The 102,369-nt window shown below is 73.5% G+C and carries 105 protein-coding genes, 1 tRNA gene, 1 pseudogene and 1 riboswitch (1 of these 108 only partly in view); of the genes and pseudogenes, 54 read left to right on the top strand and 53 right to left on the bottom strand.

Annotated elements, in window-relative coordinates:
* The 3 genes and pseudogenes from ASF47_RS08400 to thrC all read right to left on the bottom strand — a co-directional run.
* Positions 1 to 495: pseudogene (locus ASF47_RS08400) on the bottom strand (hypothetical protein); the annotation flags it as partial.
* Positions 496 to 726: 231 nt separating this feature from the next.
* Complete coding sequence (locus tag ASF47_RS08395) at positions 727 to 1,002, bottom strand: MoaD/ThiS family protein (RefSeq protein WP_056863510.1); 276 nt, start codon at positions 1,000 to 1,002, stop codon at positions 727 to 729.
* A 60-nt stretch (positions 1,003 to 1,062) separates the two neighbouring features.
* Positions 1,063 to 2,355 (bottom strand): threonine synthase, encoded by a 1,293-nt coding sequence (gene thrC / locus ASF47_RS08390; protein ID WP_082500124.1) that lies wholly within the window; start codon positions 2,353 to 2,355, stop codon positions 1,063 to 1,065.
* Between the two features lie 9 nt (positions 2,356 to 2,364).
* A riboswitch (SAM riboswitch) is annotated at positions 2,365 to 2,509 on the bottom strand.
* A gap of 200 nt (positions 2,510 to 2,709) precedes the next feature.
* Here thrC and ASF47_RS08385 point away from each other — a divergent pair.
* Positions 2,710 to 4,521, top strand: coding sequence for a PHP domain-containing protein (locus ASF47_RS08385; RefSeq protein ID WP_056863509.1), 1,812 nt, complete (start codon positions 2,710 to 2,712; stop codon positions 4,519 to 4,521).
* On the top strand, positions 4,518 to 5,129 hold the full coding sequence (locus ASF47_RS08380; RefSeq protein WP_056863508.1) for a hypothetical protein: 612 nt from the start codon (positions 4,518 to 4,520) through the stop codon (positions 5,127 to 5,129). The genes ASF47_RS08385 and ASF47_RS08380 overlap by 4 nt, the downstream gene beginning before the upstream one ends.
* 45 nt (positions 5,130 to 5,174) lie before the next feature.
* On the opposite strand, the gene otsB is transcribed toward ASF47_RS08380, so the two are convergent.
* From otsB to ASF47_RS08365, 3 genes are read right to left on the bottom strand one after another with little or no spacing between them, the layout of a single operon-like run.
* A complete protein-coding gene (gene otsB / locus ASF47_RS08375) occupies positions 5,175 to 6,020 on the bottom strand; it encodes a trehalose-phosphatase (protein WP_056863507.1) in 846 nt (281 codons plus the stop codon).
* 26 nt (positions 6,021 to 6,046) lie between these two features.
* Complete coding sequence (locus ASF47_RS08370) at positions 6,047 to 6,562, bottom strand: LytR C-terminal domain-containing protein (protein ID WP_056863506.1); 516 nt, start codon at positions 6,560 to 6,562, stop codon at positions 6,047 to 6,049.
* 54 nt (positions 6,563 to 6,616) lie between these two features.
* Positions 6,617 to 6,907, bottom strand: a complete 291-nt coding sequence (locus tag ASF47_RS08365; protein WP_056863505.1) for a DUF3263 domain-containing protein — start codon at positions 6,905 to 6,907, stop codon at positions 6,617 to 6,619.
* A 121-nt stretch (positions 6,908 to 7,028) separates the two neighbouring features.
* On the opposite strand from ASF47_RS08365, the gene ASF47_RS08360 reads away from it, so the two are divergent.
* The 5 genes from ASF47_RS08360 to ASF47_RS08340 all read left to right on the top strand — a co-directional run bounded on the left by ASF47_RS08360 (position 7,029) and on the right by ASF47_RS08340 (position 12,293).
* Positions 7,029 to 8,093 carry a Gfo/Idh/MocA family protein gene (locus ASF47_RS08360; RefSeq protein ID WP_056863504.1) on the top strand — a complete coding sequence of 355 codons (1,065 nt, stop codon included), beginning with the start codon at positions 7,029 to 7,031 and terminating at the stop codon, positions 8,091 to 8,093.
* Positions 8,094 to 8,163: 70 nt separating this feature from the next.
* Positions 8,164 to 9,588 carry an alpha,alpha-trehalose-phosphate synthase (UDP-forming) gene (locus ASF47_RS08355; protein ID WP_056863503.1) on the top strand — a complete coding sequence of 475 codons (1,425 nt, stop codon included), beginning with the start codon at positions 8,164 to 8,166 and terminating at the stop codon, positions 9,586 to 9,588.
* A gap of 58 nt (positions 9,589 to 9,646) precedes the next feature.
* The gene (locus ASF47_RS08350) at positions 9,647 to 10,747 is read left to right on the top strand and encodes an alpha/beta fold hydrolase (protein ID WP_056863502.1); all 1,101 of its coding nucleotides are present in this window, start codon (positions 9,647 to 9,649) and stop codon (positions 10,745 to 10,747) included.
* A gap of 9 nt (positions 10,748 to 10,756) precedes the next feature.
* Positions 10,757 to 11,449, top strand: coding sequence for a uracil-DNA glycosylase (locus ASF47_RS08345; protein ID WP_056863501.1), 693 nt, complete (start codon positions 10,757 to 10,759; stop codon positions 11,447 to 11,449).
* Between the two features lie 34 nt (positions 11,450 to 11,483).
* Complete coding sequence (locus tag ASF47_RS08340) at positions 11,484 to 12,293, top strand: dioxygenase family protein (protein ID WP_200919013.1); 810 nt, start codon at positions 11,484 to 11,486, stop codon at positions 12,291 to 12,293.
* A 16-nt stretch (positions 12,294 to 12,309) separates the two neighbouring features.
* Here ASF47_RS08340 and ASF47_RS08335 read toward each other — a convergent pair whose 3' ends face one another.
* Positions 12,310 to 12,849, bottom strand: coding sequence for a GNAT family N-acetyltransferase (locus ASF47_RS08335; protein WP_056863500.1), 540 nt, complete (start codon positions 12,847 to 12,849; stop codon positions 12,310 to 12,312).
* 46 nt (positions 12,850 to 12,895) lie between these two features.
* On the opposite strand from ASF47_RS08335, the gene pdxY reads away from it, so the two are divergent.
* The 3 genes from pdxY to ASF47_RS08320 all read left to right on the top strand — a co-directional run bounded on the left by pdxY (position 12,896) and on the right by ASF47_RS08320 (position 14,976).
* A complete protein-coding gene (gene pdxY, locus ASF47_RS08330; protein ID WP_056863499.1) occupies positions 12,896 to 13,747 on the top strand; it encodes a pyridoxal kinase PdxY in 852 nt (283 codons plus the stop codon).
* A 22-nt stretch (positions 13,748 to 13,769) separates the two neighbouring features.
* Positions 13,770 to 14,204, top strand: coding sequence for a hypothetical protein (locus tag ASF47_RS08325; RefSeq protein ID WP_156697808.1), 435 nt, complete (start codon positions 13,770 to 13,772; stop codon positions 14,202 to 14,204).
* Positions 14,205 to 14,277: 73 nt separating this feature from the next.
* Positions 14,278 to 14,976 carry a DUF305 domain-containing protein gene (locus tag ASF47_RS08320; protein WP_056863497.1) on the top strand — a complete coding sequence of 233 codons (699 nt, stop codon included), beginning with the start codon at positions 14,278 to 14,280 and terminating at the stop codon, positions 14,974 to 14,976.
* A 21-nt stretch (positions 14,977 to 14,997) separates the two neighbouring features.
* Here the strand turns inward: ASF47_RS08320 and ASF47_RS08315 are convergent.
* Positions 14,998 to 15,073 (bottom strand) — tRNA-Thr (locus ASF47_RS08315).
* 127 nt (positions 15,074 to 15,200) lie between these two features.
* Between ASF47_RS08315 and ASF47_RS08310 the strand changes: the two genes are divergently transcribed.
* Together ASF47_RS08310 and ASF47_RS08305 are read left to right on the top strand one after the other, a co-directional pair.
* Positions 15,201 to 17,078 (top strand): glycoside hydrolase family 13 protein, encoded by a 1,878-nt coding sequence (locus ASF47_RS08310; protein WP_056863496.1) that lies wholly within the window; start codon positions 15,201 to 15,203, stop codon positions 17,076 to 17,078.
* Positions 17,079 to 17,119: 41 nt separating this feature from the next.
* Positions 17,120 to 18,331 (top strand): DUF4032 domain-containing protein, encoded by a 1,212-nt coding sequence (locus ASF47_RS08305; RefSeq protein WP_056863495.1) that lies wholly within the window; start codon positions 17,120 to 17,122, stop codon positions 18,329 to 18,331.
* A 22-nt stretch (positions 18,332 to 18,353) separates the two neighbouring features.
* Here ASF47_RS08305 and ASF47_RS08300 read toward each other — a convergent pair whose 3' ends face one another.
* Entirely contained in the window at positions 18,354 to 19,907 is a 1,554-nt protein-coding gene (locus ASF47_RS08300; protein WP_082500123.1) for a metallophosphoesterase, read from the bottom strand.
* 121 nt (positions 19,908 to 20,028) lie between these two features.
* On the opposite strand from ASF47_RS08300, the gene ASF47_RS08295 reads away from it, so the two are divergent.
* Positions 20,029 to 21,087 (top strand): aldo/keto reductase, encoded by a 1,059-nt coding sequence (locus ASF47_RS08295; protein ID WP_056863598.1) that lies wholly within the window; start codon positions 20,029 to 20,031, stop codon positions 21,085 to 21,087.
* A gap of 10 nt (positions 21,088 to 21,097) precedes the next feature.
* Here ASF47_RS08295 and rlmB read toward each other — a convergent pair whose 3' ends face one another.
* Positions 21,098 to 22,051 (bottom strand): 23S rRNA (guanosine(2251)-2'-O)-methyltransferase RlmB, encoded by a 954-nt coding sequence (gene rlmB / locus ASF47_RS08290; RefSeq protein ID WP_056863494.1) that lies wholly within the window; start codon positions 22,049 to 22,051, stop codon positions 21,098 to 21,100.
* Positions 22,041 to 23,459, bottom strand: a complete 1,419-nt coding sequence (gene cysS, locus ASF47_RS08285; protein ID WP_056863493.1) for a cysteine--tRNA ligase — start codon at positions 23,457 to 23,459, stop codon at positions 22,041 to 22,043. The genes rlmB and cysS overlap by 11 nt, the downstream gene beginning before the upstream one ends.
* An 85-nt stretch (positions 23,460 to 23,544) precedes the next feature.
* Between cysS and ASF47_RS08280 the strand changes: the two genes are divergently transcribed.
* The gene (locus ASF47_RS08280; RefSeq protein WP_056863492.1) at positions 23,545 to 24,858 is read left to right on the top strand and encodes a C39 family peptidase; all 1,314 of its coding nucleotides are present in this window, start codon (positions 23,545 to 23,547) and stop codon (positions 24,856 to 24,858) included.
* Positions 24,859 to 24,862: 4 nt separating this feature from the next.
* Here the strand turns inward: ASF47_RS08280 and ASF47_RS08275 are convergent, their stop codons facing one another.
* Positions 24,863 to 26,425: a molybdopterin-dependent oxidoreductase gene (locus ASF47_RS08275; protein WP_056863491.1), complete on the bottom strand. Its 1,563-nt coding sequence runs from the start codon at positions 26,423 to 26,425 to the stop codon at positions 24,863 to 24,865.
* Positions 26,426 to 26,456: 31 nt separating this feature from the next.
* On the opposite strand from ASF47_RS08275, the gene ispF reads away from it, so the two are divergent.
* Positions 26,457 to 26,984: a 2-C-methyl-D-erythritol 2,4-cyclodiphosphate synthase gene (ispF, locus tag ASF47_RS08270; RefSeq protein WP_056863490.1), complete on the top strand. Its 528-nt coding sequence runs from the start codon at positions 26,457 to 26,459 to the stop codon at positions 26,982 to 26,984.
* A gap of 21 nt (positions 26,985 to 27,005) precedes the next feature.
* Here the strand turns inward: ispF and nirD are convergent, their stop codons facing one another.
* Positions 27,006 to 27,377 (bottom strand): nitrite reductase small subunit NirD, encoded by a 372-nt coding sequence (gene nirD, locus ASF47_RS08265; RefSeq protein WP_056863489.1) that lies wholly within the window; start codon positions 27,375 to 27,377, stop codon positions 27,006 to 27,008.
* 208 nt (positions 27,378 to 27,585) lie between these two features.
* Between nirD and ASF47_RS08260 the strand changes: the two genes are divergently transcribed.
* The 12 genes from ASF47_RS08260 (at position 27,586) to ASF47_RS08205 (ending at position 37,248) form a co-directional block, all read left to right on the top strand.
* Complete coding sequence (locus tag ASF47_RS08260) at positions 27,586 to 28,563, top strand: thiamine pyrophosphate-dependent dehydrogenase E1 component subunit alpha (protein WP_200918988.1); 978 nt, start codon at positions 27,586 to 27,588, stop codon at positions 28,561 to 28,563.
* 43 nt (positions 28,564 to 28,606) lie between these two features.
* Positions 28,607 to 29,632: an alpha-ketoacid dehydrogenase subunit beta gene (locus ASF47_RS08255; RefSeq protein ID WP_056863487.1), complete on the top strand. Its 1,026-nt coding sequence runs from the start codon at positions 28,607 to 28,609 to the stop codon at positions 29,630 to 29,632.
* A complete protein-coding gene (locus ASF47_RS08250) occupies positions 29,632 to 30,936 on the top strand; it encodes a dihydrolipoamide acetyltransferase family protein (protein ID WP_056863486.1) in 1,305 nt (434 codons plus the stop codon). The genes ASF47_RS08255 and ASF47_RS08250 overlap by 1 nt, the downstream gene beginning before the upstream one ends.
* Positions 30,937 to 31,138: 202 nt before the next feature.
* Positions 31,139 to 32,125: a sugar-binding transcriptional regulator gene (locus ASF47_RS08245; protein ID WP_056863485.1), complete on the top strand. Its 987-nt coding sequence runs from the start codon at positions 31,139 to 31,141 to the stop codon at positions 32,123 to 32,125.
* Position 32,126: 1 nt separating this feature from the next.
* A complete protein-coding gene (locus tag ASF47_RS08240) occupies positions 32,127 to 32,531 on the top strand; it encodes a transcriptional regulator GutM (RefSeq protein ID WP_056863484.1) in 405 nt (134 codons plus the stop codon).
* Between the two features lie 152 nt (positions 32,532 to 32,683).
* Positions 32,684 to 33,310: a PTS glucitol/sorbitol transporter subunit IIC gene (gene srlA, locus ASF47_RS08235; protein ID WP_082500122.1), complete on the top strand. Its 627-nt coding sequence runs from the start codon at positions 32,684 to 32,686 to the stop codon at positions 33,308 to 33,310.
* Positions 33,307 to 33,903, top strand: coding sequence for a PTS glucitol/sorbitol transporter subunit IIB (locus ASF47_RS08230; RefSeq protein WP_082500121.1), 597 nt, complete (start codon positions 33,307 to 33,309; stop codon positions 33,901 to 33,903). Before srlA ends, ASF47_RS08230 begins: the two co-directional genes overlap by 4 nt.
* A gap of 32 nt (positions 33,904 to 33,935) precedes the next feature.
* Positions 33,936 to 34,307, top strand: coding sequence for a hypothetical protein (locus tag ASF47_RS08225; protein ID WP_056863483.1), 372 nt, complete (start codon positions 33,936 to 33,938; stop codon positions 34,305 to 34,307).
* Positions 34,308 to 34,309: 2 nt separating this feature from the next.
* On the top strand, positions 34,310 to 34,711 hold the full coding sequence (locus ASF47_RS08220; protein WP_056863482.1) for a PTS glucitol/sorbitol transporter subunit IIA: 402 nt from the start codon (positions 34,310 to 34,312) through the stop codon (positions 34,709 to 34,711).
* Positions 34,708 to 36,039, top strand: a complete 1,332-nt coding sequence (locus tag ASF47_RS08215) for an NAD(P)H-dependent oxidoreductase (RefSeq protein WP_056863481.1) — start codon at positions 34,708 to 34,710, stop codon at positions 36,037 to 36,039. Before ASF47_RS08220 ends, ASF47_RS08215 begins: the two co-directional genes overlap by 4 nt.
* A 112-nt stretch (positions 36,040 to 36,151) precedes the next feature.
* Positions 36,152 to 36,943: an IspD/TarI family cytidylyltransferase gene (locus ASF47_RS08210; protein WP_235558681.1), complete on the top strand. Its 792-nt coding sequence runs from the start codon at positions 36,152 to 36,154 to the stop codon at positions 36,941 to 36,943.
* Positions 36,940 to 37,248 carry a hypothetical protein gene (locus ASF47_RS08205; protein WP_056863480.1) on the top strand — a complete coding sequence of 103 codons (309 nt, stop codon included), beginning with the start codon at positions 36,940 to 36,942 and terminating at the stop codon, positions 37,246 to 37,248. The genes ASF47_RS08210 and ASF47_RS08205 overlap by 4 nt, the downstream gene beginning before the upstream one ends.
* A 21-nt stretch (positions 37,249 to 37,269) precedes the next feature.
* Here the strand turns inward: ASF47_RS08205 and ASF47_RS08200 are convergent, their stop codons facing one another.
* From ASF47_RS08200 to ASF47_RS08190, 3 genes are all read right to left on the bottom strand, one after another.
* Entirely contained in the window at positions 37,270 to 37,977 is a 708-nt protein-coding gene (locus tag ASF47_RS08200) for a 2-C-methyl-D-erythritol 4-phosphate cytidylyltransferase (RefSeq protein ID WP_082500119.1), read from the bottom strand.
* 31 nt (positions 37,978 to 38,008) lie between these two features.
* Entirely contained in the window at positions 38,009 to 38,605 is a 597-nt protein-coding gene (locus ASF47_RS08195) for a hypothetical protein (RefSeq protein ID WP_056863478.1), read from the bottom strand.
* 118 nt (positions 38,606 to 38,723) lie between these two features.
* Complete coding sequence (locus ASF47_RS08190) at positions 38,724 to 39,209, bottom strand: CarD family transcriptional regulator (protein WP_056863477.1); 486 nt, start codon at positions 39,207 to 39,209, stop codon at positions 38,724 to 38,726.
* A gap of 268 nt (positions 39,210 to 39,477) precedes the next feature.
* Here ASF47_RS08190 and ASF47_RS08185 point away from each other — a divergent pair, with 268 nt between their 5' ends.
* The 3 genes from ASF47_RS08185 (at position 39,478) to ASF47_RS08175 (ending at position 41,955) form a co-directional block, all read left to right on the top strand.
* Entirely contained in the window at positions 39,478 to 40,455 is a 978-nt protein-coding gene (locus tag ASF47_RS08185; protein WP_056863476.1) for a UbiA family prenyltransferase, read from the top strand.
* 64 nt (positions 40,456 to 40,519) lie between these two features.
* Complete coding sequence (locus ASF47_RS08180; RefSeq protein WP_056863475.1) at positions 40,520 to 41,200, top strand: hypothetical protein; 681 nt, start codon at positions 40,520 to 40,522, stop codon at positions 41,198 to 41,200.
* Positions 41,201 to 41,202: 2 nt separating this feature from the next.
* Positions 41,203 to 41,955, top strand: a complete 753-nt coding sequence (locus tag ASF47_RS08175) for a phosphoglyceromutase (RefSeq protein WP_056863474.1) — start codon at positions 41,203 to 41,205, stop codon at positions 41,953 to 41,955.
* A gap of 28 nt (positions 41,956 to 41,983) precedes the next feature.
* Here the strand turns inward: ASF47_RS08175 and phoU are convergent, their stop codons facing one another.
* Entirely contained in the window at positions 41,984 to 42,640 is a 657-nt protein-coding gene (phoU, locus tag ASF47_RS08170) for a phosphate signaling complex protein PhoU (RefSeq protein ID WP_056863473.1), read from the bottom strand.
* A gap of 121 nt (positions 42,641 to 42,761) precedes the next feature.
* Here phoU and ASF47_RS08165 point away from each other — a divergent pair, with 121 nt between their 5' ends.
* From ASF47_RS08165 to ASF47_RS08150, 4 genes are all read left to right on the top strand, one after another.
* On the top strand, positions 42,762 to 43,910 hold the full coding sequence (locus ASF47_RS08165) for a sensor histidine kinase (RefSeq protein ID WP_056863472.1): 1,149 nt from the start codon (positions 42,762 to 42,764) through the stop codon (positions 43,908 to 43,910).
* The gene (locus ASF47_RS08160; protein WP_056863471.1) at positions 43,907 to 44,584 is read left to right on the top strand and encodes a response regulator transcription factor; all 678 of its coding nucleotides are present in this window, start codon (positions 43,907 to 43,909) and stop codon (positions 44,582 to 44,584) included. The genes ASF47_RS08165 and ASF47_RS08160 overlap by 4 nt, the downstream gene beginning before the upstream one ends.
* A 79-nt stretch (positions 44,585 to 44,663) precedes the next feature.
* Positions 44,664 to 45,617, top strand: coding sequence for a DMT family transporter (locus tag ASF47_RS08155; protein WP_082500118.1), 954 nt, complete (start codon positions 44,664 to 44,666; stop codon positions 45,615 to 45,617).
* Positions 45,614 to 46,972 (top strand): EAL domain-containing protein, encoded by a 1,359-nt coding sequence (locus ASF47_RS08150; RefSeq protein ID WP_056863470.1) that lies wholly within the window; start codon positions 45,614 to 45,616, stop codon positions 46,970 to 46,972. Before ASF47_RS08155 ends, ASF47_RS08150 begins: the two co-directional genes overlap by 4 nt.
* 10 nt (positions 46,973 to 46,982) lie before the next feature.
* Here the strand turns inward: ASF47_RS08150 and ASF47_RS08145 are convergent, their stop codons facing one another.
* Positions 46,983 to 47,498 (bottom strand): YbjN domain-containing protein, encoded by a 516-nt coding sequence (locus ASF47_RS08145; RefSeq protein ID WP_056863469.1) that lies wholly within the window; start codon positions 47,496 to 47,498, stop codon positions 46,983 to 46,985.
* Positions 47,495 to 48,772: a D-inositol-3-phosphate glycosyltransferase gene (gene mshA, locus ASF47_RS08140; protein ID WP_442937559.1), complete on the bottom strand. Its 1,278-nt coding sequence runs from the start codon at positions 48,770 to 48,772 to the stop codon at positions 47,495 to 47,497. Before mshA ends, ASF47_RS08145 begins: the two co-directional genes overlap by 4 nt.
* Before the next feature lie 180 nt (positions 48,773 to 48,952).
* Here mshA and ASF47_RS08135 point away from each other — a divergent pair, with 180 nt between their 5' ends.
* Together ASF47_RS08135 and ASF47_RS08130 are read left to right on the top strand one after the other, a co-directional pair.
* Entirely contained in the window at positions 48,953 to 49,753 is an 801-nt protein-coding gene (locus tag ASF47_RS08135; protein WP_082500117.1) for an SDR family NAD(P)-dependent oxidoreductase, read from the top strand.
* A 59-nt stretch (positions 49,754 to 49,812) separates the two neighbouring features.
* Positions 49,813 to 50,502 carry an aspartate/glutamate racemase family protein gene (locus tag ASF47_RS08130; RefSeq protein WP_056863468.1) on the top strand — a complete coding sequence of 230 codons (690 nt, stop codon included), beginning with the start codon at positions 49,813 to 49,815 and terminating at the stop codon, positions 50,500 to 50,502.
* Positions 50,503 to 50,518: 16 nt separating this feature from the next.
* Here the strand turns inward: ASF47_RS08130 and ASF47_RS08125 are convergent, their stop codons facing one another.
* On the bottom strand, positions 50,519 to 51,877 hold the full coding sequence (locus ASF47_RS08125) for a protealysin inhibitor emfourin (RefSeq protein ID WP_056863467.1): 1,359 nt from the start codon (positions 51,875 to 51,877) through the stop codon (positions 50,519 to 50,521).
* A 184-nt stretch (positions 51,878 to 52,061) separates the two neighbouring features.
* Between ASF47_RS08125 and ASF47_RS08120 the strand changes: the two genes are divergently transcribed.
* Complete coding sequence (locus ASF47_RS08120) at positions 52,062 to 53,627, top strand: sulfatase family protein (RefSeq protein WP_056863466.1); 1,566 nt, start codon at positions 52,062 to 52,064, stop codon at positions 53,625 to 53,627.
* A gap of 31 nt (positions 53,628 to 53,658) precedes the next feature.
* On the opposite strand, the gene ASF47_RS08115 is transcribed toward ASF47_RS08120, so the two are convergent.
* Positions 53,659 to 54,129 (bottom strand): PPOX class F420-dependent oxidoreductase, encoded by a 471-nt coding sequence (locus ASF47_RS08115; protein ID WP_056863465.1) that lies wholly within the window; start codon positions 54,127 to 54,129, stop codon positions 53,659 to 53,661.
* Positions 54,130 to 54,344: 215 nt separating this feature from the next.
* Here ASF47_RS08115 and ASF47_RS08110 point away from each other — a divergent pair, with 215 nt between their 5' ends.
* The 6 genes from ASF47_RS08110 (at position 54,345) to ASF47_RS20620 (ending at position 61,130) form a co-directional block, all read left to right on the top strand.
* Positions 54,345 to 55,310, top strand: a complete 966-nt coding sequence (locus tag ASF47_RS08110; RefSeq protein WP_156697807.1) for a hypothetical protein — start codon at positions 54,345 to 54,347, stop codon at positions 55,308 to 55,310.
* Positions 55,311 to 55,367: 57 nt separating this feature from the next.
* On the top strand, positions 55,368 to 57,263 hold the full coding sequence (gene typA / locus ASF47_RS08105) for a translational GTPase TypA (RefSeq protein ID WP_056863463.1): 1,896 nt from the start codon (positions 55,368 to 55,370) through the stop codon (positions 57,261 to 57,263).
* A gap of 249 nt (positions 57,264 to 57,512) precedes the next feature.
* Entirely contained in the window at positions 57,513 to 58,436 is a 924-nt protein-coding gene (locus ASF47_RS08100) for a DUF4397 domain-containing protein (protein ID WP_056863462.1), read from the top strand.
* A 62-nt stretch (positions 58,437 to 58,498) separates the two neighbouring features.
* Positions 58,499 to 59,158 (top strand): class F sortase, encoded by a 660-nt coding sequence (locus ASF47_RS08095; RefSeq protein WP_056863461.1) that lies wholly within the window; start codon positions 58,499 to 58,501, stop codon positions 59,156 to 59,158.
* Entirely contained in the window at positions 59,158 to 60,309 is a 1,152-nt protein-coding gene (locus ASF47_RS08090) for a glycosyl hydrolase family 8 (RefSeq protein ID WP_056863460.1), read from the top strand. Before ASF47_RS08095 ends, ASF47_RS08090 begins: the two co-directional genes overlap by 1 nt.
* A gap of 29 nt (positions 60,310 to 60,338) precedes the next feature.
* Positions 60,339 to 61,130 (top strand): tyrosine-protein phosphatase, encoded by a 792-nt coding sequence (locus ASF47_RS20620; protein WP_056863459.1) that lies wholly within the window; start codon positions 60,339 to 60,341, stop codon positions 61,128 to 61,130.
* 12 nt (positions 61,131 to 61,142) lie between these two features.
* Here the strand turns inward: ASF47_RS20620 and ASF47_RS08080 are convergent, their stop codons facing one another.
* The 3 genes from ASF47_RS08080 to ASF47_RS08070 all read right to left on the bottom strand — a co-directional run bounded on the left by ASF47_RS08080 (position 61,143) and on the right by ASF47_RS08070 (position 64,096).
* Positions 61,143 to 62,501: an MFS transporter gene (locus tag ASF47_RS08080; RefSeq protein WP_056863458.1), complete on the bottom strand. Its 1,359-nt coding sequence runs from the start codon at positions 62,499 to 62,501 to the stop codon at positions 61,143 to 61,145.
* A gap of 176 nt (positions 62,502 to 62,677) precedes the next feature.
* A complete protein-coding gene (locus ASF47_RS08075) occupies positions 62,678 to 63,472 on the bottom strand; it encodes an enoyl-CoA hydratase-related protein (RefSeq protein ID WP_056863457.1) in 795 nt (264 codons plus the stop codon).
* A 27-nt stretch (positions 63,473 to 63,499) separates the two neighbouring features.
* On the bottom strand, positions 63,500 to 64,096 hold the full coding sequence (locus tag ASF47_RS08070; protein WP_235558680.1) for a rhomboid family intramembrane serine protease: 597 nt from the start codon (positions 64,094 to 64,096) through the stop codon (positions 63,500 to 63,502).
* Between the two features lie 101 nt (positions 64,097 to 64,197).
* On the opposite strand from ASF47_RS08070, the gene ASF47_RS08065 reads away from it, so the two are divergent.
* Positions 64,198 to 65,862 (top strand): sensor histidine kinase, encoded by a 1,665-nt coding sequence (locus ASF47_RS08065; RefSeq protein WP_056863456.1) that lies wholly within the window; start codon positions 64,198 to 64,200, stop codon positions 65,860 to 65,862.
* Positions 65,863 to 66,012: 150 nt separating this feature from the next.
* Here ASF47_RS08065 and ASF47_RS08060 read toward each other — a convergent pair whose 3' ends face one another.
* Both ASF47_RS08060 and ASF47_RS08055 read right to left on the bottom strand, forming a co-directional pair.
* A complete protein-coding gene (locus ASF47_RS08060; protein ID WP_056863455.1) occupies positions 66,013 to 67,020 on the bottom strand; it encodes a cytochrome d ubiquinol oxidase subunit II in 1,008 nt (335 codons plus the stop codon).
* The gene (locus tag ASF47_RS08055; RefSeq protein WP_056863454.1) at positions 67,017 to 68,411 is read right to left on the bottom strand and encodes a cytochrome ubiquinol oxidase subunit I; all 1,395 of its coding nucleotides are present in this window, start codon (positions 68,409 to 68,411) and stop codon (positions 67,017 to 67,019) included. The genes ASF47_RS08060 and ASF47_RS08055 overlap by 4 nt, the downstream gene beginning before the upstream one ends.
* A gap of 209 nt (positions 68,412 to 68,620) precedes the next feature.
* On the opposite strand from ASF47_RS08055, the gene ASF47_RS08050 reads away from it, so the two are divergent.
* Positions 68,621 to 69,001: a hypothetical protein gene (locus ASF47_RS08050; protein ID WP_056863453.1), complete on the top strand. Its 381-nt coding sequence runs from the start codon at positions 68,621 to 68,623 to the stop codon at positions 68,999 to 69,001.
* 367 nt (positions 69,002 to 69,368) lie between these two features.
* On the opposite strand, the gene ASF47_RS08045 is transcribed toward ASF47_RS08050, so the two are convergent.
* From ASF47_RS08045 to ASF47_RS08030, 4 genes are read right to left on the bottom strand one after another with little or no spacing between them, the layout of a single operon-like run.
* Entirely contained in the window at positions 69,369 to 70,052 is a 684-nt protein-coding gene (locus tag ASF47_RS08045) for a dihydrofolate reductase family protein (RefSeq protein WP_056863452.1), read from the bottom strand.
* Positions 70,040 to 70,618 carry a hypothetical protein gene (locus ASF47_RS08040; protein WP_056863451.1) on the bottom strand — a complete coding sequence of 193 codons (579 nt, stop codon included), beginning with the start codon at positions 70,616 to 70,618 and terminating at the stop codon, positions 70,040 to 70,042. The genes ASF47_RS08045 and ASF47_RS08040 overlap by 13 nt, the downstream gene beginning before the upstream one ends.
* A 5-nt stretch (positions 70,619 to 70,623) precedes the next feature.
* Positions 70,624 to 71,487, bottom strand: a complete 864-nt coding sequence (gene folP, locus ASF47_RS08035; RefSeq protein ID WP_235558679.1) for a dihydropteroate synthase — start codon at positions 71,485 to 71,487, stop codon at positions 70,624 to 70,626.
* Entirely contained in the window at positions 71,484 to 72,497 is a 1,014-nt protein-coding gene (locus ASF47_RS08030; protein ID WP_056863450.1) for a glucosyl-3-phosphoglycerate synthase, read from the bottom strand. Before ASF47_RS08030 ends, folP begins: the two co-directional genes overlap by 4 nt.
* A 166-nt stretch (positions 72,498 to 72,663) precedes the next feature.
* Here ASF47_RS08030 and ASF47_RS08025 point away from each other — a divergent pair, with 166 nt between their 5' ends.
* Positions 72,664 to 73,884 (top strand): beta-galactosidase, encoded by a 1,221-nt coding sequence (locus ASF47_RS08025; protein ID WP_056863449.1) that lies wholly within the window; start codon positions 72,664 to 72,666, stop codon positions 73,882 to 73,884.
* Here ASF47_RS08025 and ASF47_RS08020 read toward each other — a convergent pair.
* The 7 genes from ASF47_RS08020 to ASF47_RS07990 form a co-directional block, all read right to left on the bottom strand.
* Positions 73,796 to 76,003, bottom strand: coding sequence for an acyltransferase family protein (locus ASF47_RS08020; protein WP_162242268.1), 2,208 nt, complete (start codon positions 76,001 to 76,003; stop codon positions 73,796 to 73,798). The two genes, ASF47_RS08025 and ASF47_RS08020, sit on opposite strands and share 89 nt — an antisense overlap.
* An 8-nt stretch (positions 76,004 to 76,011) precedes the next feature.
* Positions 76,012 to 77,175, bottom strand: coding sequence for a glycosyltransferase family 4 protein (locus ASF47_RS08015; RefSeq protein WP_156697803.1), 1,164 nt, complete (start codon positions 77,173 to 77,175; stop codon positions 76,012 to 76,014).
* Entirely contained in the window at positions 77,175 to 77,975 is an 801-nt protein-coding gene (locus ASF47_RS08010; RefSeq protein WP_156697802.1) for an SGNH/GDSL hydrolase family protein, read from the bottom strand. The genes ASF47_RS08015 and ASF47_RS08010 overlap by 1 nt, the downstream gene beginning before the upstream one ends.
* Entirely contained in the window at positions 77,972 to 79,405 is a 1,434-nt protein-coding gene (locus ASF47_RS08005) for an oligosaccharide flippase family protein (protein ID WP_056863445.1), read from the bottom strand. Before ASF47_RS08005 ends, ASF47_RS08010 begins: the two co-directional genes overlap by 4 nt.
* Positions 79,402 to 80,967, bottom strand: a complete 1,566-nt coding sequence (locus tag ASF47_RS08000) for a phospholipid carrier-dependent glycosyltransferase (protein WP_162242267.1) — start codon at positions 80,965 to 80,967, stop codon at positions 79,402 to 79,404. The genes ASF47_RS08005 and ASF47_RS08000 overlap by 4 nt, the downstream gene beginning before the upstream one ends.
* Before the next feature lie 72 nt (positions 80,968 to 81,039).
* Entirely contained in the window at positions 81,040 to 82,440 is a 1,401-nt protein-coding gene (locus ASF47_RS07995; RefSeq protein WP_056863443.1) for a glycosyltransferase family 4 protein, read from the bottom strand.
* Positions 82,433 to 83,155 carry a glycosyltransferase gene (locus tag ASF47_RS07990; RefSeq protein WP_056863442.1) on the bottom strand — a complete coding sequence of 241 codons (723 nt, stop codon included), beginning with the start codon at positions 83,153 to 83,155 and terminating at the stop codon, positions 82,433 to 82,435. Before ASF47_RS07990 ends, ASF47_RS07995 begins: the two co-directional genes overlap by 8 nt.
* 683 nt (positions 83,156 to 83,838) lie before the next feature.
* On the opposite strand from ASF47_RS07990, the gene ASF47_RS07985 reads away from it, so the two are divergent.
* Genes ASF47_RS07985 through ASF47_RS07975 form a run of 3 tightly spaced genes read left to right on the top strand, consistent with a single transcriptional unit; the run spans position 83,839 to position 87,958 of the window.
* Positions 83,839 to 85,089, top strand: a complete 1,251-nt coding sequence (locus ASF47_RS07985) for a glycosyltransferase (protein WP_056863441.1) — start codon at positions 83,839 to 83,841, stop codon at positions 85,087 to 85,089.
* Entirely contained in the window at positions 85,086 to 86,735 is a 1,650-nt protein-coding gene (locus ASF47_RS07980) for an ArnT family glycosyltransferase (protein ID WP_056863440.1), read from the top strand. Before ASF47_RS07985 ends, ASF47_RS07980 begins: the two co-directional genes overlap by 4 nt.
* Positions 86,732 to 87,958 (top strand): glycosyltransferase, encoded by a 1,227-nt coding sequence (locus tag ASF47_RS07975; protein WP_200918987.1) that lies wholly within the window; start codon positions 86,732 to 86,734, stop codon positions 87,956 to 87,958. The genes ASF47_RS07980 and ASF47_RS07975 overlap by 4 nt, the downstream gene beginning before the upstream one ends.
* A 43-nt stretch (positions 87,959 to 88,001) precedes the next feature.
* Here ASF47_RS07975 and ASF47_RS07970 read toward each other — a convergent pair whose 3' ends face one another.
* From ASF47_RS07970 to ASF47_RS07935, 9 genes are all read right to left on the bottom strand, one after another.
* Positions 88,002 to 88,307: an STAS domain-containing protein gene (locus ASF47_RS07970; RefSeq protein WP_056863439.1), complete on the bottom strand. Its 306-nt coding sequence runs from the start codon at positions 88,305 to 88,307 to the stop codon at positions 88,002 to 88,004.
* A 188-nt stretch (positions 88,308 to 88,495) separates the two neighbouring features.
* On the bottom strand, positions 88,496 to 88,675 hold the full coding sequence (locus ASF47_RS07965) for a hypothetical protein (RefSeq protein ID WP_056863438.1): 180 nt from the start codon (positions 88,673 to 88,675) through the stop codon (positions 88,496 to 88,498).
* A gap of 142 nt (positions 88,676 to 88,817) precedes the next feature.
* Positions 88,818 to 89,174 (bottom strand): phosphomannose isomerase type II C-terminal cupin domain, encoded by a 357-nt coding sequence (locus tag ASF47_RS07960; protein WP_056863437.1) that lies wholly within the window; start codon positions 89,172 to 89,174, stop codon positions 88,818 to 88,820.
* 174 nt (positions 89,175 to 89,348) lie between these two features.
* Positions 89,349 to 89,510, bottom strand: coding sequence for a hypothetical protein (locus ASF47_RS21045; RefSeq protein ID WP_156697801.1), 162 nt, complete (start codon positions 89,508 to 89,510; stop codon positions 89,349 to 89,351).
* An 88-nt stretch (positions 89,511 to 89,598) separates the two neighbouring features.
* Positions 89,599 to 89,802, bottom strand: a complete 204-nt coding sequence (locus ASF47_RS07955; protein WP_156697800.1) for a hypothetical protein — start codon at positions 89,800 to 89,802, stop codon at positions 89,599 to 89,601.
* A 26-nt stretch (positions 89,803 to 89,828) separates the two neighbouring features.
* Positions 89,829 to 90,119 (bottom strand): DUF2516 family protein, encoded by a 291-nt coding sequence (locus ASF47_RS07950; protein ID WP_056903389.1) that lies wholly within the window; start codon positions 90,117 to 90,119, stop codon positions 89,829 to 89,831.
* A 156-nt stretch (positions 90,120 to 90,275) separates the two neighbouring features.
* Positions 90,276 to 91,025 (bottom strand): hypothetical protein, encoded by a 750-nt coding sequence (locus ASF47_RS07945; RefSeq protein WP_056863435.1) that lies wholly within the window; start codon positions 91,023 to 91,025, stop codon positions 90,276 to 90,278.
* A 57-nt stretch (positions 91,026 to 91,082) separates the two neighbouring features.
* Positions 91,083 to 91,484, bottom strand: a complete 402-nt coding sequence (locus tag ASF47_RS07940; RefSeq protein ID WP_056863434.1) for a helix-turn-helix domain-containing protein — start codon at positions 91,482 to 91,484, stop codon at positions 91,083 to 91,085.
* A 112-nt stretch (positions 91,485 to 91,596) separates the two neighbouring features.
* Complete coding sequence (locus ASF47_RS07935; RefSeq protein ID WP_056863433.1) at positions 91,597 to 92,577, bottom strand: asparaginase; 981 nt, start codon at positions 92,575 to 92,577, stop codon at positions 91,597 to 91,599.
* A gap of 88 nt (positions 92,578 to 92,665) precedes the next feature.
* Between ASF47_RS07935 and cysC the strand changes: the two genes are divergently transcribed.
* Both cysC and ASF47_RS07925 read left to right on the top strand, forming a co-directional pair.
* Positions 92,666 to 93,949, top strand: coding sequence for an adenylyl-sulfate kinase (cysC, locus tag ASF47_RS07930; protein ID WP_235558678.1), 1,284 nt, complete (start codon positions 92,666 to 92,668; stop codon positions 93,947 to 93,949).
* 85 nt (positions 93,950 to 94,034) lie between these two features.
* Positions 94,035 to 95,093: a sulfite exporter TauE/SafE family protein gene (locus ASF47_RS07925; protein ID WP_082500106.1), complete on the top strand. Its 1,059-nt coding sequence runs from the start codon at positions 94,035 to 94,037 to the stop codon at positions 95,091 to 95,093.
* On the opposite strand, the gene gmd is transcribed toward ASF47_RS07925, so the two are convergent.
* The gene (gene gmd / locus ASF47_RS07920) at positions 95,061 to 96,098 is read right to left on the bottom strand and encodes a GDP-mannose 4,6-dehydratase (protein WP_056863432.1); all 1,038 of its coding nucleotides are present in this window, start codon (positions 96,096 to 96,098) and stop codon (positions 95,061 to 95,063) included. The genes ASF47_RS07925 and gmd overlap by 33 nt on opposite strands.
* A 220-nt stretch (positions 96,099 to 96,318) precedes the next feature.
* Here gmd and cysD point away from each other — a divergent pair, with 220 nt between their 5' ends.
* Both cysD and ASF47_RS07910 read left to right on the top strand, forming a co-directional pair.
* A complete protein-coding gene (cysD, locus tag ASF47_RS07915; RefSeq protein ID WP_056863431.1) occupies positions 96,319 to 97,233 on the top strand; it encodes a sulfate adenylyltransferase subunit CysD in 915 nt (304 codons plus the stop codon).
* The gene (locus ASF47_RS07910) at positions 97,233 to 98,528 is read left to right on the top strand and encodes a sulfate adenylyltransferase subunit 1 (protein WP_056863430.1); all 1,296 of its coding nucleotides are present in this window, start codon (positions 97,233 to 97,235) and stop codon (positions 98,526 to 98,528) included. Before cysD ends, ASF47_RS07910 begins: the two co-directional genes overlap by 1 nt.
* Positions 98,529 to 98,616: 88 nt before the next feature.
* On the opposite strand, the gene ASF47_RS07905 is transcribed toward ASF47_RS07910, so the two are convergent.
* From ASF47_RS07905 to ASF47_RS07885, 5 genes are all read right to left on the bottom strand, one after another.
* The gene (locus ASF47_RS07905; RefSeq protein ID WP_056863429.1) at positions 98,617 to 98,913 is read right to left on the bottom strand and encodes a DUF1416 domain-containing protein; all 297 of its coding nucleotides are present in this window, start codon (positions 98,911 to 98,913) and stop codon (positions 98,617 to 98,619) included.
* Positions 98,913 to 99,776 carry a sulfurtransferase gene (locus ASF47_RS07900; protein ID WP_056863428.1) on the bottom strand — a complete coding sequence of 288 codons (864 nt, stop codon included), beginning with the start codon at positions 99,774 to 99,776 and terminating at the stop codon, positions 98,913 to 98,915. Before ASF47_RS07900 ends, ASF47_RS07905 begins: the two co-directional genes overlap by 1 nt.
* Before the next feature lie 67 nt (positions 99,777 to 99,843).
* Positions 99,844 to 100,299, bottom strand: a complete 456-nt coding sequence (locus tag ASF47_RS07895; protein WP_056863427.1) for a DUF4395 domain-containing protein — start codon at positions 100,297 to 100,299, stop codon at positions 99,844 to 99,846.
* 291 nt (positions 100,300 to 100,590) lie between these two features.
* A complete protein-coding gene (locus ASF47_RS07890) occupies positions 100,591 to 101,088 on the bottom strand; it encodes a thioredoxin family protein (RefSeq protein ID WP_056863426.1) in 498 nt (165 codons plus the stop codon).
* A 93-nt stretch (positions 101,089 to 101,181) separates the two neighbouring features.
* Positions 101,182 to 101,457 carry a MoaD/ThiS family protein gene (locus ASF47_RS07885; RefSeq protein WP_200918986.1) on the bottom strand — a complete coding sequence of 92 codons (276 nt, stop codon included), beginning with the start codon at positions 101,455 to 101,457 and terminating at the stop codon, positions 101,182 to 101,184.
* A gap of 113 nt (positions 101,458 to 101,570) precedes the next feature.
* Here ASF47_RS07885 and ASF47_RS07880 point away from each other — a divergent pair, with 113 nt between their 5' ends.
* Entirely contained in the window at positions 101,571 to 102,305 is a 735-nt protein-coding gene (locus ASF47_RS07880) for a response regulator transcription factor (protein WP_056863425.1), read from the top strand.
* Positions 102,306 to 102,323: 18 nt separating this feature from the next.
* Here the strand turns inward: ASF47_RS07880 and ASF47_RS07875 are convergent, their stop codons facing one another.
* Positions 102,324 to 102,369: the 3' end of a MerR family transcriptional regulator gene (locus tag ASF47_RS07875; RefSeq protein WP_235557533.1), read on the bottom strand. The gene runs 263 nt beyond the window's last position; only the last 46 of its 309 coding nucleotides appear in the window; its start codon lies off the right edge, out of view; its stop codon occupies positions 102,324 to 102,326.

The following is a 102,369-nucleotide window of genomic DNA, read 5'->3' as shown; positions in this document are numbered from 1 at the left end:
CCTGGCGGCCGCCTCGGCCACGAACAGCTCGATGCGCCGCGCGCCGAGGCTCTGCACGCGGGGGCCGAGGGCGGCGACCTTGCGGTCCACGAACGCAGCCCCGGTGTCGTTGAGCACCTGGGTCTGGGAGGCGATCCGCCGCGCCCGCCAGCCGGGGAGGGTGAGATCGTCCACCATCGCCCAGATGCGGGGCAGCCGGTGGACCAGCTCCATGACCTCCGCGAGGTTGCAGCCGGCGTTGACCGGCGACATCTCCAACGCCAAGGCCAACGGCTCAGCCGCGAACTCGTCCAGGCCGTGGCGGATCATCCCCGGCACCGACCACGCGTAGGCCCGGTCCGGGTTCAGCGCACCCCAGCGGGCCATGACCCGCAGGGTGCGGCGCTCGGCGGCGCGCACCGAGCGGGCGGTGTCGGCGGCGTACTCCAGGACCTCGTCGGCCTCGAGGGACTCCACGTCGACCACGGCGCCGGTGGTGTCGAGGTCGAGAAGCATGCGCCTAGTTTATTCGAACAGATATTCGATGGCTAGGTCTATCGGTGGATCTGTGAGGAAGGTTGCGCTGTCGCGTGAGGGTGGTTTCGAGACGGTCGCTGGCGCTCCCTCCTCAACCACCGCGGGGATGGCGCTCCCTGCTCGACCACCGGGGCGCGGGAGGTCCCGCCTCGACCACCGCGGCGCGGGAGGTCCCGCCTCGACAGCCGCTCCGAGCAGGGAGCGGGTGGGTCAGCCGCCGGCGACGGCGGGGATGACCGAGACCTGGGTGCCGTCGGGGGTGGGGGTGGCGAGGTCGTCGAGGAAGCGGACGTCCTCGCTGCCGACGTAGACGTTGACGAAGCGGCGCAGCTTGCCGTTGTCGTCGAGCACCCGGGCGCGGATGCCGGCGTACTGCGTCTCGAGGTCGTCGAGCACGTCGGCCAGGGTGGCACCGGAGGCGGTCACCTCGGACTCACCACCGGTGTAGGTGCGCAGGATGGTGGGGACGCGGACGGACACGCTCATGGGGTCGATCTCCTGGTGCTGGTGCGGCGAGGGCTGGGAGGGGTGCGGCGGAGCGGCCGGTCAGGCGATGCCGGTGGCGGTGAACGCCGCGTAGGACGCGTCGATCGTGGCGGCCGGGCCGACCTGGTCGGAGACGGCGTCGAGGGTCTTCAGGCCCATGCCGGTGTTGATGACGACGGTCTCGAGGGTGGGGTCGAGCTGACCGGTCTCGACGAGCTTCTTGAGCACACCGACGGTCGTGCCGCCGGCGGTCTCGGTGAAGATGCCCTCGTGGCGGGCCAGCAGCAGGATGCCCTCGCGGACCTCGTCGTCGGTGATGTCCTCGACCGCGCCGCCGGTGCTGCGGCAGATGTCGAGCACGTAGATGCCGTCGGCGGGGTTGCCGATGGCCAGGCTCTTGGCGATGGTGTCGGGCTTGACCGGGCGGATCGCGTCGACCTCGGCCTTGTAGGCGGTCGAGACCGGTGAGCAGCCGGTGGCCTGGGCGCCGAAGATCTTGACCGGCTTGTCCTCGACGAGACCGAGGCGCACGAGCTCGCCGAAGGCCTTGTGCACCTTGGTCAGCTGCGAGCCCGAGGCGACGGGGATGACGACCTGGTCGGGCAGGCGCCAGCCGAGCTGCTCGGCGATCTCGTAGCCGAGGGTCTTGGAGCCCTCGGCGTAGAAGGGGCGGACGTTGACGTTGACGAACGCCCAGCCGTCCTCCTCGCCCGCGATCTCGGAGGCCAGCTTGTTGACGTCGTCGTAGTTGCCGTTCACCGCGACGAGGGAGTCGGTGTAGACCGCCGAGTTGACCTGCTTGGGCTTCTCGAGGTTGCTCGGGATGAAGACCACGGTCTTGATGCCGGCGCGGGCGCCCGCCGCGGCGACGGCGTTGGCCAGGTTGCCCGTCGAGGGGCAGGCGAAGACCTTCGAGTGGAACTCGGTGGCGGCGCTCAGCGCGCAGGCCACGACGCGGTCCTTGAAGGAGTTGGTGGGGTTGGTGCTGTCGTCCTTGACCCACAGCTTCTCCAGGCCGAGCTCGCGGCCGAGGTTGCGGGCCTGGAGCAGGCGGGTGAAGCCCGGCTCCATGTTGGGGCTCTGCTCGATGTCGTCGGGCACCGGCAGCAGCGCCTTGTAGCGCCAGATGTTGCGCGGGCCGGCCTCGATCTCCTCGCGCGTCACGACCGGGAAGTCGTAGGACACCTCGAGCGGACCGAAGCACTCCGGACAGGCGTAGTGGGGGCCGAGCTCGACCTCGTTGCCGCACTCGCGGCAGGCGAGGGCCCGGGCGTTGCCGAACGCACCCTCGCGGATCCCGGGCTGGTCGGCCGGGGTGGGCTGGGCGGTCTCTACTTCAGCGACGGTGCTCACGCGTCCTCCTTCTCATCTTCCCCGGCTGCGACTCTCGCGCCGGGCGGAATTGGCACCGTCTCCACGTCCGTTTCCCCGATGTGCCGGGTGGCGGAGGCTCGTGGCGGTTGCCGGGACTTCACTGGGCCGTTCCCTCAGTCCCTCTGGATGAGCTGTTGAAAACAGTACGACGCCGTCTCAGCATGCGCACATCGGTCCCGCGATGTGGACCCGCCCACCGGGGTGAGACGTACGCCGGGCGCGCGTCGTTCACCGGCGGGCCGCGCACAGCGGGGCCGGCGTTCACCGTCGCGGTGGAGCGTCGCAGGGCTGGCCCGCGGCGGCCGGCTCCCCCACGTCTCGAGGAGAGCGACAGTGAGCACGCACGACGGCCACACCCACGACCCCCACCACCCGCACGACCACTCCCACGGGCACTCCCACGGGCACTCCCACGGGCACACCCACGGGCACACCCACCACCGCCACACCACCGACGAGGCCACCGCGCTGACGTCGGCGGCGCTGGCCGGGGACGCCCCCGACACCGACCTCTCCCCCGGCGAGCTTTCACGGCGCAACCTGCTGCGCGCGGCCGGGCTCACCGGCGCGGCGGCGGCCGGCATGGCCGGCATGAGCGGTGTCACCGCGGCCACCGCGGAGGAGGCCGCCCGACGCGGCCCCGGCCCCTCCGGCGGCGCGGTCACGCAGTGGCTGGCCGGCGACCACCACATCCACACCCAGCACAGCTCCGACGGTCAGTACACCGTGCTCGACCAGGCCCAGCACGCAGCGGCCTACGGCCTGGACTGGCTGGTCATCACCGACCACGGCGGCGCCACCCACGCCCGCATCGGCGTCGACCTGGTCAACCCCGACATCCTCGACGCCCGCGCCGAGCTGCCCGGGACCCTGGTCTTCCAGGGCCTGGAGTGGAACATCCCCGCCGCCGAGCACGGCACGGTCTTCGTCGCTCCGGGTCCGCACGAGGTCGCGGTGCTCAAGCAGTTCGAGAACGACTACGACGGCTCGGTCAAGGGCGCCTCCGCCAGCAGCCCGGAGAACGAGGCGCTGGCCGTGGCCGGCATCCAGTGGCTGGGCCGGCAGGTCAGCCGCAAGCGGGTCACCGACGCGCTCTTCCTGGCCAACCACCCCGCCCGCAACGGCATCGACAGCCCCCACGAGATCCGCGCCTGGCGCGACGCCGACCCCAGCGTGGCCATCGGCTTCGAGGGTGCGCCCGGCCACCAGGCCGCCGGTCTGCCCGAGGGCTACGGCGCCGGCTCCTCGCGCGGCTACTACGGCAACGCGCCCGGCCCGAACTCCTTCGCCGCCTACCCGCCCGAGAGCTACCGCACGTGGGGCGGCTTCGACTGGATGACCTCCACCGTCGGCGGGCTGTGGGACTCGCTGCTGGCCGAGGGCAAGCCCTGGTCGATCAGCGCCAACTCCGACTCCCACGTCAACTGGACCGACACCTCACGGCGCCCCGACGGCTCCACCTCCGAGCAGTTCAACGCCGACGGCCGCTACGGCGACCCGGTCTACGCCGGCCGGGTCAACACCACCGCGGGCGACTTCTGGCCCGGCTTCTACAGCCGGACCCACGTCGGCACGACCTCGCGGTCCTACCGCGCGGTGATGAAGGGCATGCGCGACGGGCGGGTGTGGGTCGACCACGGCGGCCTGGTGAAGTCGGTCGACGTCAAGGTGGTCGCGACGCGGGGCAACGGACGGCGCCCCGGGCGGCTCACCGAGACCCTCGGCGGCACGCTGGTCGCCCCGCGCGGCGCCCGCCTCAGCCTGGTGGTGACCATCACCGCCCAGGACGTCCCGAACTGGGCGATGTTCACCCCCCGGCTCAACCGCGTCGACCTCGTGCGCGGCGTCGTGGACCCGGCCTCGGCCAGCGACCGCGACACCTTCACCGCCCCCGACACCACGGTCGTCGAGCAGTGGGACACGTCGGCGCGCACCGGCACCTTCCAGATCCGCCACGACCTCGGCACGGCCGAGGAGGCCTTCTACGTGCGCCTGCGCGGCACCGACGGCAACCGCCAGCAGCCGGGCTACCTCGGCGCCGGCGTCGACCCGGCCGGTCCGGCGCTCGACGTCATGGGCGACGCCGACCCGTGGGTGGACCTGTGGTTCTACACGAACCCGATCTGGGTCGTCCCGGCGAGGTGACCCCGCCCCTGCGCACCACGCTGGGCGTCGACGGCGGCACCCGCGACCACGGCGCCGCCGAGCACCTCGTCCACGCGGTGGGCGAGGTGCTCGCGCAGGTCGCTGGCACCGGGACGGACCGCTGGGCCAGCACCCACGTGGTGCGCGTGCCCGACGCGCACACCGCGGTCGCCCTCTCCTGGGCCGACCCCGGGGAGGGCGCGGGACCCCCCGCCCGGGCCGACGTGCTCTGCCGTCTGGCCGAGGCCCTGCCCGGGGTGGCGCTGGTCCTCGACGGCGCCAGCGCCGGGCCGCCGGGGCTGCTCGGCGGCGCCCGGGCGGCACGGGGTGAGCACCGCGCCCGGCGGGCGGGGCGGCTGGTCGACTACCCCGGCCGCGCCGCCGTCGAGCGTCTCACCACGCCCGCCGCCGTCGAGGCCGACAGCGGCGTCGACGCCGTGGAGGGCCTGGCCGGGAGCGACGTACGCCGCGACGCGGCGCTCGACCTCACCGGCTTCGCCCGGCCGGTGTGGCGGGAGGGCCGGTGCGTGCTCCTCGTGCAGCCGGGTCGTGGCGGCCTGGTCGCCTTCGAGCAGCGCGTGCAGATCCCCTGCTGCTCGGCGCACTGAGCCGCCCGGTCCCGGGGGGGGCACCGCCAGGGGCGGACGGCGGCGTCAGGCCCGCGAGTCGCGCGCGTCGGCGGTGAGCTGGGCCAGCAGCGCGAGGACGCCCTCGGGCCCGGCGACCACGACGTCGGACATCGCGACGAGCGTGCTCTCCTCGTCGCTGGCCGAGCACACCCGCAGCGTCGGCAGCCCCGCGTCGTCGAGAGCGCCGACGGCCTCGAAGGCCTCGACGTCGCCGAGGTCGTCGCCGGCGAAGAGGAAGCCGCCGGCGCCCAGCTCCTCGACCAGCCGCTCCACCACCAGTCCCTTGTGCATGCCCGCCGAGCGCACCTCGATCACGTGGCGGCCGGGCTCGACGCTGAGGTCGTGGCTGCGGGCGAGGTCGCCCACGGGGCCGAGCAGCGCCTCGAAGGCCGCGTCGGGGTCGGGCAGGCGGCGGGTGTGCACGGCCACCGCGAGGCCCTTGTCCTCCAGCCACGCCTCCCCCGCGCCGGCGCTGCGCAGCGTGCGGGGCAGGTCGCGCAGGAAGGTCGCCAGGCCGTGCGGCGGGCGCGGCCCGACCACGCGGCGCCGTGTGGAGCTCCAGCGCTCGTTGCCGTACTGGCCGAAGACGTAGAGCTCCTTGCCGGCCTCGCCGACGGCGTTGCCGACCTCCTCGAGCCCGCCGAGGTCGAGGGCCTGGCGCGCGGGCCGCCCGGTCACGACGGCGACCGCGGAGACCTGCGTGGCCAGGTCGACCAGCACCGCGCTGGCGTCGGGGTGGATGTGGGCCTGCTCGGGGTCGTCGACGATGGGCGACAGCGTGCCGTCGAAGTCCAGGCCCACGACGGTCTCGGCGGCGGCGCGGACCAGGGCGGCGTAGCGCTGCTCGCCCCGCGTCGAGGTGAACTCCATGGACCCAGCCAACCACGCCCCCGCGCTCAGGACAGGGGCGCGGTGAGGATCAGGGTGAGGCGGTCGGGCTTCATGACGCCGACCGCCGGCATGATGCGGTCCACGCCGAGGTCGAGGGCGAGCAGCTCACCCTCGCGCTTGAGGCCGGCGGGGTAGTAGACGGTGGTGGCCGGCACGGTGCCGTACCAGTTGTCGGTGCCGACGACCTGCCAGCCGACGTCGGAGGCGCTGGCGCCCGCCTCGGCGGCCAGGCCGGAGATGCTGGAGTTGTTGTAGACCTCGACGTAGACCGCGCTGCGCTCCACGGCGGGCTTCGGCTTCTTGGTCTTCTCCGGCTCCGCCGGCTCGGTCGTCTCGTCGGCCTCGGGCGTGGCGCTCGGCGAGGGGCTGGCCTCCTCGCGCGCGATCGGGGTGATCTCGCGCTCGGTGGGCTCGCTGCCCTGGGTCGCGAAGAACGCCACGGCCGCCATCGCGACGGCGATGATGGAGAGGATCACCACGGGCGAGGGGTAGACGACGCCTCGCTGGTCACGCACCCGCATGGGAGCTCCCTGTCAGGGTCTGGTCGTGCTGGGGAAGTCGTGCTGGGGAAGGGGTCAGACCTCGAAGCCGAGGCGGCGCGCCGAGCGCTGGCGCTGACGGGCGGCCCGCAGCCGCCGCAGCCGCCGCACGAGCAGCGGGTCGGCCTCGAGCGCCTCGGGGCGGTCGATAAGGGCGTTGAGGACCTGGTAGTAGCGCGTGGAGCTCATGTCGAACTTCTCGCGCACCGCCGACTCCTTGGCGCCGGCGAACTTCCACCACTGCCGCTCGAACTCGAGGATGTCGCGGTCGCGCTCGCTGAGCGCGGCGGGGCCGGGGTCGCGCTGGGTGTCTCGCTGCGGCTCCATGCGTTGCGCTCCGGGAGGTCGTGGTGGGGGTGGCCGGGGCTCACTGTAGTCGCCGAACCACAACGGTGTCATTCGAACCGCCGCCGGACCCGCCGCGCGTCGCGCTCCTAGGGTGGGGCCCATGAGCGCCCCCACCCCGACGCCCGACGCCGCCCCGGTCCCCGAGCTGCGGTGGGGCTTCCTGGCCACCGGCAAGATCGCGCGCGGCGTGGCCCAGGACCTCGCGCTCACCCCGGGCGCCCGGCTGGTGGCCGTGGGCTCGCGCCGCCAGGAGGCGGCCGAGGAGTTCGCCGACTGGTACGCCGCGATCGGCCCCCGGCCCACCGCCCACGGCTCCTACGAGGCCCTCGTGGCCGACCCCGAGGTCGACGTCGTCTACGTCGCCTCCCCCCACGCCCTCCACCTCGAGCACGCCCGCCTGGCCTTCGAGGCCGGCAAGCACGTGCTGTGCGAGAAGCCGCTGACCCTCGACGCCGCCCAGGCCGAGGAGATGGTGCGCCTGGCCGGCGAGCACGACCGCTTCCTCATGGAGGCGATGTGGACCGCGACCCACCCGGTCGTGCGCGAGGTCGCGGCCCGCCTGGCCTCCGGCGAGCTCGGCACGCCGCGCCACCTCCACGCCGAGCTCGGCTTCCGCGTCGACGCCGACCCCGGCGACCGGATGCTCGACCCTGCGCTGGGGGCCAGCGCCCTGCTCGACATGGGCATCTACCCCCTCACCGTGGCCCACCTGCTGCTCGGGGAGGCCGAGGCCCTCACCGCGACCGCCACGCTCTCCGAGGGCGGCATCGACCTCGACATCGCGGTCGCCGGGCGCTACCCCGGCGGCGCCCTGGCCACGATGACCGCGTCGATGACGTCGTGGTCCTCGCGCGCCGCCGCCGTCGCCACCAGCCTCGGCCGCGTCGACCTGCCCGACTTCCACCACCCGGCCGCCGCCACCTTCACGCCGTACGCCGAGGGCAGCAGCAACGACGGCGGCGGGCTGGGCGAGGTGCTGCTGCTCGAGGGCGCCGAGCCTGTCGTCGGGCGCGGCTACGGCAACGAGCTGCTCGAGGTGGCGCGCTGCGTCGCGGCGGGGCTGCGCGAGAGCCCGCTGGTGCCGCACGCCCAGACCCTGGCCCTGCTGCGGCAGATGGACGACCTGCGCGCGCAGGTCGGTGTGCGCTTCCCCCACGAGCGCTGACCTGGTCGCCGCCCCCGATCCACCCCACCGGGGGGACGCGCCGCCCCCGAGGACTGACTAGGGTCGCCCCGTGCCCTACGACCTCGTCATCGTCGCCAACCGCCTGCCGGTCGACCGGGTCACCCAGCCCGACGGGTCCTCGGGCTGGCGCACCTCCCCCGGCGGCCTCGTGACCGCCATCGAGCCCGTGATGCGCGCCAACGACGGCGTGTGGATCGGCTGGCCCGGCGGCACCGAGGAGGGCCTGGACCCCTTCGAGCACGACGGCCTCGAGCTGGTGCCGATGTCGATGACCCAGGCCGACATCGAGGGCTTCTACGAGGGCTTCTCCAACGGCACCCTCTGGCCGCTCTACCACGACCTCGTGGCCAAGCCGGAGTTCCACCGCGAGTGGTGGGACTCCTACGTCCACGTCAACCAGCGCTTCGCCGAGAAGGCCGCGTCGCTGGCCGCCGAGGACGCCACGGTCTGGGTCCACGACTACCAGCTGCAGCTGGTGCCGCAGATGCTGCGCACGCTGCGCCCCGACCTGCGCATCGGCTTCTACCTCCACATCCCCTTCCCGCCCGCGGAGCTCTTCCAGCAGCTGCCGTGGCGCCGCCAGCTGCTCGAGGGCCTGCTCGGCGCCGACCTGGTCGGCTTCCAGCTGCCGGGGGCGGCGCAGAACTTCGTGCGCCTCGTGCGCCAGCGCGTGGGCCACAAGACCCACCGCGACCTGGTCTACCTGCCCGACGGCCGCACCGTGCGGGCCTCGCCCTTCCCGATCTCCATCGACGCGGCCGGCTTCGAGGAGATGGCGCGCTCCGAGCCGGTCGTCGCGCGCGCCGCCGAGATCCGCGAGGCGCTCGGCGACCCGCGCAAGGTCTTCCTCGGCATCGACCGGCTCGACTACACCAAGGGCATCTTCGCCCGGCTGCGCGCCTACGCCGAGCTGATCGAGGACGGCCAGCTCGACGTCGAGGACGCCGTCTTCGTGCAGGTGGCCGTGCCCTCGCGCGAGCAGGTGGAGGAGTACCGGATCCTGCGCGACGAGATCGACCGGCTGGTCGGCCGCATCAACGGCGACCTGGGCCGCATCGGCCGTCCGGCGATCTCCTACCTGCACTCCTCCTACCCCCGCGAGGAGATGGCCGCGCTCTACACCGCCGCCGACGTCATGGTCGTCACGCCCTACCGCGACGGCATGAACCTCGTGGCCAAGGAGTACGTCGCCTGCCGCTACGACAACGACGGCGCCCTGGTGCTCTCGGAGTTCGCCGGCGCCGCCGACGAGCTGCGCCAGGCGTGGCTGGTCAACCCCTACGACATCAACGGCATGAAGTCGGCGCTGCTGGAGGCCTTCAACGCCGAGCCCCGCGAGACCACCCGGCGCATGAAGGCGATGCGCAAGACCGTCACCCAGCACGACGTGGCGGCGTGGGCGGCCTCCTTCATGTCGGAGCTCTCCGACGTCGGCACCCACGGCAAGGCGGTCAAGCCGGCCCGGCGCTCGTGACCTGCTCCCGACCCGATCCTGGCCCGCTCCTCGCGGACCCCGGGGTAACTTTCGCAGCATGGATCTGATCCCCAAGCCCGATCAGGTCGTCTCCGCGGCCGGCAACGTCGCCCACAAGGTCCTCTACGGCGGCCTCGCCGACCTGCGACCGATGCCGCGCACCCTCATCGACGAGGGCACGCTGCGCGAGGTCTACCACTACCGGCCCGCCGCCGCGGTCAAGCAGACCGGCGACCCGGTGCTGCTGGTGACGCCGCTGGCGGCGCCCGCGACCTGCTACGACCTGCGCCGCGGCTGCTCGCTGGTCGAGCACTTCGTGCGCGCCGGCCGCCCGACCTACCTGGTGGAGTACGGCCAGGTCTCCTTCCGCGACCGGGCCCTGGGCATGGAGCACTGGGTGGAGGAGGTCGTGCCCACGGCCGTGCGCGAGGCCTCGGCCCACGCGGGCGGGCGCCCGGTGCACGTGGTGGGCTGGAGCCTGGGCGGCATCTTCTCGATGCTCGCGGCCGCGGGCTCCCCCGACCTGCCCATCGCCTCGCTCACCGTGGTCGGCTCCCCGGTCGACGTCAGGCTGGTGCCGCTGGTGGCGCCGCTGCGCCCGCTGCTCAACCTCAGCGACGGCCGCGGCCTGGTCACGCGGGGCTACCAAGCCCTCGGGGGCGCCCCGAAGCCGCTGGTGCGCTGGGCCTTCCAGCTCTCGTCGTTCCAGAAGGTCGTCACCAAGCCGCTCGCGGTGGCCCGCAACCTCGACGACGGCGAGTGGCTGGCCCAGATCGAGGCGGTCGACCGCTTCACCGACGGCATGATCGCCTACCCCGGGCGCACCTTCGGCCAGCTCTACCACCGCTTCGTCAAGGGCAACGCCCTGGTCGGCGGCACCTTCGACGTCGAGGGACGCACCCTCGACCTCGCCGACATCGACGTGCCGGTGCTCGTCTTCGCCGGCGCCACCGACGGCATCGCCCCGGTGCCTGCGGTCAAGGCCGTCGTGCCGCTGCTGTCGGGCTCGCCCGAGGTCCGCTTCGAGATCGTGCCCGGCGGCCACCTCGGCATGCTCACCGGTCGCGCGGCCCGGGGGACGACGTGGGTCGCGCTCGACGAGTGGATCGCGCAGTGGTCCTCCGACGCCGCCGGGGCGACCCCCTCCGGCGCTGGGTAGCGTCGCGGCATGAGCGCACTCGCCGGACTCGTGGAGAAGGGCCTCATGGCCCCCGACTGGGCCGAGGCCCTGGCCCCGGTGGACGCGCAGGTGGCGGCGATGGGTGCCTTCCTGCGCGAGGAGGTGGCGGCGGGCCACGGCTACCTGCCGGCCGGCGAGCACGTCTTCCGCGCCTTCCAGCGGCCGCTGGCCGACGTGCGGGTGCTGGTGGTGGGCCAGGACCCCTACCCCACCCCCGGGCACCCGATCGGGCTGAGCTTCGCCGTCGACCCCCACGTGCGGCCGGTGCCGCGCAGCCTGGCCAACATCTACGCCGAGCTGCGCAGCGACGTCGGCGTCGAGCCACCGCCGCACGGCGACCTGACGGCCTGGGCCGACGCCGGGGTCATGCTGCTCAACCGCGTGCTGACGGTGCGTCCCGGGGAGTCGGCCTCGCACCGCCGCAAGGGCTGGGAGCAGGTCACCGACGCCGCGATCGCGGCGCTGGCGGCCCGGGGCGGGCCGCTGGCCGCGATCCTGTGGGGTCGCGACGCCCAGTCGCTGCGCCCCGCACTGGGTGACGTGCCGGCGGTGGAGTCGGTGCACCCCTCGCCGCTCTCGGCGAGCCGGGGCTTCTTCGGCTCCCGCCCCTTCTCGACGGTCGACCGGATGCTCGTCGAGCAGGGTGGCTCCCCGGTGGCGTGGGCGGTCCCGAAGGAATAAGATTGAATCCTCAACCATTGATCTGGACGTGACCATGCCCGACGCAGCACCCACCGCCTCACCCGCGCCCGCCACCGGGCGCGTGCCCGCCCTCTACATCGGCCACGGCGCGCCGCCGCTGCTCGACGACCCGCTGTGGTCCTCGCAGCTGGCGGCCTGGGCCGGTGACCTGCCGCGCCCCACCGCCGTGCTCATCGTCAGCGCCCACTGGGAGTCGGCCCCGATCAGCCTGAGCGCCAGCGGCGCCCCGCTGGTCTACGACTTCGGCGGCTTCGACCCGAAGTACTCCCGGATGACCTACCGCACCCCCGACGCCAGCGCGCTGGCCGCCCGGGTCGCGGCGATGATGCCCGCGGGCGAGCCGGTGCACCAGCACACCTCCCGCGGCCTCGACCACGGTGCGTGGGTGCCGCTGAAGGTCATGTACCCCGACGCCGACGTGCCCGTGCTGCAGATGTCGCTGCCCACCCACGACCCGGCCCGCCTGCTGGCGATCGGCGAGCGGCTGCGCCCGCTGCGCGACGAGGGTGTCTTGGTGATCGGCTCGGGCTTCCTCACCCACGGCCTGCCCTTCCTGCGCGACTTCCGCATCGACGCCGAGGCCCCTGCCTGGTCGCAGGACTTCGACGCGTGGGCCGCGGAGGCGCTGGCCCGCGGCGACGTCGACGAGCTCGCGGCCTACGCCGACCGCGCACCGGGCCTGCCCTACGCCCACCCCACGGTCGAGCACCTCTCCCCGCTCTTCGTGACCCTCGGCGCGGCCACCCGAGCCGACGACCCGGGCGAGCAGCGCATCGACGGCTTCTGGATCGGGCTCTCCAAGCGCTCGCTCCAGGTCGCCTGAACCCGGGTCCGCCGCCTCAGCCCGGCTCGGGCTCGAGGGGGCGGTCGCTCCACGCGTGGCGCTCCACGCCGTCGTTGACGTCGACGCGGGGCCCGCGGTCGACCAGGCCGACGGCTGCGGCGACCCGCGCCGAGGCCGTGTTGGCGGCCAGCACGAAAGCCACCACGGGGCTGGTGGGGTCGGCCAGGCGTGCGGCCTCCACGCCCGCGGCGGCCAGCTCCGTCGCCAGGCCCCGGCCCCACTGCCCGGTGGCCACGCGGTAGCTGAGGTTCCACGCGCCGCTGCGGTGGCGCTGGGCGCCGCCGAGGCCCACCACGTCGCCGGTGCGCAGGTCGCGGGCGGTCCAGTAGGACAGCCCGTCGGCGGGCCACCGCGCGGCAGCGCGCTCGGCGTACGCCCGGGTGCGGGCGAGGTCGACGTGGCGTGCCGCGGGGTCGAACCACCACCCGCGCGGGTCGGAGAGGATCGCGAAGAGCTGCTCGGCGTCGTCGGGTCCCATCGCGGTGAGCGCGAGCCGCGCGGTGGAGCGCGTGCGCAGGTCGGGAGCCGGGGGCACGCCCCCAGGCTCGCACGCCGCCCACCCGGCCCGCGATGATGGTCCCGTGCAGATCCTCTCGATCCAGTCCTCGGTCGCCTACGGCCACGTCGGCAACTCCGCCGCGGTCTTCCCGCTGCAGCGCCTCGGCCACGAGGTGTGGTCGGTCAACACCGTGCACTTCTCCAACCACACCGGCTACGGCGCGTGGCGCGGCCCGCTTCTCGCCCCCGACGACGTGCGCGACGTGATCGCCGGGATCGACGACCGCGGAGTGCTCGGGCAGGCCGACGCGGTGCTCTCGGGCTACCAGGGCGACCCCGCCGTCGGGGCGGTCGTGCTCGACGCCGTGGCGCGGGTCAAGGAGCTCAACCCCGCCGCGGTCTACTGCTGCGACCCCGTGATGGGCGACGTGGGGCGCGGCATGTTCGTGCGACCGGGGATCCCCGAGTTCATGCGCGACACCGTGGTGCCGGCCGCCGACGTCGTCACCCCCAACCACTTCGAGCTCGACTTCCTCGCCGGCACCACCACCACGACGCTGGAGGAGGTGCTGGCCGCGGTCGACGTCGTGCGCGAGCGCGGCCCGCGCGACGTGCTGGTCACCTCGGTGCTGCACGACGCGGTGCCCGAGGGCCACCTCGACGTCGTCGCCGTCTCCGACGCCGGCGCGTGGGCGGTCACCACCCCCCTGCTGCCCCTCGCCCCCAACGGCTGCGGCGACGTCACCGCCGCGCTCTACCTCGCCCACCTGCGCACCACGGGCTCGCCCGCCGAGGCGCTCACCCTCACCACCGGCACCGTGTTCGCGGTGCTCGAGGAGACCCTCGCGGCCGGCACCCGCGAGATCCAGCTGGTGGCCGCTCAGGGGGCCATCGCCTCCCCGCCGAGGACGTTCGCCCCTCGACGGCTGCGCTGAGCGCCTCGCTACCCTGGAGGACGTGACGAGGTCGAGGTCCCGCTGGGCCCTGGCGGCACTCTTCCTGGTGCTGGCCGGGCTTTTCGGCATGCACGGGCTCGGCGACCACTCCGCGGGCCACTCCGCCCACGTCGCCCCCGCCGGTGCCACCGACCACGGGACCGACCACGGGACCGGCCACCGGACCGGTCACGAGAGCGAGACAGCCGGCGCGGCGGCCCCGGGCACCGGCCCGGACACGGCGGTGCTGTCGGCGCCCCCGGTGGACGACGGCATGGCCGGGCTGTGTCTCGCGGTGCTGCTCGGCGGCCTCGGCGCCCTGCTGCTCCTCGGTCGTGGACTGCGCCGCACCCCCTGGCTGCTGCCGCGGCTGACCCTCCTCGGTGTCGCCCCGCCGGCCCGCGGCCGCGACCCCGACCCACCGCTGCTCTCCGCGCTCTGCGTGTGCCGCTGCTGAGGAGCCGGTCGTCGACGACGACCTGCACCTGCGCGCCCGCACACCTGCACCACCGACGAGAGACGAGACAGCCATGACCACGACCCGCACCACCCCTGCCCGCACCACCCCCGCCCGCACCACCCCCGCCCGCACGCGACGGGCCCTCGCCGCCGGCCTCGCGGCCGCGGCGCTCGCCACCGGCCTGGCGGCCTGCGGCGACGACGACGGCTCCGGCTCCGACACCGGGTCCGCCGCGGTCTCGGTGCCCGAGAGCGCCGACTTCAACGAGGCCGACGTCGTCTTCGCCACCGACATGGTCCAGCACCACGCCCAGGCCCTGGCCATGGTCGACATGACCACCGGCCGCGACCTCGACCCCGAGGTGGCCGACCTCGTCGAGCAGATCCGCTCGGCCCAGGCCCCCGAGATCGAGCAGATGGTCGACTGGCTCACCGCCTGGGACCAGCCCGTGCCCCCCACCGTCAACGACCACGCCAACGCCCACGCCGAGGACGGCACGGGCACGGACGGGTCCGGCGGCATGGACATGGACTCCGACATGCCCGGCATGATGAGCGACGCCGAGATGGACGCGCTGGAGGAGGCGCCCGACGCGTCCTTCCAGGAGGAGTGGCTGGAGATGATGGTCGCCCACCACGAGGGTGCGGTGGAGATGGCCGAGACCGAGGCCGCCGAGGGCGAGGACGCCGACGCGGTGGCCCTGGCGGAGTCGATCGTCGACTCCCAGAGCGCGGAGATCGAGCAGATGCGGGCGCTGCTCGGCGCGTGAGAGCGGTGGTGGGGCGGGTCGTGGAGCCGGTGACAGGAGTCGAACCCGCGACATCTTCTTTACAAGAGAAGCGCTCTACCTACTGAGCTACACCGGCGTGCGCTCGTCGAGCGCGGCGTCATCCTAGACGCCGCGCCCGACGGCGGCGCGAGCCGGGCGGCGCCCGTGGGCGCAGTCGCCGGAGCCGTGCGCCCGGCCGCGCGCGGTGAGGGAGAATCCGCGCCATGAGCCTGCTGCGCGAGCCCCACCACGACGGGTCCCCCGCCTACCTCGACGACGAGTCCCCGACGCTGGGCTGGTCGGTGCGCGTGCGCTGCCGGGTCGCCGCCGACGACCCGGTCGAGCGGGTGTGGATCCGCACGACGTACGACGCGGAGCCCACCTTCCACGCCTGCACCGTGGTCGCGCGCGACGCCCGCGCCGACGGGTCGGTGTGGTGGGAGGGCGAGCTGCCGCTGCACAACCCGGTCACCCACTACCGCTTCCTGCTGGTGGGTCCCGAGGCCGACGGCTCCCCGCAGCGCTGGCTCACCGCCGCCGGCGTCGTCGACCACGACGGCCCCGACAGCCTCGACTTCCGCGTCACCACCCACGCCGGGGCGCCCGACTGGGGCAGGGAGGCGGTGGTCTACCAGGTCTTCCCCGACCGCTTCGCCCGCTCGACGGCCGCCGACGAGCGCGAGACCCCGGCCTGGGCGGTGCCGGCGCGCTGGGACGACGAGGTCGTCTTCGAGGGCTCCGACCCGCGCACGCCGCTCCAGCTCTTCGGCGGCGACCTCGACGGCGTCACCGAGCACCTCGACCACCTCGTCGAGGTCGGCGCGACCGTGCTCTACACGACGCCGGTCTTCCCCGGTGAGAGCAACCACCGCTACAACGCCTCCACCTTCGACGGCGTCGACCCGCTGCTGGGCGGCGACGCGGCCTACGCGCGGCTGGCCGAGGCCGTCCACGCCCGGGGGCTGCGCCTGCTCGGCGACCTCACCACCAACCACACCGGCGACACCCACGAGTGGTTCACCCGGGCCGCGTCGGCCCCCGACTCCCCCACCCGCGGGTGGTACTACTTCGCCCACGACGGCAGCTACGAGTGCTGGATGGGCCACGGCACGCTGCCCAAGCTCAACCTCGCCGACCCCGACCTGCGCGCGGCCATGGTCGAGGGCCCCGACAGCGTCGTGGCGCGGTGGCTGCGCCCGCCCTTCTCGGTCGACGGGTGGCGCATCGACGTCGCCAACATGACCGGGCGCCTCGGCGCGGTCGACGTCAACCACGCCACCGCCCGGGCCGTGCGGCGCACGGCGGAGGCCGAGCGCGGCGACGCCTGGGTCATCGGCGAGCACAACCACGACGCCTCCGGCGACCTCGACGGCGACGGGTGGCACGGCACCATGAACTACTCCGGCTTCTCCTGGCCGGTGTGGTCGTGGCTGCGCCACCCCGACTCCCCCGCACGCCCCTTCGGCCGCCCGGTGCCCGTGCCGCGACGCCCGGGCCAGCAGGTCCACCGCACCCTGCGCGAGTGGCAGGCGCGCTACGGCTGGCAGGCCACCGCCCAGTCGTGGAGCATCCTCGGCAGCCACGACTCCGCGCGCATCCGCACGCTGACCGGCTCCGCCCCGGTCCACCGGGTCGCGGCCGGGCTCCAGTTCACCCTGCCCGGCGTGCCGATGGTCTTCGCCGGCGACGAGATCGGCCTCGAGGGCGTCAACGGCGAGGACGCGCGCCGCCCGATGCCGTGGCACCGCCGCGACGACTGGGACCACGACACGCTCGCGACCTACGCCGCCCTCGCGCGGCTGCGCGCCGCGGAGCCCGCGCTGACCCGCGGGGGCCTGCGGTGGGCCCACGTCGACGACGACACCCTCGTCTTCGTGCGCGAGCACCCCGCGGGGTCGCTCCTGGTGTGCGCGCGACGCGCCGCGGGCGGGAGCGTCGACCTGCCCGAGGGTGCCCTGCTCGCCACCGGCCAGGAGGCCCTCGGCGACGTCGAGGCGCTGCTCGGCACCGAGCCGGGCGGCCCGGGCGGGCGGCTCAAGGTCCGCCGCGGCACCCTGCGCGTGCCGGCCGACGGGGTCGGCGTGCGGGTCTGGCGGCTCTGAGCCGCGCGGGGCCGGGCCGGGCGAGGGTCTAGGTTGTGGCCATGGCGCTGCGCATCGTCGCGAGCAGGCCCGATCCCGCGATCGTGACCCTGCCCTGGTCGACCCCGCTCGAGGAGTGGGACGACCGGTTCGTCGTGCCCCTGCCGCGCGGGCTCTCGCGCCACGTCGTGCGCATCGTGCGGCTGCGCGGTCGCACCTACGCGGTGAAGGAGACCGTGGAGGCGATCGCCTTCCGGGAGTACCGGATGCTGCGCGACCTCGGCCGGCTCGGCCTGCCCGCCGTGGTGCCCCAGGGGGTGGTGGCGGGCCGGGTCGACGCCGACGGCGAGGAGCTGCCCGCGGCGCTGCTCACCGAGCACCTGCAGTTCTCGCTGCCCTACCGCAGCCTGTTCAGCCACGGCCTCGACGCCGACGACCTGCCCTCGCTGGTCGACGCGCTCGTGGTGCTGCTGGTGCGCCTGCACCTCGCCGACTTCTTCTGGGGCGACGTCTCGCTGTCCAACGTGCTCTTCCGCCGCAACGCGGGCGGCTTCGCGGCCTACCTCGTCGACGCCGAGACCGGGGAGCTCAACGCCACGCTGTCCGACCAGCTGCGCCAGCACGACCTCACCGTCGCCACCGAGAACGTCTTCGCCGAGCTGCTCGACCTCCAGGCCAGCCAGTCGGTGCGCCACGAGATCGACGCCCACGCCGTCGTCGAGCTGCTGGGGCGTCGCTACACCGAGCTGTGGGACGAGCTGACCGGTGTCGAGCAGTTCTCCGCCGAGGAGATGTGGCGCATCGAGCAGCGCATCGAGCGGCTCAACGACCTCGGCTTCGACGTCGACGAGCTCGACATCGTCACCGACTTCGACGGCGACCAGGTGCGCATCCAGCCCAAGGTCGTCGACCTCGGCCACCACCGTCGCGAGCTGCAGGCCCTCACCGGGCTCAACGTCGAGGACGGTCAGGCGCGACGCCTGCTCAACGACCTCGCCTCCTTCACCGCCCACCACGACCTCGGCCGCGAGGACCGCTCGCTGGTGGCCAACCGCTGGCTGACGCGCATCTACGAGCCGGTGACGGCCCTGGTGCCGCCGGAGGCGCGGGGCAAGCTGGAGCCGGCCGAGGTCTTCCACGAGATCCTCGAGCACCGGTGGTACCTCTCCGAGCAGGCCGGGCGCGAGGTCGACATCTTCGACACCGCCCGCGACTACATCTCCACCCAGCTCACGCGCCGCCCCGACGAGGTCGTCGCCGTCGAGCCCGAGTGAGCCCCGAGCCGGGCACCGGCCCTCACTCGGCCGCGACCAGCTCCAGCTCGACGTAGTCGCGCACGGTGAAGGCGCCGTTGGTCTGCAGCTGCACCGACTGCACCCCGGCGGGCCGGCCGTCCTCGGCGTAGGTGACCAGCGTGACGTCGGCGGCGCGACGGATCTTGCTGCCGATCGCCAGGGCGTAGGCCGCGCCGCCGGTGGTGCCGTTGGTGACGGTGTAGCCGACCTGGTCGCCGTCGGTGGCCTCGACCCGGTCGGGCCCGCCCTGCACGTGCAGGTGCCCGCCCAGGACGAGGTCGGCGCAGCCGCGCTCGAGCACCTCGCGGGCCATGTTGGCGTCGTGGACCACGACGGTCTCGACGCGGTCCTCGGCGCCGCAGGCGGCGTCGGCCAGGCGGGTGCCGACCTCGTCGAAGGACAGTCCGGTCTCGTCGCGCCAGCTGCCCAGGCCGCTCGCACGGGGGTCGGAGACGCCCAGCAGGTCGCCCCCGCCGGGGCCGTCGACGACCTCGCCGTCGAGCAGGGTCCAGCCACGGTCGGCGAGGTAGCGGCCCACGAAGTCGCCGTTGTCGTGGTTGCCGGTGACGGCCCAGCGGCGGTCGTCGTAGGGATCGCCGTCGAAGGCGGCGTTGAGGGAGTCGAGGGAGAAGGCCTCCCAGGGCTGGCCGGTGGAGGTGTCGTCGCCGAGGTCGAGCACCGCGCTGGCGCCGGCGGCGTCGCCGATGCCGCGGGCCACGGCGTCCATGCCGACGTTGTCGTGGCGGTCGGAGACGACGACCGCCACGGTCTCGCCCTCCGCCGGCTCGTGGAGGTCGAGGTCGGCGGCGGCCTGCGCGGCGTCGGCGTAGAAGACCCGGCTCTTGTCGTAGGTGTCGACGGCGCTGGCGACCAGACGGCTGGTCTCGTCGGTGGTGACGTCGCCGAGCACCTCGACGTCGGCCAGCTCCTCGGGCACGGGCACCCCCGGGCCGAGGAAGTCGTCGAGCGCGACCCAGCGCTGCTCGTCGGTGAGCCGGTCCTCGCGCGGCGCCCACGGCTGCCACAGCCCCGCGACCATCAGCCCCACCAGCGCCACGGCGAGCGGCCCCCTCGGCGTGCGCGCCACGCCCAGCAATTCGCGGCGGCGGGCGCCGCCGACCAGCACCCACACCAGGAGCGGCACCAGCCCGAGCACCGCGCCCCGCAGGGCGGCGTCGACGGCCATGTCCTCGACCGCCTCGCGCAGCTTGGCCTCCAGCCCCTCGGGCTGGGCGGCGATGACGGCGTAGCGGTCGAGCAGCGCCCCGGTCGTCGTGGCGTCGGTCTTGCCGAGCCTGACGTCGATGCCGATGCGACTGTCGGAGGCGACCCGCACGTCGGGCAGCACCGGACCGGTCCGCACGACGACCTCGCCGGTGAGGTCGGGGCGCACGACGGCGTCGTGGCTGGCCAGGTTGACCTCGCGGTCGCTGCCGAGGAAGAGCAGCACGGCGGCGAGGGCGGCCAGCACCAGCCAGGCGCCGAGGTAGCCCGCGACGACCGCGGCCGTGCTCCACGGCCGTCGCCGCACCGGGCCGGTCTGCTCCTCGTGCACGGGGTCGGCTCCTGGAGGTCGGGGGGCTGTGCTGGTTGGCCGGGCGGCCTAGCGTGGGCCCATGGCCGCCGACACCGCAGCAGACACCGCCCCCGACAGCACGCAGCAGCCCACGCCCTCGATGTCCCAGTATCGCAGCCTGGGTCGCACCGGCATGCAGGTGAGCCCGCTGTGCCTGGGCGCGATGATGTTCGGCGCCTGGGGCGAGCCCGACCACGCCGAGTCGACGCGCATCATCCACCGCGCGCTCGACGCGGGCATCACCATCGTCGACACCGCCGACGTCTACTCCCGCGGGGAGTCGGAGGAGATCGTCGGCACGGCGCTCTCCGGCGGGCGCCGCGACCGGGTCGTGCTGGCCACCAAGTTCCACGGCCCCATGGACGTCGACATGGGCCAGCCCGGCGGCGACCCGCTCCAGCGCGGCAACTCGCGCCGCTGGATCGTGCAGGAGGTGGAGCACAGCCTGCGCCGCCTGCGCACCGACTGGATCGACCTCTACCAGGTGCACCGCCCCGAGCGGGAGACCGACGTGGAGGAGACGCTCGCCGCCCTCACCGACCTCCAGCGGGCCGGCAAGATCCGCGCCTTCGGCTGCTCCACCTTCCCCGCCCACGAGGTGGTCGAGGCCCACTGGACCTCGGAGCGCCGCGGTCTGGGCCGCTTCGTGACCGAGCAGCCGCCGTACTCGCTGCTGGCCCGCGGCATCGAGCGCGACCTGCTCCCGGTGGCGCAGAGGTACGGCATGGGTGTGCTCCCGTGGAGCCCGCTGAACGGCGGCTGGCTCACCGGCCGCTTCCGCCAGGGCCAGGACGCCCCCGACAACCACCGCTCGCGCCTGCGCGCGGGCCAGTACGACCTCACCGACCCCGCCAACCAGCGCAAGCTGGAGGCGGTCGAGCAGCTCGCGCTGCTCGCCGAGGAGCTCGACCTGACGCTGGTGCACCTCGCCCTGGCCTTCGTGCTCCAGCACCCGGCGGTGACCGCGCCGATCATCGGCCCGCGCACCATGGAGCAGCTGGAGACCCAGCTGGGCGCCGTCGAGGTGCGGCTGACCCCCGACGTGCTCGACCGCATCGACGAGATCGTGCCGCCCGGCACCGACCTCGCCACCGCCGACCGGGGCTACGTGCCTCCCTCGCTGGAGGACCCGTTCCTGCGTCGGCGGCGCACCGCCTGACCCGCCTGGGTCAGGCGCGCGCCCGGGCGATGGCGTAGAGCGTGACCGAGGCGGCGACGCCGGCGTTGAGCGACTCCACCTGGTTGGCCATGGGGATCGACACCAGCTGGTCGCAGGTCTCCGACACCAGGCGCGAGAGGCCGTTGCCCTCCGAGCCCACCACGACGACCAGCGGGCCGTCGGCCAGGTCGAGCTCGGGCAGGGTGACATCGCCGTCGGCGGCCAGGCCGATGACCATGCAGCCGGCGTCCTGGTAGGCCTTGAGCTGGCGCACGAGGTTGACCGTCTGGGCCACCGGGATGCGCGCTGCGGCGCCCGCGCTGGTCTTCCACGCCGAGGCGGTCATGCCGGCGGCGCGGCGCTCGGGGATGACCACGCCGTGCGCGCCGAAGCCGGCCGCGCTGCGCACGACGGCCCCGAGGTTGCGGGGGTCGGTGACCTGGTCGAGCACCACGATGAGCGGCTTCTCGCCGGCCTCCTCGGCGCGGTCGAGCAGGTCGTCGGCGTGGGCGTACTCGTAGGCCGGGATCTTCGCGGCCAGGCCCTGGTGCACCGCGCCGGCGGTGAGGCGGTCGAGCTCCTGACGGCCCACCTCGAGCAGGCTGATGCCCTTGTCCGCGGCCAGGGCGAAGGCCTCGCGCAGCCGCCCGTCGCGCTCGGCACCCTCGGCGACGTAGACGCCGGTGACCGGCACGCCCTCGCGCAGCGCCTCGACCACCGAGTTGCGCCCGGCGATCCACTCGATGTCGGTCGAGCCGGTGCGTCGCCGCTTCTGCGGGGTGCGCTCGGCCGACTTCTCGGCGCGCTTCTTGGCCTTGTGGGCCTGGTGGTAGGGCCGGTCGGTGGCCTTGGGCGTGGGGCCGCGACCCTCCAGGCCGCGGCGGACCCGCCCGCCGGAGCCGGCGGTGGGGTTGCCCTTGCCGGTCTTCTTGATCGCGCCCTTGCGCTGGGAATTACCGGGCATCGGTCAGGCTCCACTTCGGTCCGTCGGGGGTGTCCTCGATCGCGATGCCGGCGTCCTTGAGCCGGTCGCGCAGCGCGTCGGCCGTGGGCCAGTCCTTGGCGGCCCGGGCCGCGTCGCGCTGCTCGAGGAGGCCGGCAACGAGGACGTCGACGGCATGGGTGAGCTGGTCGTCGGCGCCCGCGGCCGGACCCCAGGCGGGGTCGGCGGGGTCGAGGCCGAGCACGCCGAGCATGGCGCGCACCCCGCCCGCGAGCTCCCGGGCGCCGGCGTGGTCGCCCGCGGCGAGCAGGCGGTTGCCCTCGCGCACGGCGTCGTAGAGCACGGCCACCGCCGCCGGGGTGCCGAGGTCGTCGTCCATCGCCGCGACGAAGGCCGCGGGCAGGGTGTCCCCGCACTCGACCGGCCCGCCGGCGGCGGCGACGCGGTCGAGGAGGCCCTCGATGCGCCGGAAGCCCTGGGCGGCCTCGTCGAGCGCCTCGAAGCTGAACTCCACGTGGCTGCGGTAGTGGGCGGCCACGAGGTAGAACCGCAGCTCCACCCCACGCACGCGCTGGAGCACCGAGGGGATGGAGAGGGTGTTGCCCAGCGACTTGCTCATCTTCTCGCCGGCGGTGGTGATCCACGCGTTGTGCAGCCAGTACGACGCGAACGCGTGACCGGCCGCGCGCGACTGGGCCTGCTCGTTCTCGTGGTGGGGGAAGCGGAGGTCGACGCCGCCGCCGTGGATGTCGAAGGCGGGGCCGAGGTACTTGCCGGCCATCGCGGAGCACTCGATGTGCCAGCCCGGCCGGCCGCGGCCCCACGGGCTGGGCCACGACGCGGTCTCGGGCTCGGTGGTCTTGCGGCCCTTCCACAGCGCGAAGTCGCGGGGGTCGCGCTTGCCGCGGGGGTCGGCGTCCTCGGCGGCCTCCATGTCGTCGATGCCCTGGCGCGTCAGCTCGCCGTAGGACGGCCACGACCGCACGTCGAAGTAGACGTCGCCCGAGCCGTCGGCGGCGGCGTAGGCGTGGCCGCGCTCCACCAGCGCGCCGATCAGCTCGACCATCTCCGGCACGTGGCCGGTGGCGGCGGGCTCGTAGGTCGGCGGGGCGACGTTGAGCGCGGCGTAGGCGCGGTCGAGCTCGCGGTGCATCGCGTAGGCCAGGTTGAACCAGGGCCGGCCCTGGTCGGCGGCCTTGGTGAGGATCTTGTCGTCGATGTCGGTGACGTTGCGGATGAAGGTGACGTCGTAGCCGCTGTGGCGCAGCCAGCGCTGGAGCACGTCGAAGTTCACCCCCGAGCGCACGTGGCCGACGTGCGGCTCCGACTGCACGGTGAGACCGCAGAGGTAAAGACCCGCCCGACCCTCGACGAGGGGGACGAAGTCGCGCACCTCGCGCGTCGCGGTGTCGTAGAGCCTGAGCGTCACGGGCCCAGTCTAGGAGCGCGGGGCCCCGCCCGGCGCATCCCCGGATCCTGTGACTGCTGTGACGGGAGTGACTTATCGTGGCGGCATGCGTCCTCCCCGCCGTCCCGCCGCCTCCCGCCTGCTCGGCGCCCTGCTCGGCGCCGCCCTCGTCGCGCCGCTGGCCCCCGCGACCGCCGCGACCGGCTCCGCGTCGGCGGACCCGGCGCCGGCCGAGCGGCGCGCCAGCACCCGGCAGGTCGACCAGACCCGCTTCGAGGGCGCGAAGGCCTTCCGCGCGGGACAGCTGGCCGGCACCCGCGTCGCCCGCGACCGCGTCTTCCTCGGCGAGCCCGTGGCCACCCGCGGCTACGACGGGCGCACCTACGACGTGGGCCGCTGGACCGGCCGCTGGGTCGAGCCGGGCTTCGGCCTGACCCAGCTCGTGGCCTCGTGGGAGGCGCGCACCCCCGGCGACAGCTGGGTCGAGGTCGAGGTCCGCGGCCGCGGCCCCGCCGGGAGGGTGACCGGCTGGGACACCCTCGGCCGCTGGGCCGCCGACGACCGCTTCGTCCAGCGCACCACCGTCTCCGGCCAGGACGACGACGACACCTCCGTCGACGTCGACACCTGGAAGGTGGGCGGCACGGCCGGCATGGCGGCCTGGCAGGTGCGGGTCTCGCTGATGCGGCGCGCGGGCGCGTCGACCAAGGCGCCGTCCTTCGGCTCGGTCGGGGCGATGTCCTCGCGGCTGCCCACCGGCGACGTCACCACCTCCAGGCCCGGCGTGGCCCGCGGCGTGGTGCTCGACGTGCCCCGCTACTCCCAGATGATCCACCAGGGCCACTACCCGCAGTGGGGCGGCGGCGGCGAGGCGTGGTGCTCCCCCACCTCGACCTCGATGGTCCTGGCCTACTACGACGCCCTGCCCTCCCCCGGCTCCTACTCCTGGGTCGGCGAGGGCCACGTCGACCCGTGGGTCGACGCCGCCGCCCGCAGCACCTACGACCACGCCTACGACGGCACCGGCAACTGGCCCTTCAACACCGCCTTCGCCGCGCTGCACACCACCTCGCCCGAGGGCGGCGGCGCCTTCGTGACCCGGCTGCGCTCGCTGCGCGAGGCCGAGCTGATGATCAAGGCGGGCATCCCGGTGATCGCCTCGATCTCCTTCGGCTCCGGCGAGCTCTCGGGCGCGCCGATCTCGGCCTCCAACGGCCACCTGCTGGTCATCGTGGGCTTCACCGCCTCGGGCGACGTGGTGGTCAACGACCCCGCCGCCCGCGACCGCACCGGCGTGCGCCGCACCTACGACCGCGGACAGTTCGAGGACGCCTGGCTGCCCACCTCCGGCGGGCTGGCCTACCTCGTCACCGACGCCGAGCACCCCCTGCCCGCGCCGCGCGAGCACTCCAACTGGTGACGCCCTAGGCGGAGGCGGTGAAGTCGCGGGCGTCGAGGCCGGTGGCCCCGTCGGGCAGCACGTCGCGCTCGACGGCGGTCTGCACGAGGCCGTCGGCGTCGGTGGCCCGCACCCGCACGAGGTGGTCGCCGGGCTCGACCTCGGCCGTGCCGGTCCACTGCACCCAGGTGTCGTCGCTCGGCACCCGGCCCAGCTCGGCGGGCAGCCACGGTCCGCCGTCGACGCTGAACTCCACCGCCGAGATGCCGGTGTGCTGCGACCAGGCGACGCCGCCGAAGCGGACCTCGCCGGCGGCGACCTCGGCCCCGGAGGCAGGCACGTCGACGCGCGAGGACATCTTCACGGGGCCCATCTCGCCCCAGCCGCGCTGGGTCCAGTAGGCGTCGACGTCCTCGAAGCGGGTGACCTCGTAGTCGACGACCCACTTCGTGCCCGAGACGTAGCCGTAGAGCCCGGGCACGATCGTGCGCACGGGGAAGCCGTGGTCGATGGGCAGCGGCTTGCCGTTCATGGCCACTGCGAGCATCGCGTCGCGCCCGTCGGTGAGGGCCGCCAGCGGGGTCGAGCAGTTCCAGCCGTCCTCCGAGGTCTGGAGCACGCAGTCGGCACCGTCCTGGACCCCGGCGCGCTCGAGCAGGTCGGCGACGCGCACCCCGCTCCACCAGGCGTTGCCGATGAGCGTGCCGCCGACCGGGTTGGACACGCAGTTCAGGGTGATCCAGGCCTCGGTGGTCTCGCTGTCGAGCAGGTCCTGGTAGGTCACGACGACCTCGCGGTCGACCATCCCGTGGATGCGCAGCGACCAGTCGACCGGCTCGATGGTCGGCACCACGATGGCGGTGTGGATGAGGTAGAAGTCGTCGTTCGGGGTCATCCACGACGAGATGCCCTCCACCGGCAGCCGCGCCCCGGTCGGCAGCGTCGGCTCCGTGACGCCGTCGAGCTTCAGCAGCCGCCGGGTCTCCTCCACGTGGCGTCGCCCGGAGCCGAGGACGCGCCCGGCCACGCCGAGCACGACACCGACGCCGGCGATCAGCCCCGCCCGCAGCAGGAACGTACGACGCGTCGCGCGGTCGGCGCCCTGCGCGAGCGGGTCGGCGCCGTCGACCGCGGCGGCCGCCGCCGTGAGCCGCTCGGCGCGGCGCAGCGGCTCGGTGAGCAGCGAGAGGCACACCACCCAGGTGACGTAGCCGACCGCGACGGGCACCAGGTCGATCGAGCCGGCGCTGCGCTGGAGCAGCACCGCGGTCGCGGCGAGCGCCGCGAGCAGCGAGTAGACGAGCACCGGCGCCCACCAGCGGGTGCGCGCCAGGCGACCCGTGCCCCAGAAGAGCCACGAGACCAGCAGCAGGATGACGAGCACCAGGAAGGGCTTGTCGAAGGTGCCCAGGAAGCGGATGGCCCGCTCGGCCACCGGGCCGGGCGTGAGGCGGATGACCAGCTCCGCGATCGCCACGACCGGCGACTCGCGGATGGTCATGAGCATCGCCGCCGCGTAGCTGGTCAGCAGGCCGGCCCAGCCGGCGACGAGGCCGGCCGGGGGCCAGAGGTCACGGGGGCGTTCCACCTCTTGATTGTGGCTCAGGCATCATCATCGCGTGCACGAACCCCCGTCAGGACCCCGCGTCGGCATCGGCACCGACGTCCACCGGCTCGTCGAGGGCCGCGCGATGCACCTGGCCGGGCTGGCCTGGCCCGAGGAGACCCACGGGCTGGAGGGCCACTCCGACGCCGACGTCGCCGCCCACGCCTGCTGCGACGCGCTGCTCTCGGCGGCCGGTATCGGCGACCTCGGCTCCCACTTCGGCACCGCGGAGCCCGCCTGGGCCGGCGCCTCGGGGGCCACGCTGCTCGCCGAGACCGCGCGACGGGTCCGCGAGGCCGGCTTCACCATCACCCACGTCGCCGTGCAGGTCATCGGCAACCGGCCCAAGGTCGGCCCGCGCCGTGCCGAGGCCCAGGCCGCGCTCGGCGCCGCCGTGGGCGCACCGGTGTCGGTCTCGGCCACCACCACCGACGGCCTCGGCCTCACCGGGCGCGGCGAGGGCGTCGCGGCCGTCGCCACCGCGCTACTGCAGGGGCTGGGCGAGGAGACGACACCACGGACCGCCCACCAGCAGGAGTGACCCCGGGCCACGGCGGCCGGATCAGGCGGCGTCGACCTTGCGGTGCCCGACGTGCACGACGCCGTCGAGCACCTTGACGCAGTAGACCGGCACCGAGACCCCGAGGTCGTCGAGGCAGCGGCCGGTGCGCAGATCGAAGGCGTGCTTGTGCGCCGGGGAGGCCACGAAGGGCACCCCGGAGCGCTGACCCACGATCCCACGGGCGAGCACCGAGGCCTTGGCGAACGGGTCGTGGTTGCCGAGGGCGTAGACGGTGTCGTCGGCGCGCCGGAACAGCGCGACGGCCTGGCCGTGGACCAGCGCGGTGGCGCCACGGTCGACCTCCAGGTCCACGACGCGGCAGACCGGCTGCCACTCGTCCTGGCTGGCTGCGCGTGCCGGACGCGGGGTCATCCGCGCCCTCCGGCGGGCCGAGTCATCGCCATGGAGGTGCCTCCTTCACCCGGTCGACGCTAGGTCTGGCGTGTTCGGTGCCGGTTTCGCCGTGTTACGGGCGTGAAAACCCTTCCTGCGCGGCGACCTCTTGTGGGCGGTGACCTGGGTCACCTACAGTCTGAACATCCGTGACTGACATATGCACATATGTGCAAAGGAGCCTCCTGTGACCTCTGCCCCTCTCGCCGACGCCGGACGCGCGCGTCACGCGCTGCTGACCATGTGGACCATCCGCCGCTTCGAGGAGGCGGTCGACGACCTCTTCGCTCGCGGGCTCATGCACGGCACGATGCACCTCTCGATCGGCCAGGAGGCGTCGGCTACCGGCGCCTGCATGGCCCTGCGCAGCGACGACGCCATCACCTCCACCCACCGCGGGCACGGACACTGCATCGGCAAGGGGGCCGATCTGACGCGGATGATGGCCGAGCTCCTGGCCAAGGAGACCGGTTACTGCCGTGGTCGGGGCGGCTCCATGCACATCGCCGACGTCGCCACCGGCAACCTCGGCGCCAACGGCATCGTCGCGGGCGGCATCCCGATCGCCACGGGCGCCGCGCTGGCCTACCAGCTGCGCGGCGAGGACCGCGTGGTGGCCTGCTTCTTCGGCGACGGCGCGGCCAACGAGGGCGCCTTCCACGAGGCGGTCAACCTGGCGGCCATCTGGAAGCTGCCGGTGGTCTTCATCTGCGAGAACAACAAGTACGGCATGTCCTTCTCCACGGAGAAGTCGATGGCGGTCGCGCACGTCGCCGACCGTGCCTCGGCCTACGGCATCCCGGGCGTCACGGTCGACGGCAACGACGTCGAGGCGGTCCACGCCGCGGTCGCCGACGCGGTCGCCCGGGCCCGCTCGGGCGCGGGACCCACCCTGGTCGAGAACGTCACGTACCGGTGGAAGGGCCACTCCAAGTCCGACAAGAACCTCTACCGGACCAAGGAGGAGATCGCCGAGTGGCGGGCCCTGGACCCGATCGTGCGGTTCGAGGCCGTCGTCCAGGAGCGCGGGCTCCTCGACGAGGCCGCCGTGCAGGCCGTGCGCGACGAGGCCATGCAGGCCATGCGCGAGGCCGTGCGTGCCGCCAACGCCGCACCCGACGCCGACCCCTCCGACCTCCTCGACGCCGTCTTCGCCCCGGCCTGACCCGCCGCGGCCCACCCGACCCCACCGCACAGGAGCAACGACCATGACCAGCACCACCCTCGACCCGGGCGCACCGACCGCCGGCGAGCGCGACCTCACCTACTCCGAAGCCGTGCGCGAGGCGATCGGCCAGGCCATGGAGGCCGACGACCGCGTCTTCATGCTCGGCGAGGACATCGGCGTCTACGGCGGAGCCTTCGGCGTGAGCGGCGACCTCTTCCACCGCTTCGGCGGCGAGCGCATCCGCGACACGCCCATCTCCGAGCTCGGCATCGTCGGCGCCGCCGTCGGCGCCGCACTGGCCGGCATGCGTCCGATCGTCGAGATCCAGTTCTCCGACTTCACCAACCAGGCGATGGACCAGATCGTCAACCAGGCCGCCAAGATCCACTTCATGCTCGGGGGCGCGGCGAGCGTGCCGATGGTGCTGCGAGCCCCTCTCGGCTCCGGCACGGGCGCCGCCGCCCAGCACTCCCAGAGCCTCGAGGCGTGGTTCGCGCACGTGCCGGGCCTGAAGGTGGTCATGCCGGCCACCCCCGCCGACGCCAAGGGCCTGCTGCTCTCGGCCATCGACGACCCCAACCCGGTCATCTTCCTCGAGCACAAGCTCCTCTACCGCACGTCGGGGCCGGTCCCCGTCGAGCCGCTCCGCGTCCCGCTCGGACGGACGGCGGTGCACCGCAGGGGCGCCGACCTCACCGTCGTGGCCACCGGCGTGATGGTCTCCCGGGCCCTCGACGCCGCCGCCGTCCTGGCCGACGAGGGCGTGGACGTCTCCGTGCTCGACCCGCGGACCCTCACCCCGCTCGACGACGCCCCGATCCTCGAGGACGTCTCCCGGACCGGGCGCGCCCTGCTCGTGCAGGAGGCGCCGGGCCATGCCGGCTTCACCGCGGAGATCGCCGCCCGCATCACCGAGTCCCCGACGCTCTACCGCCTCCTTGCTCCCGTGCGCCGCCTCAGCGGCCTCGACGCCCCCATCCCCTACGCGCCACAGCTGGAGCGCGCCTCCGTGCCACAGGTCGACGACATCGTCGACGCGGCCCTGACGCTCATGAAGGAGTCCTGATGGCACGACTGGCCATCCGCATGCCCAAGATGTCGATGACCATGACCGAGGGCGAGGTCTCGTCCTGGATGGTCAAGGTCGGCGACGTCGTCGAGACCGGCGATGTCGTGTGCGAGGTCATGACCGACAAGGTCGACATGGAGGTCGAGAGCACCGTCTCCGGCACCCTGGTCGAGATCGTGGTCGAGACCGGCCTGGTCGACGTGGGCGAGCCGATCGCCTGGGTCGAGGGAGAGGATGACGGCGGCGCCTTCGGCGACCTCCTGTCCGAGCCGGACCCGGAGCCCGAGCCGGTCACCCCCTCGACGGACCCCGGCGACCTGGGCGTCCCGGACACCGAGGCCCCCTCGACCACGCTGGCCGCGGAGACCCGGGCCCCGCTCGCCCCGCCCGAGGCGGACCAGGGAGCGTCTGCCGGACCGGCCGCCGCGGTCCCGCGGGCGCGCGCCCTGGCCCGGCAGCACGGCATCGACCTCGGCGCCGTCACCGGCACCGGGCCCGAGGGCCTCGTGCGCGTCGGCGACATCGAGGCCCTCGTCGCCTCGGCGACGGACTCCCCCGCGGCCCCGACACCCGCCACGCCCGCCGTGACCGCCGGGCCCGCTGCCCCCGCACCCGCGGCCCCCCGGGCGCCGAGCACGACCGACGCGGCCTCTCGGCCGGCCAAGGCCCCGCAGGACCGGCGTACGGCGATCCGGGTCGCCGTGGCCCGCGCGATGGCCCCGAGCGCGGCGGTGCCGCAGTTCACCGTGTGGCGCGAGCTGCGACTCGACGCCGCCGACGCTCGCCGCGGGCGGCTGTCCTGGACCACCGTGCTGCTGCGTGCCTACGCCGCATCGCTGCGCGAGGTGCCCGAGCTGCTCAGCCGGTGGGAGGACGGTCGGCCCGGCCCCTCCACGCCGCCGTCGATCGCGCTGGCCGTGGCCACCGACCGCGGACTGCTGGTCCCGACGTTCACCGAGCCCGACGTCGACACCGCCGCGGATCTCGACGGCGAGATCCGCGCCGTCGTCACCTCCGCCCACGCCGGACGCCTCGACCCGAGCTACATGGGGCTGGCCAACGCCTCGCTCTCCAATCTCGGAGGCATGGGCGTCGACCGCTTCCAGGCACTGCTCACCCCGCCACAGGCGAGCGTGCTCAGCCTCGGCGGCATCGCACAGCGTCCGGTCGCCGTGCCCGGCGGCGTCGGACTGGCCCTGACCCTCCACGCAGGCCTGACGGTCGACCACCGGGTGGCCGACGGGGCGCACGCCGCGCAGCTGCTCGAGAGGATCCAACACCGGCTCGACGGCGCACTCTGAGACCGCCGCTGGCGCGACCGCCCGACCCGGGCGGTCGCGCCAGCGGTCGCGCCCCGCCCGGATCCCCCCGCCCCGCGGCCCGTTTCCTGCCGACCGTGCCCGACCGTTCCCAAGATGATCACGTTCGACCCTTGACGTGACCCGGCTCACACGCTTACATGATCGAGCACATATGTGATCGACCTTCCGCACAGAGGTGAACATGCCCACTCCCCGCGATCCCGCGATGCTGCTCGCCGCAGCCCGGATGTACTACGTCCAGGGCCGCTCGCAGGCGCAGGTCGCAGACGCCCTGGGCACGAGCCGGTCCAACGTGTCGCGCATGCTCACCGAGGCGCAGAACCAGGGCATCGTCGAGATCCGCATCAACGACCCCGAGGGACGCGTCCACGACCTCGAGGACGAGCTGCGCGACCGGTTCGGTCTGCGTGACGTGCGTGTGGCCCACGCCGGCCTCGTGGCGGGTCTGCGCATCGAGGACCAGGTCGGCACCCAGGCGGCGCGCCTGCTGCTGGACAACCTCAAGGACGCCATGACCGTGGCCCTCTCGTGGGGCCAGGCCCTGCAGGCCATGGTCTACGCGACGACCGCCCAGACCGAGCACCACCGCCTCTCACTCGTCCAGCTCGTCGGAGGCCTGTCGTCGATCAGCAACGAGATCAGCGGACAGGAGCTGGTCCGCGAGCTCGCCGTGCGTCTCGGTGCCGAGTACCGGTTCCTGCACGCCCCGGCGACCCTCGAGACGCGACGCTCACGTGACGCGCTGCTCGGCGAGTCCTCGATCGCCGACGCGCTTACCGAGGCCGCCCGGGCCGACCTCGCGCTGGTGGGCATCGGCACCCCGACCCACGGGTCGTCGTCGGCGATCCTGGAGTCCCTGAACCTCGCCCCGGCCGAGCTCGACGCCTTCTGGGCCGCGGGCCCGGTCGGTGACGTCGCCGCGCGCTACTACGACGCCGAGGGCCGACCGATCCAGGGCGCGGTCGACGACCGCGTCCTCGGTGTGGACCTGCCCACGCTCCTCGAGATCCCCCACGTCGTGGGCGTCACCTGGGGCCGGGCCAAGATCCCCGGCGTCCTGGGAGCACTGCGCGGCCACCTCATCGACTCGCTCGTCTGCGACGAGACCCTCGCGCGCGGCCTCATCAGTGCCGCACGCACCCGCCCCGACAGCACCGGAGGTGCCTGAGATGCCCGCTTCATGGATCCTCGTCCTCGCCGCCGTCGTCGCCGGTTGGGCCGTGCAGCTGCTGCTCGCCTACAAGCAGTCGATGGCCTTCAACGCCGCCGTGCGGGACCTGCGCCGCTCGGGCACGGTGAGCGTCGGCGCGGCCGGTCGGCGCTACCGCGGCGGCCGCGCCTTCGTCGCGCTCGCCGTCGACGAGCACGGCATCATCCGCGAGGCACTGACGCTGCGCGGCTTCACCACCTTCGCCCGGGCCCGACCGGTGCCCGCGCTGATCGACGCCAGGACCAACCACGTCCTCGGCGACAAGGACTTCCCCACGCTCTCCACACAGCAGCGCGACGCGGCCCGCCAGGCCGTCGAGCTCCTGCGGGCGCGGGACAGGACGGCGGCTCGGGCCACGGCCTAGCAGCACCACTCTCACCGGACCCGGGGTGGAGCCCGGAGCCGGCGAGAGGCACCTCGGTCGAGCGGGCCCACCCGCCGACCACACACACGATGCCGGGCAAGCATCACCGACTGGCCCTCCTGAGGGAGGCCTACTCGACGAGGAGTTCCATCATGCCATTCACCTTCACGGCCGCGGCCCTGCTGCCGCTCGCCGCCGATCCCCAGATCGAGGAGCCGTCCGGCGTCTTCGGCGCGCTGGCCCACGGCGCCGAGTGGTTCATCGGGCTGTTCCAGGCGGGCGGCGAGGTCTTCGTCGGCCTCGTCACCGGCATCCTGCCGACCCTGATCGTCCTGCTGACCGCGGTCAACGCCCTCATCCGCTGGATCGGGCCCGAGCGCATCGACAAGCTCGGCGAGTACGCCGCGCGGCCGGGTGTCCAGTGGTACCCGGTCCGCTACCTGCTGTTCCCCATGCTGTCGGTCTTCTTCCTCACCAACCCCATGTGCTACACGATGGGGCGCTTCCTGCCCGAGCGCTACAAGCCGGCCTTCTACGACTCGGCCGTCAGCTTCGTGCACCCGATCACCGGCATCTTCCCGCACGCCAACGCCGGTGAGCTGTTCGTCTACCTCGGCATCGCCGCCGGTATCACCACCCTGGGGCTCGGCACCAGCGACCTCGCGGTCCGCTACCTGCTGGTCGGCCTCGTGGTGATCCTGATCCGCGGCATCCTGACCGAGCTCATCACCGCCCGGATGCTCTCGCGCCGCGGCACCACCCAGGAGGTCGCGGCATGAGCACTACCACCCCCACCCCGAACAAGGGCGGCTCGGGCAAGAGCGTCGATGCCGTGAACCGCGCCCTGGTCGGTGTCGGCAAGTCCGTCGGCGGAGTCGTCAACACGCTCTACCAGTCGGGTCGCGACACGATCGAGACCGTCATCCGCAACATCCTGCCGTTCATCGCCTTCATCGCGGTGCTGATCGGCATCATCCAGGAGTCAGGACTCGGCGACCTGCTGGCCCACCTCGTGGAGCCGCTGGCCGGCAACCTGCTCGGCCTGCTCGCGATCAGCGTCTTCTGCTCGATCCCGATCCTCTCCCCCGTCCTGGGCCCGGGAGCCGTCATCGCCCAGGTCGTCGGGGTCATCCTCGGCACGCGCATCGGCGAGGGCGACATCCCGCCGCAGTATGCGCTTCCGGCGCTGTTCGCGATCGACCCGCAGGTCGGGTGCGACTTCATCCCCGTCGGTCTCGCCCTCGGCGAGGCGGAGCCGGAGACCGTCGAGGTGGGCGTACCCGCCGTGCTGATCTCACGCCTGGTGACGGGTCCGCTGTCGGTCGTCATCGCCTACTTCGCCAGCTTCGGCCTCTACAGCGCCTCGAGCTGACCCACCACCCCCACCAACACACAAGGACAACCATGAGCGACTACAAGTCCGTCAAGGTCAGCAAGGGCCGGGGAGGATGGGGAGGGCCCCTCACCATCACGCCCACCAGCGAGAAGCCCCTCATCGCCTCCATCACCGGCGGCGGGATCCACCCGGTGGCCCAGCGCATCGCCGAGCTCACCGGCGGCGAGGCCTTCGACGGCTTCAAGAGCTCGGCGCCCTTCGACAAGATCGCGGTCGCCGTCATCGACTGCGGCGGGACGGCGCGAGTCGGGGTCTACCCGATGAAGAAGGTCAAGACGGTCGACATCCACGCCACGAGCCCGGCCGGGCCGCTCGCGCAGTTCATCACCGAGGACCTCTTCGTCTCGGGCGTCAAGACCGAGGACGTGCAGGAGTCATGACGGTGACCAGCCCCGCGACCACGACGGTCTACGAGTCGGTCGTGACCCAGGTCGGCGACCAGGTGGAGGCCTTCCTGGCCCACGGTCTCCTCATCTTCTTCGCCGACGGCTCTCCCGCCGAGCTCCACGACATCTCCGTGCTGCACGCGGCGAGCACCGCGGTCGACGGGCCCCGCCCCGGCGACACGGTGCACATCGGCGACACCTCCCTGGAGGTCCTCGCCGTCGGTGACGTCGTCGGCGACAACCTGCTCAACCTGGGTCACCTCGACCTCAAGGCCGACGGACGCAGCCAGGCCAAGCTGCCCGGCGACGTCTGCGTGCGCAAGGGCGACCTGCCCCTGCTCGCGGTCGGCGACACGTTCCGCATCACCCGCACCGCGGAAGAGGAAGGCAGCCCATGAGCTACCGAGACAGGCTCCAGCTCCGCCTGGAGGAGACAGGACGCCCGCTGCGCATCGGCCTCGTGGGCGCGGGTCAGATGGGTCGCGGCTTCGCCGCCCAGCTGCTGCGCATGCCCGGCATCACGCTGTCCGCCGTGGTCGACGTCCAGCACGAGCGTGCGGTGGAAGCCCTCACCCAGGCGGGGATCACCCCCGTCGAGACGCTCGGGCCCGACGACGCGGCCCGCGTGGTCGAGGCCGGCGGCAGCGTCGCTCTCACCCGTCCCGAGGACCTCGGCTCCCTGCCCCTGGACGTCGTGGTCGAGGCCACCGGCGTACCCGAGGTGGCCGTCAACGTCGCGGTCCAGGCGCTGGCAGCGGGGATCAACGTCGCCACCCTGACGGTGGAGGCCGACGTCACCGTCGGCCGCTACCTGACCCACCTCGCGGGCCAGTCCGGTGCCGTCTACTCCGTGTGCCGGGGCGACGAGCCGGTGGAGACCAAGATCCTGGTCGACTACGCACGCGACCTGAACTTCGAGGTCATCTGCGCCGGCAAGGGCAAGAACAACCCGCTCGACCCGTACGCGACCCCCGAGTCGCTGGCCGAGCGCGCCGGGACGAAGCAGATGAACCCGAAGATGCTCACGAGCTTCGTCGACGGGTCGAAGGCCATGATCGAGATGGCGTCGCTGGCCAACACCACCGGTCTGGGGGTCAGCACCCGCGGCATGCACGGCCCGCCGTCGACCGTGCCGACCCTCCACGAGACGTTCTCCCTCGTCGAGGACGGCGGCGTCCTGGAGAAGGCCGGGGTCGTCGACTACTGCACCGGCCCGGTCGCACCGGGCGTCTTCGTCGTCATCCGCACCGAGGACCCCTACGTCCACCACGAGATGAGCTACCTGCAGATGGGCGACGGGCCCTACTTCGCCCTCTACCGGCCCTACCACCTGGCGAGCATCGAGGCGCCGCTCACCGTCTACGAGATGGTGCTCGACGGGCGTGCCAGCCTCACCACGGAGCACTGGACCGCGGAGGTGGGCGCGCAGACGAAGCGGGCCATGTCGGCCGGTGAGCGGATCGACGGCATCGGCGGCGCGACCGTGCGGGGCATGATCGATCCCGCGGAGGACTTCGCACGGGAGGGACTGGTCCCGCTCGGGGTGCTGTCGGGTGCCGTGCTGACCCGCGACGTCCCTGTCGACCATGTCCTCACCTACGAGGACGTGGCCCTCGAGGAGTCCTCGCTCATCGTGCGGATGCGACGCATCCAGGAGGCGATGGACACCCCTGGAGCCGAGGTCCCGGCGCTGGGCGACCTGCAGCGACGGCTCGTCGCGGGCTGAGCAGACCCGCCCGGCACGACGTCCGGGCGGATCGGGAGGAGGACGACGTGACCGCTACGCTCCGTGCGTGCGACCACGCCCCTCCCGTCCGCTCGGACGGTCCTCGCAGGACGTGTCCGCTCCCCGGGCCGCCGTCGTCATGCTGGCCGCCGGCGAGGGCCGCCGCTCCGGCTACCAGACCAACAAGGTCCTGCTGCCCCTCGCGGGTCGCCGGGTCTTCACGTGGGCGGTGCGCTGGGCACGTGGGCTGGCGTCGGTGGAGCGCACCGTGATCGTCATCCGCGAAGCCGACCGCGACGACGTCGTCGCCGCCGTAGGTCGCGAGGTCGGCCCCCCCGAGGTCACGATCGTCACCGGCGGCGACAGCCGCCACGCCTCCGAGTGGGAGGCCCTCCAAGCACTCGCGCCCGACATCGAGGCCGGCCGGGTCGACGTCGTCGTCATCCACGACGCCGCGCGTCCCCTCGCCGGCACGGCTCTCTTCGCCTCGGTGGTCGACGCCGCCTGGGAGCACGGCGGAGCACTCCCGGTGCGAGAGCAGGCGCACCTGACCGCTCTCGACTCCGGCAGCGAGCCTCCGGACCGCGTCGTCGCCGTGCAGACGCCGCAGGCCTTCCGAGCCGCTCCCCTGCTCGAGGCCTACCGCCGCGCCCATCGCGACGGCTTCGTCGGCACCGACACCGCCAGCTGCATGGAGCGCTACACCGACCTGCCCGTGCACTGCGTCGAGGGCGACGCACGCAACGTCAAGATCACCTTCCCCGAGGACCTGTTCCTGGCCGAGCGCCTTCTCGCCAAGGCCGGCTACGACCTGTCGGGCACCCCCGATCCCGATCCCGCTGCCGCTCCGCCGTCGCGACGCTCGGCGCTGCGCCACCTCTGGCCGGGGGGTGACCACGAGTGAGCGTCGAGCAGGCCTCCCTGCGCTGCGAGAGCTGCGAGGAGCTGACCGTGCACGAGCTGCACTACGCGGGCCGGCTCCTCGACGCGGTGCGGTGCACGCGGTGCGGTCGACACCTGGAGCTCTCGCAGCGGGCCCTCCTCCCGGCGTACGTCGTCGACCTCGAGCAACGCGTGGTCAGCAAGCCGGGCCGGATGCTGCGACGCGCCGGCGACGACCCGCTCGGTTTCCTCCGCCAGCTACCGCGAGCGGTGCTGCGTCAGCCGGTGAAGTTCCTCGGCGAGTTCCGCGAGCTGCTGCGCCGCTGACGGCGGGGCCGGCCGCCCTGGTCAGTGCCGCACGGTGCGGCTGAGCTCGTCGACGCACTCCAGCAGCTCGACGGCGGAGCGGTCGTCGACCCGGCGTGCCAGGGAGGGTCCCTTGACCAGCTCCACGTCGCCCCTCTCCCGCATCCACCTGACCAGGGCCGCGGTGTCGTCGAGCGGCGGGACCGCCCCCTCGCTCAGCGCTCGCCCGACGACCGCGCCGGACACGACCGTCGGCACGATCAGCGCTCCGAGCCGCTCGCGGTCGATGGTGCCGGCGATGCGTCCCTCGTCGACCGTCTTCACCGTGTCGGTGACCGGGCGGAAGGTCGCCAGCGAGACCTCAGGGGCGAGCAGCTGCTGGTCCAGCACCGAGCGCAGCAGCTCCGCGGAGGCCAGCGGGCACCGGGCGTCGTGCACCAGGAGGGCCCCCGCAGGGCGGGAGGAGCGCGCACTCCACCACTCCTGCTGGGTCATGACCTCGACAGCACCGCCGCCCCGGGAGGAGCGGACGACTCCCGACCACCCGGCGGCCACCCGGGCGTGGTCCGCGTCGGACACCAGGAGCGTGACCGGGACCTCGGTGCCGGCGAGGGCCGCGACCAACGAGGTGGCGGCGTGCAGGTAGAGCGGTCGACCGTGGAGTGCCTCGAAGGCGAGGCCGTCGCGTCGGCCCACGACGAGCACCGCCTCGGTCCCCCGTGGGTGCGTCGATCGCGCGGCCGGGCTCATGGGCCCCACGGTAGACGGCCCCCGCGCGACCTCAGCCCTCGGCCGACGCCGGGCGGGTCTCGCGCTCGAGCAGTACGACGTCCTCGCGCGTGGTCACCCGACGGCCCGCGGTCGGCGCCCTGACCCGGACCACCTCGTGGTGGGTCTCCAGCGCCGTCACCAGCGCGTCCAGGTCGCCGTCGTCGACGAGTCCGGAGGGACTGTCGCCGAACGACCCGAGCGCGACCTGCGCCACCACCGCGGCCGGCAGCACCACCGGCGACGCGGCGTCGGGGCGTCCCTCGGAGCCCCCGGTCACGCCGACCACGACGGCGTCGCGCTCGACGGCGGCCCGCACGCAGGCGGCCAGGAACGACGCGGGGGTCATCGGGCACAGCGCGTCGTGGAGCACGAAGGGCTCGCCGGCGTCGGCGACCCCCGCCCAGCCGGTGCCGAGGTCGACGGCGGTGATGCCGGCGTCACCGAGCGCCCAGGAGGCGCAGGCGACCAGCGCCTCGCCGTGGATGAGCGCGTAGGGCAGCGAACCGCGCCCCTGCTCGACGACCGCCCCGAGGGCGGGCTCGGGCTCGACGTCGGGGTCGGGGTCGGGGAGGACGACCGGGACGGCGTCGTGCGGCGCGGTGCTCATGACCGCCCACCGTACGGCGTCCCGGGCCCGGCGTGACGGCTCGCGACGCGACGAGGCCCCCGGGTGGTCCCGGGGGCCTCGTCGGTGGTGCGGGTGACCCGACGCGTCGGGTCGGGGCTCAGGACGCGAGCACCTCGTCGAGGAGGGTCTCGGCCTTGTCCTCGTTGGTGTGCTCGGCCAGGGCCAGCTCGGAGACGAGGATCTGGCGCGCCTTGGCCAGCATCCGCTTCTCGCCGGCCGACAGCCCGCGGTCGCGCTCGCGGCGCCACAGGTCGCGCACGACCTCGGCCACCTTCATGACGTCGCCGCTGTGCAGCTTCTCCAGGTTGGCCTTGTAGCGGCGCGACCAGTTGGTCGGCTCCTCCACGTGGGCCGCCCGCAGCACGTCGAAGACGCGCTCCAGGCCCTCCTTGTCGACGACGTCGCGGACGCCGACCAGGTCGAGGTTGCAGGCCGGCACGCGCACGACCAGGTCTTGCTGGGCCACGATCCGAAGGACGAGGTACTGACGGTCCTCCCCCTTGATCGTCCGCATCTCGATGTCCTCGATGACTGCGGCCCCGTGGTTCGGGTAAACAACCGTTTCGCCGACGGTGAATGTCATATGTCAGGTACCCCTTCCTAGGCCTCTATCTTAACACGACCTGAGAATGTCGACTGACACGTTTGCGCAGGTCAGAGGCCCCTTCGGGGCTTGACAGATATCGAGACGTGTGATGCGGACGACTCCGGGACCCCCGCCGGCACACCCTTCGAGACCCTCGTCCGTGCCGCCGGCGCGCCCGTCGCGAGCCTCCTCGGACCCGGGCGCCGACCGCGACCCGCGGGCTGGTTCTGCGCGGATCCGACCGGCCGTGGCCGATACTCCCCCCATGGCCAGACCGACCCCGTGGCGACGACGCCGCAGCAGCGGCGAGCAGCACGAGACCAGCACCCCGGCTCCCGCCTCCGCGCCCTCGCCCGCTCCGGCACCTGCTCCGGCGCCCGCTCCGGCGACCGCAGCGTCCCGCGACGTCACGGGTCCCGGGGCGCGAGCCGGCGGCACCCTCACCGCCGCGGCTCCCGCGACCACCTCACCGACCCCCGCCTCCCCGACCCCCGCCCCTCCGTCCGACGCCGCGGCGCGCGGGGGTGCCCTGACCCGGCTGCGCGACCTCACGCCGATGCTCCTGCTGCGCGCCGCCCACCCGCGCCAGGCGGTGCTCACGGCGGCGCTGATGGGCCTGGCCTCGGCCCTGGCCGACCGACCGACGCGCGAGCTGGGCCTGGTGCTCGCCACCGTCCTGGTGGGGCAGGCCGTCCTCGGCTGGCACAACGACCTGGTCGACCGCGGGCGCGACGCCGCCCACGCCGCGAAGGGCAAGCCGCTCGCCGACGGGCGCCTCGAGCCGGGCACGGCGTGGTTCGCGCTGGCCTGCGGGGTGCTGCTGCTCGTGCCGCTGTCGGTCTCGCACGGCGTCACCGCGGGGTCGGCGTACCTGGTCTCGGTCGCGCTGGGGCTGGTCGGCAACGTCGTCCTGCGCAGCGGCGTGCTGTCGTTCGTGCCCTGGGCGGCGGCCTTCGCCCTCTACCCCGTCTTCCTCTCCTACGGCGGGTGGAACGGCGAGGACGCCGGCTCCGCGCCCACCGTGGTCATGGTGGTCCTCGCGGCACTGCTGGGCGTCGGGGTCCACGTGCTGCGCGCCGTGTGGGGCCTCGTGGCCGACAACGAGGACGGCTGGACCTACCTGCCGCTGCGCCTGGGGCTCCGGCTCGGCGCCGCCCGGCTGCTGCTCCTCGTGGGCCTCTACCTCGCTCTCGTGGTCGCCGGGATGGTCGTGGCCGGCACCGCCGTCGGGCTGCGCGCCTGAGCCCCGTCGGCGCCCGCTAGGCTGGCGCCACACACGCGCCACGACGACCTGAGAAGGCCACCTCATGCACCTCCCCCGCAGGCTCACGCTCGCCGTGGGCGCGCTCGCGCTCGTCGCGCCCACGCTGACCTCGTGCGGCTTCAACCTCGGCACCGACCGGCCCTACACGCCGGCCGCAGGCACCAACTTCGTCGACGGCAGCTTCAAGGTGCTCGGGGCCACGGTCGTCTCGGCCGCCCCGGGAGCCGGCACCCTCGTCGTGGGCCTGAACAACGACGACCCGCTGGAGCCGATCACGCTCACCGCTGTCGACGCGCGCACCAGCCCCGACGACGCCAGCGAGCTGCCCATCGAGGTGGCCTCGTTCGACCCCGTCGAGATCGCGCCGCTGGGCTTCGTCAACCTCGTCGACGTCGACCCCGCCATCGGCGTCACCGGCGACTTCATCGCCGGCGACGTGCTGCCCATGACCTTCACGCTCGAGAGCGGCGAGACCGTCGACCTGGGCGTGCCGGTCGTCGCGGCCTGCGACGAGTACGAGGGCTTCGACGTCGCCGACACCGGCGAGACCCGCAGCGGGGAGGCCGCCGGGAGCGTCGAGGAGTCCTACGACTGCGAGTTCCCCGAGGCCGTGGTCGAGTACGGCCCCGAGACCGAGCCCCAGGGCGAGGTCGAGGGCCCCGGCGGCAACGAGGGCACCGCCCCCGACGAGCCCGTCGAGACCGAGTCGACCCCCACGGAGTGACGATGACCGACACGACCCACACCCTCGTGCTGCTCCGCCACGGCGAGAGCGAGTGGAACGCCAAGAACCTCTTCACCGGCTGGGTCGACGTCGCCCTCACCGAGAAGGGACGCGCCGAGGCCGCCCGCGGCGGGGAGCTGATCAAGGAGTCGGGCCTGCTGCCCGACGTGGTCCACACCTCCCTGCTGCGCCGCGCCATCAACACCTCGGCCCTCGCGCTCGACGCCGCCGACCGCCACTGGATCCCGGTGAAGCGGTCCTGGCGGCTCAACGAGCGCCACTACGGCGCCCTCCAGGGCAAGGACAAGAAGCAGACCCTCGAGGAGTACGGCGAGGAGCAGTTCATGCTCTGGCGCCGCTCCTTCGACGTGCCTCCGCCGCCGATCGCCGACGACGACCCGTGGTCGCAGGTCGGCGACCCCCGCTACGCCGACCTCGGCGACGCGATGCCGGCCACCGAGTGCCTCAAGGACGTCATCGCCCGGATGCTGCCCTACTGGGAGTCCGACGTGTTGCCCGACCTGCGCTCCGGCAAGGTCGTGCTCGTCGCCGCCCACGGCAACAGCCTGCGCGCGATCGTCAAGCACCTCGACGGCATCTCCGACGACGACATCGCCGGGCTCAACATCCCCACCGGCATGCCGCTCGTCTACCGCCTCGACGACGACCTGCGCCCCACCGTGCCGGGCGGGGAGTACCTCGACCCCGACGCCGCGGCGGCCGCCGCCGCCGCGGTCGCCAACCAGGGCCGCTGAGCGACCCCGACCAGCGGGGCCGGCGCCCTCAGGCCTGCAGGGCCCGCGGGTGCTCGCCGGTGACGACGAAGACGATCCGGTTGGCGATCGACACGGCGTGGTCGGCGATGCGCTCGTAGTAGCGACCCAGCAGGGCCACGTCGACCGCGGCCTCGACGCCCTCGGTCCAGTCGTCGGAGAGCAGCTGCGCGAAGCTGCTGCGGCGCAGCTGGTCCATGACCTCGTCGTCGCGGCCCAGCTCGATGGCGGCGGTGACGTCCTGGCTGAGGATGATCTGGCCGACGCGCTTGACCATGTCCTCGGCGACCTCGGCCATGCGGGCGATGGTGGGGTGGATGGCCTGGGGCACGGCGACGTTGGGCACGCGCAGCCGGGCGATCTTGGCGACGTGCACCGACAGGTCGCCCATGCGCTCGAGCTCGCTGACCATGCGCAGCGCGGCGATGACCACGCGCAGGTCGCCGGCGACCGGCGCCTGCAGCGAGAGCAGCGCGAAGGCCTGGTCCTCGACCCGCTCGCGGGCCCGGTCGATCTCGACGTCGGCGCTGATCACCTGCTCGGCGACGGCCGCGTCGCCGCTCAGCAGCGCCTCGGTGGCGAGCCTGACGGCGGTCTCGACGTCGCGGCAGATGCCGGCGAGGTCACCGAGGACGGACTCGAGCTGGTCGTGGAAGGCGTCGCGCATGGAGGCAAACGTAGAGAGCCTAGGTGTCCGGCGTGCGAGGAGGGGTGAACGTGCGGTGAACATCGCGAAGCCGGCCGCTCCGCGGTGAGGGCGGGTCCGGGGCCTGCGTACCATTCCGCACGTGGACCCGACGACGCAGGCCTTCCTGGCCGCGATCATCGGGGCCGTCGTCGCCGGCGGCGCCGTGCTCGCGTGGCACGTCAGCGACCGTCAGCAGTACGCCGCGCGCCCGGTCGAGACGCCCGTGGTGCCGCCCGGGGTGGCCACCGTGCTGTCGGTGCTGCGCAGCAGCGCGGTGGTGGTCGACGACGACGACACCGTGCTCAAGGCGTCGGCCCCGGCCTACGCGCTGGGGCTGGTGCGGGGCACCCGGCTGCTCGCCGACGAGCTGGCCGAGATGGTGCGCCAGGTGCGCCGCGACGGCCAGATCCGCGAGACCGAGATCCTCATGACCCGCGAGGGCGTGCCGGTGCGCAACGTGACCGCACGCGTCGCGCCGCTGGGCTCGCGGCTGGTCCTGGCCCTCGTCGAGGACCGCACCCGCGAGCGGCGCGTCGAGGCCGTGCGACGCGACTTCGTGGCCAACGTCAGCCACGAGCTCAAGACCCCTGTCGGCGCGCTGCGCCTGCTGGCCGAGGCCGTCCACGAGGCCTCCGACGACCCCGAGGCCGTCGAGCGCTTCGCCGACCGCATGCTCACCGAGAGCGACCGGCTCTCCAAGCTGGTGCAGCAGATCATCGAGCTCTCCCGGCTCCAGGCCGACGCCCCGCTCGACGCGCCGGTGGCCGTCGACCTCGACGAGGTCGTGCAGGTCGCGGTCGACACCAGCAAGATCGACGCCGAGGACAAGCGGATCTCGGTGATCGTCCACGGCACCGAGGGCCTCGAGGTCTTCGGCAACGAGGGCCAGGTGATGGCCGCGGTGTCCAACCTCGTGGCCAACGCGGTGTCCTACAGCGAGCCCGACTCCACCGTGCTGGTCACCACCAAGGCCGACGACAGCACGGTGGAGATCTCGGTGGTCGACCAGGGCATCGGCATCCCCGCCGGGGAGCTCGACCGGATCTTCGAGCGGTTCTACCGCGTCGATCCCGCACGACACCGCTCGACGGGCGGCACCGGACTGGGGCTGTCCATCGTCAAGCACGTCGCCGCCACCCACGGCGGCGAGGTCCGGGTCTGGTCGGCGGAGGGTCAGGGCTCGACCTTCACCCTCACGCTGCCCCAGCACCACGCGCACGAACGACAGATGCAGGAGGAGAGCCCGTGACACGGGTACTGGTGGTCGAGGACGAGGAGAGCTACAGCGACGCCCTCGCGTACATGCTGCGCAAGGAGGGCTTCGAGGTGGCCATCGCCGCCGACGGCAACGCCGCGCTCACGGAGTTCGAGCGCAACGGCGCCGACATCGTGCTGCTCGACCTGATGCTCCCGGGGCTCCCGGGCACCGAGGTGTGCCGGCAGATCCGGCAGACCTCCCACGTGCCGGTGATCATGGTGAGCGCCAAGGACGACGAGGTCGACAAGGTCGTCGGGCTGGAGCTCGGGGCCGACGACTACGTCACCAAGCCCTACTCCCCCCGCGAGCTGGTCGCCCGCATCCGGGCCGTGCTGCGCCGCGGCACCGAGCCCGACCTCGCCCCGGCCACCCTCGAGGCCGGACCGGTGCGGATGGACGTGGAGCGCCACGTCGTGACCGTCGACGGCGAGGAGCAGCGGCTGCCGCTCAAGGAGTTCGAGCTGCTGGAGATGTTCCTGCGCAACCCCGGGCGGGTGCTGACCCGCGGTCAGCTGATCGACCGGGTCTGGGGCTCGGACTACGTCGGCGACACCAAGACCCTCGACGTGCACGTGAAGCGGCTGCGGGCCAAGCTCGAGCCCGACCCGGGCGAGCCGCGGTACCTCGTCACCGTGCGGGGCCTGGGCTACAAGCTCGACCTCTGACGCCGCGGTGCGCGCGGCCCCGACCGCGCGGTCCGAAACCCGCGCGACCGGGCCGGGCACACGTCCCTAGGGTGGTCGCGTGACCACCCGTCCCTCGGCCCCGGCGACCACCTCCCCGACCTCCGACGCCGGCCCGGCCCCCGCCGCGTGGCTACCGGTCGCCGCGGTCGGGGTGACCCTGGTGCTGTGGGCCTCGGCCTTCGTGGCGATCCGTCACCTCGGGGCCGACTTCTCCCCCGGCGCTCTGTCGCTGGGGCGGCTGGTGGTGGGCTCGCTCGTCCTGGCGCCCTTCGCGCTGGCCCGGGGCCTGCCGCGGGCGACGCCACGGCAGTGGGTGTCGCTGGTCGTGATCGGGGTGCTGTGGTTCGGCGTCTACAACGTGGCGCTCAACGAGGGCGAGCAGCGGGTCGACGCCGGCACGGCGGCCATGCTCATCCAGGTGTCGCCGGTGCTCATCGCGCTCCTGGCCGCGCTCTTCCTGGACGAGCGGTTCACGCCCTACCTCGGGCTCGGACTGGCCCTGGCCTTCGGCGGCGTCGCCCTCATCGGGCTGTCGACCTCGGAGAGCGGCGAGCGCGACCTGCTCGGGGTCCTCCTCTGCCTGCTGGCCGCGGTCGTCTACGCCGTGAGCCTCGTGCTGCAGAAGCCCCTGGTGGCGCGACTGCCCGCGGTGCAGGTGACGTGGCTGGCCTGCACGATCGGGGCGGTCGCCTGCCTGCCCTTCGCGGGCCGGCTGGTCGCCGAGACCGTGGCCGCGCCGGCCTCGTCGGTGGCCTGGGTGGTCTACCTGGGCGCCTTCCCCACGGCCATCGCCTTCACCACCTACGCCTACGCGCTGTCGCGGATGAGCGCGGGCAACCTCGGTGTCACCACCTACCTCGTGCCGCCGATCACCATCGTGCTCGGCCTGCTGCTGCTCGACGAGACCCCGCCGACCATCGCCTACGCCGGCGGCGCGCTGGCCCTCGTCGGCGTCGCGGTGGCCCGGCGCCGGCCACAGCCCCGGGCGCAGCGCACGGTCGCGGGGCCGTGACCCGTCGGGTCGGCCGCGCGGGCACCGACGCGCTGACCGGGCTGGCCGACCGCGCGCGGCTGGAGCGGCGCGCCCGGCGTCTCCTGACCGGGGAACGGCACGGCGACCCGACCCGCCGGGCCGTCCTGATCGTCGACCTCGACCACTTCAAGCACGTCAACGACACGCTCGGGCACGCCGCCGGCGACGCCGTGCTGGTCGAGGTCGCGGCCCGGCTCGAGCGCGCGGCGCGGCCCGGGGCCCTGGTCGCGCGCCTCGGGGGCGACGAGTTCCTCGTGCTCTCCGCCGCCCTTCCGCCCGGCGACGACGGCTCCTCGCTGGCCGGTGCGGTGCGCCGGTCCCTCGCCCCGCCCGTGCGGGTCGACGGGGTGGGACTGCGGGTCGGTGCCTCGGTCGGCGTCGCTCTCGAGGGCCGCGACGGACACGACCTCGTCGAGCTGATGCGCGTGGCCGACCGGGCGATGTACGCCGACAAGGCCCGCCCGGGCGCGCCTGCGCGCGAGGAGGCCGCCGCGGACCCCACGCTCGGCCCCGACCTGCGCGCGGCCCTCGAGCGCCGCGACGGCTCCGGGGCCCTGGGCCTGCACCACCAGCCACAGGTCGGGTGGGACGGCACCGTGAACGGCTACGAGGCGCTGCTGCGCTGGAGCCACCCCCGTCGCGGGCTGCTCCTGCCCCGCGACGTCCTGCCGGTGGCGCGGGCCGAGGGCGCCCTCACGGCGCTCACGCTGCACGCCGTGGCCCGGGCCCTCACCGACCACGCGGCGCTGGCGGCCGCCGCCCGGCCCGCCGACCCGCCCACCGGCCTGGCCCCCGACGCACCCACGGTGTCGGTCAACGTCGCGGCACGCGACCTGCTCGTCGACGGCTTCGTCGACGACGTCGCGTCGCTCCTGGCCGCTGCGTCGGCCCCGCCGGGGTGCCTGCTGCTCGAGATCGCCGAGCCGGCGCCCCACCCGCGCCCGGCGGTGCAGGCGCTGTTCGCCGCCCTCGACGCCCTCGGGGTCGGGGTGAGCATCCACGAGTTCGGCGCCGGAGCGGCCTCGCTGGCCCCGCTGGCCGGCTACGCAGGTGTGCGCGAGCTCAAGCTCGACCCGGCCCTGACACGTGCCGTCGCGACCGACCCGGCCGCGGCACGGCTCGTGGCCGCCACCGTGGGCGCCGCCCACGCCCTCGACCTCGCCGTCGTGGCCGAGGGGGTGGAGGACCCCGGCGTGGTGCCCCGCCTGCGCGACCTCGGCTGCGACCGGCTTCAGGGCTTCCTGGTGGCTGCGCCGCTGCCGCCCGGCGAGGTCGCCGCGTGGCTGGACCGCTGGCGGGCCGGCGGGGGCGCTCAGTCGCTGCTCGAGGCCTAGCCGGCCGGTCTCAGTTCTCCGAGACCGGCTCGTGGTCGCTCTCCAGCCAGCCGCGGAAGGCCTCGAGGTTGGCGGTCGACTCCCCGCGCAGCTTGCGCCACTCCCACTCCTTGCGGATGGAGGAGGCGAAGCCGAGCTCGAGGATGGCGTTGAAGGACTCGTCGGCGTAGGTCAGCACCGAGCCGAGCAGCCGGTCGAGCTCGGTCTCGTCGACCGAGCGCAGCGGGAGACGGCCGTCGAGGTAGATGTCGCCGAGCCGGTCCACGGCGAAGGACACGGCGTACATGCGCAGGTTCTTCTCCAGCAGCCAGCGCCAGACGCGCTCGTGGTTCTCGTCGGGGTTGCGGCACACGAAGGCGTGCACCCCCAGGGCGTGGGCGCCGATGTCGAGGCGCACGGGGGTCTGGAGCTTCTTCTCGCCGGGCAGCGAGAAGGAGAAGACGCCCTCGGCCGACTCCTCCATCTCGATGTCGTTGCTGCTCAGCCAGGCCCGGACGGTCGCGGCGGCCGCGTCGCGTGTGGTCATGACACCGACTCTCGCATGCGGGTGCGCGCGCGCTCGTAGACCGCGAGCACCTGGGCGGCGGTGGCCTCCCACGAGAAGCGGCGTGCCTGGGCCACGGCGCCGGCCTCGAGTCGCGCGTGGAGGGCCTCGTCGCCGACCACCCGGGCCAGCGCGTCGGCCCAGGCCCGCGGGTCGTGCCCGTCGACCAGCAGACCGCTGCGACCGTCGTCGACCACCGTGGTCAGCCCGCCGACCGCCGCGGCGACGACCGGGGTGCCGGCCGCCTGGGCCTCGGCGGCCACCAGCCCGAAGGACTCGTTGTACGACGGCACCGCGACCACCGAGGCGGCGGCGTACCACCGGGCCAGGTCGGCCTGGGCGACCGGCGGCACGAAGCGCACCACGTCGGGGCGGCCGGGCGACCCGACCAGGCCAAGGTCGCGGGCCAGGGTCGCCAGGGCCTCGGGGCGGTCCAGACCGCTGCCCGAGGGCCCGCCGACGACCGGCACCACCAGCCGGTGGCGCAGGGACGGGTCGCGCTGGAGCATCACCGCGACGGCGCGCAGCAGCACGTCGGGTGCCTTGAGCGGCTGGATCCGCCCGGCGAACAGCAGCACGTGGGCGTCGCGGGCCAGGCCGAGGTCGTCGCGGGTGCGGGCGCGGTCGAGGGGGCGGAAGAGATCGAGGTCGACGCCGGGGTGGACGACCTCCACGCGGCCGGGGTCGGCGTCGTAGAGGTTGATCAGCTGCTTGGCCTCGAGGTCGGTGTTGGCGACCAGCATGTCGGCGGCCTCGACCACCTGCTCCTCGCCGATGACGCGGGCGGCGGGCTCGGGGTGGTCGCCGACGGCGAGCGCGTCGTTCTTCACCTTGGCCATGGTGTGCATCGAGTGCACCAGCGGCACGCCCCAGCGGTCGCGGGCCAGGGCGCCGACCTGGCCGGAGAGCCAGTAGTGGGAGTGCACGGCGTCGTAGTGCCCCGAGGGCTGGGCGGCCTCGGCCCGCAGCACCTCGCGGGCGAAGACGCACAGCTGCGCCGGCAGCTCCTCCTTGGTCAGCCCCTCGAAGGGACCGGCGTGGATGTGGCGCACGACGAGGCCGTCGCCGGCCTCGACGACGGGCGGCAGCGTGGACCGCGTGGCGCGGGTGAAGATGTCGACCTCGACGCCACGCGCGGCCAGGCGGCGGGCCAGCTCGATGACGTAGACGTTCATGCCGCCCGCATCGCCGGTGCCCGGCTGGTCGAGCGGCGAGGTGTGCAGGCTGATCATGGCCAGCCGGCGGAGCTCTCCCACGCTGCGCCACCCTTCCTCGCGTCGTCGCCGGCGCCCCTGCGCCGACCTGCGGGCTCCCGCGGCGCGCGGAGGCCCACGGACCAGAGTGGTCCACCGGACAAGAACCCTGCGGCCCGCCCGGGGATTCCCGACCCGGCGACCGGGTCGTGGACACCTGGCGCCACGCGGCAGGATGGAGCCATGAGCGCCCCCTCCACCCCCGCGACCTCGCCGACCACCGACCCCGGGTCGGGCCTTGCCGACCGTCCGCTCGCCGTGGTCACCGGCGCCAGCAGCGGGATCGGCGCGGCCACCGCGCGCCAGCTCGCCGCCGCGGGCTACCGCGTGGTCTGCGCGGCCCGGCGCGCCGAGCGGGTCGAGGAGCTCGCCGCTGAGATCGACGGGGTGGCCGCGGTCTGCGACGTCACCGACGAGGCGTCGGTCGCCGGGCTGGCCGAGCTCGTCGGCGGGCGCCTCGACGTGCTGGTCAACAACGCCGGCGGGGCCTTCGGCTCCGCCCCCGTGGCCCAGGCCGACGCCGAGGAGTGGCGCCGGATGTACGAGGTCAACGTCATCGGCCTCATGCAGGTCACCCGTGCCCTGCTGCCGGCCCTGCTGGCCAGCGGCGCGGGGGTGATCCTCAACGTCGGCTCCACCGCCGGGCGGGTGGCCTACGAGGGCGGTGCCGGCTACACCGCCGCCAAGCACGGCACCCAGGTCGTGACCGAGACCCTGCGCCTGGAGCTCTTCGACCAGCCGGTGCGGGTGTGCGAGATCGCGCCCGGCATGGTCCGCACCGACGAGTTCTCCCTGGTCCGCTTCGACGGCGACCAGGAGAAGGCCGACGCGGTGTACGCCGGGGTCCCCGACCCCCTGGTCGCCGACGACGTCGCCGACGCCATCGTGTGGATGGTGACCCGACCGGCGCACGTCAACATCGACCAGCTGGTCATCCGACCCCGCGCGCAGGCCGCGCAGCACAAGGTCCACCGCGTCGGCTGACACCGGCGAGGTGCAGCGTCGGCTGCCGCGCTGCTGACGCGGCTGTCACACTGACCCGCATGCAGACCATCGGACTCGTCGGCGGCATGAGCTGGGAGAGCAGCGCGGCCTACTACAAGGCGCTCAACCTGGGCGTGGCCCAGCGCCTGGGCGGCCTGTCCTCAGCCAGGGTCGTGCTCTCCTCCCTCGACTTCGCCGAGCTCACGACGCTGCAGGCCCAGGAGCGCTGGGACGAGGTCGCCGCGGTGCTGGTGGCCGCCGCCCAAGGCCTGGAGCGGGCCGGGGCCGACGTGCTGCTGCTGTGCACCACGACCTTCCACCGCGTCGCCGACGAGGTCGCCGCCGCGGTCGACGTGCCGCTGCTGCACCTCGCCGACGTCGTGGCCGAGGCCTGCCTGGCGCGCAAGGTCTCCGAGGTGGGCTTCCTGGGCACGACCTTCACCATGGAGCGCAGCTTCTTCACCGACCGCCTCGCCGACGACGGGCTGACCGTGCACGTGCCCGCCACCGAGCACCACGCCGAGCTGAACCGGATCATCTACGAGGAGCTCGTCCACGGGCGCGTCGAGGACTCCTCGCGGCGCTTCGTGGTCGACCTGATCTCCCAGCTCTGGGACGCCGGCGCCGGCGGCGTCGTGCTCGGCTGCACCGAGCTGGAGCTGCTCGTGCGCCAGGCCGACTCCGAGCTCCCGGTCTTCCCCAGCACCACGCTGCACGTCGAGGCCGCCCTCGACCGCGCCCTGGGCTGATCCGGCCGGGCGGCCCTCAGGCCGGGTCGCCCGGGGGCCGCAGCACGACCTCCACCAGCCGCGCGAGGTCGGCGCCGAGGGCCTGCTCGGGCACCCGCACGTGCGTGCCGGCCACGTCGACGTCGTAGACGAAGCGGTCGGCGCCGCCCGGCTCCTCCGCGCGCGCGGCGGCCGCCGCGAGGTCGACGCGCTCGAGCAGCGAGCGGGCCTCGGCCGCGCGCGGGTCGTCGTCGGCGTCGAGGTCGAGGTCGGCCTCGGCGCGCAGGCCGGCGAAGCCGCCCGTGCGCCGCACCGTCAGCCGACGGCCCGGGTCGGCGCCGCGACCGACCGCGCCGTCCTCCCCCGCGCGGCTGCCACCGGCCCGCGGGGTCACCCCGACCTCCTCCCACGCCGCGCCGACGGCGTCGGCGTGCACCCCGGCCGCCGCGACCGTCGCGGCCGCGAAGCCGGCGAAGTCGGTGCGCGGACCGACCCGGCCGCCGGTGAGCGCGGCGTACCAGATCGCGCCGGCGCCCTCGGCGCTCGACCCGCCGACCGCGACCGCGGCGAGCTGGAAGGCGCGGTTGGGGATGCCGGAGTTGAGGTGGACCCCGCCGTTGTCCTCGCTGGTCTCGACGTAGTCGTCGAGGTGGCCGGGTTGGGGGTCGGTGCCCAGGCGCGGGTCGTCGTAGGCCGTGCCGGGCGCGCGCATGTCGCGCAGGCCGCGCGCGGCCACCCCGGGCAGGAAGATGTCGGCCCCGATCAGCCAGTCGGCCTCCTGCGGCGACTGACCGAGCAGGCGCTGCGCGAGGCAGGCGGCGAAGACGTCGGAGACCGACTCGTTGAGGGCGCCCGACTGGCCCTGGTAGACCAGCCCCGCGCTGCGCTCGGTGACCGCGTGGGCCAGCTCGTGGGCGAGCACGTCGACCGCGGCGGTGAAGCGACCGAAGACCTCGCCGTCGCCGTCGCCGAAGACCAGCTGCGTGCCGTCCCAGAAGGCGTTGGCGTAGTCGCGGCCGTAGTGGACGGTGAGGCTCACCGGCGCGCCGGCGTCGTCGTAGGAGTCGCGGCCGTAGACGTCGGTGAAGAGCGCCAGCGAGGCCGCGATGCCCGTGGCGGCCTCGTCGACCGCGGGGTCGCCGGTCGCGCCCTCGCCCGCGCGCCGCACCGGACGGCCCGGGAGGGTCGTCGTGGCCCCGGCGTCGTGCACGGTCCAGGCCGCGGTGGCGCGCGCGGCGAGCGGCGGCGCCGACGCCGGGCCCGGGCGCGCCGCGCGGAAGCCGGCATCGAGCGACAACGTCTGCTCCCAGCCGAGCCGGCGCAGCAGGTAGGGCGGCACGAAGCCGCAGCGACGACCGGCGAGCGGCCGGGGGGCGGAGGGGGGCCCGAGAGTCATGGCCCCAGCGAAGCCCAGGCCACCGACAGTGACAAGGCCCACGTCGCCCGGCCCACGTCGGCAGGCACCCGTCGCCCAGCGCGGGCAGGAGGATTCCCGCAGCGGGGGTGGGTCCGGGTTTACTTGCCGGCCAGCTGGTCCCTTCGTCCCGTACCTGCCCGCCCCCGCCCCCACGGAGTCCGACGTGAGCACACCTCCCGGTGCCCCGAGCCGCCGCCAGGCGCTCGCCCGACCGCTCGCCGGGGCGCTCGCCGGGCTGCTCGTGGTGGGCGGGCTGGTGTCGTGCCGTGCGGCCCCGGAGCGCGCCGACGGCGACCCGGCCACGGGCTCCGCGGTCACCGACGTCGCCGACGCCCGGGGCACCCGCCCCAACATCGTCCTGCTCAGCTCCGACGACCAGACCGACACCGAGCTGGAGCACATGCCGCTGACGCGGAGGCTGCTCGCCGAGGCGGGCACGGAGTTCACCGACGCGATCAGCCCCCACCCGCTGTGCTGCCCGGCGCGCGCGGAGATCCTCACCGGGGAGTACGCCCAGAACAACGGCGTGCGCCACAACCGCGGGGCCTACGGCGGCTACCAGGCCTTCGCCCGCCACAACACCGAGCAGAACCTCGCGGCCTGGCTGCACGACGCCGGCTACCGCACCGGGTTCGTCGGCAAGACGCTGAACTCCTACACCACGGGCTCGCGCCGGATGCGCGGCTGGGACTACTGGAGCCCGACGATCGCCGACACCTACCGCTACTACGGCACGCGCTTCTACGACGACGGGCGCCCGCGCACCTACGACGGCTACGTCGCCGACGTCGTGCGCGACCAGGCCGTCGACCTGGTCGAGCGGTGGTCGGCCGGCGACCGGCCGTTCTTCGTCTGGGCCTCCCACGTGGGCCCCCACGACGCCACCGAGAGCGACGGCACGTGGGGCCCGCCCGTGCCGGCCGAGCGCCACCGCGGCCTCTTCTCCGACGTCGGGCTGCCCAGCGCCGACGACCCGTCCTTCGACGAGCCCGACACCTCCGACAAGCCCCCCGCCGTGCGCCGCGGCCGCGACGGGGTGCCGGTGCGCACCGAGTGGTACCGCGACCGGCTGCGCAGCCTCCAGGCCGTCGACGAGGCCAACGCGGCCGTCATCGAGGCCCTCGACCGCGCCGGGGAGCTCGACGACACCGTGGTCGTCTACGTCTCCGACAACGGCTTCCTCACCGGCCAGCACCGCATCTACGGCAAGAACTACCCCTACGAGGAGGACCTCCAGGTCCCCTTCGTGCTGCGCGGCCCGGGCGTGCCGGGCGGCACGACGAGCACGGAGACGGCCACCGTCGTCGACCTGGCCCCCACCTTCCTCGACTTGGCCGGGGTGCTCGGCGCCGTGCGCTCCGCCGGGCACACCGACGGCGAGTCGCTCCTGCCCGCGCTGCGGGGCGGCTCACTGGGCGCCACCAGCCTCATCCAGGCCGGCACCTCCGAGCGCCGCGCGCTGCGGGCCTTCGGCTGGTCCTTCCGCGGGGTCCGCACGCCCCGCTTCACGTGGGTGCGGTGGTGGGACGGCGCCGAGGAGCTCTACGACCGCGAGCTCGACCCCTTCCAGGAGGGCAACCTCGTCGGGCCCGACGGCCAGGTGCGCGACCCGGCGTACGCCGCGGTGCGTGAGGAGCTGGAGCGGCGCTACCGCGCGCTGCGCTGGTGCCGTGGCGTCGCGGAGTGCGAGCAGCAGGACTTCGGGCCCGAGCCCGCGCCGGCGTCCTGAGCGCGGGCCCGCGCCGGCTCCGCGGAGCGGGTCAGGAGGGCACGCGGTCGGGCGGGAAGCCGCCGGTGGCGACCGGGCCCCAGCCCGTCACGGTGATGCGCAGCAGCGACTTGCCCTGACGGCGCATCGCCTCCCGGTACTCCTCCCAGTCGGAGTGCTCGCCGGCGATGCAGCGGAAGTACTCCACCAGGCCGTCCTCGGCCTCCTGGCTGGGCATGTCGAGCACCTCGGCGGTGCCGTCGACCTGCACCCACGGCCCGTCCCAGTCGTCGGAGTGCACCAGCACCGTCGCGGCGGGGTTGCGGCGCAGGTTGGTGGCCTTGGCGCGCGAGGGGTAGGTCGAGATGACGATGCGGCCCTCGGCGTCGACGCCCCCGGTGACCGGCGAGATCTGCGGCCGGCCGTCGGACTTGGTCGTCATCAGCGTCAGGTGGTGGCGGGTGCGCACGAAGTCGAGCAGCTGCTCGCGGTCGACCCGGTCGGTGGTGGCGATGTTCGGCATGGCGCCAGCCTAGGCGGGGCGATCACGGGACCGGGTGCGTCACGGACGCCGTGGGGTGCTGGGTGTCGTGGGGTGTCGTGGGCGACGATGGGGCGGTGGCAGCGAGGAGCAGGGCGGGCGGGACCGGCGGCAGGACCGAGCCCAGGACCGGGGGACGTCGCGGGGCAGCGGGTCGCGAGGGCGCCCCGGTGCGGGTGACGGTGGTCGGCGACCCGGTGGACGGCGCCGCAGTGGGCGAGCCCGCTGCCGAGCACACCGTGGAGGTGCCGGCGGCGACGACGCTGGCGGCGCTGCTCCCCCAGGTCGTGCCCGCGGTCGTGCCGCCGGTCGCCGCGGGCGGCGCCGACGTGGTGCTGCTGCTGCGCCACGGCGGCGACTGGCTGGGGATGCACAGCGCGACCACGGGCACGCGGGTGCTCCGCGACCCCGAGCGCACCGTGGCCGAGCTCGACCCCCCGCGGGTCCGCCTCGAGCCGTGGCCCGGCGTCGACGCGTCGCTGCTGCTGGAGGAGCTCGCCCTGGGCCGACTGCCCGACCTCGCCGACCTCGCCGACCTCGCCGGCGACGGGTGGCGGCGTCGCTGGGAGGCCGAGGAGCGGGCGCTCGGCGCGGGCGGCGGCACCGCCCGGCTGCTCGACGACGACGTCGTCGGGGCCCTGGCCGCCGTCGGGGCGACGGTGCTCGCCCACGGCCCGGGCCACGCGCGGGTCGAGGACGCCGCCGGGTCGTCGTACGTCGTGCGCTGCGACCGCCAGGGCGGTGCGGTCTCCCGCCTCGACGCCGACGGCCTCGAGCGCCCGGTCGCCGCGGTCGCCACCCGGCCGAGCAGCCGGGCGGGCACCGGCTCGGACACCCGGGCCGGGGCCGGGGGGCCGACCGCGCGACGTGCCCTGGCCGCGACGCTCGCGGCCCTGCTGGGCACGACGTGGCGCGAGCAGCAGGGCCTGGAGCCGGCCCCGTCCCCTGCGCCGACGCGCGACACCCGGGTCGAGGTGGCCCGCGGCGGCGGGGTCTGGGGCTGGTCGTGGAGCGACGCCGCGGGGCGCCACGAGGGCCGCTTCGCCGCCGACGGGGCGATGGCCGCCGCGACCGCGGCGTACGCCCGGCTGGAGCCCGCCGACGTCGTCGCGCACCTCACAGCCCCCGCCGCCGATGGGGGCGGGGACCCCTCGCGGCCCTAGAATCGAGGAGGCTCCATCGGGGCCCCTCGACTCCCACCGGAAGTGACGACGCACCGAATGTCTGGAAACACCACCCGCAACGACCTGCGCAACGTCGCCATCGTCGCGCACGTCGACCACGGCAAGACGACCCTCGTCGACGCCATGCTGCGCCAGGCCGGCGCCTTCACCGCCCACCAGGCCGAGAGCGTCGCCGAGCGCGTCATGGACTCCGGTGACCTGGAGCGCGAGAAGGGCATCACGATCCTCGCGAAGAACACCGCGGTCCACTACGCCGGCCCCGCGGCCGACGGCAAGCCGATGACGATCAACATCATCGACACCCCGGGCCACGCCGACTTCGGCGGCGAGGTCGAGCGCGGCCTGTCCATGGTCGACGGCATCGTGCTGCTGGTCGACGCCTCGGAGGGCCCGCTGCCGCAGACCCGCTTCGTGCTGCGCAAGGCGCTCAACGCCGACATGCCGGTGATCCTGGTCGTCAACAAGACCGACCGCGGCGACGCCCGCATCGCCGAGGTCGTCGACGAGACCTACGAGCTCTTCATGGACCTCCTCGACGACAGCCACAGCCAGGACGCGCTCGACTTCCCGGTCGTCTACGCCTCGGGCCGCGCCGGCGTCGCCGGTCTCGACCAGCCCGCCAACGGCGAGCTGCCCGACTCCCCCGACCTCGAGCCGCTCTTCAAGACGATCCTCGAGACCATCCCCGCCCCGACCTACACCGAGGGCGCGCCGCTCCAGGCCCACGTCACCAACCTCGACTCCTCGCCGTTCCTGGGTCGCCTGGCCCTGGTGCGCGTGCACGAGGGCACCCTGAAGAAGGGCCAGACCGTCGCCTGGATGAAGCGCGACGGCGAGACCAAGAACGTCCGCATCACCGAGCTGCTGGTCACCGAGGGCCTCGAGCGCAAGCCGGGTGAGTCCGCGGGGCCGGGCGACATCGTCGCCATCGCGGGCATCCCCGACATCACCATCGGCGAGACCCTCGCCGACCCCGAGAACCCGGTCGCGCTGCCGCTCATCCACGTCGACGAGCCGGCCATCTCGATGACCATCGGCACCAACACCTCGCCGCTGGTCGGGCGGGTCAAGGGCGCCAAGGTCACCGCCCGCCTGGTCAAGGACCGCCTCGACTCCGAGCTCATCGGCAACGTGTCGCTGCGCGTCCTGCCCACCGAGCGCCCCGACGCGTGGGAGGTGCAGGGCCGCGGCGAGCTGGCGCTGGCCATCCTCGTCGAGCAGATGCGCCGCGAGGGCTTCGAGCTCACGGTCGGCAAGCCGCAGGTGGTCACCAAGGAGGTCGACGGCAAGGTCCACGAGCCCGTCGAGCGCCTGACCATCGACGCCCCGGAGGAGTACCTCGGCACGATCACCGAGCTGCTCGCCTCCCGCAAGGGCCGCATGGAGCAGATGACGAACCACGGCACCGGCTGGGTCCGCATGGAGTTCCTCGTGCCGGCCCGCGGCCTGATCGGCTTCCGCACCGAGTTCCTCACCGACACCCGCGGCACCGGCATCGCCCACCACATCTCCGAGGGCTACGAGCCGTGGGCCGGCGAGATCCGCTCGCGCAACAACGGCTCGCTCGTCGCCGACCGCAAGGGCGCCGCGACGGCCTACGCCATGACCTCGCTGCAGGAGCGCGGCGTGATGTTCCTCGAGCCGACCACCGAGGTCTACGAGGGCATGATCGTCGGCGAGAACTCCCGCGCCGACGACATGGACGTCAACATCACCAAGGAGAAGCAGCAGACCAACATCCGCTCCGCCACCTCCGACAACTTCGAGAAGCTGATCCCGGCCAAGAAGCTGTCGCTGGAGCAGAGCCTGGAGTTCTGCCGCGACGACGAGTGCGTCGAGGTGACCCCCGAGATGGTCCGCATCCGCAAGGTGATCCTCGACGCCGGCGAGCGCGCGAAGATCGCCAGCCGCGCCCGCAAGGCCAGCAAGTAGCACCCGCACACCCCGCTCCACCCCCGAGGGCCCGCCTCCGTCTCACGACGGGGCGGGCCCTCGGCCGTCCGGCAGGCATGAAGGGCGCGAGTACGGGGTATGTCACGTACCGTGGTGCCTGGCGACCACCCCGCGGACCCTCACCCGGGCGCGCGCGGTCGCCGCCAGGCCGGGCCGGGGGGACCAGCTGCACCGACTCCTCGACGTCTCGACGCCGCACGACCGTCAGCCAACGCTCGAGGAGCACCCGTGAGCCCGCACCGCCGTCCCCGCACCGCCCGCACCTCCCGCACCGCACCGGCCCGGACCGTCCTGGCCACGCTGGCCCTCGGCGCGGTCGCGGCCACCACGCTGGCGCCGAGCGCCACCGCCGCACCCTCGACGGCGGGCAACGGCCCCGCCGCCCAGGCCCCCGCCACCACCGGCTGGCTCCGCCTGGGCCACCTCAGCCCCGGCACCGGCGACGCCGACGTGCGGGTGCTGCCCCTCGACGACGGCAGCCGGCTCAACCTCACCGACGTCCCCTACGGCGAGGTCTCCGACTTCCAGCGCCTGCCGGCCGGCCGCTACCGCATCGCCTTCCGCGAGGCCGGCCAGCCGCTCTCGGCCAAGCCGATGGTGGCCCGGCTCGTCGAGGTCGACCCCGGCTCGGCGGCCACCGTCGTCGCCACCGGCCGCGGCGAGTCGCTGCGCACCGAGGTCATCGACGACGACCTCACCCCGCCGCCCGCCGGGCAGGCCAAGGTCAGGCTGGTCTCCGGCGTCGGCGACAACGGCCCGGTCTCCGCGGCCGTCGTCGGCGGCCCGGTCATCGCCGAGGACGTCGCCACCGGCGGCTCCACCCCCTACGCCAACGTCGCGGCGCAGACCTGGCAGGTCGACGTCGCCTCCGGCTCCGACATGCCCACCACCGGCAGGGTCGCGGTGAAGGCCGGCGGCGTCTACACCCTCCTCGTCGTCGACGGGGCCGACGGCGGCGTCGAGATCAAGGCCCTCCAGGACAGCGGCAGCGCGGCCACCATGCCCTCCGGCGGTGTCGACACCGGCGCCGGTGGCCTCGCCCCCGCCGCAGGCGCCCCGACCGACCTGACCGCGCCCGCCGCGGGCGTCCTGGCCGCCCTCGCCGCGCTGGGCGGCCTCGTGCTGCTGCGCCGCGGACGCGCCACCGCCTGACCGACCCCGCCGGTCCCCCGACCGGAGCCCGCCCCCCGCACCGCCGACCCCGAGGCCGACCTGTGAGCACCCGCCCCGTCGCACGCCGCGCCGCCGCGGTGACGCTGCTCGTCGTCGCGGGCGTCTCGGCGCTGGTCGCCGTACGGGCCGGGGACGGCCCGCAGGCGGCGTCCTCGCCGGCCGCGGCCGTGCCCTCGGCTGCCGCCGCCCCGACCGCCCCGTCGGGCTCCTCCGCGCCGTCGTCGGGTGCCTCGACGATCCCGGTGCAGGGGGCCACGGCGGCGCGACCGGTGGAGGTGCGGGTGCCGCGCCTGGGGATCGTCTCGCGGCTCGACGACCTCGCCGTGGTCGCCGACGGCACCCTGGAGCGCCCGCCGCGCTGGCAGGTGGCGGGCTGGTACGCCGCCGGCCCGAGACCCGGCGAGACCGGCCCCGCGGTGATCGCGGGGCACGTCGACTCCCCCACCGGGCCCGCGGTGTTCACCGGGCTCGAGGCGCTGCGTCCCGGCGACCTGGTCGAGGTGCTGGGCGACGACGGCACCACCACCAGCTTCACCGTCGACCGGCTCGCCACCGCCCCCAAGGACGCCTTCCCCACCCGCGCCGTCTACGGCCAGACCCCCGACGCGCAGCTGCGGCTGATCACCTGCGACGGCGCCTACGTCGCCGACGCGGGCGGCTACCAGGACAACCTCATCGTCTTCGCCACCGAGCGCGCCTGATGGACGGCGGGGTCGCACCAGCGGAGCCCCCGCGCACCGGGCGGCGACGGACCCTGCGCCTGCTCGGTCTCTGCTGCGCCACGGCGCTCGTGGTCGCCCTCGTCGCCACGACGCTCGTCCTCGTCCTGCGCCCCACCGGCAACGAGAGGGGGCCGGAGGGACCACGCGCCGACGTCGACGCCCGGGCCTTCCTGGAGACCTACGTCGAGCCGGACGGCCGGGTCGCGCGCACCGACCAGGGCGGCGACACCGTCAGTGAGGGCCAGGCCTACGCCATGCTGCTCGCGGTCGCCACCGGCGATCGCGACACGTTCGACCGGGTGTGGGACTGGACGCGCGAGGAGCTGATGACCGCCGAGGGCCTGCTCAGCTGGCGGTGGGCCGACGGAGCGGTGGTCGACGCGTCCCCGGCCGCCGACGCCGACCTCGACGCCGCACGAGCCCTCGTGACCGCGGGCCGGACCTTCGACGAGGCCGACTACACCGAGGCGGGGCTGAGGCTGGGCACAGCGGTGCTCGACCACGAGACCGTCCGCACCCCGGCGGGCCTCGTCCTGGTCGCCGGACCGTGGGCCACCCAGGGCTCGCCGTACGTCTTCAACCCCAGCTACGTCTCGCCCGTCGCCACCGGTCTGCTCGACGCGGCCTCCGACGACCCCCGGTGGGAGGAGCTGACCGCCGGTTCGCGAGCGGCCCTGGAGGGCCTGACGTTCGGTGGTCGCCTGCCGCCGGACTGGGCCGAGGTGTCCTCCGACGGGTCGGTCCGGGCGACCGGCTCCCCGAGCGGAGGAGGGCCGCAGTTCGGCTACGACGCAGCGCGGGTCCTGGCGCGTCACGCCGAGTCGTGCGACCCGGACGACCGCGCCATCGCCGCACGGGCCGCCGACCGGCTGGGCCCCGAGCTGGACGTCGACGTGCTGGAGCTGTCGGGCGAGCCGCTGTCGCGCTTCACCAGCCCGGTGATGCTGGTGGCCCGTGCCGGGGCCGACGCCGCGTCGGGCGACCCCGCCGCCGCGCGCGCGGCGCTGGCGGCCGCGGACACGGCCGCCGCCGCGGCACCGACGTACTACGGCGACGCCTGGGCCGCGCTCGGTCCCCTGATGCTCGCCACGACTACGCTGGGTGCCTGCCCTGCGGTGCCGGCCGCGTGAACCACCCGGCGGCGAGGCAGGCTTGCTCCGTGACCCACGACCCCCTGGCCGCCCCCGCCGGTCCGCCCGCCGACCTCCCCGACCTGCATCACCTCCCCGACCTGCACAACCTGCGTGACGTGGGCGGCCTGCGCACCGACGACGGCGGGCGCACGCGCCACGGCGTGCTCTACCGCAGCGGCACGGTGGCCTTCCTCGACGCCGCCCAGGCCGAGGTCCTCGTCGGAAGCGACGGCCTCGGCGTGCGCTGCCGCGTGGACCTGCGCGGGCCGCGCGAGGTGGCCGAGGAGACCAGCGCCGCGCTGCGCGAGCGGGAGCGGCGCGCCGAGCACGTCGAGATCCACGCCGCCGACGTGGCCTGGGACTTCACCGCCTCCCACCGCAGCGACTGGGTCGCCGCCCACTACGCCCGCTACCTCGACGCCTCCGGCGACCGGATCGTCACCGTGGCCCGGCTGCTCGCCGACCCGGCCAACCGTCCGCTGCTCGCGCACTGCTCCGCGGGCAAGGACCGCACGGGGGTGACCGTGGCCGTCCTGCTGCGAGCGGTCGGTGTGGTCGCCGACGACCTGGTGGCCGACTACGCCCGCACGACGCAGGCCATCGCGGGGCTGCGCGAGCAGCTGACCCGGCTGCCGGCGTACGGCGACCGGATCGCAGCGGTGCCGCAGGAGGCGCTCGGGTCGACCCCCGAGACCATGTGGGCCTTCCTGTCCACGCTGGAGGAGCGCCACGGCGGCGCGCGGGCCTACCTGCTCGGCCACGGACTCGACGGCTCCGAGCTGAGCGCGCTCACCGAGGCTCTCGTCGAGCCGGCCTGAGGGTCCCCGCCCTCACTCCACCTCGGCGTACGCCGGCTCCGCGCGCCGCGACGACCGGGCCGGCCGGGAGCCGCGCAGCGCGGGGGCGAGCACCAGCAGGCCGGCCAGCGGCAGCAGCGCGAGCACGGCGAGGCTGGGGCCGATGCCGATCACGTCGCCGAGCCCGCCGACCACGGCGGAGCCGACCGAGCCGCCGGTCATGAAGACCAGGGTGGCCACACCGAGGGCGACGCCGCGCACGTCGGCGTCGACGGCGTCACCGACCGCGGCGCTGAGCGAGGGCTGACCGAGGCCGAAGGCGAAGGTCACCAGCACCACGGCCCCGCCCAGCACGGCCGGCACGTCGAGGATCGCCCCGACGCCCGCGACGAGCAGCGCCACCGAGGCGACGGCCCCGGAGATCGCCAGGCAGGCGGTGGGGCCGATGCCGCTGATGAGCGGGCCGGCCACCCGCGGCACGGCGAGCGCCAGCACGGCGCTCGGCACGAGGAGCAGTCCGACCTGCCAGGGCGCCCAGCCCTCGGCCACCAGCACGGCCGGCACCGCGATGAGCTGGCCGAACCACGCCGCCGGCACCGCGGCCGCGGCCACCGCGCTGCGCACGACGGCGGGGTTGCGCACCACGGCCAGCGGCAGGAACCCGTGGGGCCGCCGCCGCACCCGCAGCGTCGCCAGCGGAGCGCCGAGCACGAGCAGCAGCAGGCCCACCAGGGCCACCACCACGCCGGTCGACGGCGACTGCACGAGCAGCACCAGCCCGGCCGCGGTCACCGCGACCAGCACGGCGCCGAGGACGTCCAGGCTCGCGCCCGTGCCGTCCCCCACCAGGGCGCGCCACAGGAAGGGGATCACCGCGACGCCGAGGATCGGGATCGCCATCACCGCGCGCCACCCGAAGGCGTGCTCCACGAGGCCCCCGAGGAGCGGCCCGAGACAGCTGACCGCCGCCGCCACGCCGGCGAGGCGACCCAGGGCCAGACCGCGCACGGCCCCGTCGTACCGCGCGCTGAGGATGGCCACGCCCAGGGTCGGCACCGCCGCCGCGCCCGCGCCCTGGAAGAGCCGGGCGGCTAGCAGCACGCCGAAGGAGGGCGCGAAGGCCGCGACCAGCGCGCCGCTGGTCATCAGGCCGATGCCGATGACGAGCGGCAGCTTGACCCCGACGAGGTCGGAGACGCGGCCGTAGACCGCGGTGGTGACCGCGAGCATCAGCGCGTAGAGGCTGATCACCCAGGTCGCGCCGCCCACGCTGGTGCCGAACTCCGCGCCGATCGCCGGAAGCGCGATGGCCGCCGAGGCCGACCCCATGCCGGCCAGGCCGAAGAGGAGCCCGAGGAGCACGGAGACACGGCGCGAGTCGTCGAGGGGCATGGTTGTCGCCAACAACGACCGACCCGGGCGCATTCCTCGCCCGGCCGCCCAGCACGGCCGGCGCGTCCCTCCACCGGGCCCGCAGGGGGGACCTGTCGGCCCGGACCCGCACCTGTCGGCCCGTGCGCGGGGCGACCGGTGCGGGTTTCGCCAGCCGGCTGGCGAAACCCGCAGCCTCACCCGAAGGCCGGCTTCTCCTTGCCCAGGAACGCCCGGACCCCCTCGGCGAAGTCGGGCCCGGTGTAGACCTCGCGCAGCAGCTCGTGGTCACCGGCGGGCGAGGCCTCGAGCCGGCGGGCGCGGTCGAGCAGCTGGCCCTTGGTCGCGCGCAGGGTGACCGAGGACGCGGCGCGCAGCCCGTCGAGCAGGGCGGCGAGCTCGGCGTCGAGGGCCTCGGCGTCGGGCGAGACGGCCATGAGCGCACCGACGGCGTGGGCGCGCTCGGCGTCGACGAGCCGCGAGGCCAGCAGCATCTCGCGGGTCACCGGCTCGCCGAAGACGGTGGCGCAGCGGTAGACGATCGAGGCGGCCAGCGCGTTGCCCAGCGTGCGGGCGATGGGGTAGCCGAAGCGCGAGCCGGCCGTGGCCAGGCGCAGGTCGCAGTGGGTGGCGACGGCCAGTCCCCCGCCGACGCAGACTCCGTCGACGGCCGCCACGGTGACCTGCGGGAGCGCGAAGAGCTGCTCGAGCAGGTCGCGGATCCAGTCCTCGTAGGCGACCGCGTCGGCGTCGACGAAGTCGCTGATCTCGTTGCCCGCGGCGAAGGCCCGCCCGCCGGCGCCGCGCAGCACCAGCACCCGCACGCTGCCGTCCTCGCGCAGCTCGGCGCACAGGTCCTTCAGCGCGGCGTACATCGCCCGGGTGAAGGCGTTGCGGCGGTGGGGCCGGTTGAAGACGACCTCCACCACCCCGTCGCCGCGGGTCACGATCAGGTCCTCGCCCGGGCCCTCGCCGGTGCTCGTCTCGCTCACGCCGCCCGACCCTACGGTCCGGCGGCCTCAGCCCCGCGAGGTGTCCGCGCCCGGCCGGGCCACGACGTACGCCGCGACCGCGCCTGCCAGCGCCCCGAAGAGGTGGCCCTGCCACGAGATGCCCGGCTGCCCGGGCAGCACGCCCCACAGCAGCCCGCCGTAGACGACCAGCAGCACGACGCCGAGCACCATCTGGCCGACCCGGCGGGCCACGAAGCCGCGCAGCACCAGGTAGACCAGCCAGCCGAAGACGAGACCGGAGGCCCCGAGGTGCACCGTGCCGGCCGGGGAGACCAGCCAGGTGCCGAGCCCACCGAGCAGCCAGATGACCGCCGTGGCCGCCAGCCCGCGCCCGACGCCCCCGAGCAGCACGAGGAAGAGCAGGAGCGCGGCCAGCAGGGAGTTGGAGGCGAGGTGGTCGAAGCCGCCGTGCAGCAGCGGGGCGAGCAGCACCCCGACGAGGCCGTCGCCGGTGCGCGGGCGGATCCCGTCATCGTCCCACTGCACCCCGGGGAGGGCGTCGACGAGCTCGAGCACCCACAGCAGCGCGACGAAGCCGAGGGAGATCCCCAGGGCGGCGGGCCAGGTGCGCCGGGGGCGGGTGGGCGCGGTCGGCAGGCTCACGCCGACCACGGTAGCCAGGCCCTGCACGGGCCGGGTCGGGCGCTCGGCCCGGATCGCGGCGAAGCGCCGCGGGAGGGGGTGCGATGCGTCAGACTGCGAGCGTGACCGTCCTGACGGCCTCGGGGAGCGCCGTCGAGGCTCCTTCCTCGCCGCCCGCCGCGCCGCCCGCCGCACTGCCCGCCGCACTGCCCGCCGCGTCCCGTCGTGCGCCCCTGGTGGTCGCGGCGGTGGTGCCGGCCGTGGTCGGGCTGCTGTTCCTCAACGCCGACCTGCTGCTGGGTCCTCACCCCGCCTTCCTGCCCGCCTTCCTCACCCTGGTGCTGGCCTGCGACCTGCTGACGGCGGTGCTGCTGGTCGAGCAGTACCGCGCCGGCGGCGGGCCCCGCGTGCTGGCGCTCAGCGCCGCGTACGTCTGGTCGGCCGCGATCGTCGTGCCCCACGCTCTGGTCTTCGGCGGGCTCTTCACCCCCACGGGGCTCCTCGGCGCCTCCCCCAGCAGCGCGCCGTGGCTGTGGGCGGCCTGGCACACGGGGCTGCCGGTGCTGATCGGGCTGGCCCTGGCGCCCTGGCCGGCCGGGCTGGAGGCGCGCCTGGGCAGCCTCGAGCACCGCGGCCGCCGGCTGCTGCTGACCCACGGCACCGTCCTGGCCGCGGCCGTCGGGACCACCGCGCTGGTGACCGCGGGCGCCGACCGGATCCCCACGATCATCGTCGACGGCGACTACACGGTGCTCACCGAGCGCTTCGGCCCGTGGATCGTGGCGCTCTGCCTGCTCTCGCTCGGCGCGGCCCTGGTCGGCGTCCTGGGGCGCCGCGACGCCCAGGGCATCGAGGCGTGGGCGATCGTCGCCGTCGTCGCCACCACCGGCGACGCCACCCTCACCCTCTTCTCCGAGTCGCGCTTCACCGTGGGGTGGTACGGCGCACGCGCCCTGGCCCTCACCGCCGCGACCGTCGTGCTGCTCGCCATGCTGCGCGAGGTCACCGCGCTGCACCGCCAGGTGCTGCGCGACTCGGTGCGCCTGGAGACCACCAACCGCCAGCTCCTCGACGCCCAGAACCTGCGCGAGCACATGGTCGCCGTGGTCACCCACGACATGCGCACCCCTCTGACCGGGCTGCAGGGCTACCTCGAGCTGCTCTCCGAGGCCGGGGGCGACCTCGGCGAGGAGCGTCAGGCCACCATGATCGACCGCAGCCGCATGCTCACCCGCCGGCTGACGCTCATGACCGAGGACATGCTCGCGGTGGCCACCACCGACCGCAGGGTGGTCGCCCTGGAGCCGGCCCCGCTCCTGCTCGCCGCGGAGCTCCAGGCCTGCGCCGAGGTCTTCCCCGACCTCGACCTGCGCCTGGAGTGCGAGCCCGGGCTCCGCGTGCAGGCCGACCCGCTGCGCCTCCAGCAGGTGCTGGTCAACCTGGTCGGCAACGCCCAGGCCTACGGCGCCGAGCCGGTCGTCCTGGCCGCCCGTCCGCTCCCCGGGCCGCCCGCCGCCCCGGGTCCCGCCCCGGTCGAGCTGGCCGTCTCCGACGCGGGGGCCGGGGTGCCGGCCGACTTCGTGCCGCAGCTCTTCGACCCCTACACCCGCGCCGAGGGCACCGGCCGCCGCGGGTCCGGCCTGGGCCTGTCGGTGGTGCGGGAGCTGGTCGAGGCCCACGGCGGACGGGTCTCCTACGACGCCGCCGCCAACGCCTTCCGCGTCGTGCTCCCCGCCCCGGCCGACCTCAGCCTGGTCGAGCCGGTCGAGGCCGACCCCGTCGCCTGACGTCCCCCGGCTCCACCCGTCACTCGCGTCACACCGGTCGGCCCGGACCCGCACCTGTCGGCCGACGCGTGGGCCGACAGGTGCGGGTTTCACCGGCCGGCTGGCGAAACCCGCGGACGCCCCGCGCCCCCCTGACACCACCCGACGCCCTCAGTGCCCCGCGTCGGCCCACTTCTCCGACTGCGTCAGCGAGAAGAGGTACGCCAGGGCGGGCAGGACGACGGCGCCGGCGATGCCCACGGCGACGAGGAGGGCGGCCAGCGTGGCGGGAGCGCCGGCGGCGTCGGTGAGGGTGACCTCGTCGACGAGCAGCCAGGGGTACTGCCCGATCCCCCAGCCCGACACCACGGCGGCCACGGCGACGAGGGCGGTCAGCCGGGCCACGGAGTGGCGTCCGACCCAGAGCAGCCACAGGGTGGCGGCGCCGGCCGCGGCGGAGAGCAGTACCAGCGGCAGGGCGCGACCGCTGAGGCCGGCCCACAGGGTCGGGGCGTCCTCGTGGAGCGGCACCAGGGCGGCGAAGACGACCAGCCCGGTGACCGCGCCGACGCCGAGGGTCCGGGCGCGCAGTTGCGCGACCAGGTGCGTGCGGCCGGCCCGCGCGGCGTCGGCGACCAGGAAGACCCCGGCGAGGAAGGCGCAGGTGCCGACGGCGATGGCCCCCCCGAAGAACGACGTGGCGGTCAGCCACGACCCCCACACGTCGCCGCGTCCCTCGGCCGGCACCCGCCCCGAGGCGATCGCGCCGGCGGCCGCGCCGAGGAAGAAGGGCGTGATCAGCGAGGAGGCGGCGAAGACCGCGCCGAAGAGCTGGGCCTGGCGCAGCGAGCCGGAGTACTTGCGGAACGCGAAGGCGGCCCCGCGCAGCACGATGCCCAGCAAGGCGAAGAGCATGGGGAAGATCAGCGTGCTCATGGTGGAGGCGAAGGAGGCCGGGAAGCCGGTCCACCACACGACGAGCACGTAGATCAGCCACACGTGGTTGGCCTCCCACACCGGCCCGAGACTGTGGTCGACCTGGGTGCGCAGCTCCGCGCCGCGTCGGCTGCCGCCCGCGGTGAGGTCGTAGAAGCCCGACCCGAAGTCGGCCCCGCCGAGGAGGGCGTAGGCGATCACGCCGGTGAACAGCGCCGCGGCGACGGCCAGCTCGAGGCTCACGCGTCGGCCCCCTCGAGCGACTCGCGCTCCGGGCCGTAGGGGCTGGGCAGGTCCTCCTCGCCCTCGCGCCAGCGCCGGGCCATCGAGCGGAGCACGACCACGGCGCCGACGGTCATCGCGGTGTAGACGACGGTGGAGATGCCGAGCAGCCACCACAGGCCGGGGTTGTCACCGGCGGCCTCGGTGGTGCGCATGACGCCGTAGACGACCCAGGGCTGCCGGCCGACCTCGGTGGCGATCCAGCCCGCCTCGAGGGCGACGACGGCCAGGGGTCCGGCGAGCACGGCGCCCCGCAGGAACCAGCGGTTGCCGAGCAGGTCGTGCCCGCGCCAGCGGGCCAGCCAGAAGACCACGACCGCGAGGGCCAGCAGGGTGCCGATGCCGACCATCGACTGGAAGGCCAGGTGGGTGATGTTGACCGGCGGCTGCTCGTCGACGGGGATGGTGTCGAGGCCCTGCACCGGCTCGGTGAAGGAGTTCCGCGCGATGAGCGAGCCGAGGTAGGGGATGTCGAGGGCGTAGCGGACCTCGCCGTCGACCAGCAGGCCGCCCAGGCGCAGCGGCGAGGGGCTCTCGGTCTCCAGGGCCAGCTCGAAGGCGGCCAGCTTGGCCGGCTGCGTCGAGGCGAGCCGGGAGCCGAGCAGGTGGCCGATGACCGGCTGGAGCAGCGCGGCCACGGTGGCGAAGACGAAGGGCACGGTGAAGCCGAGCCGGTGGTGGCGGTCGCGGCGACCGCGGAGCATCCCGGCGGCGTAGACCGCGCTGATCGCGAAGCCCGCGACCATGAAGGCCGCCACCCACATGTGGAGGAACTGCATCCACACGCCGTCGTTGAGGAAGGCCACCCAGGGCTGGACGTCGACGACCTCGCCGTCCTCGATGCGGAAGCCGGTGGGGTTGTTCATCCACCCGTTGACCGCGAGCACGCAGAAGGTGCCGACGACGCCGGTGATGCCCATCGGCACGAGCATGAGGAGGTGCTGCTTGGGCGGGATGCGTCCCCAGCCGTAGAGGTAGATGCCCAGGAAGATGGCCTCGAGGAAGAAGGCGAGGCCCTCGAAGGCGAAGGGCAGTCCGAGCACGTCGCCGAAGCGGCTCATCAGGCCCGGCCACAGCAGGCCGAACTCGAAGGACAGCACCGTGCCGGAGACCGCGCCGATCGCGAAGAGCACCGCGGAGACCTTCGACCAGCGCTTGGCCAGGACCAGCGCGTCGCGGTCGTCGCGGTAGATGCCGCGCCAGTGCATCGCGAAGATGATGGTGGGGAAGGCGACGCCGAAGCAGGCCAGCACGATGTGCCAGCCCAGCGACAGCGCCATCTGCTGCCGCGCCGGGAGCAGCCCGGCGGGATCGTCGGTGACCAGGGACGTGAGGGCGAGGAGGGGCTCCACGCACTCGACGCTACGTCGGGGGGAGACCGCCTCCGAGGGTTTGTGAATTCATTCACGAAGTCGTGGGAGTGGCACTCGACACACGGCCGTCACACGTTCTTCACGGCCTCCACCCCGCAAGGTGAAACGATTGGCGCGCAGGCTGGGGCAGCATCTACGGTCGGTCGGCCGTCTGGCACCAACCGGCCCGCGACAGGAAGAGGACAGCCGTGAACGCCCCCGAGCGATCCGACGACGCCCCCCGTCGCGACCCCGGCGTGCCCGCCGTCCGCCTGACCGACGTCGAGACGACGCTGCTGACCCGGGTCGGCGCCGTGCGCTGCACGCTGCGGGTGAGCAACGACGACGTCACCCCGATCGTCGACCTCGCCGTCACCCACGAGAGCGAGGACGGCCTCGTCTGCGGCATGCTCGCGAAGGAGATGCCCGGCCGCAGCAGCCGCGAGTTCAGCGTGCTGATCCAGGTCGGCGAGCACGCCGAGCTCTCCCTGCCGCTCACCCTCGTCTTCACCGACGCCTACGGCGGCCACTGGGCCGCCACCAGCGAGGCCCCCGTCCGGTACGTCGGGCCCGCGGCTCCCGGCGACTGACGGCGAGCACCGGCGCCCAGGGCCTTACAACGTAAGGCCCTGGGAAAGTAAAGACAATGGTCCGATCCGACCATTCAGACCGCGGCGCCCCGACCGCCATGATCGACCGGTGCGGGCACCCGGCCCGCACCCACGGGGGACCCCCGCCACGTGCGCGTCGAGTCGCTCCGCTCCGGGGGGACGGGGCGGCCGACGACCTGGCCGGGGTCGCCCGAGACGGGCGCGGCACCCGCCCGGGTGGAGGTCGTGCGAGACGTGGGGTCTCCCCCGCGTGGCGCACGACCTCCACCGAACCCGCCTCGCAGCGGGACCGGTCGCCGGCGCCCGCGTGCGACGGGCGCGCACCCGCGCGGGTGGCGCAGCAGAGCTACTGGCCGACGCGCCAGCGTCCGAGCAGCGTGCCGTGGTCCTCGAGCAGCAGGGTCAGGTCGAGCGGCTTGTCGATCGGCGCGCCCTCGGTGATCCGGCCGTTGCTGCCGGCGACCAGGCGCGGCACGGTGGTGCCGGTGAGCTCGTCGACACAGCCCTGGAAGACCATGTCGCGCAGCAGGTGCGGCCCGCCCTCGCACAGCTGGTTGCCCCAGCCGCGCTCGGCCAGGGTGGCCTTGAGCAGCGGCAGGTCGACCCGGTGGGACCCGAGGGTCAGCACGTGCTCCTCGCCGAGGGTCGCCCGGGCCTTCTCGATGCCGTCGGAGCGCGCGCAGGTGGCGAGGTAGACCGAGCCGGCCGGCGCACCCACCAACGAGGGCGGCACCTGCGCCTTGCGGCTGACCAGCACGATCGGGGTGTCGGTGGGGCGGTAGCCCTCGGCCTTGGCCGTGCCGGCGCCGACGATGATCACGTCGGCCAGCGAGCGCAGCGTGTCGAAGACCCGCTTGTCGGCGGCGTTGTTGATCGAGCCGCTCACCCCGGTGTCGCCGGTGGCGCTGCCGTCCACCGTGCTCACCATGTTGGCGCGCAGCCACGGCGTCGACGGCGCCGAGTAGAGCTCGCGCAGGTCGTCGTCGCTCACGTCAGGTCCGACGGTGTCGGGACCGATCAGGACTCGCATGTCCACCTCATCACCCAGTACTGCACGCCGAACGGGTCGGCGGCGAAGTCCACCTCTGCCCGCCAGGCCCCCTGTCCGCCCCCGAGGAGCCGGCCCAGCGTCACGAACCCGTCGGGGTTGCCGACCAGCAGCTGGACCGCGAGCTCGCGGTCCAAGCGTGTCAGGTGCTCCGCGTCGACCTGACGGAGGGCCCTCCCCAACGCCTCGTCGAAGCCCGGGGCCCGCTCGTCGAGGTGGCCCGGCGCCTTCTCCCCGCGCCGCGCCGACCCGTTGGCCACCACCACGTACGCCGACCCTTCGGGGTCGGCCGCAGGCTCGCTCGCGGGGTCGGCCGCGGTGCTCGCGGCGACGACGTCGGCAGCGACTCCCGCCGCCTCGAGCAGCGAGCGGGCGACCCGCTCGCCCTGCGCGTCGGCCACGAGCGCGACCGGCCCCGCGCCGGCGAGCGACCCGAGCGCCGCGACGCACGCCGCGCGGAGCTCCGCGACCGGGTCGGCGATCCCGGCGTACTCGGGGAGCAGCGCGAGCACCCCCGGCACCAGCACGACGGTCCTCGCACCACGCACGGCACTCACTGCAGCCCCCTGATCGCTCGGGCCGGGCGGCGACGCCCGAGGACGGTGTTGACCATGTCGACGGTCTGGCGGGTCTCCACGACCTGGTGCACGCGGTAGATGCGCGCACCGGCGGCGGCGCACAGCGCGGTGGCGGCCAGGGTGCCGACGAGTCGGTCGCCGACCGGCAGGTCGAGCGACTCCCCCACGAAGTCCTTGTTCGACAGCGACACCAGCACCGGGCGACCCGTGTCGACCATCTCCCCGATGCGACGGGTGACCTCGAGGGAGTGGAAGGTGTTCTTGCCGAAGTCGTGGGCGGGGTCGATGACCACGCTGCGGGGGTCGACGCCGGCGGCGACGGCCCGGTCGGCGTAGGCCATGGTGTCGGCGATCGCTGAGGCGACGACGTCGTCGTACTCCACCCGGAAGGGGCGGGTGCGCGGCGTCGCGCCGCCGGTGTGGGTGCAGATCACCGCGGCGCCGGCCTCGGCGGCGGCGTCGACGAGCTCGGGGTCGGCCCCGCCCCAGGCGTCGTTGAGCACGTCAGCGCCGGCCTCGCAGACCGCCCGGCCGACCTCGGCGCGCCAGGTGTCGACGGAGATGACGAGGTCGGGGTGCTCGGCGCGCACCTGCGCGACGAAGTCGACGACGCGCGCCTTCTCCTCGGCGGCGTCGATCTCGACGCCGGGGGCGGCCTTGATGCCGCCGATGTCGACGATCTCGGCGCCGTCGGCCACGACCTGCGCCACGCGCGCGAGCGCCTTGTCCTCGGCCCAGGTGGCGCCCTTGTCGAAGAAGGAGTCGGGGGTGCGGTTGACGATGGCCATCATCAGCATGGCGTCGTCGTCGAACTCGCGACGGCCGAGCTTGAGCGTCACAGGAGATCCTTCGCGGGTGGTCGTTCGATGATCGGTACGTCGCGCTCGACGGGGCTGATGCGCCCGCCGTCGGGACGGTACTGCCGCAGCCGCACCGCCCCCTCCCCCCTCCGGCCCGAGTCGGCGGCTCCTCCCCCGGTGGTTGAGGAGCGAGCGCCAGCGAGCGTCTCGACACCACCACGCCGCTGCTCGACGGCCGCGAGGATCTGCACGGCCATGGCCCCCAGGTCGAGCAGCGCCTGATGGCGGTGCGCGCGCCGCCCGAGGTCGACCTGGGCGATCGCGCCGGCTCCCCGCAGCCGGCAGGTGTCGATGAGGGCGGCCAGCTCCACGGCGTAGCCGGTCGGCACCGACAGCGACGCGAAGAGCTCGCGACGGATCGCCCACTCCCCCGCCAGGGGCTGCACGAGCCCGGCGAGCGCGGGGTGCTCGAGGGCGATGACCGGGCGGGCGACGAGCTCGGTGACCCGACCACCGTCGAGCGCGCCGAGCCCCTCGGGGCCCTCGCCGGTGCCGGGCCGCTCGTAGAAGCCCTTGACCAGCCCGACCTCGGGCCGGGTCAGCAGCGGGCCGAGCAGACCGGGCACGAAGTGGGTGTCCCAGTCGACGAGGTCGGCGTCCATGAAGACCAGCACGTCGCCGGTGGTCACGAAGAGCGACTTCCACATCGCCTCGCCCTTGCCGGGGTGGCTGCCCAGCTCGGGGCGCACCTCCGCGGAGCGGTGCACCACGGCGCCGGCGCCGGTGGCGACCTCGTAGGTCGCGTCGGTGGAGTCGGAGTCGATGACGACGATCTCGTCCAGCAGCGCGACGGTCTCCACGAGCGCCTCGCGCACCCGGGTGACGACGTCGCCGACGGTGGCGGCCTCGTTGCGGGCCGGCACGACGAGGCTGACCCGCAGCCCGCTCGCGGCCTTGGCGGCCAGCAGATCGTCGAGCGACCAGTCGGCCCACACGTAGGTAGCCGGTGCCGAGCCGTCTGCGGGGGCGGAGGCAGCCGAGTCCGTCACGTGGCGAGCGTAGCCAGCGACCCGGCGCACCCACCCACCGGACGGCGACCGACTGACCGACCGGTCGGCTCGAACCGCATGGTCATGAATGACCATCTCGTCGCCCGACCGGTGCGCTACGTCTCACGACGCCGCGCGAGCCGCCCGCCTCTGCGAGGCTGGCGCCATGCCCCCCCGCCCCCGCCGTCGCCCGAGCGACCGGACGACGCGCGCCCGCCTGGCGTCCGTCCTGGCGCTCTGCCTCGTGGCCGTGGGGTCCACCGGCACGCTGCCGCCGGCCGCCGCCCACGAAGGTGCAGCCGACCCCGCGCACACCTACTACGGGATCCTGGGCGCCAACGCACTCGACCTGACCACGCTGACCGGGACCGGAGTGACCGCGGTCTCGCTTGAGGTCGGCTGGGACCGGCTGGAGCCGCAGCGGGGCCGTATCGACCCGACCTACGCCGCCCAGGTCGCCGGTCGCGCCGAGCAGATCCGCGCGGCAGGCCTCGACGTCATCCTCGACGCCGGCCTGCAGTACCCGCCGTCCTGGGTGTTCGACGTCGGCGGTGACACCCGCTTCGTCAACCAGTACGGCGACGTCTGGCAGGGCCAGGTCGGTGCTCGGGTGCCCGACGCCGTCTTCAACCCGAGGGTGCGACGGGCCCAGAACCGCTACCTCCACCGGCTGTCGGCGGTGCTCGACGACGGCCCCATCGCCGCGATCCGCGTCGGCGGGCTCTGGTACAACGAGCTCCACTACCCCCCTGCGACCGTCGGCGACCACCGCAACAGCCTGTGGGCCTTCAGTCCCACGGCCCAGGCCCAGTCTCCCGTGCCCGGCTACCGACCCGGGCAGGGCACGACCGAGGAGACGGCCGCCTTCCTGGCGTGGTACCTCGAGGAGATCAACGACTACGGGATGTGGCAGCTGCGGCATTACCGCAGGGCCTTCGGGTGGAGGCCCACCCTCCAGCTGCTGCTCCCGGGGTGGGGGGTGCGTCCCGGCGACGTCGACAAGGCCGTGGCGGGCGGCCTGCGCGGCGCCACCCGTGGCGAGCTGACCGGCGCCCTCAACGAGGGCCTCGACTGGGCCGGTCTGCTGCCTCGCGCGGCCACCGTGCGCGGGCACAACGAGGCGTACACCACCTGGGTCGACGCTGCTGACCAGGGCGCCGACCCGGTCTACGAGAGCCCGGTGCGGCACCTGGTGCGACTCGCGCAGCCCCTGGGCCTGCCGGTCGCCGGCGAGAACACCGGCACCAACTCCCCCGAGGAGATGCAGCGCTCGGTCGACCGGGTGCACGAGCTGGGCCTCACCGGCCTGGTGTGGATGAACGCAGCCCAGCTCCAGGACGGTCGGTGGGCGACCCTGGACGACTACCGGCGCCTTCTGGCCCCCTGACCAGCGGACCGCCTGCCTCGCTCGCACCGCCGGTCAGCGCGGCGGTGGAGCGCAGGGCGGAGGCCAGCAGGGGCTCCACCCGCTCGGCGAAGGCCGTCGTCATGTGGACGGCGTCCGACCGCACGGGCACACCGTCCACGAAGCTCGGGCACTGGTCCCGGAAGCAGAACCACGGCGCCGAGCTGATCCACGTGCCGCCGAGCTCGGTGGCCATCGTCTGCTCGGAGCGGGCCCGGCTGACCCACGAGTCGCTTACCTGCCCGACACAGTCGACAGGCGAGGAAAGCCGGGTGTAGCACTCCTCGATGTCGGTCCCGCCGGGCGGCGGGGCGAGGACCACCACTGCTGCCCCCGTGGCGACCGCGGGCGCGAGCAGCTGCTCCACGCCCCGCGCCCACCCGGTGTCGCTCACCGAGTCGCCGGTGCCGAGCACGTCGGGTGTCTCCGAGGAGTTGGCCACGACCACCACGTCGGGGTCGAGGTCGGCGATGGTGGCGAGGGCCTCGGCCCGGCGCGTCGCGCAGTCGTCGACGGCCTCGCTGCTACTGCCGACCGGCAGGGGCACGAAGGGACAGCCGAACGTGCCCAGGCTGACCAGGTCCCACGACCCGCGGGCCTCGAGCACCCCGCGCAAAGGGGCGACGTAGGTCAGCGAGACGGAGTCGCCCACGACCACGGCGGTCCTGCGGGCGTCCGGCGGCCCCCACGTGCACGCCTCGAGGTCGACCGTCTCCGTGCTCACCCCGCACGCCACCACGTCGGACGGCGCCTGGGCGCTCCCGATCGCCTGCTCCATGCTCGGATCGAGCACTGGCCAGTCCGCCGTCTCCAGCGCTGCCAGCACCTTCTCCTGCCAGCGCGCCTCCGCCCCGGTCGGCGGCACGATCGTCGTCGCCGCAGGAGCCGCTCCGGTCAGGTCGACCCCCGGGCTCGCGACGGTGGGCCGCAGGGCGAGGCCGGCGAGCAGGGCGGTCACCACGACGGCGCCGAGACTGGCGACCAGCAGCCGATACCGGGGCGTGAGCACGCCCGAGGTGGCCGGTCGCCCGGAGGTCCGCCGTCGCGAGCGGCGCAGCGGGGTCTCTACCAGCTCGTAGGAGTAGTAGGCGGCGACCAGCATCGCGAGCGCCGCACCGGCGCGGGTCACCGTCGTCTCCGCGACGACCGCGAACCCGAGGACGATGACCGGGAAGTGCCACAGGTACAGGGAGTAGGAGCGGTCGCCCAGCCAGGTGGCGACGCGGTTGCGCAGCAGCCACGGACCGTCGGCGTGCTCGGGCACCCCGGCGAGCACCACCAGGGCGGTGGCCGCGACGGGGGCGGCCGCCCAGGGGCCGGGGAACGCCAGGTCGGAGCCGACCAGCAGCATCGAGGCCACGATGCCCGTCAGCCCGACCCACGACAGCACCCGAGCCGGGACGGGGCGTATCCGGCGCAGCACCGGCACACCGGCCGCGAGACCCGCCCCGACGGCCAACTCCCAGGCACGGGAGAAGGTGGAGAAGTAGGCCACCGTGGGGGCGACGGCAGACTCGTGCACCGCCCACACGAACGACGCGAGCGCGACCAGGGCGGCCGTCGCCCCCACGACCACACGCTGAGCGCCACGGGTGCCTGCGCGCGAGGCCAGGGCCGCGAGGGCGACCAGGAGCACCGGCCAGACGACGTAGTACTGCTCCTCGACGGCCAACGACCAGTAGTGCTGCAGCGGCGACGGTGGCGCGTCGGCCCGGAAGTAGTCGGTGCCCTCGAGCCCGAAGCGCCAGTTGGCGGCGAAGGCCACGGCCCACCCGGCGTCGGCGACGGTGGCCGCGAGCCGGGGGCCGGAGTAGATCAGCCAGGACCCGAGGAGGGTGACGGCGAGCACGAGCCAGGCCGCTGGCAGCAGCCTGCGAGCACGTCGCTCGTAGAAGCCCCTCAGGGAGATGCGGCCGGTGGCAGCCCGCTCCCGCAGCAGCAGGTCGGTGATGAGGAAGCCCGAGAGGACGAAGAAGACGTCGACCCCGACGAACCCGCCCGCGGGCCAGCCGAGGAGGTGGTCGCCGACGACAGCCACGACCGCGAGGGCGCGGAGACCCTGGATGTCGCGCCGGTGCTGGCTCCCTTCCGGGGCTGGCACGCCCGGGCTCACCTGCGCTCCGCCGGGGCGGGCCTGGACGCCGCGCCCGCTCGGGCCACGTCGAGGTAGACCGCCTCCTGCTCGCGCGCGATGGCGTCCCACTCGAAGCGACGGGCGAAGTCGCGCCCGCTCCCGGCGGCCCGGGCCTTGAGACCGGGGTCGTGCCACGCGGCCGCGAGCGCCTCGGCGTAGGCCCCCGCGTCGAGCAGGTCCGTCACGAGGACGCCGCTCCCCTCGGGCACGACCTCGCGCAGGCAGGGGATGGCGTAGGCAACCACGGGGCTGCCGCAGGCCAGCGCCTCCACCGCCACCATGCCGAAGGTCTCGTAGCGCGAGGGCATCGCGACGACCCGCGCGCCAGCGAGCAGCCGCAGCTTCTCCTCCCCCTCCACACGGCCGAGCATCACCACGCTGTCAGCGATGCCGAGACGCTCGCAGAGCCGCTCCAGCCTGGCCCGGTCGGGACCGTCGCCTGCGATGAGCAGGCGCCCTCCGATCCGGTCGGCCGCGCGGGCCCACGCCTCGCACAGCAGGTCCAGGCCCTTCTGCGCGATCTCGAGGCGGCCGAGGTAGACCACGTCGCCGCTGTCGGGCTCGCTCACCTCGAAGGCCTCCGGCTCGACCCCGTTCGGCACGACGTCCACGCGTAGCGCAGGTGCGCGGGACCCGATCTGGTCGGCGAGGTCGTGCGAGACGGCCACCGCTCGGCGGTGCGAGCGCAGCCCCAGGGACTCGAAGGCGAGGAACGGCAGGTGGTACTGCCGCGACTTGCCCGCTGCGTCCAGCCACTGGACCACCGCGAGCGTCGGACGTCGGGTCCACCGCGGCGCCGAGACCGACCCGAGTGGCGCCGCGAACTCCTCCACGACCAGGTCGTGGTGCCGGGAGTGGCGCAGGAGGAACCACGGCAGGCAGGCGAAGTAGCTGAGAAGCGAGACCATGTAGCCACGACCGATGCCGAGGTGGACGTGACGTACGCCGTCCTCGACACGGTCCTCCGCGCCCGGGTAGCGGGCGGTCACCATCGTGATGTCGTGGTGCCGGGCAAGCCGTGCGTTGACGGCCCGGTTGCGTGCCGAGCCGCCACCGCTCCCGGGGCGTCGATGGTCCTCGAACCCGAGGTGGAGGATGCGCAGCCTCGAAAACTGGGTCCGCTCGCTCCCGGCCGCCATCACTCGCCGCCCGCGGTGCGCCTGGACGACGGCCCGGCGGTCCGTACAGCGCTGACCACCTGAGCCGCCACCCTTTCGTGGCCGGCATCGTTCCAATGCATATGGTCCTCGAGATAGTCGTCCCAGATCCGCAGGCAGAGTCGGGGATCGATCAGCAGTGCGCCTTGAGCCGCGATCGACTCGGCGAGCGTGACGTCGAGCGCTCGAAAGGCGTCGTTGGTCCCCGGGAAGAGTCTGTCGTCGGTCTCCCAGGCACCGACGACGACAACGCACGCCCCCAAAGGCCGCAGCGACGTCAGGAGCAGGTCGAAGTGCTGCCGGAATTCAGCAGGATCCATTCGCTGCCGAGCACCGAACTTCATCGTCGCCGTCTTCACGCGCACCTTGGCCCATGACGTGACTCGCTGGCGTGTGCGACGGCGCCATGACGAAGTGGAGAAGTAGGGGCGCGGTTGCAGTCCCGCCACGCCATGCCATCCGGAGGGCGCGAAACGCTCGATGAAGTCCTGGACACGTCGGGGCGGGTGCACGATGGACTCGGCGATTCCGCATCCGATGATGACGACGTCCGGGGCGAAGTCCACCATCTCCTGAACACGCTGCAAGGCCTCGTCGAGCAACGGTCCGCTAGCTGTCAGATCCAGTACCTGACTTGCGCCGAGTTGATCGGCCGACCGTCGACCGAACGAATGCCCCCGCACCCCCAAGCCGGTGGCAGTGCTCCCGCCCAGGAGCAGACAGCGTGGCCCGCGCGCGTCGAGTCCGGGAAGAGCACGATCGACTGACGAATGAGCGGTCATGAGGTGCCTCTCGAGACGAGGAGGTGGTGCAGGGAGGTGCCGAGGAGCGCCGCGGTGGCCAGCGGCACGGCCAGGAGCCAGACCCAGGTGGAGCCGGAGGCGTCGGCGCCTGCGAGGAACGCCGTGGCGAGCAGGGCGCCGGCGAGGTCCGACCGCCCGACACCTGCCCAGGGGCGCCACGACCGGGTGCGCACCGCGAGGTGGCACAGCAGTCCCACCATGACGACGGCCGCGGTGAGTGCCACGGCGTAGGCACCGCGTGTGGACGCCAGCGCGAGGGCGACGGTCTGCAGCACGGCGGCCGCGAGCAGGACCAGGAGCGCAGTGCGGGAGCGCGCGCGGGCGAGGAGGCCCACCACGAGGAGGTTGACCACACCGGCAGCGACTCCCGTGACCCCGGTGATGCGCACCAGCGCGGACACCTCGCCAGCGGCTTCCCCGCCCACCACCGCGACCAGGTCGGTCGGCACGGTGAGGAAGGCGAGGAGGGCGAGGACTCCCAGTCGGGCGAAGAGGGCTACCCCCAGCCGCAGCTGCTCGGCATGAGCCTCGTCGGACCGAGCGGCGACGAGGGCGGGATAGATGGCTTGGCCGAGCGCGATGCTGAGGAAGAGCGGCGCGCGCCCGAGCAGCGCAGCGGCCTGGTAGGCGTACCCGTCCAGGTCCGACCAACCAGCCGCTGCCGCCACCACGGTGTCGACGCTCGACAGCATCGTCAGCAGCACCTGCACGACGCCGAGCACCAGGGCCGTGGACAACAGCTCGCGGGTGACGCCCCGACGGGGTCGCCGCAGCGGTAGTCCGGCACGGCACAGGACGACAGCCGCCCCCAGCAGCAGTGCGCTGGCTACCGGCATCCCGGCTACCGCGCCGATCGCCGATCCGCCGAGCGCGACCACCGCGACCAGACCGATCACGATCCGGCCCACGGCCTCGCCGATGCGCAGCAGAGCGATGGTCGACATGCGTTGCTGACCCTGGAGGAACCCGACCGGGGCTGCGAGCAGCGAGGTCGCCAGTGCTGCGCCGGCTGCGACGAGCGCGAGGCCGGGACCTCCGATGCCCAGGCAGATCACGAACGTCAGCGCCGCCAGCACGACACCCTGGACGGAGGCTGCGACCACGCCGAAGTGGAGTGCCTGTCGTCGGGCGTGCCCCGCCCCCTCGCCCAGGGTCGAGGCGTGGGCCACCTCGCGGGCCACGACCCACGGCACCGCCGCCATGACCCCGGTCCCGATCACCAGGAGCACCGACTGCACACCGACGAACTCGACGAATGCGGCCTGCGGCAGCAGCCTCGCCATGGAGAGGCTGAAGAGGTAGTTGCCGCCGCTGATGGCCACGACGGCCAGGGAGAGCCAGAGAGCCCCGCGGGCCCAGCCGCTCGACGCGGAGGGTCCGGCGGTGTCCTCGACGGTCGAGCCGGTCATGACGACCCGCCCGTCAAGGGGCGCACGTCGAAGAGCACGAGCCGGTCTCCGTCGGCCGCCGGCGCCTCGAAGACGACGTCCGCCTGCTTCTCCAGACGCGCCAGGACGGCCGGCCTGGCGAGCCCGTACCCCTCACGCACGAGCTTGGTCTGCACGAGGACGTAGTCGACGTCCTCGCGACGGAACTCGCGCACGGTCGACCACTCGCCCAGCTCGGCGTTCTCGACCAGGAACTGCGCGGTGCCCTCGGTGACCGCCATGCGGCTGCCGGCGGTGATGGCGTCGGCCTCCCAGTGCACGAAGGCCGCGTAGGCATCGACGTCGGTCGTGTGGGTGCGGTGCCACACCGACACGTCGAAGAGCACCGGCACGACCACGAGGACGGCGACCACGACGGGGGCGAGTCGGTGACCGATGCCGGCGGCCCACGACCGGGCCCACAGGACGAGGGTCAGGACGCAGGGCGCCAGGGTGATGTAGTACATCTGCTCCTCGATCGAGCCGATGAACGTGGCGTAGACGAGGTAGCCGCAGGCAGCCAGGCTCCAGGCCGGCAGCACCACGGCGATCGGGTCCGGCCTCAGAGCGGCACGCTCGCTGGCGGCGACGAGCCGCCGCAGCAGCACGAGCGTGGCGATGCCGCCGAGCAGGAGGAGGCCGTAGGTCACCGCGAAGTCCTGGGCGTTGGCGGCGATGCGGGAGGTGAGCGTCACCTGGGTCGTCGGGGAGTTGAAGCCGGTCGGCTGCTCGGTGCCGACGAGACGCGCGAGCCCCTCGGTCCGCGAGTCCCACCACGTGGAGAAGCCGTACGACGAGGCCACGGCCAGGCTGCACAACGCGTAGCCGGCGATGCTGCCGACCAGCACGGTCACCGTGGTCCGCCGCCGCACCGCCGCACCGAACCACAGGGCCAGCACGGCGAGGGCTCCGACCAGCACCATGCCGAAGGTCTCCTTGGTCGAGAGCGTCAGCCCGCCGAGGACGGCCGCGCCGGCGGTGGCCCACCGCTCGCGGGTCCGCTCGGTGGTGCGAGCAGCGGTGACCAGGAGCAGCAGGCACCCGAGGAGGAACAGCTGGGCGAAGGGCTCGATCAGCACTCTGCTGTCGAAGGAGATCTGGAAGGGGTCGACGGCGACCAGGCCACCCGCGACGAGGGCCGGGACTCGGCCCAGACCCACACGGCGGGCCAGGGCCCAGACCGCGACGACGACCAGGGCTCCGGCGGCCGCGCTCACGTGCCGCAGCGCCAGGATCGAGTCGAGGGGGGCGAGGTCGGGACCGAGGAGTCGGAGCGCACCACCGAGGACGAGGAAGGAGACCGGCGGGTGCAGGGTGAAGGGCTCGCCGTACAGCACGACCCCTGCACCGGTGGCCACGTTGTGCGCGAGCTCGCGGTAGGTGACCTCGTCGATGAAGACGTCGTAGGCACTCTCCACACGGAACCACCGCAGCGCGAGCGCGAGCACCAGCAGCCCCGCGGGGAGCAGCAGGTCGACGAGTCGCGGCGTCGGCCTCCTCCTCAGCGTCGCAGCAGCGCGCGTCGACCAGGCGTGCGTCCTCACCGGCGAGTCGGCCCGGTGGACCGGCTGCTCAGGCCGCGCGGACGTGGCCCGGTCCTCGGTCTGGGTCACGGATCAGCCGGCCAGGGGAGCCAGGTGGTCCCGCCGGCGAGCGACGCGGTACTCGATGCGCCCGTCGTCGACGATGCCGACGCGCCGCATCACGGCGGCGCTCGCGCTGGTGTCGGCGTTGGCGAGGAAGACCTCGACCCATCCCGGGCCGGTGCTGACCACGTCGCCGTGTCGCAGACGGGGCTGCCAGTCGACCGGCACCAGCTCGGCGGGCACCCGCACGACCGTCGAGACGTCTGACCCCGTACGACGCTCGGGGTGGGGCAGCGACAGTCGACGGGTCTCCTGCTCGACGGCCGACCAGATGCGCCCGGTCATCGCACTCCACGTGAAGTTCAGAGCCCAGCTGTGGCAGGCCGCGGCCAGGGCCGCCCGGTGGGCCGGGGCGGCGAGCTCGGCGAGCAGCGGCGCTGCAGCGTTCGCCAGCGGCTGGGCGTCGTCGATCAGCCACCCGTTGGTGCCGTGCTGGATGGAGTCACGCAGACCCGGGCGGGCGTAGGCCACCACCGGGGTGCCGAGTGCGTTGGCCTCGATCACGGAGATGCCCCACCCCTCCCCCTCGGAGGCGTTGACGCACAGCCACGACGCTGCCACCACCTGGTCGCGCTCCTCGTTGCTGCAGTGGGGCCGGAAGGTGACGATGTCGTCGACCCCGAGGTCTGCGGCCAGTCGCTTCAGACCCTCCAGCTCGGTGCCCCCTCCCACCACGTCGAGGGTGATGTCGGGGATCGTCGCCCGCAGCGCGGCCACCGCCTCGATGGTCATGCCCGTGCGCTTGTGCGGCACGAGGCGACCGACGCTCACGACGGAGGGGTGGTCCGTCTTGACCGGCGAGGAGGTCGCGAGGTCGAGGCTCACCCGCCAGCCGGGCGGGACGATCTTCACCTCGCCGCGCAGCTGGAGGATCTCCCGCGCGCCCTGGCGGGTGGACGGGGACACTGCGATGACCGTCCTGGTGCCGTAGACGGCGCGTGAGACCGTGGACTCCAGGAAGCGTCCGACCGCGGCCACCGGCCGCGGGAAGTAGAGGGCGAACTGGTCCTGGTGCACGTGGTGCAGGAGGAGGAGGCACGGGGTCGAGCGCCGCACCGCGAGCGGGCTGAAGAACGGGATGCCGTTCTGGGAGTCGATCACGGCCCGCACGCTGCGACGGTGCAGGAGGAGCCACAGCAGCGCCCAGGCGTAGACGGTGAAGCGACCACCCCGCCGACGCACGGTGTAGCCGTGGACCTCCTCCTCGCGCGGCCGGCCTGCCACGGAGGAGGTCAGCAGCACCACGCGGTGTCCCCTCCGGGCGAGGTCCGCAGCGACCTCGTCGCACACCAGCTCCGCCCCACCCGCCTGCGGGTGGTCCAGGTCGCGCCAGTTGGCCACGACGACGTATCCGCTCGTGTCGTCACGCACGGGCCACCGCCTCGGTCTCGTTGAGCACCCGCCGCACGGTCATCAGGTCGCGGAAGGAGCGCCAGCCGTCGCTGACGACGTTGAACCGGCTGCCGGCGTCGTTCGACCAGCTCACCGGCAGCTCGGCCACCACGGCATCGGTGCGCTGGATGCGGGCGATCAGCTCGACGTCGAAGGCGTAGCCCTGCAAGCGCATGCTGCCGAAGACCCGCCGGGCCAACGCGCCGTCGAGCATCTTGAACCCGCACTGGGTGTCGGGCATCGGGCCGACGATGGTCGTGGCCACGCGGTTGAAGGCCCGGCTGCCGACCTGGCGCAACAGGCTCTGGGGCACCTCGATGCTGGCGCCGATGGCCCGCCTGCTCCCGATGACGGCGTCGTGACCACCGCGCACCATCTGCATCCCGTCCAGCAACGCACTCGGCGGCGTCGACAGGTCGGCGTCGCAGTAGGCGACGACGGCGGCCCTGGTCTCCAGCACACCGCGCCTGACAGCCGCGCCCTTGCCCCGCTCCGAGCAGCTGACCAGACGGAGGTCGAGCCGGTCGCGGAAGCGCTCCAGCACGTCGGCGGTCCCGTCGGTGCATCCGTTGTCGACGACGACCACGGACACGGAGAAGGGCGCGTCGGCCAGAGCCACGGCGATCTCGTCGAGGGTCGCGCCCAGGCGCAGCTCCTCGTTGAGCACCGGGATGACGACCTCGAGGTCGGCCACGGAGGAGGGGCGCGGTCCCGGACCGCGCCCGGACCGCCCCTCGTCAGGGCGCACTCGCCCAGCGGTGATGCTCATGTGATCCCCCCAGATCGATCTGAAGGACCCGCGCGGTGATGCCCGGTCGCTGCCCGGCCGCCTCGGATCCGTCCACAGGAGAACACGACTCGCAAAGCAAAGCCAGTCCGGACCGAGCCCTCCGCGCATCCTCCGATCGGTCGAGAATTTTCTAGTCCGACACGTGAGATGCATGATCGAACACACGACGTGTCGCAGCCCTCGGGTGCTCCGACCCCGCTCACGGGTGGCGTCGACCGGGGCGTTCGGCACCCGTCTCAGGTCTCTGACCTGCGACGGAGGTCGGACGGGGGCCGGCGCACCGAACTCGTCGCGGCCTCGCTCACCCCCGCGCACCGCCACGTCGACCCGCTCGACGCGCCGGTGAACGGGGCGTGACAGGCGGGCGCGGGAAACCTGGCGTTAACCCAAAAGCCCACTACGTGATTTAACCGACGATTGCCATAGTCGATCGGACATTTGTACAGTCCATCCCGACCTGGGGTTCTGGTGCGGCACCGTCGCCGCCCCCCGGTCCACTGATCGTCGCAACCGGGGGGAAAGACGATGTCACTCACTACTGCCGTGCCCACTCACGGCACGTCCACCACACGCCGCGAGCGACACCCGTGACGGCGCTCGTCGTCCTGGTCGTGGTCGTGGCTGTCGCGCTCACGACGATCTCGGCGGCCACCTTGTGGTGGATGATGCACGCCTGGGGCTCGCCTGAGGCCTACGAGTCGATCAACGCTCCGCGCACCGACCGACCGGGACTGTCGTTCAGCCTGATCATGCCGTGCCGCGACGAGAGCGAGCGCGTGATGGCCGAGACGGTCCGTCGCCTCCTGGCGCAGGACCACCCTGACTTCGAGGTCTTCATCAGTCTCGGCCACGACGACGAGGCGACGATCGAGGCAGCTCGGCGCATCGCGGCCCGTGACCCTCGCGTGCACATCGCGATCAACCACGACGAGCACAAGAACAAGCCGCGCCAGCTCAACAGCACCCTGCAGGAGTGCTCCGGAGACGTCGTCGGCATCATCGACGCGGAGTCGCTCACCGCTCCCGGCCTCTTGCGCCACGTCGACCACACCTTCCGGCGCGAAGGCGCCGATGTCGTGCAGGGCGCGGTGCACCTCATGAACCTGCGCAGCCGATGGTTCAGCCTGCGCAACTGCCTGGAGTACCGGATCTGGTTCCGCTCGCGCCTGCACGGTCACGCCGACAACGGCTTCGTGCCTCTGGGCGGCAACACCGTCTTCATCCGTCGAGCGCTGCTCGAGGAGGTCGGGGGCTGGGACGGTGACTGCCTCGCCGAGGACTGCGAGATCGGCGTCAGGCTCTCCGTTCTGGGCAAGAAGACCGTCTGCGTCTACGAGCCCGCCCTGGTCACCCAGGAGGAGACCCCCGACACCGTCGCCGCGTTCGTCAAGCAGCGCACGCGGTGGGCGCTCGGCTTCATGCAGGTCATGGCCAAGGGCGAGTGGCGCAAGCTCCCCACGCGCCGGCAGCGCGTCCGGGCGCTCTGGCTGCTGAGTCAGCAGTACACGGTGGCCTTCGCCGGGCTGGTGCTGCCCCTCGCGGTGGCGTCGGCCATCATCGGGGGCCTCCCGATCCTCGCCGTGCTGATCGCCTTCGCCCCGCTCGCGCCGGCCCTGATGACGATCGCCTTCGAGATCATCGTGCTCCACGAGTTCGGTCGCGACCTCCAGGTGCGCATCCGCGCCCTGGACTACGTGTGGCTCGTGGTCTCGACGCCGTTCTACCAGCTGCTGCTGGCCGCGGCCTCGCTGCGCGCTGTCGGCAAGTACTGGAGCGGCAACTTCTCGTGGGAGAAGACCAGCCACGTGGGTGCGCACCTCGAGGAGGTGGCGGCATGAGTCTCCTGGAAGGCCGCCACCTCGCCCCGGTGCCCACCGGCCCCGTGGACCGCCCGTCCGACGCGCCGGAGACGCCGGGCTCACCCCACCGTCGCGGCGGGCTCCGTCGCCGTCCCAGCCCGGCCGTCTGGGTCGGTCTCGCCGTCGCCCTCGTCGTCCTGGTCCACGTGGCCAACCTCAACGGGTGGCCGGCCTACTTCGACGACGAGGGCACCTACGTCGCCCAGGCCTGGGCCGTCTACCAGGGCGACCTGGCCCATTACACCTACTGGTACGACCACCCGCCGGCCGGCTGGCTGCAGCTGGCCTCGTTCCTCGGCCTTCCGACCCTCGTCGGCGTGGAGCCCAGCATCACCGTGGCGCGCTACGTCATGGTGCTCTACACCGCGGTGACCGCGCTGCTGGTCTACCGTCTGAGCCGCAACCTCGGCCTTCGGCGCGGCTTCTCCCTGGGCGCGATGCTGCTGTGGGGCCTCTCGCCGCTCGTGGTGTTCGAGGGACGCCAGGTCATGCTCGACAACCTGACGCTCCCGTGGGTCGTCGGGGCGATGGCCCTGGTCACCAGCCCGCGTCGCAACCTGTGGCAGTACGTCGGCGCCGGCGTCTGCTTCGGCGTCGCCGTGCTCACCAAGGAGACGGCCGTGCTGGCCGCACCGGCGCTCCTGGCCGGCCTGTGGGCCTACGCCTACCGTCCCACCCGAGCCTTCGGCGTGGTCGGCGCGCTGATGGCGAGCGGTCTGGTCGTCGGCCTCTACCCGCTCTACGCCCTCCTCAAGCTCGAGCTGTTCGCCGGTCCCGACCACGTGTCGGTCCAGGACGCCGTCCTGTTCCAGCTCGTCGACCGCGGTGGCTCCGGCAACTTCTGGCAGGTGGGGAGCGACGCCTATACCGTCCTCGACAGCTGGCTCTTCTACGACGAGCTCCTCCCGATCGGCGGCGTCGTCGCCGGCCTGGTGTGCCTGGCCGTCCCGCGGCTGCGCTGCGTCGGCGTCCTCGTCACCACCATGGCGGTCGTGGCGCTGCGACCGGGGGGCTACATGCCCGTCATGTACGTCATCGGTGTGCTGCCGTTCGCCGCCGTCGCGATCGCCGGCATCGCCGACCGCGCGACCACGGCGGTGTCCTCCCGGGGCCCGCGCCTGCGCCGGGTCGGGCGCGCTGGCCTGGCGGCCGCACTCCTCGCCGTCGTGGCCTGGACCGGCCCGACCCACGCCGACCGCATCGAGCTCGCCCTGACCGACGAGGGCACCGAGCCGTACGACTCGGCCGTCGCGTGGATGGACGCCAACCTCGAGCGCGACACCAGGATCGCCGCTAGCGACTCCTACTGGAGCACTCTCGTCAACCTCGGGTGGTCCTCCGACGGCTGGTCCGGGCCCATCTGGGCCTACAAGCTCGACGGTGACCCCATCGCCCGCAGGGCCAACCTGCCCGACGGGTGGCGCTCGGTCGACTACCTGGTGCTCGACCGCACCATCCTCGACTCCCGACTCACGCTGGAGTCCAAGCCCCAGCTCTCGCGAGCCATCCGTCACAGCGAGCCCGTGGCGGAGTGGGGCGAGCGCTCGACCCTGGTGCAGATCCGCAGGGTCGTCGACGGACCCGCTCAGACCAAGCTCTACGACGTGTGGCGGAGGGCCCAGTGACCACGATCGACCTCAAGGACGACCCCAGCATTGCGGCGTCCGTCGCGCAACGACGCGACCAGGGTCCGGCGGTCCGTCCGACGACCTCCGTGGTCGTGCCGACCTACAACGAGCAGGACAACGTCGTGCCGCTCGTGCTGGCCCTGCAGGAGGTGCTCGGCCGCGACGGCCGGCACGAGGTGGTCTTCGTGGACGACTCCGACGACGCCACGCCCGACGTCGTCCGGGCCGTCGCCCGCGAGGTCGACCTGCCGGTCAGGCTGGTCCACCGCGCGGCAGGCCAGCGCCAGGGCGGGCTCGGGGGCGCGGTGATCGCGGGTATCCGGGCCAGCAGCGCCGAGACCGTGGTCGTCATGGACGGCGACCTGCAGCACCCACCCGCCACGGTGCCGCTGCTCGTGGCGGCCCTCCGGGGCCACGACGTCGCCGTCGCGTCGCGCTACTGCGAGGACGGAGGAGCCGACGGCCTCGCCGGCGGACTGCGCCACGCTGTCAGCCGGGCGTCGACGTGGTCCGCCAAGGCGCTGTTCCCCCGGCGACTGCGCGACTGCACCGACCCCATGACGGGATTCTTCGCCGTGCGGCGCAGCGCGCTGGACGTGGACCGGCTCGAGCCCATGGGCTTCAAGATCCTGCTGGAGATCCTCGCGCGCCACCCTCTGCGGGTCACCGAGGTCCCCTTCGAGTTCGGCGAGCGCCACGCGGGTGAGTCGAAGGCCGACCTGCGCCAGGGCATCCTCTTCGTGCGTCAGCTGCTCAACCTCAGGGCCGGTCGCATGGTGCGTTTCGGCCTGGTCGGGCTGACCGGTCTCGCGGTCAACCTGGCGTGCATGGCGCTGCTGCTGGTCGTGGGCGTGCACTACCTGCCGGCCAGCGTGCTCGCGACCGAGGTCGCCATCGTCAGCAACTTCGTCCTGCAGGAGCGGTTCGTCTTCGGCGACCGACGCGGGCTCTCATCTCGTCGACGCAGGGCGTGGCAGGCAGTGCTGTTCAACAACCTGGAGCAGTTGGTGCGCCTGCCCCTCCTCGTGCTCGCCGTCGGCGTCCTCGGCGCAGGCGAGCTCGCTTCGCAGGCGGGCCTGATCGTCCTGGCCTTCGCGGGGCGGTACGCCTTCATGAGCCGGGTGGTCTACCCCCAGCGGGCCTCCGGCATCCTGGTCGTGCTGCGCCGGCGGTCCGGGGGGCGGCCGGTGGCGGTCCCGGTGGACGAGCTCGTCGGCTGACGCCCCCTGGCCGAGGGCCGGTCGGCGCGCGACGGGCCGGCCCTCAGGCCGACGCGAAGACCGCGGTGGTGCCGGCGCGCCGCGACGTCCGCTCGAACGTGGCGCTCGCGCTCTCGATCACGATGCCGGCGCCCGACCTGGTGACATCGGCCCAGGTGCGCGCGAGCACTCCGAGGGCTGAGGCGTCGACGAAGGCCACGTCGGTGAGATCAAGAACGACCTGACGACAACCCGACGCCAGGGCGTCGCCGACGGCTCGTCGGATGGACGCAGCGGTGAACGCGTCGAGGTCACCGGCGTATCGCAGCGAGCAGAGGCCGGGCTGCGTCAGCAGGTGGGTGAGGATCACGTGGAGCACCTGACCGGCGCCGGAGCGCCAGGGTGGCGGAGCGACCCGGGGCGGGCTCGCCTTGGACGGCGGGACCACGGGGTGCCTCGGGACCTTCCCTACTTTACCCGCTGCTCCTCTGCGTCACCTCCACCCGAACAGGCTGGCCCGCCTGGGCTACCGGCCTGGGGTCGCCGCGGCAGACCGCGTCAGGCGACGTCAGCCAGCGGGGCCTCGGTGTCTGACGGCCGGGACACGAGGCTGAGCGGCTGGTGGGCCCGTCTCTGCGGCACAGCCGAGAGCGCGCCCCGCAGGATCGCAGCGACGACCATGCCGAGCGGGAGCGAGAGCGGGATCCAGGTCACGAGCAGGATCAGGACGGCGTTCACCCGCCCATCATCGACTGCGGCCGAGGCACGCCGCTTCGCACGAACGTGGCGGTGGGCCTAGTCAATGATGACTAGGCCCACCGGCCACCGTTCATGCTTTCGCGAGGTGACGGCCCTCGGCCACGGAATCCTCGCGGGGACCTCAGACCGCGTCGTGGCGCCCGTAGTCGTCCTCGAGGCGCACGATGTCGTCCTCGCCGGTGTAGCGGCCCATCTGGATCTCGACGATCTGCAGGAGGGTGTCCTCCTCGTTCATGATCCGGTGGGCCTGCCCGATCTCCACGTCGACGGTCTGACCCGGCCCGGCGATGATGGTCTCCCCGTCGATGACGCAGGTCGCCTTGCCGGTCACGACGAACCAGTGCTCCGCGCGGTGCTCGTGCGTCTGGTAACTCAGCCGCGAATGCGGCTTGACGTCGATCCGCTTGACCTTGAAGCCCTCGTCCTCGTCCAGGACGTACCAGGCGCCCCAGGGCCGCTGCTCGAACTCAGATGCCATGTCTCTCGTCCCCCCGTGCTTGCCGTCGGAGCAAGCACCGACGGCGGCGGCCGTGGTGACCGCTCACAGTAAAGGGTAAGGGCAGCAGCGCGCTCGGAATGACGCCGACATCGAAACTTCATCGGCCCGTCGTTCGGGGCCGGGCTGAGGAGCCCGGACGGTCGCAGCGTCCGATCAGGCGACGTCCATGAGGGCGTTGTCTCCGACTACGGGCACCGGCGTGAGGGAGCCGACCCGCAGGCGTCGTCTCGGGCCCCGGAGCACGGCGGCCACGGCGAGGCCCAGCGGCACCGACAGCAGCATCCATCCGACGAGGAGGGCGAGGACGAGGTTCACACTGAGATCATCGCGGCATCCGCGGACCACGTGCACGATGCGATCGGCGCGACCGCCCTAGTTATTTGTGACTAGGGCGAGCGTCGGTTCAGCTGTCGTGGGTCCACAGCAGTACGCACCCCACCACGCCCATGCCCCAGATCGCCAGGACGGGGACGTCACCGGTGTTCAACCCGTGGGACTCGTCGAACGCCCAGAACGACTCCCCCGCCCACGGGCCGTGACCCGCGAGCAGCAGAAGCGCCAGGACGGTCAGGGCGAGGAAGAACCCGACCGCCAGAAGACGCCGCACCGACACAGCGTAGAGGCCGGAGCGTCTCACCGCCTGGTCAACGAGAGCAGCGCGGGCCTCACGTCGGCGAGGTAGACCAGCGCCGCGATGAGGAAGATCAGGTTGAGGAACGAGATGGGCGAGCCCAGCAGGAGCACGTTGACCGCCACACCGATGCCGAGGATCAGGCACCAGGCCGGCTTGGTCAGCTTGCCGGCCGCCTCGTAGGCCTCGCCGGAGAACATCAGCGCGTTGACGAAGGTGAAGATCTTCACCACGAGGATCACGAAGGCCACGACGAGGTAGAAGTTGAGCTCGAGCTCGGTCACGTTGGGCACGCCCCGAGCCTAGCCAACGACGCCGCGCTCGGGGGCGCGACGCCCTCCGACGGCGATCTGCCCACCGAACGACGAGACCCCCGGGCCAGCGGGCCCGGGGGTCTCGTCGTCGTGCGTGAGTCAGAACAGCCTCAGCTGGTCGTCGTCGGGGTCTCTTCAGTCGCCGACCTTCTTGGCGGCCTCGGTGACGGCCTCGGTGGCGGCGGAGGCCGTCTTCTTGGCCGTGGTGGTGGTGGCCTTCGCGCTGCTCTGGGCGGGCGCCGAGGTCTTCTTGGCCGTGGTGGTGGTCTTCTTCGCGGCGGTCTTGGCCGTGGAGGTGGTCTTCTTGGCCGCGGTCTTGGCGGTGCTGCGGGTCGAGGCAGCGGCCTTCTTCGCGGTCTCGGCCGTGCTCTTGGCCGAGGTCTCGGCCTGCTTCGTGGTGGCCTCGGCCGACTTCTTGGCCTGGGTCACGGTGGTCTTGGCGCGGGCCTTGGTCGACTTGGCCTGCTTCACCGTGGCCTGGGTCGCCTCCTGCTTGCGGATACGCCCGACGAGGACCTCGCCGCGCTTGGCCAGGTCGGCGTAGGCCGAGGTGGCGGTGTCGACGTTCTCGTTGACGGCCGACTGCACGCGCGTGGGGAGCGCCTGGAGCTCGGCGACGCGGGCCTCGATGGCCTCGCGGCGGGCCTTGGCCTCGTCGGTGATGGTCTCGACACGGTTGCTGACCGCGGTGGTGGCCTTGTCGCGCAGGGCGGCGGGCTTGAGGCCGTTGACCTTGGCGTGCACGTCCTTCTGCACGTCGGAGACCTTCTTCTGCACGTCGGCGACGTAGTCGCGGACCGCCTCGACGGCGAGGTCGGCCACGCCGGCACCCGCGTAGAGGCCCTTGGTCGCCTCGGTCTTGATGTCGAACTTGGCCTTCGCCATGTCTGTTTCCTCCTGTGGGGTCGGTCCGGCTCCGTGCCGGACCTGGGTGGTGGTCGCTCAGGCCTCGTCGCCGGCCGCGGCCGGGGAGGTGCTGCCCTGCCCGGTGGCGTTCAGCGCGAGGAAGCTCTGGTAGACGTCGAGCAGGGACTGCTTCTGCCGCTCGGTCAGCGCCGTGTCGTTGAGCACGGCGATCTCCACGCTGCCGCCGACGCCGTCGTCGGGGCTGACGATGCCCGCGTGGATGTAGAGCTGCTCGGCCGAGATGCGCAGCGCCTTGGCGATCTGCTGGAGCACCTCGGCGGAGGGCTTGCGCAGCCCGCGCTCGATCTGGCTGAGGTAGGGGTTGGAGACGCCGGCCTGCTGGGCGAGCTGCCGCAAGGAGAGCTGCGCGGTGGTGCGCTGCTCCTTGAGGTAGTCGCCGAGCGAGACGACGGTCTTGCCGACCTTTCCCTGTGCCATGCGTTCCATAGTGCTAGCAATTGCTAGCGCTTGCAAGCGCTAGCACTGTGCACCGCCTCACACGGCAGGGCCTATTCCCGCTAGCACCGCTAGCACACCCTTCTGGATGAGCTCAGAAGCAGGCCACGATCCGCCCGACCGGCACTCCTCCGCCCAGCAGCACCAGCTCACCCGTGCGCCGCACGGCCTCCCCGTCCACCCACTCCTCGGCGTCGACCCCGCTGCGCCGCAGCGCCTCGGCCATCAGCACCGGGCGCACCCGCGGGGCGCCGTCGTCGGTCTTCAGCGCGAAGGCCCGCCCGTCGGGCAGGGCGACGGCGTAGCAGGACTCCGCACCCGCCTTCCCGATCGCACCCGGCAGGGCGGTGAGCAGGGTGAGCTCGTCGCGTCGGCTGCCCGACACGTTCTGCGGGAAGGCGCGGATCGCCTCGGCGATCCGGCGCTCGGGGCCGTCCTCGGCCACCGCGAGGGCACGGAAGGCCCGCGCGAGACCGACCAGCGAGGTCGACAGCAGCGGCGCGCCGCACCCGTCGACGGCCACGGTGTCGACGCCCTCGCCGGTGAGCCGCTCGAAGGTGGCACGGAGTGCGACCTGGAGCGGGTGGTCGGCGTCGCGGTAGGTGGCGAGGTCCCAGCCGTTGACCGCGCAGGTGACGAGCATGGCGGCGTGCTTGCCCGAGCAGTTCATCAGCACGGGCGCCTTGGCGCCGCCGGCGCGGATGACGTCCTCACGGGCCTGGTCGTCGAGCGGGTAGTCGGCCGGCGTCAGCAGCAGGCTCTCCTCGAGCCCGGCGCTGGCGAGGATGCGCCGGACGCCGTCGATGTGGAAGGGCTCCCCGGAGTGCGACGCGCAGGCCAGCGCGAGCAGGTCGGGCGGCAGGTCGAGGCCGGCCTCGACCATGCCGAGGGCCTGCACCGGCTTGTTGCACGAGCGCGGCAGGATCGGCGTCTCGACAGCGCCGACCGACCACTCCACGGCTCCGTCGGCGCCCAGCGCCACGACCGATCCGTAGTGGTGGCCCTCGACGAATCCGGAGCGCTGGATCTCGGCGACGACGACGGGCATCTCGGCTGCTGGCTGGGCTGAGGACATGCCCGTGAGGTTAGCCGCGCGCCTCCTCCCGACCGACGCCGAGTCGACCGCTCAAGTCCCCTCGATTACTCCGCTTAGGATGGCGGCCGTGCCTGCCTCCTCCGTGCCCCAGCACTGCCCGACCCCACGAGAGCTCGACGACCTCGAGCTGCTCACCACCGGGGCCCTCGCGCCGCTGACGGGCTTCAACCAGGACGGCAGCGTCGTGACGCTGACCCTCCCGACCGACGTCGCCGAGGCAGCCCGGGCCGCCGGTGCCGTCGAGCTGGTCGACCCCGAGGGCCTGCCGCTGGCGCGCGCCCCCTGGCCGACCGGACCGGTCGAGGCCCTGACCCACGCGCAGTACGGCCCCTTCCGCGACCGCTACCTCTCCCCCAGCAGCGTCCGACGCCACCACGCGGGCCGCACCTTCGTGCCCGTCGCCGGCCCGCTGAGCCTCGACCAGCTCGACCGGCTGCGCGAGGTCGGCCCCGTCGCGCTGCTCGCCCTCGTCGGCACCGGCACGGCGGACCTGTCGCCGGTCGCCCTGGTCCGGGCCACGCTGGCCGCCGCCGCCTCGCTGCCCGACGCCGTCGTCGTGGCCGTGCCGCTGGCCTCCCACGACGACGCCGAGGCCGACCACGCCCTCGGCGTGCAGGTCGTCGAGACCTTCGCCGCCGGTGACCCGGTGCTGGCCCTCCCCGACGCCGGCGACGACGCCGACCTCCCTGACGACGTCGCGGCCATCGTCGACCGCGACCGCCCGGCCCCCGAGGACCAGGGCCTGGTGCTCTTCTTCACCGGCCTCTCGGGCAGCGGCAAGTCGACCTTGGCCCAGGCGCTGATGGATCGCGTGCTCGAGCAGGGCCGGCGCAGCCTGACCTCCCTCGACGGCGACGTCGTGCGCCGCAACCTCTCGGCCGGCCTGACCTTCTCCAAGGCCGACCGCGAGACCAACATCCGCCGGATCGGCTGGGTCGCCGCCGAGGTGTCCCGCCACGGCGGCCTGGCCGTGTGCAGCCCGATCGCCCCCTTCGACGAGACCCGCCAGCAGGTGCGCGAGATGGTCGACGCCGCCGGCGGCGCCTTCTTCCTGGTCCACGTCGCCACCCCGCTCGAGGAGTGCGAGCGGCGTGACCGCAAGGGGCTCTACGCCAAGGCCCGCCGCGGCGAGATCCCCGAGTTCACCGGCATCTCCTCGCCCTACGAGGAGCCCGCAGACGCCGACGTCCGCGTCGACACCACGGGCCGCTCCATCGACGACGCCCTGCACGACGTGCTCGTCGCCCTGCGCGACGCCGGCTACCTCGACCTCCTGTCGGGCGCCCACCGTCCCGCGGCGCGCGACGACTCCTCCACCCCGGCGACCCTGTCGACGGAGCCCACGCCGTGAGCGCGCCCGCGTCGCCCGCCACCCGGATCGATGATGTCCTGCGCGTCGTCGTCCCCGCCCTCGTCGGATCCAGGAGGATCCCCGCATGACCGAGATCCTCACCCTGACCGCGCTCTCGATCCTCGCGGCGGGCTTCCTCGTCGGGATCGTCGTGGGGCTGACCGGCATGGGCGGCGGCGCCCTGATGACGCCGGCCCTGATCTTCCTCGGTGTCGGCGGCGGTGAGGCGGCCACGATCGTGACCGCCGACCTCACCGCGGCGGCCGTCTACAAGACCGGCGGTGCCGCCGTGCACGCCAAGGAGGGCTCTCCGAACTTCAGGATGGCGGGCTGGCTGATCCTCGGCTCGGTGCCGATGGCCTTCGCCGGGCCCTACCTCGTGCACTTCTTCACCACCGACGAGGAGCAGCTCGACCGCGTCCTGAAGCTCAGCATCGGCTTCGCGCTGCTGCTGGCCGCCTTCACCTACGCGCTGCGGCTCTACGTCAACCTGCGCCGCGTGCGCGCCGGCGGCCCCACCGGCGACCCCGACCCCAAGGTCCGTCCGATCCCCACGCTGCTCGTGGGCGCCCTGGGCGGCATCCTGGTCGGCATCACCAGCGTCGGCTCCGGCTCGGTCATCATGATCGCGCTGCTCATGCTCTACCCCGGTCTGTCCGCGGTGAAGCTGGTCGGCACCGACCTGGTCCAGGCCGTGCCGCTCGTGCTCGCCGCGGCCATCTCCAACATCGCCATCAACGGCCTCGACTGGGGCATCGCGATCCCGCTCATCATCGGCTCGGTGCCCGGCACCATCCTGGGCAGCAAGATCGCCCCCAAGGTGCCGCAGTCGTTCATCCGCCGCGGCATTGTCGTCGTGCTGACCATGTCGGGCGTCGCGCTGCTCGACAAGGCCGGCTGGGCGCCCCTGGGCCGCGAGGAGACCCACCCGATCCTCATCGGCGTCATCGGCCTGGTCATGGCCGTGCTGGTGCCCGTCGTCTGGGGCTTCCTGCGCAAGGGCCAGGGGCTGCCGATGTTCGGCGCCCCGACCGTCTCCGAGCTCGACTCGTGGTCCTACGGCGGCTCGCGCACCGACCGTGCGGCCGCACGGGCGGGCGTCGGGGAGGGGTCAGGCCCGACCGACGACCGGCCAGTCGGATAGCACCGGGCGGTCGATCCAGGTCGGGCCCTCGTGCTCGAGGGCCTCGAGGTCGGCGTCGACCATGAGCCGGGCCAGCTCCGGCACGTGCACGGTGGCCTTCCAGCCCAGCTCGGCCTCGGCCCTGCCAGGATCGCCCAGCAGCGCGTCCACCTCGGTGGGCCGCAGGTAGCGCTCGTCGAAGCGGACGTGGCGCTCCCAGTCCAGACCGACGTGGTCGAAGGCCGCCGCGACGAAGTCGCGCACGCTGAAGTCACGGCCGGTCGCCAGGACGTAGTCCCGCGGCTCGTCGGCCTGCATCATCCGCCACATGCCCTCGACGTACTCCGGGGCGTAGCCCCAGTCGCGGACCGCGTCGAGGTTGCCGAGGTAGACGTGGTCGGCCCGGCCGGTCTTGATCGCCGCCACCGCGCGGGTCACCTTGCGGGTCAGGAAGGTCTCCCCGCGCCGGGGGGACTCGTGGTTGAAGAGGATGCCGCTGACCGCGAACATCCCGTAGCCGTCGCGGTAGTTGCGGGTCATCCAGTGCGCGAAGACCTTCGAGACGCCGTAGGGCGAGCGCGGGTGCAGCGCGGTGTCCTCGCTCTGCGGCGGGTTCACCGCGCCGAACATCTCCGAGCTCGACGCCTGGTAGAACCGCGCCGGCACGCCGCTGGCCCGCACCGCCTCGAGCAGCCGCACGGCCCCCACACCGGTGACGTCGGTGGTGTGGGCCGGCTCGTCGAAGCTGACCCTGACGTGCGACTGCGCCGCCAGGTTGTAGACCTCGTCGGGCTGCACGCGCTCGACGAGCTGGATCAGCCGTCCGGCGTCGGTGATGTCGCCGTGGTGGAGCAGCAGTCGCGCATCGGGGTCGTGGACGTCCTGGTAGAGGTGGTCGATCCGCGAGGTGTTGAAGGTCGAGGACCGCCGGAGGAGGCCGTGCACCTCGTAACCCTTGCCGAGCAGCAGCTCGGCCAGGTACGAGCCGTCCTGTCCGGTGATACCGGTGATGAGAGCGCGCTTCATGGAACCCCTGCGTCCGACGATGGTGACGCAACGCTAGCGGGGGCCCGGACCGCCGACCGCCCCCGCCGCCCCCGCGACCGCCCGGCACGCCGGTGCGCACCGGGCCGTCCGTCCGGCCCGCTTTGTGCCCTATGACGCGCGACAACGTGGACGTTTCATGCCCCGGGCCGCGCCGGGTCTACGATGAGGGCTGCTGTCCCGAGGAGAGGTCCCCTTTCGCATGCCCGAAACGCACGCCGACTACCGGCTGAGCCAGCTCGACCAGCTGGAAGCGGAGTCGATCCACATCTTCCGTGAGGTCGCAGCGGAGTTCGAGAAGCCCGTCCTGATGTTCTCGGGCGGCAAGGACTCCATCGTGATGCTCCGCCTCGCCGAGAAGGCCTTCTACCCCGCGAAGATCCCCTTCCCGGTGCTGCAGGTCGACACCGGTCTCGACTTCCCCGAGGTGCTCGCCACCCGCGACTCCTGGGCCGAGCGCCTGGGCCTGCGCCTGATCGTGGCCTCGGTCGACCAGGCCATCGCCGACGGCATCGTCGTCGACGACGGCAAGACCAGCCGCAACCGCCTGCAGATCGGCACGCTGCTGAACGCGCTGGAGGAGGGCCAGTTCACGGCCGCCTTCGGTGGCGGTCGCCGCGACGAGGAGAAGGCCCGCGCCAAGGAGCGCGTCTACTCCCACCGCGACGAGTTCGGCCAGTGGGACCCGAAGATGCAGCGCCCCGAGCTGTGGAGCCTCTACAACGGGCGCCTGCACGAGGGCGAGCACATGCGCATCTTCCCGATCTCCAACTGGACTGAGCTGGACATCTGGGACTACATCGGTCGCGAGGGCATCGAGATCCCCTCGATCTACTACTCCCACCAGCGCCGCGTCTTCGAGCGCGACGGCATGCTGCTCAGCGAGAACGACCTCAACCCGCTGCGCGCGGGCGAGACCGTCACCGAGCGCACCGTCCGCTTCCGCACCGTGGGCGACCTCAGCCAGACCGGCTGCGTGGAGTCGGACGCCGACACCATCGAGAAGATCATCGAGGAGGTGGCGGTCGCCCGGGTCACCGAGCGCGGCGCCACCCGCGGCGACGACCGCTTCTCCGAGGCCGCCATGGAAGACCGCAAGAAGGAGGGCTACTTCTGATGGCCGCCAGCGACACCGAGACCACCGAGACCATCACCACCAACATGGACCTCTTGCGGTTCGCGACCGCCGGGTCGGTCGACGACGGCAAGTCGACCCTCATCGGCCGCCTGCTGCTCGACTCCAAGTCGATCTTCGAGGACCAGATGGAGGCCGTCGAGGCCACCAGCCAGTCCAAGGGCTACGACTACACCGACCTGGCGCTGCTGACCGACGGTCTGCGCTCGGAGCGCGAGCAGGGCATCACCATCGACGTGGCCTACCGCTACTTCGCGACGCCCAACCGCAAGTTCATCATCGCCGACACCCCGGGCCACGTGCAGTACACCCGCAACATGGTCACCGGCGCCTCCACCGCCGACCTCGGTCTGGTGCTCGTCGACGCCCGTCAGGGCCTCACCGAGCAGTCGCGCCGCCACGCGGTGATCCTGTCGCTGCTGCGGGTGCCCCACCTCGTGCTCGCGGTGAACAAGATGGACCTCGTCGACTACTCCCAGGAGGTCTACGAGAAGATCCACGCCGAGTTCACCCAGTTCGCGACGAAGCTCAACATCCCCGACCTCGAGGTCATCCCGATCTCGGCCCTGGCCGGCGACAACGTCGTCAACCGCTCCGAGAACATGGGCTGGTACTCCGGGCCGACCCTCATGCACCACCTCGAGCACGTGCACGTCGCCTCCGACCGCGACCTCATCGACGCACGCTTCCCCGTGCAGTACGTCGTGCGCCCGAAGTCCGACGAGCACCACGACTACCGCGGCTACGGCGGCCAGGTCGCCGGCGGCGTCCTCAAGCCGGGCGACGAGGTGGTCGTGCTGCCCAGCGGCATGACCTCGAAGATCGCCGGCATCGACCTCTTCGACCAGGAGGTCACCGAGGCGTTCCCGCCCATGTCGGTGACCGTGCGCCTCGAGGACGACGTCGACGTCTCGCGCGGCGACATGATCGCCCGGGTCAAGAACGCCCCGCAGCCCAGCCAGGACATCGACGCGATGGTCTGCTGGATGACCACGGCGCCGCTCAAGCCGCGCCAGAAGCTGGCCATCAAGCACACCACCCGCAACGCCCGTGCCCTGGTCAAGGACATCCAGTACCGCCTGGACGTCAACTCGCTGCACCGCGACCAGGAGACCAAGGAGCTCGGGGTCAACGAGATCGGTCGCGTCACCCTGCGCACCACGGTGCCGCTGCTGTGCGACCCGTACTCGAAGAACCGCACGACCGGCTCGTTCATCCTCATCGACGAGGCCACCGGCATCACCGTCGGCGCCGGCATGATCAACAACGCCGGCTGATCCACGCCCGGCACGACGAAGGCCCCCGACCACGAGGTCGGGGGCCTTCGTCGTACCGGGCAGGCGACTCAGCGCCTGCGCGATGGGCTCAGATCGCGACGACGACCTCGGCCACGCTGCCCACGGCGGCGTGCACCCTCTTGTCGACGGGCTCGGCCTTGGGGGCGAGGGTGCGCAGGGTCCACTCGCCCTCGCCGGCGAAGAACCGGAAGTGACCGGTGGCCGAGGTCGGGACCTCGGCGGTGAACTCGCCGGTGCGGTCGAGCAGGCGCACGTAGGCGTTGCCGACGGGCTCGCCGTCACGCACGACCTGACCCTGCACGATGGCCTCCTTGGCGACGTTGACGCCGTCGAGGGACAGACCGCCCTCGGTCGCGCCGCACATCAGGCGCCCTGCCCGTCGGCCTGGCCGGGCTCGTCGCCGAGGGCGACGGGCACGCCGACGAGGGAGCCGTACTCGGTCCAGGAGCCGTCGTAGTTCTTGACGTTCTGGTGGCCGAGGAGCTCCTTGAGCACGAACCAGGTCAGCGAGGAGCGCTCACCGATGCGGCACAGGGCGATGGTGTCCCTGGAGTCGTCGATGCCGGCCTCGGCGTAGAGGGCCTTGAGGTCCTCGTCGGACTTGAAGGTGCCGTCGTCGTTGCAGTTCTTGCTCCACGGCACGTTGATCGAGGTCGGCACGTGGCCGGCGCGCTGGGCCTGCTCCTGCGGGAGGTGGGCCGGGGCGAGGAGGCGCCCGGCGTACTCGTCGGGGCTGCGCACGTCGACGAGGTTCTGCGCGCCAATGGCGGCCACGGTGTCGTCGCGGAAGGCGCGGATGGAGCGGTCCTGCTCCGAGGCGGTGTAGCTGGCCTTGTCGCGGGTGGGCAGCTCGTCGGTGAGCTCACGGGAGTCGAGCTCCCACTTCTTGCGACCGCCGTCCATGAGCTTGACGTCGTCGTGGCCGTAGAGCTTGAAGTACCAGTAGGCGTAGGCCGCGAACCAGTTGTTGTTGCCGCCGTAGAGGATCACGGTGTCGTCGTTGGAGACGCCGCGCTCGGAGAGCAGCGCCGAGAACTGGTCCTTGGCGACGAAGTCGCGGCGCACCTGGTCCTGGAGGTCGGTGGTCCAGTCGAGCTTGATGGCGCCCTTGATGTGGCCCTTGTCGTAGGACGTGGTGTCCTCGTCGACCTCGATGACGACGACCTTCGGGTCGTCGAGGTGGTCCTCGACCCACTGGGTCGAGACGAGGGAGTTCTCGCGGCTCATGTCATTACCTTTCTGTTGCGCCCTGCGGCGCGGGGGTCTGGTGTGTGCTTCGTCGGAGGGACGGCGCTCAGGCGGTGGCGCGCTTGATCAGGAGGTACATCTCGCAGCCCAGGCAGAACCGGAAGACGGCGTTGAGCAGGGCGGCGACGAGGGCGAGGCCGATCGCGACCTGCGCGAGCAGCACGACGCCGGTCAGGTAGCCGACCAGGGCGACCAGGGTGAAGACGAGACCCACCGTCTGCGCGAAGCGCGGCGGGGCCGGGTCCTCGAGGTCGTCGGGCGGCGAGAGCCGCGGGCGCACGACGGTGCGGAACAGCCAGGCGTGGGGCGTGTGCTGCACGCCGCGCGCCGCTCCGAGGGCGAAGAACGCGGCCTGCACCGCCGTGAGCACGGCTGCCGGGGTCGGCGGCAGCACCAGCACGACCAAGAGGACGACCGCGGTGAGCGTGGCGGTGAACTGCGGCCCGCGGGGGTCGATGCCGGCGCCGGTCGGGGCGGACGGGCGAGTGCTGGTGGTGGACATGTCTCTCCTGCTCGGACGAGGGCGGCGGCGCTGGAGCGCCCCGCTGGCGGGTCGAGGGACGACCGCACCGAGATTACTGCACTGGATCAGTCGACTTACGAGTCGAGACGCGGCAGATCGGTCAGGGCATGCGACACAGCGAGGAGCGCACGCGGCAGTGGTCCACTGCGCGCCGCTTCGTCAGCCAGGTCGAGGACATGCGTCCAGGGTACGGCGACCCGTCGCTCACCGACGACACGACATCTCGCCTCGTGAGACGACGGTCCGCATGGCGGACATCGGCTCGGACGCTTACGCCCGGCCGAGCGCCTGCAGCACCTGCTCCTTGCGTGGGGCGCCCGCGGCACGGGCGATCTCCACGCCGGCGGCGTCGAGGACGAGGGTGGTCGGGGTGCGGAGGACGTCGAGGCGCCGGACCAGGTCGAGGTGGTGCTCGGCGTCGACCTCGAGGTGCACCACGCCGGGCACGACGTCGGCGACCTCGCTCAGGGTGCGCTTCGTGGCCCGGCAGGGCGCGCAGAAGGCGCTGGAGAACTGCAGCAGGGTCGCCTGCCGGCCGAGCCGGGCGGAGGGGACGGCCTCGAGGACCGCCTGCCAGGTCGCCGGAGCGCCGGCGACCGGCGCCGCCGCGCGCTGCCCGTCCGTCGGCGGGGCGTCGTCAGCGGACGGCTGCGCGGCCGCCGTCTCGGCGCGCGCCGAGGAGAAGCGACCGTCGGTGCGCAGACGGTGGAGACCGAAGGCGAGGGCGACGACGACCGCGGCCAGGGCGATGACGATTCCGGAGGACACGGGTGGTCAACCGCACGGTGCCGGCCGTTGTTCCGGTCACTGTCCCGGTCACTGTCCCGGCCGCCGTCCCGGTCGCCGTCCCGGTCGCCGCGCCTAGCCGCCCGCGAACGGCGGCAGGAACTCCACCGAGCCGCCCGGCTTCACGAGGACGGTGTCGGGGTCGCGACTGCCGACCGGCTGCTCGCCGACCAGCGTGGAGCACACCGCCAGCACCGCCGGCAGGTTGGTGCCCGGATGGAGCGCGGTCGCCCGGCGTACGACCTCGGCGAGCGAGATCGGGCCGCTCACGTCGATCCGGTCGCCGCCGACGCCGGCCGCCGCCTTGGCGCCGGCCCAGTAACGAACGTGGATGATTTCGGTCTCATTCACTTTGGAACCTTCCAATGTGTCCCCGGAGTTTCCTAGTGTGTCCTGCGTAGCACCTCGCCGGAGCCCAGCGTTGCGTTTCGGTCGCCTGCCCCATCCTCTGGGAGGAGACCACCGTGAGCACTCTTCTACTGCTGACCAGTGCCCTGCAGCCGTCCGCCGAGGTGCTGCCCGGGCTCTCGCTGCTGGGACACCAGGTCAAGATCCTGCCCTCCGAGGGGAGCGCACTGCTCGAGGCCCCCGACTCCGACCTCCTCCTGGTCGACGGACGACAGGACCTCGCCCACGCCCGCGACCTGTGCCGGCTCATCCGCACCACCGGCACCGACGTGCCTGTGCTGCTCGTGGTGACCGAGGGCGGCCTGGCCGTGGTCAACCACGACTGGGGCATGGACGACGTCGTGCTGCACACCTGCGGGCCCGCCGAGCTGGAGGCGCGGATCAAGCTGGCCATCGGCCGGCTCAACGCCCGTCGCGAGGCCGCCGACCCCGACGCCCACGTCATCCGCTCCGGCGAGGTCGTCGTGGACGACGCCACCTACACCGCCAAGATCGGCGGCCGGTCGCTCGACCTCACGTTCAAGGAGTTCGAGCTGCTGAAGTTCCTCGCCCAGCACCCGGGCCGGGTCTTCAGCCGCCAGCAGCTGTTGCAGGAGGTCTGGGGCTACGACTACTTCGGCGGCACCCGCACCGTCGACGTGCACGTGCGACGGCTGCGCGCCAAGCTCGGCCCCGAGAACGAGACCCTCATCGGCACCGTGCGCAACGTCGGCTACCGCTTCGTGCTGCCGACCAAGGAGAAGGGCGCCGTCGACGCCGACGCGCGCACCGGGCGGTCGGTCGACGCCTGACCGGGGCCGCTCGCTCCGTCAGCCACCCTCCGCCGTGCGGAGCCGGCGGCGCAGGGCGGCGACC

The sequence above is a fragment of the Nocardioides sp. Leaf285 genome, assembly GCF_001422955.1.
Lineage (GTDB): Bacteria > Actinomycetota > Actinomycetes > Propionibacteriales > Nocardioidaceae > Nocardioides > Nocardioides kribbensis.
Note: the sequence above shows the minus strand (reverse complement) of the source record. Positions and strands in the feature narration are given on the sequence as shown.

Coding starts and splice junctions, on each gene's coding strand:
- srlA (WP_082500122.1), top strand. CDS start 32,684: ATGCCATTCACCTTCACGGCCGCGGCCCTGCTGCCGCTCGCCGCCGAT.
- ASF47_RS07980 (WP_056863440.1), top strand. CDS start 85,086: ATGAGTCTCCTGGAAGGCCGCCACCTCGCCCCGGTGCCCACCGGCCCC.
- ASF47_RS08305 (WP_056863495.1), top strand. CDS start 17,120: ATGGCGCTGCGCATCGTCGCGAGCAGGCCCGATCCCGCGATCGTGACC.
- ASF47_RS08295 (WP_056863598.1), top strand. CDS start 20,029: ATGTCCCAGTATCGCAGCCTGGGTCGCACCGGCATGCAGGTGAGCCCG.
- ASF47_RS08005 (WP_056863445.1), bottom strand. CDS start 79,405: ATGACCGGCTCGACCGTCGAGGACACCGCCGGACCCTCCGCGTCGAGC.
- ASF47_RS08130 (WP_056863468.1), top strand. CDS start 49,813: ATGCAGACCATCGGACTCGTCGGCGGCATGAGCTGGGAGAGCAGCGCG.
- ASF47_RS08125 (WP_056863467.1), bottom strand. CDS start 51,877: ATGACTCTCGGGCCCCCCTCCGCCCCCCGGCCGCTCGCCGGTCGTCGC.
- ASF47_RS08225 (WP_056863483.1), top strand. CDS start 33,936: ATGAGCGACTACAAGTCCGTCAAGGTCAGCAAGGGCCGGGGAGGATGG.
- ASF47_RS08135 (WP_082500117.1), top strand. CDS start 48,953: ATGAGCGCCCCCTCCACCCCCGCGACCTCGCCGACCACCGACCCCGGG.
- ASF47_RS08255 (WP_056863487.1), top strand. CDS start 28,607: ATGACCAGCACCACCCTCGACCCGGGCGCACCGACCGCCGGCGAGCGC.
- ASF47_RS08310 (WP_056863496.1), top strand. CDS start 15,201: ATGAGCCTGCTGCGCGAGCCCCACCACGACGGGTCCCCCGCCTACCTC.
- ASF47_RS08360 (WP_056863504.1), top strand. CDS start 7,029: ATGAGCGCCCCCACCCCGACGCCCGACGCCGCCCCGGTCCCCGAGCTG.
- ASF47_RS08025 (WP_056863449.1), top strand. CDS start 72,664: ATGCCCCCCCGCCCCCGCCGTCGCCCGAGCGACCGGACGACGCGCGCC.
- rlmB (WP_056863494.1), bottom strand. CDS start 22,051: ATGCCCGGTAATTCCCAGCGCAAGGGCGCGATCAAGAAGACCGGCAAG.
- ASF47_RS08195 (WP_056863478.1), bottom strand. CDS start 38,605: ATGAGCACCGCGCCGCACGACGCCGTCCCGGTCGTCCTCCCCGACCCC.
- ASF47_RS08215 (WP_056863481.1), top strand. CDS start 34,708: ATGAGCTACCGAGACAGGCTCCAGCTCCGCCTGGAGGAGACAGGACGC.
- ASF47_RS08080 (WP_056863458.1), bottom strand. CDS start 62,501: ATGCCCCTCGACGACTCGCGCCGTGTCTCCGTGCTCCTCGGGCTCCTC.
- ASF47_RS07940 (WP_056863434.1), bottom strand. CDS start 91,484: ATGGCACAGGGAAAGGTCGGCAAGACCGTCGTCTCGCTCGGCGACTAC.
- otsB (WP_056863507.1), bottom strand. CDS start 6,020: ATGGAGTTCACCTCGACGCGGGGCGAGCAGCGCTACGCCGCCCTGGTC.
- ASF47_RS08015 (WP_156697803.1), bottom strand. CDS start 77,175: ATGGCGGCCGGGAGCGAGCGGACCCAGTTTTCGAGGCTGCGCATCCTC.
- ASF47_RS08175 (WP_056863474.1), top strand. CDS start 41,203: ATGACCGACACGACCCACACCCTCGTGCTGCTCCGCCACGGCGAGAGC.
- ASF47_RS08250 (WP_056863486.1), top strand. CDS start 29,632: ATGGCACGACTGGCCATCCGCATGCCCAAGATGTCGATGACCATGACC.
- ASF47_RS08230 (WP_082500121.1), top strand. CDS start 33,307: ATGAGCACTACCACCCCCACCCCGAACAAGGGCGGCTCGGGCAAGAGC.
- ASF47_RS08340 (WP_200919013.1), top strand. CDS start 11,484: ATGCCCGACGCAGCACCCACCGCCTCACCCGCGCCCGCCACCGGGCGC.
- ASF47_RS08345 (WP_056863501.1), top strand. CDS start 10,757: ATGAGCGCACTCGCCGGACTCGTGGAGAAGGGCCTCATGGCCCCCGAC.
- ASF47_RS08115 (WP_056863465.1), bottom strand. CDS start 54,129: ATGCCGAACATCGCCACCACCGACCGGGTCGACCGCGAGCAGCTGCTC.
- ASF47_RS08045 (WP_056863452.1), bottom strand. CDS start 70,052: ATGCGAGTCCTGATCGGTCCCGACACCGTCGGACCTGACGTGAGCGAC.
- ASF47_RS08185 (WP_056863476.1), top strand. CDS start 39,478: ATGGCCAGACCGACCCCGTGGCGACGACGCCGCAGCAGCGGCGAGCAG.
- ASF47_RS07945 (WP_056863435.1), bottom strand. CDS start 91,025: ATGGCGAAGGCCAAGTTCGACATCAAGACCGAGGCGACCAAGGGCCTC.
- ASF47_RS08245 (WP_056863485.1), top strand. CDS start 31,139: ATGCCCACTCCCCGCGATCCCGCGATGCTGCTCGCCGCAGCCCGGATG.
- typA (WP_056863463.1), top strand. CDS start 55,368: ATGTCTGGAAACACCACCCGCAACGACCTGCGCAACGTCGCCATCGTC.
- ASF47_RS08370 (WP_056863506.1), bottom strand. CDS start 6,562: ATGCGGGTGCGTGACCAGCGAGGCGTCGTCTACCCCTCGCCCGTGGTG.
- ASF47_RS08280 (WP_056863492.1), top strand. CDS start 23,545: ATGCGTCCTCCCCGCCGTCCCGCCGCCTCCCGCCTGCTCGGCGCCCTG.
- ASF47_RS07895 (WP_056863427.1), bottom strand. CDS start 100,299: ATGTCCACCACCAGCACTCGCCCGTCCGCCCCGACCGGCGCCGGCATC.
- ASF47_RS07935 (WP_056863433.1), bottom strand. CDS start 92,577: ATGTCCTCAGCCCAGCCAGCAGCCGAGATGCCCGTCGTCGTCGCCGAG.
- ASF47_RS07905 (WP_056863429.1), bottom strand. CDS start 98,913: ATGTGCGGCGCGACCGAGGGCGGTCTGTCCCTCGACGGCGTCAACGTC.
- ASF47_RS08240 (WP_056863484.1), top strand. CDS start 32,127: ATGCCCGCTTCATGGATCCTCGTCCTCGCCGCCGTCGTCGCCGGTTGG.
- ASF47_RS08395 (WP_056863510.1), bottom strand. CDS start 1,002: ATGAGCGTGTCCGTCCGCGTCCCCACCATCCTGCGCACCTACACCGGT.
- ASF47_RS08320 (WP_056863497.1), top strand. CDS start 14,278: ATGACCACGACCCGCACCACCCCTGCCCGCACCACCCCCGCCCGCACC.
- ASF47_RS07960 (WP_056863437.1), bottom strand. CDS start 89,174: ATGGCATCTGAGTTCGAGCAGCGGCCCTGGGGCGCCTGGTACGTCCTG.
- cysD (WP_056863431.1), top strand. CDS start 96,319: ATGCCCGAAACGCACGCCGACTACCGGCTGAGCCAGCTCGACCAGCTG.
- ASF47_RS08010 (WP_156697802.1), bottom strand. CDS start 77,975: ATGACCGCTCATTCGTCAGTCGATCGTGCTCTTCCCGGACTCGACGCG.
- ASF47_RS08180 (WP_056863475.1), top strand. CDS start 40,520: ATGCACCTCCCCCGCAGGCTCACGCTCGCCGTGGGCGCGCTCGCGCTC.
- ASF47_RS08190 (WP_056863477.1), bottom strand. CDS start 39,209: ATGACATTCACCGTCGGCGAAACGGTTGTTTACCCGAACCACGGGGCC.
- ASF47_RS07910 (WP_056863430.1), top strand. CDS start 97,233: ATGGCCGCCAGCGACACCGAGACCACCGAGACCATCACCACCAACATG.
- ASF47_RS08090 (WP_056863460.1), top strand. CDS start 59,158: ATGGACGGCGGGGTCGCACCAGCGGAGCCCCCGCGCACCGGGCGGCGA.
- ASF47_RS07925 (WP_082500106.1), top strand. CDS start 94,035: ATGACCGAGATCCTCACCCTGACCGCGCTCTCGATCCTCGCGGCGGGC.
- gmd (WP_056863432.1), bottom strand. CDS start 96,098: ATGAAGCGCGCTCTCATCACCGGTATCACCGGACAGGACGGCTCGTAC.
- phoU (WP_056863473.1), bottom strand. CDS start 42,640: ATGCGCGACGCCTTCCACGACCAGCTCGAGTCCGTCCTCGGTGACCTC.
- ASF47_RS07900 (WP_056863428.1), bottom strand. CDS start 99,776: ATGAGCCGCGAGAACTCCCTCGTCTCGACCCAGTGGGTCGAGGACCAC.
- ASF47_RS08350 (WP_056863502.1), top strand. CDS start 9,647: ATGGATCTGATCCCCAAGCCCGATCAGGTCGTCTCCGCGGCCGGCAAC.
- ASF47_RS08200 (WP_082500119.1), bottom strand. CDS start 37,977: ATGAGCCCGGCCGCGCGATCGACGCACCCACGGGGGACCGAGGCGGTG.
- nirD (WP_056863489.1), bottom strand. CDS start 27,377: ATGACCCCGCGTCCGGCACGCGCAGCCAGCCAGGACGAGTGGCAGCCG.
- ASF47_RS08365 (WP_056863505.1), bottom strand. CDS start 6,907: ATGGAGCCGCAGCGAGACACCCAGCGCGACCCCGGCCCCGCCGCGCTC.
- ASF47_RS08145 (WP_056863469.1), bottom strand. CDS start 47,498: ATGACCACACGCGACGCGGCCGCCGCGACCGTCCGGGCCTGGCTGAGC.